Below are 115,343 nucleotides of genomic sequence, written 5' to 3'. Positions count from 1 at the left end.
ACAACAATAATTACACCCGAATTCGGTAACGAGTTCATGCTAGCCGAGCTCCAAGAGTATGTTGGTGGGTATATTCAAACAATCGACTTCAATGAGCCTGTGATAATCGATGGGATTGAATACTCAACTATTGTTATTGATGAGGATGGTAAATATAAAGGCTACCCAATAAACACCACTGCAACACAATACGCTAAGAATGAATTATTTGATGACGATTTCTTGGTTGGCGATGTTGTTTTCTTGAAAAATGGGGAAATCTCTTAATAAAAACTGATAAATTTAAAAGGTGAAGTGATGGATATCTCACAATCTAGCATTGAATTAATGCAACATGCTCTCGGTATTAATGAAAGAAATAGAGAGCCATATCGAAATTATTTTTTATCAAGTCATGAAGATAATGAATGGGAGGAATTAGTTAACAAGGGACTTGCAACTTCTCATCCGGCACCGAAAGGATTTTGCGGTGATGTTTATTATCAGGTTACGGATGAAGGTAAAGATGTAGCTATATCGCAATTACCAGAGCCAAAGAAACAAACTAAATATGATGAATATCTTAGTTCAGAAGTAGTCGAGTCTTTTAGTGAATGGCTTGGAATTGTATTACCTGAGTATGATTACCGTCGAGGTGATAACGGCAAGCGTGAATACCAAATGTCTAGAACAAAATTTAATTGTTGGTATGAGATTGAATATATTTGCGGCGAATGGATGCCAACTATGAAAGCAGCCAAGGCAAGTTATAAAGAGGCACTTAAATTATTCAGGAGTAAGCATGGATAAATCATTAACAGACCGTCAAATCGTAGATATGGCTAATGAACTGGCGCGTGTTTACTATAAGCGCCTAGGTTATGAAGTACCATTTGGTTATCGATTTGATAAAGCTATCCACCCACAAGAGATTGCTTTATTCGATATGGCCTGCATTGCTTTTGATGTTCTGCGCGAAACTAGCGTTATGGATGCATTAAGTAGCTTTGAGGATGATGAGTGATGGATAAATCAAGGCAGCAATTTGAATATTGGTACTTCAATAATCATAGTCATGAGCAGAAATATCCGCTGCACAAAGATGAAAGCGGAGAATATTTCTATGATGGAACAAGAAAAGCATGGATTGCTTGGAAAGCATCACGAGAGAGTTTGGAGATTGAATTGCCTAATAAGTATAATCTAGAACTGGCTGGCAATGTAAAAACAAAGAACTTCTTCTACGGAATAAATCAAGGTATTGATAAGTGCCGAGATATATTAATCAGCAACGGAGTGAAAATAAAAAATGAATGATGAATATAACAGAGAACAAATGAAGTTAGGAGTTCTTTATGCTCGGAATCATTTAATTAGCGCATACAGAGCTAACTTTATTGAATGTGACGAATCTCAGTTCGCAATGTTTATGAATACTTTAACTCATATGCAATTCATCAAGCTAAGTATGTGTCTATTATCCACCAGCATTTAATTAAATAAAGCAGAGGGAAAGAGTGAAGGATTTTTTCTTTTTAAGTCAGAAAGATATCAAAGGTATTATTAATAAGAATCAAACACAAGTGATTCGCGTTGCTAACAAGCAAATGATTAATAATTACATTCTATCTAATGTTGGCAAGCAACTAAAAATTAAAGAGCATTATTTTATGCGAGACGGAAAAGTTAAGTACATGGCAACAGATGACAGAATGAAAAACGAGAAGCTCTGTCATGCCGCAAATATGCCGGAGCATTTAATAAGACTATCTCTTAAAATAGAGTGTGTGGAAATAAAATTATTATCAGATTTAACTGATGAAGATGCAAAAATGCACGGATTTGAATCTAAGGAAAAGTTAATTAGGAGATACAAATTTTTAAAGTGTATTAATGAAAACACAGAGGTTCTTGTTTTTAATTTCACTTATAACTTAAAAAACTAATCTGTATGCGGCAGGTGTGGGGGTAATTATGTCTAGGATGTTAGATCTAGAGGCGTGGGCAAGAATAGAGTTTGGCGATGAGGCTCCAAGCAGGCGCGTTTTACTTAAATATGCGAAATCAAAAATGATGGTTCCACCGGCGCTTAAAGTCGGTAAAAAGTGGATGGTAGATCGTGATTCTCGCTATGTAGGTGTCGTTGCAAAACCTCAATTGCCGGCTGGTGCAAGTGATAAGTTATCGAGGATATTATCTGATGGCAGCAAGACCGCGTTCTCATAAAATTACCATTCCTAATTTATACAGAAAATTAGATAAACGAAATGGTAAAACGTACTATCAATATAAGCATCCATTGACAGGTACATTTCATAGCCTCGGCACGGATGCCGAGGAGGCTGCTTTAGTTGCGTCACAAGCAAATACAATTATCGCCGAGCAGCAAACAAAACAAATTCTTAGTATTAATGATCGGTTATCGAACATAAAGAATAAAAAAGTCGGAATTAGTGTATCAAATTGGATCGACAAGTATTTAGAAATTCAACAAGAACGTGTTGATCTTGGTGAGTTAAAAATAAATTCATATAAACAAAAAATAAAGCCGCTGAATTTATTCAAGCAGCATTGCGGAATGCTTTCTCTTAAAGATGTTACTGCATTAGAAATAGCAAGGATCACAGATGAAGTTAAAGCGCTTGGGCATAATAGAATGGCTCAAGTTGTTCGTGTCGTTCTTATTGATGTATATAAAGAAGCTCAACATGCAGGTCATGTGCCGCCTGGTTATAATCCGGCACAGGCAACTAAGCAGCCGCGCAATAAAGTTAAGCGGGAAAGGTTATCAATTGAAGAATGGAAAACAATTTATGAGCAGGCTGGAAAGCATTCACACTATTTACAGTGCGGCATGCTTCTAGCGCTCGCAACAGGTCAGCGACTTGGTGATATCACAAGAATGAAATTCTCTGATGTTTGGGATGGATTGTTGCATGTAGAACAAGAGAAAACGGGCGCAAAGCTTGCAATTCCTTTATCACTTAAATGCAATGCTGTTGGAATGACTTTAGGTGACATTATTTCTATGTGTAGGGATCTTGTTGTTAGCCATTACTTGGTGCATCACCGACACGCAACAGGAAGGGCAAATAGAGGTGACAAGGTAACGCCAACCACCCTTACCGCTTCGTTTAAAAATGCAAGAGAGAAATGCGGACTAAAGTGGGAAAAAGGAACCGCACCATCATTTCATGAACAGAGATCGCTATCAGAGAGATTGTACAGAGAGCAGGGTTTGGATACACAAAAATTACTAGGTCATAAGACTCAACAAATGACAAATAATTACAATGATGACCGTGGAAAAGATTGGCAAATTGTTGTAATTTGATCAGCCTGTTTTCCATACTATTTTGGGGAAGAGTTTTGGTGGGGTTTTGGGGAAGATTTTTATAGCTCAGAAAACATACTAAGATGTAGAACTATTTTTTATCATAAAAAATATTCTACATCCCCCACCAGCAGAAGATAAAGCAGAAAAACAATAGCTTGCTCAAGCAGACCTAGTATTAAAATTGCAGTTTACATTAATATATTTAACCATTAACCAAATATAGAATTCTGTAATTATATGACAAATATTCATATACTAAAAACTGATCCTGTCAATAACCCTTGTATAAGCTGCGGTGCATGCTGCGCTTATTTCCGAGTCTCTTTTTATTGGGCCGAAAGTGAAAATGGGGGCGGTGTTGTTCCTCAAGAACTCACCGAACAAATAACCCCGTTTATGAGCGCAATGAAAGGGACTAACCAGAAACACAATACCCGATGTACTGCCTTGTCAGGCAACATAGGCGAATGCGTTTCCTGTTCTATCTATACACAAAGGCCAACACCATGCCGTGAATTTGAACAATCATGGCTTGATGGCATACATAACGAAGCCTGTGACCGCGCTCGTGCTGCTCACGGCCTTCCCCCTCTAGAGCCTCAACGCCCACAAATCGCTTGTTAAGCCGTCTATGACCCAGACATATCTGGGTTATCTTCTTATTATTTCTGACACCATAGATCTTCATAAAAGCATTCATTGATAGGTAAGAGAGTTGGAGCAATTTTAAATTTATTGAGCCATTTTTTGATGACATTTGTGTGGGTGTTTGCTCCTTTTCGGTTCAAACATTATGTGAACTAAAATAAAAAAGCCCCATTAGTTATTGTGTTTAACCAACAAGGCATCGCCCAAAACCAAACTCCTTGGATTTCTCCTCTTAGCCAAGAAGAGACCAAGGAGAAATGACCCAAAATACATTAATCGCACCTGTTGTCATTTGTATGACAACGTTGAGCTTTTCATTACTTTTACGAGATAGGTTCTGTACTATATGGTGACTGCCCCACTCAGTATAGAGTGCCCCTATAAACTCTATGAGCGCAGTCACTTATACTTAAACAAAAGCCCTGTAACTTGAAAGATGACGAATATATTAGCTTAAGCAGTGGTAGCACAGCGGTTAAACTCATGCTTTATTACCAAGCAGACCACGTCTCGCGGAGGATGTCATCCCCCGCAATTTCTCTCAGTAATCTGTTGGTAAAATCACGACGCGCGATGCCAAATAATTATGCTAACTCCTTCATTGCTTGCATTGCGAGCTCGAAGGAGTACAAACGCGCCTGATGATCAAAAATTTGGCCATTAACCATAATTTCATCAGCTTGGGTTTGGCGTAACACAGAAGCTAATCCATGACGAATTTTTGCTTTATCACCCACTAGAGACATACCTAGTGCTTGATGTACGCCATACTCTTCTGCTGGAGACCAAATTTTCGCCATATCCTGTACAGGAGGTGGCAATTGTGATGGATTACCTCTGCGTAACATCACAAAGGCTTGCTGCATTGAGGTAAATAAAAATTCAGCATCACGGATAGTATCTGCGGCAATAATATTAATGCATACCATTGCATAAGGTTTTTCTAGCCTTTGCGATGGCTTAAAATTTTCACGGTACACATGAAGTGCCTGTAATAATAAATCAGGTGCAAAATGTGAAGCAAATGCAAATGGTAAGCCCATTTGAGCCGCAAGTTGTGCACTATATAAACTGGAGCCCAATAACCAAACTGGGATTTTTTCACCATAACCGGGAACGGGTCGAACAGCCGGTTTAGGATCTATGGCATCAAACCAATTTACCAGCTCAGCAACATCACGGGGGAAATTGTCAATATCATTGCTCATATGACGACGTAATGCGCGCATCGTTTGTTGGTCACTGCCCGGAGCTCGACCAATACCTAAATCTATCCGATTAGGGTACAAGGTATTTAATGTGCCAAATTGTTCTGCAATTACAAGAGGAGAATGGTTTGGTAGCATCACCCCACCAGAGCCTAAATGCAACGTTTTCGTATTAGCGGCTAAATAACCAATTAAAACCGAAGTTGCCGCACTCGCAATACCTGTCATATTATGATGTTCAGCAAGCCAGTAGCGATGAAAACCTTGTTTCTCAGCTAAATGAGCTAAATCTAATGAATGAGAAAAAGCTTCTTTAGCGCAAGAACCTTCAATGATTGGCGCGAGATCTAACACAGAAAGAGGGATTTGCTTATCAGACATAATGACTCACTTTGTCGTGCTCCAGTATTCAATAAGTACCATCCTAATCGATTCTCTTCTCACCTTCCAGAGACTACCAGTTAGACCGCACAACCGATGTTGTTTCTGTATTTAATGTGCTAAAAAAGCTAATTAAGTAGGAAATATGGAAAAAGTGCAGCAATTGTGAAGCTTTAGTCAAAGCAGGTAAAAGCGATTGCGGCTAGAAACTAATTGATTGATTATCTAAATCATTGCAAATAAGAGGATATATCAATGAATAAATTAAATACGGGTTTACTTGCTATCATGTTAATGTCAGTTGGCTTTGCAGCTAGCGCGGCCAATGGTTCGGATAACAAATCACCACGCCATCATATGAGAGCGCCTCATAATGTCATTTATAGCGTCACTCAACAAACCACCAATCCTAATGAAACGCTACAAAAACTGGCTAACGATGCCCCCAAAGCAGCAGATGGAAAACGTTACATGGTAAAAATGACTATTGTAGAAGTTCCTGATTTTAACCAAATAAAGCGTGGTTCTACTCAGCAATCCACCAATGCTGTTACTCCGCCAGCACCAGCGGTAGCGCAATAGTTTTAGATCATCGCTTTAGGTATTACCTTTTATAGATATTACCTTTTAGACTAATACATAGAACCAAATAGTATTGATTGTCATTATTCGCTATTTTGAACTAATAACAATCAGATCTACACTCTCAACATTTTGAGATGCAGTTGCGCGATAAGTAGAAATTATGTGACTACCTTATGTAATTCACTCTATTTTAACAAAAAGCACTGTAACTTGAAGTGTGACGAGTACATTAATCCTACGATTGCCTCTATCTCCATAGAGGCTTTTTTTTGTCTGAAATTGAAACCAAAAACTAGTAATTTTGCATATTTGTTTCTAGTCTTAAGAAATAGCAGAGGTAATAACCACTGCTTGCTTTTCGACTTTAAACAACTATTGGAGTTTATCATGGGTTATTTCGAACTGAAAAAATCAACAAAGGACACGTCTCAACCTTATTACTTTGTTCTTAAAGCAGCGAACCATGAAATTATCGCAAGTAGTGAAATGTATTCGTCTAAACAAGCTGCGATGAAAGGTATAGCATCCGTGCAAAAAAATGCTACAACGGATGAGATTAAAGATCTTACATCATAATACTGCGTAGTTAGCGGCTTAATCACATATAAAAAGTTGTAACCTCTGGCGCCTTTGTTTAATTAAGCAAAGGCGTTTTAGTATAACTAAAAAATGAACCGCAATAATGCTGTAACCACTGACGCTGACAATACAATAATAATAAAGGGTTTTTGGTACCAAGTCAGAATACCAGCCACCAATACGCCTATTATTTTAGCGGGGTCGGAAAAATATTCCCCATCAAATACTGTAGATGTCATAGCAACTGAAAATAAAATAACAATCGCCGCAGCTGAAAACAGGGCTTTCTTGCTATCTGAAAGTACTACTTTACCTTTAAAATAGGCGCCTGAAGCACGCATTAAATAAGTGCCCACCGCAAGTATGATAATACCTGTCAATATAAGCCATGGATTATCCATCATATTCAGCTCCTAATATAAATAACCAAACTGATAAGAGCCATTAATACTGGTATCCCCGCAGGTAAAAATGGAGTTGATGCAACTGCAATTACGGCACCAATAATCGCCGTTAAGCGTAAACTTTTATCTTTTAATGCAGGTAATGAAAGCGCTAAAATAATTGCAGGAAACATTGCATCCATACCCAAAGCCTTTGTATCTTGAATAAAACTGCCTACTCCTTCGCCAATCAATACCCCTATAGGCCAACACATAAGAATACCCAGACCGCATAACCAAAAAGCCGCTCTTTTTTCTTTGTCTGTTTCCTGAGCTAACCCAAATACCACACTTTCATCATTCATAATGTGGTAACCCAGTAGGGCTTTTGGGCCTTTGCCTGCTAATTCGCTCACGGCAAAGCTAAATGGAATATGTCGAGAATTGACTAATAAACCGGCTAATGCTGCTGAAATTGGGCTACCACCAGAGAACACCACACCAATAAATAAAAATTCAGACGCCCCAGCCAATACTAGTATAGAAAGTGTTAAAGGAACCCAAAAATCAAATCCTTGAGAGTGAGCTAAAGCTCCATAAGAAATGCCGACAATTAAATCAGCAACACAAACCAGTACAATATTTTTTACCGTGCTATGATTTAGCGTTGAAAGTAGCATATCAAAACCGTTCGATATATAATACATTTGTTCATTATGTAGAACGAGAATAAAAAGCGCAATCAAAATAGGAAATAAAATTGAGCACATTGACCCCACCTATCGAGTTAATTGCCAAAGCATTAGCCAAAGAGCGCCAAAAAAGCGGACTATCGCTTTCAGAACTGTCTCGCCAAGCGGGTATTGCCAAGTCAACCCTATCACAACTGGAATCAGGTACTGGCAACCCAAGTATTGAAACGCTATGGGCTATTTGTGTCGCTCTTAATGTCCCTTTTTCTCGTTTGATTGAAGAGCAGCAGGAACCTGTAACCGTAATTCGTCATGGTGAAGGCACTAAAATCAGTGCTGAACATGCAAACTATTTAGCCTTTTTACTTTCATCTGCACCGTCAAATTCACAACGTGATATCTATACTGTTCTTGCACAGCCCGGACGAGATCGGATCTCTGATCCTCATATGAATGGTGTGAGTGAGCATATTATCTTAATGAGTGGTCGTGCGATGGTAGGGCCTTTAGATAATCCAACTGAGCTGTCCCCCGGTGACTATATTCATTATCCGGGAGATATACCCCATATTATGAGAGCCCTTGAGCCAAACACAATGGCAGTGATGATTATTGATAGACAGAATTAAAACGAAGCCAAGCATAAATATATTTATGATTGGCTTCGAAGTGCAACTAAACATAATTTAGGTCAGTATTTTCAATTATTCCCAAAAATAGTACCTTTTTTCTTGCCATCCCTTACGTTTCATACACTTGCTATATTCTTGGTAGCGGCTATCTTTATTCACATCCAATACGTAGCTTTCTGTCGCCGGAACTTTTTCTTCGTAAGTTTCCGCTTTGCCACATTCATCACTTTTCTTACATCTTTTTGTAATCGTTTCATACACAGTGCGTTGTGCGACTTCGTTACGTACTGGAAATCGCTTAAAAGCATCAAATTCACACTGTGAATCAGCCTCTTGGTAAGTCCATTCAGGTGATCCTATAGGCTCCCATTTTGTCGATGAACAAGCAAAAAGTAATAAACTCATCACGATGACAATCAATTTCAAGATCTTATTCCTATGTATAATATAAAAAATAAACCACTTCCAGTATCAATAATAACCTTCATATCCCTGTGTTATAATCTGTTGATCACCACGATTAGGAGGTATGCATGCAGCATTATGAAGATATCGTAAAACAAGTTGATTCCCTACTCACTGAGAACTCAATTGTAAATATGAATATATTATTAGCTCAGCTTTCTCATGACGAATTATTAACCCAAGAACAACGTTTTGAGTTACAGCAACGATTGAGAAATGCTATTTTTAAACACCATGAGATTTAGCATAAGGAAAAACACATTACTCTCTATGTGACTAATATTGTTTGCGATGAATTATATTGGCGTGATTGATTGTGTCAATAAATAGACTTGATTAAGTGAAACATATAATCACTTGTTTATATTTGGTTAACGATACTGCCTAAAGATATCGTTAACCATTTAGTTATCTTTTATCTATTAGGCGCTATATTCAACTACTGTAGCGACCAATACATACACTTTTAGACTGAATACCCAGCACTTTAAGAAAGATATTACTACCAAAACCATTGAACATTTAAACCTATATTTAAATCACTTGTTTCATATTCCGCGGGCTTATAAAGAGGAACAGCAATAAACAGATCATAATTAAATATATTAAAATTTCCTCTAACACCTAGCGCACTCCCCAACAACTGATCATTTGAGTAAAGACCGATAGGATAAATATCACCAATTATGCGACCATAGTCTAATGCGTAATAAGGATAAATAGAGACATTAGGAAAGTAAAAATTAAACTCATTTCTAAAATAAAATCCTTTATCACCAATTAATGAGTACTCTTCATCAAAACCTCTCACTGTCCAACGATTTCCTAACGAAAATTGATCTTGAATCGTCAAGTTATCAGGGGTGTACTGAATAAACACTTGAGGGTTATAACTCATAACAAAGTTATCGAAAGAAAAAGGGATGACTGCATTGACATCAATAGTGATGATCCTTCCCATTTTACTCACATCACCATACTCCATATCCCAACTGGGTTTTGCTCCCAGCCATTGGACATTTCGTTGATAATTAATTGATGCATCAACTGTAGAGTTATTAATATTCTGGCGATGATTTAATCCTATATTAATATTAGTTAAATCTCTTTCTTGGGATAACAATGAAATATCTTCAAGGTGATATCTAGATTTTCGTTTCATTAACTGGAATGTTAATGAGTCTTTATAGGATTGCCCTCGCAAAAAAACATGACTTGCACTAAAATTTAAATATCGGTTTTCACCATAATATTTATAGCTCATAATACTATCATTGATTGTTTGCTTATAATTACTTTTACTTGCATATACGGAATACAACCAATAGTTATAAGGAACTGCATAATAAATTGCTTGGTTCTTAGTCGAATATCGCGCTCTATTTTCTAGGTTTTTACCCATTGAAACATAAATTGTATCATTTAATGAAGTTAAATTATTACCATATACAGTAACGCCAATTTGATTTTTTCCTGTTTGTCGACTTCCCGCATTATTAAGCCAACCACCAACATTAAAATATGATGACTGTACCCTTTCAATTTCAATATCTGTTGTTGAAAATTCTTTACCGGGCATTAATTCAATATTGGTTTTTACTCCGGGTATCCGCTCTAAATTCTCAAGCCCTTGTTCTAAATCTCTTAAATTTAAAACTTTGCCTTTCTCTGTGGGCATGGTATTAAACAACGAAATATATTCACTACTGTTGTCTGTTAATTTAATATTATCTACAGTACCGGGAATAATTTTTAATTTTAGCAAACCCTTACTAATATTTTGTTCAGGTATATTAACACGTGTCGTAACATAACCTATTTTAATAATTTTGTCTTGTAAACCTTTTGCTAACGTTTCCATACCATAAATACCAAGGCACTGCCCTACAGCTTGATCAACATACTGCTGTAACAAACGCATATTAGCAATTTTTCTTTCCGTATCAAGGTGTATTGATTTTATTTCATAACAATTTTGTTCTGGTTGAAAATATAATTTATCTTCTTTTATCTCGGCTTTATCATCCAAAACATCTTTAGTCGTTAACTGTGTTTGTTGATATCGTGATTTATCTTGAGATATTTGATTATTAATTTGTTGGTCTATTGGCTGTATTGGATCAGCATAAACCATAAACGCAAATACAGATAGCGATATAATCGTTAAACGTAAAAACATACATACCCTTAATTATTCTGAAAATATAGGGGAGCAAACTGCTCCCCTAAAATTAGGTATTAGTAATAACCTAAGGTGTTGAGTACTACTGTTCCACCAAGAATTTGACCATTTCTTTGTGAGTAGATTGTTGGACTATCAATTTGTGTTGTATTTACTGAACGAATAGTTCCATATTGGTTATTAACTGATTTAAACGATTTTATCATTGCGCTATTACCTGCATCGATAAGACCATAAGTATTCGTCATATTACCAACAGTGATATTCATATTATTTGAGGCTCTAACTGTTCCTCGGTTGTTTTGAAAATCATTTCTAACCGTGACATTAATATCACCTGTCACTTTTGCTTTTTGAGTGATATTGGCAAATACCAACCCATATTGGTTATCAAAGCTATTCGCCTTAATCGAAATACCACCATCACTGCTTTCTAAACCACCGGATTGGTTAATTAAACCAAAACGTGAGCTGACTTGCTTAAAGTTGTCACTATAACGGTTATATATTGTACCAGAATCAACGGTTAGTGATTTATTAGCATGAATATAACCAGACTGGTTATTTAATGAATCAGAAGTCATTTCTATCTCATTTGCTTTAATATAACCATACTGGTTAGATAACGCTGTCGCTGAGATATTCGCTTTACCATTTTCAAAAACGATAGAACCTGTATTAGTCAATCGTGATGATTTGACGTTTAAGTTTTTCTCTCCATTGATTGTTGCAACATTATCGTTATTGAGCGTTGTTGCCGTAATATTCATATCTCCACCCGCTTTGATCGTTGAAGATAAGTTATTGATGGTTGAACTATCAATGTTCATTGAACCTTTAGACTGAAGTGTTGCCTTACCGTTATTCCTCACTTCTAAACGATTACGAATGTCCATATTACGTTCAGCTGAAATGTTACCATAGTTATTAGTTAACTGATTCGATGAAATATTGATATCACGACCAGAAATAATTCCACGCCTATTCTGTTCATGTAGGTTATTTCTTAAATCGAAGCTATTAACTATTGCACCCGTAGTATTAATATTAATATCACCAGTTCGAGTTTGGATCGTACCATTTGTGTTAGCTACAGAGCCTGATTGAGTATCAATCGTATTGAATGCACTGACGATACCGTTATTATTATTAATCGAGTTGAGTGTCGCTAACTTAACGTTACCACCATTAGATACAATTTGGCCTTTCTGATTGTCAATATAACCATATCCGCTGGTAGTAATATCAATATCACTGTTTCCTGCAATACTACTGCGGTTTGTAATAGTACTTGCTGCTTTGATATTAATCTTACCTTGCGATTCAATTTTAAGCCCAGTATTAGTTACTTGGCCTGCTGAATTAATCACTAAACCACCGGTACCTGCTGAAATAACGCCATTATTTGTCACACCAACGCCATTCTCAGTGGTAACTAAGGTGATCTTATCAGCATACATTCCACCAATAGAGGAAGTATCAATACCGACTCGAGAAGTAGAACCGATGCCTCTGATCGCAGTAGTAAAACGATTGTCTGCATCCACAAAGTTACTGCCTGTCGTGATATTTATCTCTTTTGCACGAATATCACCACGAATAGCCACTGAACGAGCCAATAAATCCGTCGGTGAATCTGAACGTAGTGCACCATTAACAATGATTTGGCCTTTTTCAACGTTATAACCAACAATTGTGCCATCTGTTGCTTTAACTGCATTACCCGTTGTTAATGTTGCACGACTGGTATTAATAAAACCACAGCTATTACAAGTGATACCTGATGGGTTTGCGACGATAACTTGAGCCTTATCCCCCGCTACTTCAATTAATCCATTTAATGTACTGGCTCTATTAGAATTAACTTCATTCAAAATGACTTTTGCACTGCCACCAGCTAAATTAGCGTTACCATTGATTGTTCCACCTAATTGGGTCGTGGAAGAATCTTTGCTGTTATTCAAAATCACACCCGTCGGATCGACGTCAAAACTGTGATAAATATTGTGCGAGACACCTTTATCACTCGCTTTATTAATATTAACAATAGTTGGTCCATTAGGCTGTACTTGTACACCTGCACCATTAGTATTAATAATTGCTCCATGAGCAACAGAAGCAAAACCTAAAATAACAGACACACATAAGTAAATAGGCTTAATTTTCAGCATGGGCGTGCTGAAAACTTTATTTGTATTCTTTTTCATAATTAAATCCTAGATTGTTTATAGATAAAAACAAAAGAAAAAAGAAATAAAATCGCCCTAAGGCAAATGAATTATGGAATAAACAAAATTTAAAGAACAATTAAATAACCTAAAGTTAAATTATATAAAAATAACAGATAGATAAACTATTCAAAAGCTAACTATTTCAATAGAGAAATCATCAAAATAAGATATACAACTTTGAAATCAATCAGTTGAAATTTTTAAATTTTAAGGGAAGTGATGTTAAAGTGTTTTTTAATAGCGTAAAGAAAACCCCCAAAAAACATTAAAATAGATCATATATAAAATTATTTTTATGAATATTTATTAGTGTTATATTATTGCTTATTTACGCTGTTTTTAATTAAATAAACCATAGGTACCTTTATAATAAAAAAAAAACAGAGAATAATAAGTACATAAAAACAACGAAAAATAAAATTAAGATTAATCTCAAGAGAAAAATAGAAAATTATAGAGAATAAAATAATGAAACAATCACAATAAAAGCATTTTATTTAAATAACGCCATTTACATGTTTAATTAAAATTTAATTCTGGGTGATTTTTATTTACATAAGTAAATTATTTTCGGCTACTTATATTAATAGTCCTGAAATTAACAAGTAACAGCCTTATACTTTAAATAACTCGAGATGTAGGTAGGCGACAAACGAAGATAGGTGGGAGCATAAATAAACTATGTGACTCGATAAACCTCAATGTAGCCATCATACCTTAAGGAAAATCACGGTATCTCCATAGTATGACAAGTACATAGTTAAAATAACCAAGCGGATAGGCATACAGGCACCAACGAAATCAATTCAGTTAATTAGAACCTGTCAGCGAAGTGTGAAAAACAATGCTATTTTCTCACTTCGCCAGCAACCTAACATCTCACGATAATACCTGTAGTAAAGCGTAAGACTCTTAGAATTTATCTTGTTGTAAATAGGACCACGCATACTGAGCATAGAGTTCAGCGCCTGCGACCATTGCATCTTCATCGATATTAAAACGTCCGTGATGATGTGCCCACTGAGTGTCTTTATCAGGATTACCGGATCCTAATAGGGCGAAACAGCCAGGAATATTTTCAATATAGAAACTGAAGTCCTCACCGCCCGTAGTTGGTTTTTCAAATATTAATGTATCTTCACCAAACGCTTCAGTAATCACAGACTGTGCCAACAATGCACTTCGCTCTTCATTAATGACAGGTAATGTGCCGTAGGTATAAATCACCTCAGCTGTTGCTCCATACATTGCGGCAGTATGTTCTGCATAGCGACGGATTGCCGACTCAATGCGACTACGCGTTTCAATATTAAAGCAGCGTACCGTACCATCTAAGACCGCGTTTTCCGCAATAACATTAAAACGTGTACCAACATCCATTTTACCAATACTCACCACCGCAGACTCAAGCGGTGAGGTTTCTCGTGAAATCACGGCTTGTAAATTCATCACAAAAGAAGATGCAACAACCGCAGCATCAATGGTCGCTTCGGGCATAGAGCCGTGGCCCCCCCGACCTTTAAATTTGACAACAAGTAAATCAGCAGAAGCAAATGTGCCCCCGACATTACAAGAGATTTTTCCTGAAGGTGTGGTTGACCAGATATGCATACCGAATACGTTATCGACATTTTCAACTGCGCCTTGCCTTACCATTTCTTTCGCGCCTTGAGCTATCTCTTCAGCGGGTTGGAAAATAAGCCTGACATTACCACTCAGTTGTTCGCGTATATCGTAGAGGGCTTTCGCCGCAGTTAATAGCATGGAAGTATGTGCATCATGACCACATGCATGCATTTTTCCTTGATTTTGTGATTTATAATCTAATGAATCATTCAGCTCCAACACCGGTAGTGCATCAATATCGGCTCTTAGAGCAACCGTTTTACCTGATTTACCGCCTTTTATTTCAGCAATGATCCCTGTAGGCTCGGTGAGGCGATACTCAATCCCAATTTTAGCCAGTTCTTCTGCGATACGTTTAGTGGTACGTACCTCTTCCCAAGGCAATTCAGGATGTGAATGTAATTCACGACGAAAAGCGATCATTGCTGAGGTGTGTTTTTTAATTGCCTGAGTAATCGTTGTATTTACCATGTTTCTACCTTTACCTAAGAATACTTATTTTTAATTCAACACTCTGCTAGCGACCGAGCTGTCGCGAACATGACATCAACACCCCGTACAATTTGTTCATAATCAGTCCATTCATCAGGGTGATGACTTAACCCATTACGGCTTGGCACAAAAATTAATCCTGTTTGGGTAATGCCCGCAAATATCATTGTATCGTGCCCAGCACCACTCACCATTGTGCGGTATTGCAACCCTTGTTGAGCTGCATGCTGTACCATCAACTGATGAATATTTTCATTTAATACCGTTGGCGGAACATACAGTGGTTGAATGACATCACTTTGTATCGCTGATTGACGGCTTGCTTGCTCAACTAAATCAATAATTCGCTCAATGGTTTGTCGTAGTGCTTTATCATTTTTTGACCGAATATCAACGCTAAAAATCACTTCACTCGGGATCACATTCGCACCATTAGGTAGCACATTGAGCCGCCCTACTGTTGCAACCGTACCATCACCAGCCGCTATTGCTATTGCGGGGATCTGACCAATTATATGGCTCGCGCAAACTAATGCATCAGAACGCATATTCATCGGCGTAGTTCCAGCATGCCCCGCTTTACCATTTAGTTTCACTTCAAGTTGTGCAATACCCACGATTGTATCGACAATGCCAACATCTTCTTGTGCTTGCTCTAATATTGGCCCTTGTTCAATGTGTAATTCCAAAAAAGCTTTTACTTGGGAAGGATTAAGGATCGCCTCATCCGCTTTATCCGCATTAAAACCGGCCTCAGCCATACGTTTTGCCGCTGACACTCCCTGTCTATCTTTGAGTTGATATAACTCTTTAGTGCCAATTAAACCTGTGATCACGCTTGAAGCCATCAAACCTCTTCCAAAGCTTGTGCCTTCCTCCTCAACTAGTGCAATCACCTCAATAGGGTAACGCGGCTGTAGTTTTTGTTCACGGATGCGAGCAATCACGTCTAACCCACAAACAATACCCGCAGGCCCGTCGAAGGCACCTCCATGGGGAACTGAGTCAAAGTGCGAACCAATGATCACCGCAGGCAAATTAGGTTCAGAGCCTTCTAATCGTCCATAGATATTACCTATAGCGTCTTCCCTGACCTGTAAACCCAGCTGGCACATTTGCTGTTTTAAATAATTTCTCGCCTGTTTATCCTGCTCGCTATAACTCATACGCGTCGTACCTTGGCCCGGTGTCGCGGTATATTCAGCTAATTGCTCTAAATGACGTTGAATTCTTAATTTGCTCGTTTCCATTGTGTTATCCCGCAATTGGTGTAATAAAACCGACCATAATTCCAGCTAATACTACCGAAACCATCGTAACTGAAATAAATCCCCCCACTAACATTGGACCTAACATATGTGCCGTTAGGATCTGACGTTCTTTTTCATCTTTAGTGAGCGCATTAATCGCTTCGTTAGTAATAATATAATCAGCAGGAAAACCGTATAACGCAGTCAAGGAGACAGCAAATGCCATTTCTTTGGAAACACCAAGAATTTTACCGACTATCCATGATGCCAAATACATACCGATGACAGCTGCAACGATTAAAACAACCATTGGATAAACAAGGCGTAATAACATGTCTGGTGTAGCATGGTTTAAGGTATCAAATATAAATAACATCAGCGCCATAATTGCAAAACCGAAACCATTAGCCTTTTGTAGCGGCTGTCTTTCTAAAAATCCTAGCGATGATGCAATAACGCCAAATAATAAGCACAATACAAATGGACTGATACTAACAATTGGTGCGGCCCATGTTGAAACTAAATAAGCAAGGTAGCCTACCGCTGCAAGACGTAAGAATTTGAAATAGCTAGTATTATAGTGTGATGGGATTTTTTTGAATAAACGAGGCATTTCCTCATCAGAAGTGACTGTTTTGACTTCTACATCATCAGCCCCATCAACCGACAGCGATTCTTTCCATTGTCCGCTGCGATATTGGGTCAAAACCCGCCGGCCTTCACGTTTTAACATAACAGCAGTTAATGGATAACCCGCAAATCCTTGCATCACGTAAATAAGAATAGCAAAAACAGATAAGTCAATTAGCCCTGCATCCGCAGCACCTTTTGACATAATTAACGAAGAAACGATCCCACCAACTAATGGCGGAATAGCTACTAATACGGTATTAAGATCAAATAACACCATTCCAATGGCATAGATAAAAACAATAATGCCTAAAATACCCGACAAAGAAATTAAAATGGTTTTCCACTGACGTAACAATTCTTTTAATGATAATAGCGTTCCCATGTTGGTGATAAGTAAATACATCAATGTCACAGCAACGACCTGTGGTATTCCCGCAATACTGACAATATTTTTAGGGAAAAATGTCCAATAACCTAATAAAAATAAGACAGCACATACAAACACTGAAGGGATCCATGCTTTAGTTCTCACTGCAATCGCATCCCCGATATACAAAATCAAAACTATAATAAACAGCGCTAACATCTGCGACATAACTTTTCCCCGTCTATATCTGTTTAAAATTCAATTTTTTATAGATTATAAATTTTATTATTTATGATTAGAGGTGATATACGACACCATTTAGTATGGTATTTGGTCACAATAAAGATGATTTATCTAAAAGCGATTAAAAGCATACCAAAATTCATAATATCATCGAAAATCAATATGTATAGATAACCCACTGAAGAGGTCACAAATTACAAAATAGAAAGCTACTAAGCTTAACAGTGATAAATCATAGCCGATCGGCATATGACATTAGAATTGACTAACAATTAGTTAACATATCGATGTGATATCGCTAATTTATAAAAAAAATCAAATGATAATTTTTTGGTTTGTTTTTTAAACAGTGAAATTATATTCTGTCGAAAAGCGCTATATATTTAAAAGGTATACTCGCTATTTTGGAAAACGAATTATTTTATAAAAGAATTAATGAATTTATCCCAAACAATCTACTTTATTCAGTATTGAGTGTAATCAATACCTAAAATAGGTTTTCCACTAATAACAGCGCCCTCTCCTTTAAATAATTTTAGAGGCCGCTAGGTAACAACTGAACGAGTCTCTAGGCACCTAAAAAATAGGTAATAGCTACGATCAAATACAATCAACATATCTTAATGAAAGGCGCTGCAACCTGAAGCATGCCCGCTAAATATGCAATATAAGCGCATACCTCATCGTTTATTTAACGGGTATCGTTACCAAACACTCAATCAAAAATTCATTGCTTAATCACTGCTGAGCAAGCCAGTGATGGCATAACATACCTAAAAAAGTAAAAATTAGTGCCCCGATAACATGAATAGCAATCGTGCTCAGTGCCACCAGTAATTTTCCTTCTTGTATTTGCACTAAGACTTCCAATGAAAACGTTGAAAATGTAGTAAACGCGCCACAAAAACCGGTCACAATAAACAGTTTATAGGCAGGACTGATACTGGCATTGGCAAAATAAGAAATCGCAAAGCCAATGATAAATCCCCCGACAAGATTGACAAATACAGTTCCCATTGGAATATTTGGATAGAGATGATTGAGTTTTAGACTGATAAACCATCTTAACCAACCACCTAAAACAGAGCCTAGCGCGATAGAAAAAAGAGCTGCATACATAGCGGGATCCCCTAGTGTTATCATGGGGAAATAAATGCGCGGATATATTAACATTTATGCCCCAATAATTAGGGCACATAATACCTACGTACCCCATCAATTGAAAAGGTTAACGTAGGCATCATCAGCCCATTAAGGGCGGTTTTTCACGGGAGGAATGCCATCTCCTGCAATTAGATTACAGCTAATTAATTATAAGGTAAATAGTGGATTATTGTATAATTTATTCACTCGTTGAACAGCACCTATACACTATATAAGTGCTGATTGTGACATCAACTTAGTTGAGCAAATATTAATAAGGCAATCATCACAGTAATAGCACCGCCAATTCGTGTAGATATTTGAGCAAACGGCAATAACGTCATACGTTCAGCTGCGGTTAAAATAGCAATATCACCAGTTCCACCTAAACCACTATGGCACGCCGTAACAATCCCCGCTTCGACAGGATACATACCCATTTTTTTAGCCATGAGAAAACCAACTAAGGCTAACGTCGCTACAGTCACAAAAATAGTAATTAATATTGTTGGATGGAATGCAGCAACTAATTCGCTCCAGTGTGTCACCGCAACTGAGTTCGCAAATAATAATGGGTATGTCACACTCGCTAAGAAAAATTGAAATAACGTCTTTGCTCCCTGTTCAAGCGGAGCAGGAATTAAATTACTCAGCTTTAATATTACTGCAAGAAAGAGCATGCATACTGGACCTGGTAGGCCAAATAATGCATGTAACAGAACACCAGCTAAATAAAGTGTAATCGCACACATACCTGCGCTAATAACCCAATTAACATCAATAATACCTTTTACCTCTTGTTTATTTCCTGCCAGTAAATTATCACCAGTCACCTGTAACTGCCCATTTCCTGTTAGATGTGGATAACGGCGACCGATCATGTTTAAAAAACCACAAATAATAATTGCGAACAAGTTAGCAACTAATATCACAGGCAATAATTGTGCAAGTACTTTTCCAGAATCAATCCCCATGATTTCAGAATATCCAACCGATAATGGAATGGCACCTTCCCCTAATCCCCCACCCATTACTGGCGTACTAATAAAGAATACGATTTGTTTTAAATCTAAACCACAAGCAAGCCCAACTAACCCACCAATAATAAAGGCAAGTATTGAACCAATAAATAATGGTAAGAAAATCTTAGCAAACCCTTTTAATATAAGATTTCTATCCATAGTAAAAATACTACCAACGACTACTGAAGAAACAAACAAGTAAATAAAATTGCTGGACTTGGTAAATGATGTAATCGGCTCGACCAATGTTTGTGGAATAACATTAATACTCACTAAATATGATGGAAGAAATGCAGCAATGATTGCGGATCCGCCCATTTTACCTAAATAAGGAATGCGTTTACCGATTTCCGCACAAGTTGCTCCACCTAATCCCAATATTGCTATCATAGTAGGTAAATCAGTACCTATTTTCTTCACTGACATAATGCCAGCCACTAGCAACAATAATAATAGATAGACAGGTAACGGAATAAATCCCACTTTATAGTTAAATACTTTGACCAAAGTCTGTGGTGGTGATGCAGCAATATTATGTTGTGTCATGGTGACCTCTTTATATTATTTGTATGAGTGTTACCGATTTTTGTAGGGTGATGCGAGATCTTTTATGCGATCGCACCTTTTTGTCGCAACATGGATATTTTTTGCTCGTCAAATCCAAGTTCGCTCAAAATTTCATGACTGTGCTCCCCCAATTTAGGAGCGGGGAAACGCCAAACACCGGGTGTTGAGGAATATCGAGGTAAAATATTTGGCATACTCAACGATCCAAAATCATCGTCTGCTACAGATAGATGAACTTGGCGATGAATAAAATGTGGGTCATTAACAATATCATCAATACTATAAACAGGGCCAACAGTGACGCCTGCTTCTCGAACTAGCTCAAGTGCTTCTGCGCGGTTTCTTTGTGCAAACCAATCAGCGATAATGATATCCAGTTGTTCACGATTTTTAACTCGTGCACTGTTATCACAAAATCGAGGGTCATCCGCAAACTCACTGTGTCCAATTAAGTCAAAAAAACGTAATGCCATGGTTTGCGTTGAGCCTGAAAGTGCGACATATTTTCCGTCACGGCAACAATAAACATTTCTTGGAGCGCTAGTATTAGACGCGCTACCAATGCGCTGCTTAATCAAACCGGTTTTTTCATAAATAGCCGCCTCTGGACCCAAAACCGAGTAGATAGATTCTAACAGTGATAAATCAATTACTTGTCCTTGAGAAAGTTGCCTAAATCGAGCAAATAGTGCTGTCGTAACCGCATTTGCACCATACACGCCTGTGATCATATCAGCCAATGCAAGCGGTGGTAATACAGGCTCTCGATCCGCAAAACCAGTTCGATGAGCAAAACCACTCATAGCTTCCACTAATGTGCCAAACCCTGGCTGTTGTGCGTAGGGACCGGTTTGCCCAAAACCGGAGATACGCACAATGATTAATTGGGGATTGTGCTGATACAAAACCTCGGGTGAAAGCCCCATTTTTTCAAGTGTCCCAGGGCGATAGTTTTCAATAAAGACATCAGCTTGCTTCAATAATTCTAATAGTATCGCCTTGCCTTCATCATCACGTACGTTTAAGGCAATAGAACGCTTATTTCTAGCATAGACTTTCCAAAAATATGAATCGCCCTCTTCTTTCCATGCCCGAAGAGGATCCCCTTTAATTGGCTCGATTTTTATAACATCCGCGCCCGCATCTCCCAGCTGCAATGACAACATATTACCCGCGACTAAACGTGATATATCGATAACGCGGATCCCTTGTAGTGCTCCTTTCGTTTGTGGATTAAACTCCTGAATTTTTGTATTATTTTTATTCATTATTCAACTTCCTTTTGCTGATATTTTTTTATTTGCTCAACAACCGCGTATGCTTGAGCGAGATAAGGCGCATCAATCATTTTTCCCTGATATTGACTAGCACCGTGCTGACTATTTTTTGCGGTCTCAATAATGGCTAATGCCTGTTCTACTTCTTGCTCAGTTGGCATAAAAATACGATTTGCCAATACAATTTGAGTTGGATGAATGCAAGACTTGCCTGTGTATCCAAGATTTTTTGCTGCTTGCGCATCCGCGATAAAACCTTCACTGTCGTGGATATCAGGCCAAGCCGAATCCCAAACCGCTAACTGATGTTCGGCTGCCGCCATTTTTAGCTGTAATCGGATATATTGGCGTATTGACATATCCGTAGTCGTGATATTAAAAGGGGCTAATAAATCGCCAAACCCCAGCTGTAAAGCCACTAATTGTTCAGAGGAACCCGCTATTTCATGGGCATTGCGTAATCCTTTTGGAGTTTCTATTGTGCCAAGTATCGCTAGCTTATTTTTTAATCCCTTTTTGGCAGCAATAACATTAATACGCTCAGCTAATTCAATAATTTGTTCTTTTGACTCAACTTTTGGAAGGTTAATAATTTGAATATTAGGATGAACTGCAACTTGTAAGTCGGCGCGAATATCATCACTTTCTAATGAGTTGATACGAACAATTAAATCTTTTGTTTGTGATTGAGAATTTAATGGCATTTGATCGAGAAACTGAGATAAAAACTTTCTTGCTTCAGGTCTATCTTCAGGCTTCACTGCATCTTCAAGATCGAAGCTAACCGAATCAGATGCACTAGTTAGCGCCTTACGATAAAGTTCAGGCCTTGATGCAGGCACAAATAATTTGCTACGCATAATTCACCCGATGTTATGTATTTGTAAAAAAGAAATGTATTTACAACCACTGTACTCAGCCATTAAAGTAAACAAAACATTGTTTTTCTACTTTCAAACTCAACAAAAAGTTAATTATGAATATTCGATTCTTAGAAACTTTTCTCTGTATTGTTGAAGAAGGCTCCGTTGCTTCTGCCGCACGTAAATTGCATTTAACAGCAACGGCCATGGCACAGAGAATCAAAGCATTAGAGGATGAGATTGGCGTAGCACTGCTTTATCGAACAGGCCGTACAATGCAAGTCACGCCTGAAGGGAAAGCCATTCTTCCTAAAGTCAGGGAATTAATTGCAGGAAGTAAGGCCTTAAAACAGCTAGCCTCAATGCAAGATGTTGCAGGAGAGCTTCGGATTGGCGTCTTACCAACCTTATTGTCAATGTTGGTTCCTGATGTCTTAACGCATTTAAACGAACAGTTTCCGCAGTTAGTTTTATCAATTGAATTAGGGTTTTCCAGTGGTTTGTACCGACAATTGGCAAATGATGAAATCGATCTTGCTTTGCTAGTAACACCACTATTTCCTCTTAGTAAAGAATATTGTTGGTTACACCATCATCAAGAAAAATTTGTCGTCGTCGCCCCCGCAACATTAAAAGGCCGTACGGCTCATGACTTGCTAAAAACAGAGCCATTTATTCGCTATCACCAACAATCATGGGGTGGGATTGTTGCTGACCGCTATTTGCAATCACAAAATATTCAGGTAAATAAACGTTTTGATTTAAATACACTTGATGCGATTGTGTCACTTGTCAGTAGTGGCTGTGGTATTTCATTAATACCAGACTGGCAGCCGCTATTTAGTGATAGGAAAAATATCATTAAATTTCCATTACCTGAACCTGCTCCTAGCCGCGACATTGGTATTTTATACAAATATAATTCAGCTAAAAAAAACCTTATTGCCCCCGTCATTGAGCAATTGTTTCTTGATAAAAATGAAGAAAAATAGTTTGAACTGTTAATTTATTGTGATGTTTTTAAAGTGACAGATAGCTCAGTATCGATTTCTTCCTTTAACTCAGTGAAATATATAAATTTGAGTTTAAATAGCGCATAATATTTTCATCGCAGAACAAAACCATGTTACCTGCTTTTTTCATGCGTAGAGTCAGAAATCAACAATAATAAGCTCAGCATGAAACCATGTTAATTGTATAGGTTAAGCGTAAAAATGGATAAAAACCGCACTTTATTGAAAATTGATGATATTGGGTATTCTATTGATGGTAAGACCATATTGGAGCATGTCCAATTTGAATTAAAATTAGGCGAGTTTAAGCTAATTACAGGCCCTTCAGGCTGTGGGAAAAGTACACTATTAAAGATAGTTGCATCATTGTTGCCTCCTACTTCAGGAACAATTCTATTTGATGGCCGTGATTATGCATCTATATCACCTGAAGAGTATCGACAACAAGTTTCCTATTGCACCCAAACGCCATCTTTGTTTGGCAATACTGTCTATGATAATTTATTTTTCCCCTATAAAATTCGAAAACTAAATTTTGACAAAGCTAAAATATTGCATGACCTAAATTACTTTTCACTACCTGAATCTATCTTAGAAAAAGGAATAAATGAGTTATCGGGGGGTGAAAAACAGCGTGTTTCACTAATTCGTAATCTCCAATTCTTACCGAAGGTATTACTACTGGATGAAATCACCAGTGCATTAGATGAAGCAAATAAAGTCAAAGTTAATGAGCTGATCCATCAATATACAACTCAGCAGGGTATTGCTGTTTTATGGGTAACTCACGATCAAGATGAAATTATGCATGCAGATGACGTCATCACTCTTCCCATCCATAATCAAGAAAATAGGAATTAAACATGCACCAACCCACTATCACCAATGAGTCCTTGGGTTTTTCTATTATGCTTGTTCTGGTTGCAATATTTATCAGCCATAAAGAAAAACTCGCTCTAGAAAAAGACATTATTTGGAGTACGTTGCGTGCCATCATCCAACTATTAATTGTCGGTTATATCCTTAAGTATATTTTTCAGGTCGACCATGAAATACTCACCATCGCAATGGTTATGTTTATCTGTTTTAATGCGGCATGGAATGCGAAAAAACGCAGTAAATACATAGATAAAATTTTCGGCACTGCCTTTATCGCAATTACTTCAGGGACATTCCTAACCTTAATCATATTAATCACCAGTAAAGCCATTGCTTTCACACCAATGCAAGTGATCCCAATTACAGGTATGATTGCGGGTAATGCAATGATCGCTGTAGGTCTTTGTTTTAATAACTTAGGGCAACGTTTTAACAGTCAGCAACAACAAATACAAGAAATGCTAAGTCTAGGTGCAACGCCTAAAATTGCTTCAGCATCAATTATTCGTGAAAGTATTCGTGCATCGCTGATCCCAACTGTCGATTCTGCGAAAACAGTCGGTATTGTTAGCTTACCGGGTATGATGTCAGGATTAATATTTGCAGGTGTTGACCCGCTAGAAGCGGTAAAATATCAGATTATGGTCACTTTTATGTTATTGGCAACAGCAAGTTTATCAACTATTTTAGCTGGCTATATGACATATATTAAATTTTACAATGAGCGCCACCAACTGCTTATTAATACATTGAATAAGTAATATTATCAGACGCTTGATAACATTACTTGTTATCAAGCGTTCCTAATCTCTTTTAATTCTATGAAAAATCGCTCATTCGACTAACAAAAAACCTGATAAAGCTTCTTTAATCGGCAAACTTATTTTTAATAAAAAACGCGACCTTTTGTATTAATGTAAAATAATAACGTCAATTTTGTTTGTTTTTTGTTAAAACACTTCCATACCAAGCTATTATTAAGCGCAATACTTTACCCAGAGATTTTCTATAACCGAAAGTGGTAATAAATCATCATCGCCTTCAACCAAAGGAAATGACAGAACAGCTCGTCCATCTTTACTATGATATGCTTTTACTATAAATCTTTTATAGCCTTCTATTTTTGCATTTTTTATTCTTAACACCTTACCACAAACATAACCGACTTCGCCTTTATCTGCGGTTACTCTGATAAGATTATATTTTACATGCTTAAATGATGCCGACTCAGGGTAAGATAAATAATCTTCAACATTGTATTCAGCCAGTTTGATCACATCTGGTTGTGGCTTATAATAGATAGTTACGCCTAATAAAAATGAGCACCCAATAAGTAATGCCATCGTAAGCAGCTTAACGATATTCATATCTTGTACTCTTCAAAATAATTAATCATTTTATTCATAATCAATTTTTACAGAAAAAATATACGATACCTTTTGGATTAAAATAATCTCATCCTCTCACTTCTGATATATGTCAGTTATCGCGATCACAACTTAAATTGTTCTTATATTTCTATCACTAAAAATAATTACAACACCTACAGAATTATGGCTAAAGATAGTTAAAAACATACAACTATTATAACTTCTCTTAATAAAACTCAATTATGGAGTAATTTTATCAGCAATGTTCTTTTAAAATAAGTATCAGCAGTAGATTGAACTGTTACAGGTTGTATCCTTTTTACTATAAAAATAATCAATCTAAAATGACTAAACGTATCATTTAACTTAAGTGTCAATCATATTTCATTTTCATCCATGTATAAACATGAATAAGTTATACAAATGGATAATATATATTTCAATATATATAAAATCCCTTTTGTGAGTAAAAAAGCAATAAAAATAATCTAACCATATATTCATTAATCTATTATTCTGAGCAATCAAACTCATAAATTTTGTTTTTGTACATGTTTTATAATTTAACTACTCAGTTGGCAGGAAGCCAACATAGGCGGGCTATTGATATCTCAAGGATATTCTAGCAGCATATTTATACTGTAAATTTGATGTTTCCCTTCAGCTATCTCATACTTGATGTTCACAATGTTCTTAATACAATAGACTACAATCAGATATAATCATTCGAACGATTATATCTTAAGCTATTCTTATCAATTCATTTATCTTAAAATGGAATTTAACGCAAATTAAGAGTAGAAAAACCCTGTTAAAAACAAAATAGATAAATAAAGTTAATTTATCCACTATAAAAAATAATTAAACAATCACATCACCAATACGTATTTTATCCTATAGCCACCTTATCCCCCGCTCTAAATACAGAATATTCCTATAAATGGGGTTAGAGCCTAAAAACTAAAATTATACGACCAATTTTGACAATGGATTTTATTTTAGTCAGGTAGCATCTACATGTCCCGACGATAAGGTGTATCATGACAAATATTCAGCTACTACTACTTGCAACTAATAACTTCAAAGAAGACATTGCACTTTCACACACGCAAGGATCATATATTTATCAGTTTTATTATGCGCAAATCGCTCTTCAACATTTAAGCATTGATTCTTTTTTAAGCAACTATAAAGTGCAAATCGACCCGATATTGAAAAATAACCATGAGTTGTACGCTCAACGCGAGCAAATTTATCAATTAATCAAAAGTTATTTAGAACAAGCAGAAACACGCTTTATTGAAAGAAAAAAAATTCTCAACCAAGACTAATAAATGATTAAGCCCCTTATCTAGATGGTTAAGGGGCTTACATTATCAATGACTTGGAATAGAAACATCATTTTTCCATCCCAAGTTATTTTATATTTATCGGGTTATTGTTCCTGCAACTCTAATTCCGCAATAATAGGCAGATGGTCGCTAGCTTGTGACCATTGAAACTCTTTGCTGTCTTTCGGGATCACCATATCTTTCACATCCCAAACTTGACCTTTAAAGGTGAAAATATGGTCAATATCAATCGCAGGATTTACCGCGGGCCAGCTTCGATAGTTCACGCCTGATTTTTCTACTGGTACCCAAAAATAGCGAAGCTCTTTAATCGGCTGCTCTTCTGCTGTTGAGTTAAAATCTCCCGCTAATATTTTGATTGACGCTGCAATATTATCGAATCCCGTATCAGTATCGCCAATAGCTGCATCAAGTATATGTCGCACTTGACCAATACGAATTGTGGGATCCTTTTGCCAATCTAAATGAGTTCCCATAATAATAATTGGTGAATCAAAACCCGGTTTACTGATTTGTGATAATAAAACAACTCGCTGTTCGGCATCTCCCGACGGTAGTGGAATAACTTTCGATTTTTCAATTGGATATTTTGATAAGATCCCAACTCCATACTCTCCACCATCGAAGTCTAAAGCTTTACCAAATGCATGATACATTTTATTCGCTTTCGCCAACGTTTCGAGTTGATCAACTTTTTTACTGCGTGCCGTTTTATTATCAACTTCAGTCACCACAATGACATCCGCATCGATTTTAGCAATCGCCTGATTAAGCTGATTAAAATCAGCAACATTCTCGGATAATTCGTTTTTACCTATATTATAAGTCGCAACTTTAATCGTAGGTTTATTTGTTTGGTACACTTTATCAGGTGTCCCGCCGTTTTGTACCGCGAGTATTTCAGAGCCTGTTGTGCTTGCTGCCACTGAGCATGACGCGAGTAGCGCAGCAGATAACGCTATTTTTAGTTGTGTTGTGTTCATAAATTCCCCTGTAATTTATCTACAAATCATGCCTTGTGAGGCAACATATTGACTTTGCAAAATAAAAAATAATTAACTGCCTAATCAAATTACCACAATCAATTAATGATTCCGTGACATCATCGACAATCTTATTTCGAGGGTTAAAATAACTATCTAATCGATAATTAAACAGTGACCGCTAACACATTTTTGAATGTGTTAGCGTATAAATAAGGGATTAAAAAGGCAGAAAATATGCCCTTCTCGGCATTTGCATTTCATGCACTTTGTCTGGCTTCGAATTTGTAGGGGAAAATAATTTCTTCTTGCTGGTTTGAAAAATCGCTATCGGGATCAGAAAGCCATTTTTGTAATTTCTTGGCTGCTTCCTTTGCCATTTTACTGTAATCGATCCTAACGGATGTGAGCGATGGATGGATATAATCGCAATTTGATGACCCTTCAACACAGGCTACAGCTAACATTGATGGAACTTTAATCAACCGTCTTTGGCATTCAAAAAGTACCCCTAATGCAATCATTTCATGACTGCATATCACTGCATCGAGTTCTGGTTGACGAGTTAACATTTCGCTAATTGCTTGCCGTCCAAAATCCATAGTGGCCACATAAGGGGTGGTTATGCTTTGTTCTGCACTGTGATTATGGCTTAACATTGCCTTTGTCCAGCCACTTAGCTGTTGACTTTGTACCTTACTGTCCATTTGTGCGCCAATATAACCAATTTTTCGATAACCTTTTTGTAGCATATGGTTAGTTAGAAAATATACGGCCTCACCAATATTGCTTCGGATGTTGAGCGAAAGTGAGTGTGTTGCTTCCCCTGCAACACTAATAACGGGAATATCAATATTTTTAAGATAGCTAAATACGCTTTCAGAATTAATCGCGCCAAAAATAACCACCGCTGCTGGACTACTTTGCAATAAAGTAAAGAAAACTTCAGATTCTTTTTTCTGTTGATAATCATGGCTGCCAATAACCACTTGATAGCTGTTTTTGTTAAGTATATCCTGTAGTGATTGCAAAAATGCCGAACTCGCATAGTCTCGTAATGATGGCACAAGTACTGCGATCGTTCGGCTTTGACCGGAGGCGAGTATACCCGCCGCAGAGTTTGGTATATACCCAAGCTCTGCGACTGCTTCATTGATTTTTTCTCGCAGTTTATCTGATACTAAGTCTGGAGTGCGCAGCGCCCTTGAGACAGTCATTGAACCAACGCCTGCATATTTAGCAACATCCTGTAGCGTCACTCGCCCAGTATTCTTTCTTTTGCGTGTTTTTTCCATAAAAGATGCTTTTTTACTCTATTACCCAATTTGTCACGCTATAACTTACCACAGGTTAGATTTGTTAATGAGCGGTCTTTAATGTTGTTTGCAATATATTCACTTTATTTATATGAAATGATAGCGCTATCACGAAAATGAACAATTCAACTAGATAGCGCTACCATAGATCACTACTATGCTCTTAGTTTGATAGTTAGAAAAAAAGCTAAAAATAGTTTTACATTACCAGGAGCAAATTCAATGCTAACGACATTATTGACCCCTAACGTCATTCAGGTCGTCGATAGCGCCACTGACTGGCGTGATGCGATACATATCGCCTGTGAACCACTCATCAAAAATAACGCGATTGAGCCGTCTTATGTCGATGCCATCATTCGCTCTCATGAAAAAATTGGCCCGTATTATGTATTAGGCCCAGGTATTGCAATGCCCCATGCTCGCCCCGAAGATGGTGTAAACCAATTATCATTAGGTCTAACGGTGATTAAACAGGGCGTTAAGTTTGGCTCGGAAGGCAACGATCCAATTAAGTTGTTAATCGTACTCGCTGCGACAGACAGTAATAGCCATATTGGCGCTATTGCTAAACTCGCTGAACTGTTTGATAACCAAGATCATATTGACCAAATCATCCAATCAGAAAACATTGATGACATCATTAGAATCATCGCTAACTATTAATTTTTAGAAGGAAAAGAATATGAAAATTACCGTCGTATGTGGAAATGGTTTAGGCACTAGTCTGATGATGGAAATGAGTATCAAAACGATTTTAAAAGATTTGCAAGTCAGTGCTGATGTAGATCACGTGGATCTTGGTTCTGCCAAAGGAACTGTTAGTGATATTTTTGTTGGTACAAAAGATATTGCTGAACAATTAGTTGCACAGCAAGTCGATGGTGAAATCGTTGCTCTAGAAAATATGATCGACAAAGTCGCTATGAAAGAACATTTGAGTGTTGCACTGCGTAAGTTAGGCGCACTGTAAGCGGAGGCTATATGTCATTTTTTCGTTTTCTGATGCAGGATGTCCTTTCTGAACCGGCGATCCTAGTCGGTCTGATTGCTTTAATTGGCTTAATTGCTCAAAAGAAACCCGTTACTGAATGTATTAAAGGCACCATCAAAACCATTATGGGTTTTGTCATTTTAGGTGCAGGTGCAGGCCTCGTTGTCAGCTCATTAGGTGATTTCTCAGCAATTTTCCAACATGCTTTCGGTATTAATGGTGTTGTACCAAACAATGAAGCCATTGTTTCTATTGCACAAAAAAGCTTTGGCCGAGAAATGGCAATGATCATGTTCTTCGCCATGCTTATTAATATCTTGATTGCCCGCTTAACCCCATGGAAATTCATTTTCCTAACGGGTCACCACACTTTATTCATGTCAATGATGGTGGCAGTGATCCTTGCAACAGCCGGTATGGAAGGTACGCTACTGGTGGTTGTTGGCTCACTCATTGTTGGTTTTTGTATGGTGTTCTTCCCTGCCATCGCCCACCCATACATGAAGAAAGTGACGGGTTCAGATGACGTCGCTATTGGACACTTTTCAACGATCTCTTATGTGCTTGCTGGTTTTATCGGGAGCAAATTTGGTAATAAAGCACATTCAACTGAAGACATGAACGTACCGAAAAGTTTACTTTTCCTACGTGATACCCCAGTTGCTATTTCATTCACTATGTTCATTATTTTTATCATCACTTGTTTATTTGCTGGCAGTGATTACGTTCGTGAAGTGAGTGGTGGTAAAAACTGGTTTATGTTCTCATTGATGCAATCTATCACTTTCGCTGCGGGTGTTTATATCATTCTGCAAGGTGTTCGTATGGTCATTGCAGAAATTGTTCCCGCTTTCAAAGGGATCTCCGATAAATTAGTTCCTAATGCCAAACCTGCGCTAGATTGCCCAGTCGTGTTCCCTTATGCGCCTAACGCTGTATTAGTTGGTTTCTTAAGTAGCTTTGCCGCTGGTGTGATCGGTATGTTTATCCTGTATGCGTTAAATATGACTGTGATTATACCGGGTGTTGTACCTCACTTTTTCGTGGGGGCTGCTGCTGGGGTGTTTGGTAATGCGACGGGCGGTCGTCGTGGAGCAATTTTAGGTGCGTTCGCGCAAGGCCTATTAATTACCTTCTTGCCTGTGTTCCTACTCCCTGTTCTTGGTGATATTGGTATCGCTAATACAACATTCAGCGATGCAGACTTCGGTGTTATTGGTATTTTACTTGGCATTATCGTTCGATAAAAATATCCCCGCAGGCATGCACCTGCGGGGGTCATTTAATTGCCTAATTGTCCAACCAATGTACCCTCTTTAAATAAGAATTCTTGCAATGAAATCAAATCGTCCGGTGTGACATGAATAACCCCTTCACCAGGAATATCAATTTCTGCAATCATAAATAAAGCCAAAGTAGTTAGTGAAGGTAAGATCAAGATCAACCAGTTCTTCCCTTTAGTGCCACGAATGTTGTAACCAATTAAAATATTCGAGCAAATCGCAAAGAAAATTAATAAAAACCATGCCGCATTAGGTATTTGATGTCGCCAGCTTGCCATCGTTTTCTGCTGCGAAAGATAAAGATCACTAATTGCCGTCAGTACTGATGCAATCACAGGGTTCGGTGTTTTAGTCGCTTCTTTAACTGCGATCTCCCATAATGCGGCTTGTTTTTCTAAAGAAAGGCGTCGCCACTGGTTATTTTCATCACTCACTCCCGATTTGAAAAATTCAATGCGTGCCTCTAGGTACTGTTCCAATAAATTCATCGCATCAGCCCTATCACTGCTGTTCAATATTTGCACGCGTTGATAAGCATTGCCAATCGCAATCGCTTCATTTTCCTCGGTTTGCTGCCGATTATTGTAGCCATTAATTGAGATGGAGAGTACAAAACCAATTAATAAGCCCAATAATGATAAAATGGCACCTAGTATAATTTTAGCTTCATCGTCAGCAATTTCTTCGTGCGCATTTCGGCGCTTAAATATAAATTTACCGATATACGCAGAAATAACTAATAACACAAATGTGATTACAAATAATAAAATAGAGTCAATCGGCGTATCATTAATTAATTCAGAAAGATTAAACATAGACTCTGTCCAGATAGATAATTTTCCGATGATATACCATATCCAGAATCAGGCTTTCTAGCTTTTTATTGACTGAAAATAACTTCAGACTTTAACGCTAAAATCTTATCCATAAATGATAAGATTTATATATTAGCCATTCTTTTATCTCAAAAAAAAGAGTCATCTAACCACTTGTTTTTAAATCAATTTTAGACTATAAATATATTCCCCATCGACAATTTCACCTGTATAAGTAAAACCATGTGATATATAGAGGTTTTTAGCAATATTGTTCTCATTATCAACTCCTAATGTGACACGATGGAGTCCTTTGGCTTTAAAGTAATCAATTATTGCTGAAAATGTTTTTTTTCCGAGACCTTGCCCAATAAACTTGTGATCTAACATATAACGACAAATTTGGGCTTCATTCGGCAGCAAATCTCGCTCTCGGTACATAAAGAAACCAATCAACGCTTGCTCACAATATAATGCTTTAGGCTTGAACTCAGGATAATAATGGGATTCTGCAATTGATATAGCATTACAGCAGATATAATCTTCAAGTACGGTCGCTATGCCATTAGCGTTTGATGTTAATTCACAGACATCAAACAGGTTATCTTTATCTATTTCTTTTATGTGTATCATATTGATATTTTAATCTAAGGCCCGAGCGCCACTTAAACAAGGGATGAGAGATTAGGTATAACGCAAATAGCCGATAAAAAACAAGTGCTACACCAAGAAGAAGCACAATTGTCACCATTGCGTTTTATGCGCGATACTCTAAATAATTCGAGATGCAGGTAGGCGACAAGCAAAGATAGACGGGGAGCATAGATAAACTATGTGACTCGGCGAGCGTAGCGCAGTCAACAATCCTGCATCTTGAAGTATGACGGGTATACATCATTTAAGTCACAATTAACGATGCACTCTCCAATCCCGAGGCGCAGAGAAAACACGCTGCCGACTATCAATGAACCTAGTCACCATGCCTGTTGGTATAATTCCAATGCATTTTGCTCTGTCAACTCCCGAGGATTATTCACTAATAAGCGAGTTTGAGCCATTGCCGCCTGAGCCAATGATGATAAATCGCTGTGTAAGATCCCGACTTCACGTAAGCGTTGAGGCACTTGGCATTCAGCAATAATTTGCGCCATTTTGTTGATAAAGGCGTCACTATCTTGCTGCACATTGTGTTTTACTGAAGCACCCACATACATCGCCAATTCTGCATATAACGTCTGCGCACTAGGTAAATTAAAATGAAGCACTGGCAGCAACATTAATGCATTTGATAATCCATGAGAAATATGATGCTGCGCGCCGAGTGGATAGGCTAACGCATGAACCGCCGCAACAGGTGAATTAGCAAAAGCGATACCGGCAAGTGTCGCACCTAATAAGTTCGCTTCTCTGGCCGCTCGGTTATTACCATCATTACAAGCAGCCACTAAATTTTGGCTAAGTAACACCAGCGCTTCTTTGGCAAGTAAATCAGAAAATAGGTTTTTCTTATGTTTACTGGTATACGCTTCAATTGCATGCACCATAGCATCAATCCCTGATGCAGCCGTATGTATTGCGGGTAACTTAAGGGTTAATTGCGCATCCAACACCACCACATCACAGAATAATTTTGCATCGACTATGCCCATTTTATTATCATCAGAGGTAGTGAGGATTGCTATATTAGTGACTTCTGATCCTGTCCCCGCAGTCGTGGGGATTTGGATCAATGGTAATCGTTGTCCCTTAACCTTATTGATGCCATACATTTGTGAAAGCGGTTGTTGTGATTGCGCCATAATTGCTACCAGCTTTGCAACATCAAGACTTGATCCCCCGCCTAATCCAATGATTATTTCTGCGCCAACATTCGTGGCCATTTCAGCGGCATCAATCACTTGCTGCTCTAACGGATCAGGCTGAACAGCCGAATATAGCGAAACGCTATATCCCGCACGCTCTAAATTAAGCATGACATCAGAGACAATCCCCGCTTGCACAAGCCCCTGATCTGAAATAATCATCACTTGTCTTGGAGAGCCGAAGGTTTCTATAATTTGCGCTAATCGCTGTGCGCCCCCCCATTCAAAAATAAGCTTTGGTACACAGGCAAATTCAAATTTGTCTAAGTTTATCATTGACGTACTCCTTGATTGAGCGAATTATTTCCTTGTGTCACAAAAATACTTTCCACCTGTTTGCTATCCAGAAGTGGCGTGATGATGCTCACCCCAATACGCTGGAAATGTTCCGTTTGACGGTGTGCTTCCAAACCATTTGCCGTTTGATATTGTTCTAGAATAACAAAGTGATCGCTATTTTCTGTGGAACGAAAGAACTGATACGATAAATTATCAGGCTCTGTCCGTGTTGCTGAGGCCAGTTCTATCAAGGCTTGATTAACATGCTCCCCCATTCCTTGTTTGGCATAGTAATAAGCGATAACTTGAAGATAACCATTATTCATTTTATTTTTCCTTCTGGTGATAGGGCCATTCCCCACAGTTGACAATCACTACTTGAAACTGCAATAGCGCCATTGGCTAATGCATATGTGACATCATTTGCATGGCTCACAAATCCAGAAGCCACAATAGGAGGTAATTTCATTTTATCGGCTTGGGATAATAGAGGCAGCATAGGGGCTGGCATCAGTTGGACATAGTCAGGAGCACTTTGTTCGATCGCATTTAAACTGCGTAACCACGTGGAGCGGTCAGTCACAAAGATTTTTTGCATCGTCAGTAACTCAAGACGATTCGCGCGTTGAATCGTTTGTAAGCGAGTTGACAATATGCCAGTAGCGCCGCTTTCAGCAATATATTCGATACCACTTTTATCTTGCTGAATGCCATTACAACTATCAATATTCACAATGACAAATTTATCTGCTTGCGTGAGTAAATTAATCACAGGTTGAATTTTTAACAGATCGATATTGGCGATAATGCACACTTTTGCTTCGCTTTCGATGGCGACTTTTAATTGCTCCACACCATAGATAGCCATAATGACAGGATGGCGCGCTAACAGCGCGCCAAAGTTATGAACCATAATTCACCTACCTAATCATTAGGAAGCTCAGTACTAAATCCGAGCTTACCTGGGTTGAGTATTTGTTTAGGGTCAAGCGCCGCTTTCAAACTTTGCATAATAGGAAAAGCCGATGACAGTGATCTCTCCATATAAGGCGATCTTAGTAGCCCGACCCCATGGTGATGGCTGAGTGTTGCTTTGTGTTTAATGATCACTTGGTTTGCCGCATCCCATGCTGCGCGGTACCATGCAGCTCGTTGTGTTACCTCAACATCGCCGCGCAAAGAGAAATATAAACAAGCGCCATCAACATAAGCATGAGATTGGTGCGCAGAGCCTGCTAGTGTTCCTGGGACTGCATTAATCGCCGCCACAACCTCATCATAAATAGTACTGAGATCACGCCAACAACCAATCATTTCTAGTGTATCAGCAACCAGTCCCGGTGTTCGTTTAAAACCCTCTGCGCTTTTTCCTGTTAAATAACGCGTATCTAACCAACGCTCAAAAATAAATGCATGATCGAGAGGCTGCCCTGTTTGCTGGCATACCCGCTCAGCGATGGTCAAAAAGGCATCAACCACTTCTTTTGCACCTTCATCGGCAATTAACAGCACGTTGGTATTAGGTAGATCAAATTGCACACCGCTTTCGAGATTATCATAAAGACGCAGAACCGCTGGCGTTGTGCCCTGTTGCATGATTTGTCGACATGCTTCTAGCCCCTCGGCAAAACTGTCAAATCCCCATGCGATCGCACGACCATAATCAGGCAAACGGTGTAGCTTAAAACGAATACGTACAATGATGCCTAATGTTCCTTCTGAACCAATAAATAATTGCTGTAAATCAGGTCCTGTCGCCGCACGCGAATAGCCCCCTACCGTAATTAATTGACCATCAGCGAGCACGATATCCATACCGTAAACCATATCTTCAATTTTACCGTAACGTGTAGAAAGTTGCCCTGCACCTCGGCATGCCACCCAACCACCTACCGTGCTAATACCAAATGATGAAGGCCAATGCCCCATCGTCATTCCGTATTCTTTTTGAATGATCTCTTCAAAAACATCACCAAACATGCCCGCTTCAACATCAACAATTTGACTCGTTTTATCAAAACTCACGAGTTTATTCAGTTCACAGACATCTAGCACAATCCCACCACGTAGAGGCAACGCTGCGCCAGTCACATTACTACGCCCAGCGGAAACTGTGACGGGTAAGCTTTTTTCGTGAGCAATACGCATCACCGCTTGAACTTGTTCAACGGTGGAGACACAGACGATCACCGCCATCGGAGTTGCAGGCTGGCCTTCTGTCTCGCTGATCATCGTTCGCGCCCACCAGTCACGAGTGAAATTAATGACGTCTTGCTCTGACGTCATCACTCGATCGGCGATCTGCTTGAGTTGCTCAATGGTTTCTTTATTCACATGCACTGGCGCTGTTTGTAATCCTTGATTACCGTTACTTGAAGACACTGACGTTGCCCAACTTGGTGGCGTGTGAGCGCCAACAACATAGTTACCTCGGTTATAGCCGCGCTTAATCGCATCTTTACTGATCATATTGCTTCTCCTATAAGTATCGATTTTTCACGTTTAATCGCTGCCTGATAGTCGTCTACTTGTGTCTTAATCTCTTCGGCAGTAAAACTCAATTCTTGTTGAAGTAATTCACCAACTCGTTGAGCTGCTTGCGCAGAGGCATCTCGTGCCATCAAACGTGCACGGATCCGTCTTGCCAAAACATCATCAACCGTACTGGCTAGCTCATGACGAATGGCATAAAGTACCTCTGCCTCGCTATAAGGCAGTCCTTCAACAATGGGTTTTGCAAGTGTTGGATCCTGCTGCAAAATATCACTAACAAAATGTGCCTCGGTGCCATAGCGTTCGCCTAGATGTGCAGCCATTCCACCAGATGCCATCACCGCTTGTGGATCATAACCAGCCGCACCTAGTAGATAAGCGGATTTGGTCGTACAGCGTTTTTTCTTACCCAATAGTTTGCTAGCTGCATCAATGGTTTGTTCTGCCATATGGCGTGAAGTCGTCAACTTGCCACCAACAACGGTAATCAAGCCATCTTCTGCAACTGTAATTTGGTGGTTACGTTTCATCTCAATGGTTTTTCCGCCTTTTCCCCCCACTAACGGGCGGCACCCTGCGATACTGCCAACCACATCATCAACAGTTAAATTGGTTTTCAACGCGGTATTGGCACCTTCAATTAAGAAATCTAATTCCTTACGTGTACAATGCACATCATCTAGATTTCCTTCATAGTCTTCATCTGTCGTGCCTAAGTAAGAAACATTTCCCCAGCGTGTAATCGTTGCACGACGATTGCGCCCCGGAACAGGGATAGTCACAGTACAATCATTGCGTATTTTCAACCATGGGATTGCAATATGAACCCCTTTTGCTGGGCGCACATGCAAAGCACTTTCCGTGCCTTTTTTCTCGCCTTTCCAATCACGCAACCATACACCTGTTGCCATGATCACCACTTTCGCTGAAACATGAATTTCACGGTTATTTGCCTGAACTATCGCACCATTAACTTTCCCGTTCGCGTCTCTTAGTATTTGTTGCGCTTTGGTATGATTAATAACAGTGACTCCGTGATGTGCAGCGGTTCTCGCTAATGCAAGTGTCAATCTGGCGTCATCGACACGTGCATCAAAATACATAAATCCACCGGAAAGCTGTTCTTCATTCAGTGTTGGGCAATGTGATAGCACTTCAGCAGGTGTCAATTTTTGATGTAAAATACCTTCACGCCATCCCCCTGCCAGATCGTATGTCCATAATAAGCTTTCGAAGGCTTTGGCTAATCTTTTATCAAATACCCCGTTTTTATCTAAGATTGGGAACATAAACGGTAAACGTTGTACTAGGTGCCTTGCATTACGGCGTAAACGTTGTCGCTCTAGTAAAGAATGAAACACCAGTTTTAAATTCCCTTGTTCGATATAACGCAGCCCTCCATGTACCATTTTGGAGGATTTAGATGATGTCCCCGACGCAAAATCATCTTTTTCGACTAAAGCAACTTTATATCCCCTCAAACTGGCATCTAATGCGGAATAAGCACCAGTCACTCCACCGCCGATAATCAAGATGTCATATTTTTCATGTTGTAACCGATCAAGTTGTTCTTCTCGATTGAGTCTTAATGGCGCTGTTGTAAACAAATCACTGTGTGATTTACTTGGTTTACGAGATGGAAAAAAATTCATGAGTAAATAGACTCCTAACAAGCAATGGCTTTTATTGCGGTATAATCAATCTCAAGTTGAAGGCGTGAATTCCACAATAGAAGACGTTGATTACGCTCGGCTTCGCTTATTGATGGAATAAACCGTTTCGCTACCGTTAATGTTTCACAGGCACTTTCGAGAGAGTCCCAAAGCAATCCATTAGAACCCGCTAAAAATGCGGCTCCTCTTAGACTCGCTCTCGCTGTTTCAGACATGCGTAATACAGGTATACCGCTGATATCTGCCTGAATTTGCAATAAAGCATCACTGTTTGACATCCCACCCCCGACTACCAATTGTTGTGCGGTTAACCCTGTTGCAGATTGATTCGCACGTAAGCAACCTGCGACTGAATTCGCAATGCCTTCTAAAATGGCGTAGGCGATCTGTGGACGTGTAGTTGAAATTGATATGCCGTTTAAAGAGGCACGTGCTTGAGGTTGTAAACTCGGCACTCGTAGCCCAGTTAAAGCAGGTATAAAGCTAACACCACCTGCATCTTGCGCTTGCATTGCCAGTTCACTTATTTGCTCAGGTGAATCAAACCAATGTAATTTCTCACACACCCAATTCAGCGCAGAACCTGTTGTCGGAACAAAGGTTTCTACTGAATAATGAGATTGTGATTGCTGACGACGAGCTACCATCGCAAGCGTGCTTTCCAATTGATGATCGAATGAAGGAACACTCTCACTAACAATTTGGTCGATAAAACTGCCAGTACCATGCATACAAATAGATTGCCCATGTTGAATACAACCTAATCCAACGGCACCCGCAAATTGATCTCCCATGCAAGCCAAAATCGGTACCGAAATACCAAGTAGGTCTTGCCTTGTGGTTCCTAGATCATCTAAGTCATCTTTAAGTTCGGGCAGTAATGATAGAGGAAATGATAATGCCTCTAACCAAGGAGTGTAGTAACGATGCTCACGCAAGCTATAAGCGCCCGCTGACGTTGCGTTTGTGGGCGTTGTAATACAGTGACCTTCTTGTGATAAATTCCAAAGCAACCAGCTATCTATGGTGCCAAATTTGAGTCGATTGGCCTTAAAAGCCTCTGCAACGACTGGGGTTTCTTGAATATGTTTTGCAGCCCATAAATAAGGTGAGCGGATCCCTACAGGACGGCCTGTATGTTGTAGTAGGCGGCTGTCCCACTCATCAGCCAGAGTATGTAAAATATCGGCATAGCGTGCATCTTGCCAAACCATAGCGGGGACTAATGATTTGCCTGTTTTACTGTCCCATAGCACTGAGGTCGAACGCTGAGTTGCAATACTTAAGGCAACAATATGCAAATTATCTTGTTGTGCCTGAGCAATTGTTTTACGGCAAACCTCTAATGTTGCCTTTAATATGTCATCTGCATTTTGCTCTGTAACACCATGCTGTAAACTTTCAACACGTAAAGGATGATATTCTAAAAAACGCACTAATCCATCTGCACTGACAACTGCTGAACGAGTACCTGATGTACCTTCATCAATCGCTAGAATGACATTTTGACCGTGTTTCATTCTGTTCTCCTTAACGGATTGTCAATTATCGTTTCTTTTTCAGCTTTGAATTGAGGAGCATTTGGCTCGTTGTCAGGCACGATATGAGTGCGAGTAGGATCCCATTTAATTAGGAAGCAAATGATACTGGCGACCAACGGTACCACCGACATAATCAGAAAGGTGGTTTGTAAACCATAAGACTCACGAAAAACAGGGAAGATGAATAAACCAAGCGCAGCCCCCATCGCACCAAGAGCACCAATGATGCCGTTTGCACCAGCGCGCAATTCACTTCTGAATGAAAGTGATGATAGGCTTTTACCATTCGCACCGGGTCCACCTGAATGACAAAGAATGAACAAGGCAGGAACCGTCAATGACAACCAAATTGGCATCACATCACTGTATAGCCCTAAAGAAAGTAATACTAAAAATGCAACTGCAAAACCGGTTGCTGATGCCATTCTCAAGCCAAGCCAACGGCCAATCAGCGGGGACATAAACCCACCAAGGATCCCAAACAGATTGAAAAATAGTGAACCTAAGGTTGCATAAACAAAATTCTTACCAAACATCGCTGCACTGATCACTGGCAAATACCAACCAATCCCAAAATATTGTATAGATTGACAAATTTGTACCGTTGCAGCCAAAATCGTTCTTGGTAAATAAACGCCTTTAAAAATAAGTAATAGATTCCGTACTCCCCCTTTTGCTTGACCAACAATGGGTTTCAATTCTTCTTTAGGGGCTAATGTAAAATAATCGCCATAGACTTTTGACATCGCCTTTGTTGCTTCAGCAAAGCGCGATTTTCTCGCCAGCCAAATGGGACTTTCAACGAGGTAAACAAATTGCAGAATAAAAATTGTAATACCACAAACCGCAGTCACCCCAATAGAATAACGCCAGATTGCATCACCCACATCCATTGAGAAGAATAACAAGGCAAATATCAAATTCAGGCACACAGCAACATACCAAACCCCTTGCCATGTATTAAGGCGACTTTTTAGTTTCGCAGGCGTAAACTCCGCTAACATTGCCATTGCAACAGCAAAGTCCATTCCATAAGACACTCCAACAAAGAAGCGCCCTGCAATAATGGTGTGAAAATCAGTTGAGAACATCACTAATAATGCGCCGATAATAGCGACAATCTTAGCAATGATTAATGGTTTTACTCTTCCCCATCGGTCAGCAATCCAACCACCTACAGGGTTAAAAACAATAGCGACCCATGACGAAAAAGACGTCAATAACGCAATCTGCGTTGCCGATAAATTTAAATCACGAGTCATTGGATTAAGCCCTGCGCTTAACGCTGAGTTAGAAAATGCATCAAGGAATAATCCTCCAAGCATTAACCACCAAATCAGCCCAGCACGGCCAGTAAGACGAGCCTGAGAATCGATGAACTGAATAATGTCATCGATACCTCTAATAGTTACGGATTTTGATAGATTGCGAACAGTCATAGCAGCCCCCTTCGTAATATTGGTAAGATGGCCGCTATCTGCTGAAAAAAGACAATAAGAGACCATCTTCATATCACAGATAGTCTCTTATCTAAAATCTGCTGCCTTCAATCTACTTGCATATAACAATAAATGTCAAAACATTGTTAACACAATTGATTGTAATTGTGACATGTGACGCAGTTGTTAACACAAGACGAATAAGATGATCCTTCTGCCTAAAAATAAATAATGTTGCAATATTCACTCCATCATGTTGAGCATTGTTACATTCTGTTAATCCATGAGTAATAATTTATAATCAATTCAAGATAAGTTATAGAAGTCAAAACGAAACATATTTTATTATTGTATTAAAATATTAATGCAATAATAAAACGTATGATAGTATATCCAATTAAATTAATCATAAACGTAATACCCCAAATTATTAGTATCGCTAACTTAATAGATAACATATTAAATCATCATCAAATTTAAAGTTTACATTGAAGGAAGGGAAATAAAATAAATAACAATCTTAATATTAATGCCAGTCGTCATCACTATATCCGATAAGCCTTATTGATGGCTTATCGTACGACTTAATTTTATCAATCTCTTAATATACTTCATGTTTAATGCTATTCTTTTTCTCCATAACGTTTTTTCATTGAAATTAAAAGCGAATCTACAATCCAGCTAATCTTTTTAGTACCAAGAAAGCCTATCATTGCTCCACAAAATTCAGCGAGAGATGACCACGCTTCAGAGTAATTCATGTAAACTAATAACCATTGTAGTGCTCGGATCGCACTCACAGTAATTGCTCCACAAATCACTGCTTCCGCTAATGATTGCCATGTACTATTACCATCTCGCCACTCTCGAATAAATGCAATCAGCGTTGCTAACATAACACCACTTAATAATGGAAAATTGAGTTGAACCCAGCGAAAAATCTGCTCCCAAAAGTCAATATTTTTTTCATGCATAATGATATCTCCTAAATGGAGTGCTAGTTTATTGTCAATAAATGAAGCCTCCTTATAATTTTATAAGATCATTAGGTTATATAGATTCTCATAATCTTATCGAGTCAAATTAATATTCATTTAAATAATTACCATCATTAACTTAAAATATAATTTCATATAAAAACAATGATAAAGTAAGCCTTACACACAATAAGATAAAGTTACAACCATTAGTTGAAAATTCCACTTCATATTATTTAACACAAAATAGCATACAGTATGAATACTCGCATGAATAAAGATCAGCATAAATACGTTATTTCTTTAGTCATTAATAATATTTACATATTAAACTATATTACAAAAAACGAGAATAACTAATATTAAAGATTTATTGAGTTAAAAAATAACAATTTTTTAATTTCAAACACAACTCAAATGCATCTTGAGCACTTTTAATATTAGTGAATCCTAACAAAATAATTTGCGTAGAATGATTAGACTGCATCCAACTTGTCAGTGATTGAATTCCTATACCCTGCCTATTCGCTTGTTTAACAAAACGTTCCGACGATTGCCCATTGATCAGCTCGGCAACAATATGCATCCCCCCTGACTGCTGATGAACAAATAGAATGTCAGCAAAGACTTGGTTTATTGCATCAATTAAGTATTGCCGCCTCTGTCGATATAGATTGCGCATTTTTCGTAAATGACGTGAAAAATGACCTTCTTGGATGAATAGTTGGCTGACTTGTTGTGTCCATATTGGGCTATTCCCACCTAATTGTTGTGCTGTACTTTTAAATCGAGCGACTTGGTGAGTAGGCACAACCATGTATGAGAGACGTAAAGAAGGAAATAATGCCTTACTTAAGGTTCCACAGTAGATAACCCTATTGTCATTATCAAGGTTTTTCAACGCAGGAATTGGGCGACCTAAATAACGAAATTCACTGTCATAATCATCTTCAATCACCCAGCTTTTATGTTCATTTGCCCATTTAAGCAAATCCATACGTCTTTCTAACGATAAAGTGACATTAGTCGGGCTTTGATGAGTCGGTGTCACTAACGCAAACTTCGCTTTTTCGGCTGTTTTATTACCTAAATGAACATCTATTCCCTCCACATCAACATCAATAGGCACTAAAACCATCCCCATTTTTTGCAAAAACTCTCGAGCGATATGGTATCCAGGCTCCTCGAACCAACCTACATCCCCTTCTTGGAATAAACTGCGTAAAATTAAAAGTAAACTTGCTCTATAGCCTGAAGAAATAAAAATTTGCTCAGGGGAGCAAACTACGCCTCTTGATACAGCTAAATAACTCGCTAATGCTTCTCTTAAACCAATAAAACCTTGTGGATCAGGATAGCCCAGTTGCACAGACTCCGTATTACGTAAAACTCGATGCATTAACCGATTCCATAATGTCAAAGGAAATGCATCCAAAGCAGGAATACCAAGTTGAAAAGGCAATACCTCATTTTCATGATAGAAACTGGTAACCTGAGAGTTGTGTGTATCCTGATTGAAATTAGGCGTTATAATTGATTTTTTATTGCGCAAACAATTCGCCATTGGCGCAATAAATGTACCTTTAGCCCCTCGCCCAATCAATATTCCTTCACTAATCAATAGCTGATAAGTTAACTCGACTGTCCCTCTCGCAAGGTTTAATTCACTTGCTAGAGCACGGATCGAAGGTACTCGTTGTTCAGCAAGCAATTGCCCTGAATCGATTGCATCACGAAAACGATGGTATAACTGCATATACAGTGGTTCATTTAGCGTACTATCAACTTTAAATATATTACTCACCATCTTGACCTAGTCATTTCAATCATTTTTGTCACTTTATTATAGGACAACTTATCATTACTATCTTTATTAATTGTTCGCTGAGGCATTAAAAATACAGAGACTGGTACAAATGTTTGCCGTAACGATGCCTTAATGATGAGACCCTAGGCGCATACATGAGTATGTGACTGGCGTGAATGAGACGCTAGGAGCATACATGGGTATATGACTGGCGCGAAAGAACGACGTCAACAACGCTGCAACTTGAAGTATGACGAATCATACTCTAAATAATTCGAGGTGCAGCTAGGCGACAAGTGAATGAGACGCTAGGAGCATACATAAGTATGTGACTGGCGCGAATGAGCGTAGTCAACAACGCTGCAACTTGAAGTATGACGAGTATAGATAAAGGAATTAATATGAACACACTACGCCTACCCTATAGCAAATTATCACCTGATGCCTATAGAGGCTTAATTGATTGTAAAAAAGCATTAGAAAAAGGTGGATTAGGCATCGAGTTAATTGAACTCGTCAATCTACGAGTTTCACAAATGAATGGATGTGCTTTTTGTTTAGAAATGCATGCTGCTTCATTAAGGGAGCGTGGTGTGAGTAATAAAAAAATTGATAGCTTAGCGGGTTGGCAAGTGAGTTCTCATTTTAATGACAAAGAACGTGCGGCACTGGCTTGGACTGAATCTTTGGTGAATATTGCTCAAACTGTCGCACCTGATACGTTATTTCAAAACCTGAAACATTATTTTTCCGATGAACAAATATCAGATTTAACCCTTGCCATTGGGCTAATGAGTGCGTTGAATCGTGTTGCTATTGGTATGCGCCAATAATATCTATGGTTGGTGTGATCATTTCCCTCTTCACACCAACATGACTGTTTAATTTCCTGTTTTCAAATGCGCACAGAAAAGATCTTAAATAATTAGTATTAATCCAAATCGTCACTGTGCGCAGCAATATGAAATTAACGACTACACGGGTTAATTAACACAAAGGCCGCATCTGCGGCCTTCAAATGATGAATGTCAATAACGTGAATATAGTCCGCTACGAGTTAAACGCTCATGAGGACATCATATTTTTCTCTTCATCGCGTAAAGTTAATACTTCATAGCCCGTAGCTGTTACCAAAATAGTATGTTCTGACTGAGCAGAAAGCTTTTTATCACGGGTAACCACCGTCCAACCATCTTTCTTGGTTTTGATCTTCATACCGCCTTGATTGATCATTGGCTCAATAGTAAAGGTCATTCCTTCTTTTAATTCAATACCTTGTCCACGAACACCGTAATGTAAAACTTGAGGATCTTCATGCATCTCTCGGCCTATACCATGGCCACAATATTCACGAACAACACTATAACCATTGATTTGAGCATGATGTTGAATAGCGGCGCCAATATCGCCTAACGTTGCCCCTGGTTTTACCTGTTTAATCCCTTCCCACATGGCATCATAGGTATCTTTTACTAATTTGCGCGCTAGTGGCGATGCTTCAGGCATCACATACATTTTACTCGAATCAGCAATAAAGCCATTTTTCTCCAACGTAATATCAACGTTGATAATATCTTTTGCCTTCAAATGTTCATCAACCTTTGGAACACCATGACAAACGACTTCATTTAATGAGGTGTTTAAAACATACTGATAATCATATTGCCCTTTACTCGCTGGCCTTGCCTGTAACTCATTGACAATATAATCTTCAACCTTGTCATTTATTTCCATGGTGGTAATACCCGGCACAATAAAAGTATCTAACATAGCAAATACTTTGGCTAATAAGCGCCCCGACTCACGCATCAATTCAATTTCTTCAGCTGTTTTGATTGTGATATTACTCATGGTACTTCCCTTTATCGTTAATAGACTCTTCTTCTGACGTGTGACTTAATAACAGCGCAATGCTATATACACGCTAAAATAATACACCGCGCACTAAACCATATCCCATACAAAGAGATAATGATAGATAATCAGCACAAACGAGATATTCACAGACTTATTTGCCCTATATTTTTTAACATTAATTCCTAACTTAAATCTGACGTCAAAGTATTATTGATTATTATGATGTATGCTCCTGATCGTGAGTTACTCTAGAATTCCTTATCGTTTGAACATTTTTATCTTCATGGTCTGGTTAGTTTTTAAAACACGATTGACGATTGTTCGGAGAACAATATGTATAAGAAAATTTTAGTTCCTATTGATATTACTGAAAAAAGTTTGGCTAATATGGTCCTTCCTCACATTAGATACCTTTCAGAGGAAGAAAGTGCTCATATTCATTTTTTAGCAATCATCCCAACTGTACCTTTTTATACCTCAATGGGCTTCGGTTTTGCAGAAAAAGCAGACAGTGAAAATGACAAAGTAACCAAACAATTAGTTGATATAATTAAAGAATTTAATTTGCCCAAAGAGAAGTTTACTGCCCAAGTGATCATGGGAACACCGAGAGATGAAATTTTACGTATCGCTGATGATATTCAAGCAGACCTAATTGTTATTGGTTCAAGACGACCTGGAGTATCGACATATTTTCTTGGTTCAACAGCTTCAATGATCATCCAAAACTCTAAAATTTCTGTTTTAACTGTACGTTAAAAGAGCAACCCACTTCGGTGGGTTTTTTAGAAACTTACTGTAACAATTTGTCATATATAATGATTACCCATTTCCTTGCATAAAAAATGCTGAAAAAGATCTCAATCTAGACTGCATTGCCAATCTTAAAAGAAAAAGTATAAAAAATATTAACTAAGCCATTTTTGAGTGCTTCATTAGAAATATCGAGTGAAATAGCGTAAATGGCCTATTTTCCCCTTCCCCTCTAACGCAATAATTCATTTCTTGTTTCTTATATGAAACTAAAACTAATCATAATCTAGACACACTGCACATTTTAAAACAATCATTTTACATGATGATAACAATTGATTGACTGTTTATCATCCAACCAATTAGTCTGGTTTTAAATAATAAACAATGTTTTATATATGAAACAAAATTATTTGGCTGTAGAGAGAGGAAACAAGATGAGTTGGATAGCGGTATGTGATGTCTCGCAAGTACAAGAGGAATTTCCTTATTCAGCACGTGTCAAGGATACCGAAATCGGCATTTTTCTCGTGGAAGAAAAATATTATGCCATGGAGGATGTTTGCCCACACGCTTATGCCTTACTCAGCCAAGGCTTTGTTGAAGATGGCAAAGTCGAGTGCCCACTCCACGAAGCCGTGTTTGATATACGAACAGGTAAGTGTCTACGTGAGCCAGGAGGCCGTGATTTGAAAACATACCAAACACGTGTTGTTGAAAACCGAATCGAAATCAGTTTGATTGAGGAGTAGATATGGATCCAATACAAAATTTTAACCCCTTCTTACCGGCTAATCATCAAATTATCCCAGCAAGAGAAGGCGGTAAAGGTCATATTCAATCACCCGGTACTGCACCTAATGTCGTTTGGCAAACTCGCTCACGTATTCCCGATGAGTACGAAGTCTCACTAATAGCGATGTTAGAAACGTTATTTGCATCGGGTGTTGAAACCCTTGAACAAATCATTGATGAATTAAATCAAAAACAGCTATTTGGCCGACAAGGTCAACAATGGAATGAAGCCAGTTTTCGCGAATTTCTCCAAGTAAATGGGTATTAATTCACTGCTATCTACTCTGCATATTCGCAGTGAGACTAGGAACAGACTCAAGATGTGACTAGAACACATAAACACTGCAACTTGAAATATCACAAGTAGTTAACAGAAATAATAATAACGAATAATACCGCCAATAACAGGAAGCAAATTATGACAACCAAAACACAACTTCAAAACTATCAAGATTACTTAGATGTTGGATTACGAGGCCAGTGGTATCCCGTTTTATCGAGCTGGGAAGTCACTAGCAACCCGATTGGCATCACCCGCCTCGAAGAACAAATTGTTTTATGGCGTGATGATAAAGGGCAAATTCATGCCTTAGAAGATCGCTGCCCACACCGTGGAGCGCGGTTATCTATGGGCTGGAATCTAGGTGAACGCATTGCTTGTTGGTATCACGGTGTTGAAGTTGGTGGTGATGGTATTGTCAAAGATGTTCCTGCGGTTAGTCAATGCCCGCTTGAAGGACAAAAATGCTTAAAAACCTACCCGGTTCAAGAATTGCATGGCGCCATTTTTCTCTACTTTGCCATTGAAGATGAAGTACCGCCATCACTTGAGTTTCCTGAAGAGTTAGCTGATAGCGAAAATCATAGCAATTTCTTATGTACTGCGACATGGCATTGCAACTATCAATATGCACTTGAAAATGTCATGGATCCAATGCATGGCACCTATTTGCATTCATCTTCTCACTCCATGGCGGATGGGGATAAACAATCAGAAATGATCTTAGAGCCAACTGAAAATGGATTTATTTTCCGTAAAAATGACCAAGTCGGCGTCAACTTTGACTGGGTAGAATTTGCTAGCACAGGCGCTAATTGGCTCCGTTTATCGATTCCTTATCAAAAGCGTTTTGGACCAGGTGGACACTTCTGGATCATCGGTATGGTGGTTCCTGAAGATAGATTTAATACCCGAGTCTTCTTTTGGCGTATCCGTAAGGTCAAAGATTGGCAACGCGACCTGTGGCGCTTTATGTACCGCAATCGCTTAGAAGGCTTGCACTGGGATGTACTTGAGCAAGATCGCCTCATTTTAGAAAACATGGCACCAAATGCTCGTCAACAAGAATTCCTTTATCAACATGATGTTGGTTTATCACGTCTACGCCGTATTATGCAGCGCGAGGCCAAAAAGCAATTTGACCAAATCTACAACAAGGAAGTCTCAAATGCATGATTTACTGGCGGGGAAACGTATTGTTATTACGGGTGCGGCGAGAGGCTTAGGGTTTAGTTTCGCCCAAGCGATTGCCCAACAAGGCGCCCATGTTGTGTTGTGTGACATCCTAAAGGAGCGTTTACAGCAGAGCGTCATGCAACTACAACAAGCAGATTTAACCGCCGAAGGTCATCACTTAGATATCGCCGATCCTGAGGCAATAGAACGTGTTTTTCAATTGATCGGACAGCAAGGGGCTATTGATGGCTTAGTGAATAATGCCGCACTTGCGACAGGGGTTGGTGGTAAGACATTAGACGAATATGACCTCGACCTTTGGGATCGCGTGATGACCGTTAATGTAAAAGGTACTTGGCTGGTTACTAAGGCGGCGCTGCCCTATTTACGTCAAAGTCAGCAAGGCAAAATTGTCAATATTGCCTCGGATACCGCTCTTTGGGGCGCACCAAAACTGATGGCTTATGTCGCTAGCAAAGGAGCAATTATTAGTATGACCCGTTCTATGGCGCGTGAGCTTGGCGCACAAAAGATCTGCGTCAATGCTATCGCTCCGGGTCTAACCAAAGTTGAAGCGACAGAATACGTTCCCGCAGAACGCCATCAACTCTATGAGAATGGACGAGCACTGCAAGGAGAGCAACAGCCTGAAGATGTCACAGGCACTGTTTTATATTTGCTTTCACCAATGGCTAATTTCGTGACAGGACAATTGATCCCAGTTAATGGCGGGTTTGTATTTAACTAATCACACCGCTGATGCGGGGAGGTTAAGATTTTGAGTTCAACATGCAAATATTTGATCCCCGGTTTAGAAAAAGGGTTGCAACTTTTATTACTCCTTGCACAGCAACACCGCGAACTGACTTTCGCAGAAATTTTACGTTTAGTTGATATGCCAAAAGCTACAGCCTATCGCGCTATACAAACATTGGTTCATTTGGATTTTATCGAGCAGCACCCAAGAACCGGCGCCTTCTCCCTAGGTCGCAAAGTGCTTAGCCTAGGCTTAGGCTATATCGCCTCGCTCGATCTCACTCAATTAGGGCAACCTATCATCGAGCAATTACGCGATCGCAGTCAGTGCAATAGCCACCTTGTAATACGCGACGGTAGAGACATTATTTATATTGCCAGAGTCAGTGGAGCCGAATCAAAAATTAACCATGTTACCGTTGGAACACGTTTACTGGCACATCGGACATCCCTTGGACGTATGTTACTGAGTGGATTAAGTCGCGCCGAATTTGATGAATTGTATCCAGATGATGAACTTCCTGATGACGCCGGCAGTAAACAGGTTTTTTGGAATATGATCCAAGCAGACCGCTTACGCGGCTATGTCATCGGGGAATCATTCTATCGACGAGGAATTTCTTCTATTGTTTATCCTGTGTACAACCGAGACAGCGGTGTCGAAGCCGTCATTAGCATTATGATGCCAATGGATAGTATCCCAGCCCAAGAACGACAGCGATTACAAAATGAAGTTAGAAGTGCAGCGCAAAAACTTACCGAGTTTCTTGGTGGCATGACATCCATGAAAGCGATATAGCACGAATAATGCGCTGAAGAGTTCGGGGTGTCGCTAGCGACGAAATTAGCGTAACCGCCGAATCTAAACAAACAGCGCTGCAACTTAACGTTGCATAAGTTTAACGAAATAACACCAAACATTAGGTTTATTGCCATAAACCAGCGGCCTTTGCTTGCCCAAAATCTAGATCGGCAATAAACCAATATCATATAGAGGGTCAAATTATGTCAGTCATTGGTATTGAAAAATTAGAGTTTGGGGTCGACGACATTGCGGCTTGCCAGCAATTTTTACAGGATTTTGGTTTACACAAATCCTCCAGTAACCCATCTCATTTCACCACATTATCGGGGGCTAGCATCACGGTTTCCGCTATTGACGACCCTCACCTACCCGCTGCATTTGAATCAGGCTCAACCTTGCGGCGTATTACTTGGGGTGTCAAAGATGCCTCAGAGCTTGAACAGATCATCAAACAAATCGCCGATTGTCCCCAATTCAAACGCACAGAGAATGGTGCTGAATGTCTGGATCCAAACAATATGACAGTCGCGTTTACTATTACACAGCAACAGCCCGTTGATGTTGAAATTTCCCCTATTAATCAGTGGGGAGATATTCGCCGTATTGATGCACCGAGTCCTGTTTACGATAAAGCAACCCCAATTAATATCGGTCACGTGGTGTTTTTCGTTGATGATTTACCAACAACAGAAGCTTTTTACTGTCAAAAGCTCGGTTTTCAAGTTTCCGATCGTTATATCGATCGCGCTGTTTTCTTGCGCACTCAAATCAATGGCTGCCATCACAATCTCTTTTTACTCAAGCTGCCACACCGAGGACGCGGCCTCAATCATGTCGCCTTTACCGTCCGTGATATCCATGAAGTCATTGGTGGGGGTCTGGCAATGAACCGCCAGCACTGGAGTACATTTATCGGCCCAGGCCGCCACCCAATATCATCTGCTTACTTTTGGTATGTCAACAGCCCAACAGGTGGCGCCTTTGAATATTACACCAATGACGACTATTTAACTGAAAAATGGCAACCACGTGAACTCGAACACTCTCTAGTTTCTTTTACTGAATGGGCTGTCGAGGGAGGTATCGACCACGAAACTCGCCGCCAAGTCAAAAAAGAGAAGGAGTGATGTCATGACACAGGTAATCAATGGTGGAATTGTCATTATTGGCGGAGGCCAAGCTGGCGGCTGGGCAGCCAAAACCTTAAGAGATGAAGGTTACCAAGGTACTTTATCTGTGATCAGCGATGAAGCGCATGATTTCTATGAACGACCACCGTTATCCAAGGCCGCTCTTAAACAAGCCGATTTCTCGCTATCACGTTTATTTAGTGAAGAAGACACTGCGGCATTGAACATCACATGGTATCGACCACTTCGAGCAACCGCGATTGATGCTCAGCACAAACAAGTTCTACTCAGTGATGGGCGTGCTATTTCATTTGATAAACTCTTAATTGCTACCGGTGGACGGGCTCGTTACCTCTCTTCAGATTGGCAATCACATCCACGTGTTTTCACATTACGTTCATGGGATGATGCGCAACATTTACGTGAAGCCATGCTTAAGGCAAACAATATTGCCATTATTGGTGGTGGTTGGATCGGCTTAGAAGTAGCAGCTTCTGCACGTCAAATGGGGCTTGACGTCACTGTATTTGAACGCCAAACACGTCTATGCCAACGTAGCGTTCCTGCTTCAGTTTCTGATGCTTTAATGCAGCGTCACCAGCAAGCAGGCGTTAATATCATTACAGATTGTGGCGATATCAGCCTTGATGAAACCACTGACTCGTTATCAATAAGCTGTGATAAACAAGCCAGCCAATGTTTCGATATTGCTGTTATGGGGATTGGGGTAGAACTCAATCTAGAATTAGCTTCTGAAGCAGGTCTTGAATTAGCCCATGGCATTGTGATTAACGGTCAAGGGCAAACCTCACACCCCGATATCTATGCAGCTGGTGATGTGGCTTGTCATCCTACATTATCACTGTGTTTACAATCTTGGGCGTATGCACAAAACCAAGCCATCTCAACAGCAAAAGCGATGCTTAATGCACACAGTGAGCCGTTTAGTGATCTCGCTTGGCTGTGGTCGGATCAATATCAAGACAATATCCAAATACTTGGCATACCTACGGCTGAAGCGACTCAACATATTCAACGTATCACCCCCAATTCTGAAATTTATTTCTCGCTAAATCAAAACAATGAGTTGATCCAGATGGTGTCATTCAATGATGCCAGAGCCATTAAATTGGGTAAGAGATGGATGCAAAACAACCGTAAGCTATCACCGACAGAGCTTGCAGATCCTAATTTTTCACTGATGTCGCTGAAATAAACAAGCGAGTAGGAGAAACACCATGGCAAACCAACAAGTTTCTGTTTCCTCAGTGACTAACGAGTTAGAAACACAACAAGAAGAAAAAGTGAATTGGTTTATTCCAATTGGATTATTTTCTTGTGTACTGCTCGCCTTTTTTGACAAAATTAGTATCGCAGCACTGTTCTCTGATGAACAATTTCAAAAAGCACTAGGCATTGATTTTGATCCAACTCGCCTTGGTTTATTAATGAGCGCCTTTCTTTTTGCTTATGGTATTTCGTCCATGGTGCTCAGTGGTATCGGTGATAAATTTCACCCAACCAAAATGCTACTTTTCATGGTAAGTAGTTGGTGCTTTTTAATGATTTTTATGGGATTCACCCATCATTATGGCACTATGGTTTTTCTACGCATCCTACTTGGGATCGCTGAAGGCCCATTATTAGCTATCTCTTACGCTATCGTTCGCCGAACATTTCCACAAAAAATGCAAGCCAGAGCAACGATGCTTTGGTTACTCGGCACCCCGCTTGGGGCTGCGCTTGGCTTCCCTATTTCACTGTATTTACTTCATAACTTCGGTTGGCAAAGTACCTTTTTTGTCATGGCGGCTTTTACTGTGCCTGTTTGGTGGCTGATTATCATCGGTATACGCCATCCTAATTTAAGTCATAAACAAAACAAAAATGCGAATGGCCAAGTTTCCCCCCATGAAATTGCTGAAACGAAATTACAGCGCAACATTTTGCTACGTAATAGCCATTTTTGGATCATTTGCTTATTTAACATCGCCTTCTTAATTTACCTGTGGGGGATGAATGGTTGGTTGCCAAGTTACTTAATTAAAGGCAAATCCATCAATTTAGAGCATGCAGGGATCCTCTCATCACTGCCCTTTATTGCCATGTTATTCGGTGAAGCCATCGGGGCTTGGCTTTCAGATCGCTACGATCGTCGTGCACTCGTTTGCTTTATCTCATTGCTGGGTGCAGTGGCTGGGCTAGCAGGCGTATTACTCCTTGATAATACCTACAGCATTATTTTGATGATGGCATTCAGTATGTTTATGTGGGGCGCAGGCGCACCGAATATTTTTGCCTTGCTTGCTAAAGCAACACAAAAACAAGTCAGTGCACTAGCTGGCGGTATCTTCAATGGACTAGGCAATCTTGCCGGTGCAGCAGCTCCACTGCTCATGGGCGTATTGATCACCATCACTCATGATATGGATAGCGGACTATTATTTATCGTTATTATCGGTTTAATCGGCAGCTTACTACTGCTGCCTCTTATTAAGAAATATTGATTAGAGACTCAATGTTAGGAGATCGCACTATGTCACAACAACAGAATCAAATAAAACCACAAGGCGTTGAAATCGCTGATTGGGTGGAATCACGCATCGCACGTTTTGAAGGTCGTAAATATGATTGGAACGCGCTGAAATTTCAGGCCGATTTTGACCCTAAATACCGTCGAGCACAAATGCGCTATATCGGTACTGGAGCTACAGGTGTCGCTAATGATGCAAACACCGTACCTGCTGAAAACTTTACCTTTTCTACTATGGTACTACCGGCAAAATGTGAAGGTCCTCTGCATTTACACCCAGATGTTGAAGAAGTATTTTTCATGCTCAAAGGTACCATCACCTTATTTATTAAAGACGGCGACGAAGAATATGAAACCGTGCTAAAAGAGCGCGATCTGATTTCTGTACCCGCCGGTATTTATCGTGGCCTATTCAACCATGGTGAAGAAGAAGCGCTCATGTGTGTGATGATCGGTACACCAAAACCAGCTATTCCGACTTACCCAGAAGATCATCCTTTATCAAAAGTCAAACGTGGTTAAGAGGAGAAATCAGTGATGAAACTGCCAAGTGAACAATTACCTGTGATCCAATCTGCCCATTTCGGTCAGTATTTTTTAAATTGGCGTGAAGCAGGCAATGGTGATGCCATCATTCTACTTCATGGTATCAGCTCAGGGTCAGCTTCATGGGTTTATCAATTGGCAGACTCATCACTGACACAACATTATCGACTCATCGCATGGGATGCTCCGGGTTACCTTAAAAGCCAAGCTCTCGCTACTGAGCACCCAACGGCAATAGACTACGCAGATGCATTAGCCGCTTTTATCGATGGCTTGGCGCTAAATTCAGTGGTTCTTGTAGGCCATTCACTAGGCGCATTAATGGCAAGTGCATTTGCTGCAAAATACCCACATAAGGTAACAAGCTTATTTTTAGCAAATCCTGCGCAAGGCTACGCAACAAAAAGTCCCACAGAGCAACAGCAAATTTACCAGCAACGCAAAGACATTGTGTTTAACTCAGGTATTAAAAAATATGCACAACAACGCGCTGCTGCATTACTCAGCCCAACAGCAACCAAGCAACAAATTGATTGGGTAAGGCAAACCATGAGTCAACTCAACCCTGATGGCTTTCTAGCGGCAGCATGGATGTTAGCGCACGATGACATAGGGCGTTATCTCGATACCTTTTCAGGAGCGGTGCAAATGGCTGTCGGTCTCGACGATACCATCACACCACCTGAAAAAGTACAACAGTTAGCGCAACAAAAAGGCTGCCCGTTGAATTATCTCGAACAAGCAGGCCATGCTAGCTATCTCGACGCATCTCAACAATTTAATCGTTACCTGACACAATTTTTGGCATCCCATGCCGCAGTAGAAGTTTGATTAAGGAATAGCGCTATGAATTTACAGTTAGAAAATCGTGTTGCCGTTGTCACAGGAGGCAGTTCAGGAATTGGCCTCGCGACCGTTAAACTGCTGTTAGAAGAAGGATGCAAAGTTGCTTTCTGCGGTAGAGATAAACACAAATTAGCGCAGACATGCCAGTCATTACAGACGCTCTATCCTCAAGGCGAACTTTTGGCGGTGAGTTGTGATGTTTTGGACAAACAACAAACCGAAGATTTTGCTAAACAAGTTCAATCCCACTTTGGGCAAGTCGATGTATTAATTAATAATGCAGGGCAAGGCTATGTCGCCAGTTACGCTGATACTCCCGAAACGGCTTGGTTACACGAGGCACAACTGAAATTATTCGGTGTTATCAATCCTGTAAATGCATTTATGTCACAGCTAGAGCAATCTGATATTGCCTCTATTACCTGTGTCAATTCGTTATTAGCTTTACAACCCGAGCAGCATATGGTCGCCACTTCCGCGGCACGAGCTGCATTATTGAATTTAACCTTAAATCTATCAAAAACCTTATTACCAAAAGGGATCCGTGTTAATTCAATTTTATTGGGTATGGTGGAATCTGAACAATGGCGCCGCCGTTTTGAAAATCGCAACGATAAAAATCTGGATTGGGACAGCTGGATTGGTGCGATTGCTCAAAAAAGAGGCATACCGATGCAACGCCTTGGTAAACCCGAAGAACCCGCACGTGCATTGGTCTTTTTAGCTTCACCAATGGCGTCATTTACTTCAGGGGCAGCAATTGATGTCTCTGGCGGCTTCAGCCATCACATTTAAAGGAACGATGATGATGAAAACATTGATGCTTATAGGATATGGCGCTATGGCCAATGAGGTCATTAATCGACTACCAGCAGGGATTGAATTACGTTGGGTGGTCGCTCGCGAGCCTCATCATAACGAAATCAAACAACGTTTTAATAACCGAGTGACACCACTAATCTGCCCATCACAGGCAGATCAAAAACCCGATTTGGTTTTAGAATGTGCTAGCCAACAGGCCGTCAAACAATATGCCGCCATGATCTTAGAAAAAGGCTGGACATTTGCAGTGATCTCGACAGGGGCGCTCGCTGATGCACAATTTGCAGATAGCCTAAATCAGCACTCCCATCAAGGCACTTTCATTCCATTATCGGGCGCTGTAGCAGGGTTAGATGGCTTACGCTGTGCGAAACAAGCCAATATTAACCAAGTCACTTATCTTTCCCGTAAAAGTCCTGCAAGTTGGCGAAATGGCCCTGCGGAACAATACATTGACCTCAATAGCGTTACGGAACCTACGGTGTTCTTCCGTGGTTCAGCACGTGATGCCGCACTTAAATTTCCAGCCAATGCCAACGTCGCAGCGACCGTTGCTCTGTATGGCGTTGGTATGGATCAAACCAAAGTGGAGTTGATGGTTGACCCAACCACCAGTAAAAACAGCCACCACATTGATGTTACAGGGGATTTTGGGCATTTCTCCATTGAACTTAATGGTAATCCTTTGCCATCAAACCCGAAAACTTCGCTGTTATCTGCTTTAAGTGCTGTTGAAATTTGCCAACGCATTGCACAGCACGATGCCATTATCTGACAGGAGAAAAACCATGAAAAAGCTTGATATATTTGTCGGAGGGAAATGGCAGCAAGGCCGTGGTAACGAAATGCACTCCCGTTTCCCTGGTGATCAACATATTGTTGCCACACTCAATAGCGCTAACCTTGAAGATGTTGAAGATGCCGTGCTCGCTGCTGACAAGGCGTGGCGTGCGCCGAGTTGGCGTACACAACCGTCCCACCAGCGAGCCACTATTTTGCTAAAAGTCAGTGCACTAATTGAAGAACGCATTGACGAACTCACACATTTACAAACCCTTGATAATGGCAAACCTTGGGCAGAAGCACGTGGTTTAGTCATGAGTGCTGCTGCTACCGCACGCTACTTTGCAGCCGTTTGTGAAGTCAGTGGTGGTGAACTCCCACCACGTCGCCAATCCGATATGATGACATTGAGCACTTATCAGCCTGTTGGTGTAATAGCGGCAATTACGCCATGGAACTCTCCGATTGCTAGCGATATGCAAAAAATTGCCCCTGCCATTGCCGCAGGTAATGCCGTGATTTTAAAACCAGCAGAAGCGACCCCACTGATCTCACTAAAACTCGCAGAATTGTTCGAACAAGCGGGCCTTCCAGCTGGATTGCTGAGTGTATTACCGGGCAAAGGCTCTATTGTAGGCGATGCGCTGGTTCGTCATCCATTAGTCAGAAAAATTTCATTTACGGGTGGCACAAACACCGGTCGTCAACTTGCGCATATTGCAGCTGACAAATTGATCACAACGTCACTTGAACTCGGAGGCAAATCGCCGACTATCGTCCTAGAAGATGCCGATATTGAACTGGCGGCACACGGCGTTTGTTATGGTATTTTCAGCTCTATGGGGCAAGCTTGTATTGCGGGCTCACGGCTATTTGTGGCAAAAGCCATCTATAAACCGTTTATGGAACGATTAACCGCCCTTACCCAACAGCTGATTATTGGCGATCCACGTCAAGAGCGTGTACATATCGGCCCATTAATTACCCCTGCCCACCGAGAAAGCGTGATCCGCTATGTCACTCAAGCTATTAACGAAGGCGGCACAATTCGCCTTGGTGGTGAAATACCCAGTGACCCGAGTTTACAAGAAGGTAACTATTACCAGCCAACCATCATTGAAGGTTTGACTAACCAAGCCTCTGTCTGCCAAGAAGAAATTTTTGGCCCTGTTCTCGTCGTTATTCCATTTGATGATGAAGCTGAACTTATTGATGAAGCGAATGATTCTATTTATGGACTCGCGGCGGGTATTTGGACAAAAGACTATACACGTGCATTTAAACTCGCTGACGCATTAGACGTTGGCACTGTTTGGATCAATACCTACAAAGTTTTCTCCATTTCAACACCTTTTGGCGGTTTTAAAGAGAGCGGACTCGGTAGAGAAAAAGGCATTGAGAGCCTTAAAGCCTATATGCAGCAAAAAAGTATTTTTCTGGCATTAAACCCACAACCAAACCGTTGGTGTGAATAAATGACCACCGATACGCTTTCGGTGAGTTATCGAATTCTAAAGGAGAACACTATGTATGAGACAATCACGGTTGGCGAGGCTATCGCCAGAACGTTAGAACAATATCAAGTCAGTACCGTGTATGGCGTTATTTCAATTCACAACCTCCCGATTGCCGATGCTATCGGTCGTCGCGGCATCATTGATTTTACCCCAAGTCGTGGTGAGGCTGGCGCAGTGACGATGGCTGATGCTCACAGTCGATTTACCGGTTTAGGTGTTGCTCTGACCAGTACTGGCGCAGGTGCAGGCAATGCTATTGGTTCAATGATAGAAGCAATGAATGCATGTTCTCCAATGATACATATTACTGGGCAGGTTGAAAAAGCTTACCTCGATATGGATGCGGGTTTTATCCATGAAACTCGTGACCAACTCGGCTTCTTGAGAGCAAGTTCAAAACAAGCCTTTCGCGTGCATACTGCGGAGCAGGCCATCGCCGTTTTACATAAAGCCATTCAAGTCGCACAAACCGTACCTTGTGGCCCAGTATCTATCGAAATTCCAATCGATATTCAAAACACGCAAGTGCCATTATCTATTTTAAGCGCCCCACTCGCACCATCGACGCTTCCTAGTGCCACCCTAGAGCAAGTTGAAGCTATTTGGCAAAAACTACAACATGCACAACGGCCTTTACTGTGGATTGGTGGCGGAGCATTACAATCAAGCCAAGCGGTTAAGCGACTCGCTGATTTAGGTATTGCTGTCATTAGCAGTACACATGGGAGAGGCATTCTATCTGACAACCATCCATTTAGTTTACGTGCTTTTCATAATGCAGATTCCATTGATAAATTACTGCGTGATTGTGATATCACACTGGTTGCAGGCTCTCGACTACGGAGTAACGAAACAAAAACATGGTCGCTCCCTCTACCACAACCTTTGATTCAAATTGATATCGACCCACTGGCAGCAAATCGTAACTACAGCGCTGATTTAGTTATCACTGCGGATTGTGCTCAGATATTAAGTGGATTAGCCGATAAATTAGAACAAACACATTTTTCTGCACCTTCACAGTGGCAACAACGCGTACAAACAGCGGTGCAGCAGGCAGAAACGCAATTGCGAGAACAATGTGGTTCTTATAGCCAATTAAGTGATGCTGTTGAACACGTTCTCCCTAGCGAAGGCATTTTTGTTCGTGATATTACTGTTTCAGGCAGTCTGTGGGGAAGCCGATTATTAAAAGCTACTCAACCAATGCATAATATACATTCATTAGCTGGAGCTATCGGTTTAGGTTTAGCAATGTCAATTGGCACTGCCAAAGCAAATCCCAACGTTCCTGTTATTGGCTTAGTCGGTGACGGCGGGCTAATGCTTGGCATTGGTGAATTAGCCACCATGGCTCAAGAGCAGTTACCTATTGTGCTGATCATTATGAATGACCATGGATATGGTGTTATGCGAGGTATTCAGGATAAATATTTTTCAGGTCGACAATACTATAATGAATTGCTTACGCCATCGTTTAGCAAACTTGCAGCATCAATGGGAATTCATGCGTTAACTATTGATAGAGCAGAAGAGTTCCAACCAACGCTTCAACAAGCAATTGAGCTAAAGCAGCCAGTGGTCGTCGAAGTTCTAATGAAAAACATTGGTACGATGAATTTCTCCGGTCCACCGCAGAAGAAATTATTCTAAAACTTAATGATATCCGCATTAGAGTGAGAACAACTCACTCTAATGATTGACCGCCTTCATTCCCTATTTTCTATCCTCAATATTGCCTTATTACACTTGCTTACTTAACTTATATTCATTTGTTCAAACAAATTGCTATACTTGCCGCTCGCCATATTTTAGGAAAGAGTACTTATTAATATCAGTACCTACTACTTAAGGAACAATAATGAAAAAATATTTATTACCTATTAGTCTTGCGGTCAATGTGATACTTCTTGCTTCGATTATTTTTTTAGGTGTTAAGTTGTTTAATATAAAGAATAAAATCGATCAGACGATTGAGCAGGTAAAAAGTGGGCAATATTCGCAGTTGATTAAGGATAATACGGGAAGTTTAGTCCCTGAAGGATTAAAAAACTTTAATAAAATTGAAGTTTCAGACAATAAATGTGACTATTTTGACCAAAAATTTGCTATATTGATAAATTACCTAGAAGAAAACCCTACTATCCCCGGTTCAAATGCCTATGTTAAGCAATTGAATAAACTCAAAATCACCGTTGAAAAATCCCCTTCAGCACTCAAAGAGACGGCTTGTGATAAAGGTATATCCTCCATTAATTATATTGGCGAAAAACTATCAACAATAAATTAATTACAAATTGATAATTCACTATTGCTATTTTTGCTTCCAAAAATAAAAGCCCCGTTTACACGAGGCTTTTATTCAAATTTGTACAGCGCTTAGACGCTGTTGCAACTTTAGCTTACAGTGGGATCACATTAGCTGCTGCTGGGCCTTTTGCGCCATTCTCGATAGAGAAAGACACTTCTTGACCTTCGTTCAGGCTTTTGAAGCTGTTGCTTTGGATTGCAGAGAAGTGTACGAATACATCTTTGCTACCATCTTTTGGAGAGATAAAGCCAAAACCTTTATCATTGTTGAACCATTTTACTGTACCAGTCATTGTATTAGACATGTTATTTCCTTTAAATTTATTAAATTGCCATAAGGCGGGGTAAGGTTTGTTCTTTGTACGTACTTATGGGAATTAAATTAGAAGGAATTCACAATGAAGGTATCATGGATAACACTTAATAGGGAACTGCTTTAACTTGTCTTTCATAAATAAATGGGTACTACCAAACCAGCCGCGCTATTAACGCATACAATGATTATGATAGCAAACTTTATTTTAAATCTGCCCCTAGAATTAATCACAATATGAATGAAAAACCTGAACCATCACAAGTATGATTGACTTAATATCCCCCAAAAACACAGTACAATGCCATAGTTCAATATAATAAAGACTACATTATCGTCTTCCCCCCTATTCTACTGAAATTTAATTTCAAATGACACTTGTGACTTAAATCCTTCAGGTGGCACACCAACAGAGCGACTTTTTGCAACGGCCGCCAATGCCGCATTATCTAACAATTCATGACCCGAACTAGTGATAACGCGGGCAGAGGTAAACTCACCTGTTATTGTGAGGTTAAAAACAACTTCAGTGGTACCACGAATTTTCATACTACTGGCTCTTCGAGGATATTGTTTATTGCGCTCAATTTCTCGACGCAATTTTTCACGGTAAGCGCTTAATTCCCCGCTATCTTCCATAATTGAAAAACCTTGAACTGGCTTACCCATTGCCCCCATCGCTTGAGAGGATGCATTTTCACCATTTTGTGACATCAATGGCTGTGGCTGAGCAGCCGTCTTTTCTGTTTCATAGTCTGTTTTTTCCCGCTGTTCTGTATTTTCTTTTGATACCACCATTTTATTACTTTCTTTAGTCGCTGGCTTACGTTCCGTTTTTTTTTCCTTTTTAGGCACAATGATTTTTGCTGTTTCGACAATGGCTGGAGATACCGGTAAATCATGTTGAACAATCGGGGGCTCAATCTTTGTTTCAGGTAACTTTGCTTGTTCTATCGCCTGTGACAATGCAATAGACACCACCGGCGATCCAATATCCGCCCGATGTTGTAAACTGTGTTCTGCGTAAGAACGATTAATCAAATTAGCAATAATCACTGAATGCAGTAATAACGAAACAGATACGGTCAAAAATGGTATTTTTTTCATCATATTCGAATCAGCCCTCTTAAACATTAATTAAGAGGGCTACTGGATTTAAAAGTGGCTAGTGAAATTAAGTCTGAATGTCCGACCTGGAGCTGGCATCATAGTACGTGTCAGTGGATCCAAATAATATTCATCAAAAACATTAGTCGCTAATAATTCCATGCTAATGTCTTTAGCAATTTGATAACTCATATAAGCATCTGCAACGAATACTGGATTCCAACGCATCGGGCTATTATTAAGCGGTGCGTAATGGGCAGGATATTTCCCCATCATCTCTTTTTCATCACTGTTTTCTGCACCACTGTGATAACGCATGCGGCTACCAACTTCTAAGCGTTGATCGAAGAAACGCATACCTAAATTCGCATTAATACTGTATTTAGGTTGCAATTGGGTACGCATAAAACCGCCGGGGAACCCTGCTTCAGCACATGACGATATATTGAATTTATTCATCGGATCTAACATGGCAGCAGAGGCACTATCACAAACCTCATTTTTTAGGCGATAATCAATACCAATGTCACCAAAATAATTGCCATTATCATAACGCGCCTGTAATTCAATGCCCGATGTGATGTGTTTATCTACTTGAGTAAATTTAAGATGGCCATCGCGTTCAAACGAATTCTCAATCGTCGTGTAATAATAATTTATACGTACATCCGCAAAATGCTCCGCACCAAGTAGCTGTTGCAGATTACGCACATAACCAAGCTCCGCTGTTTTACCGCGCTCAGGTTGAAAATTTCGCCATACCGCCGTATTACCAATTATGGATGAGAAACCAATTGTGTCTTCAAAAATACTTGGCATACGAACCGTTTCGGTATAACTGGCATAGATACGATCGTTATCGGTGAGATAAGCGGATGCTGAAAAAGCAGGTGCCCATGCGTGTGCTTTACGTTTTTCTTGTGGTGTAAACTTTTCTTCATCCATTAATTGGCGGATAGTTTCATTATTATTACTAGAAAGTGAATAACTGGGGATATATTGTGGTACCAATTGTCCACTAAATGGATCAATAGCCTCAGCATTCAGATCGAAAGTACCGTTATAAAAAGGATTGGTTTCTTTGGTTAGCTTATTATCACTATCCGGATACCATTTAGCCTTAGAGATTTCATCTATACGAAATACTTCTTGTCCATTTATTTTTTTTAATTCTGATCCACCAAATGCATTCCTGCTTAAATTTAATGCATCCTTAACAAAAAGATCTCGATAATAAGGAGAACGTCGTACATCGTCAAAACGTTTATGTTTACCTTTGGAGTCAATATAAATATGATTAATAATTTTATTATATTCATCAACTGTAACAACTCGAGAAATATCATAACTCTTAGCTAATAACTGATGAGGACGAGCAAAATTAATATCTTTTAACGCACGACGCTTATTAAGTAAATCGTCCTGTGACCAATAACTGGTACGTTGAGCCCCCGCAGTCATATTCAACCAATTCGTAGGACGCCAATTAAAATTAAAGGCAAAGGTATTTTCTTGTCGTTTCCCTTCTCGCGGTAACGCGCCGAATGACTTTACTGTCGCCCCAGCAGATGCATCAAAAACATTATTTTTACTGTTTATTGTTTCATGGGTTAAACTGCCGATAATCGTTAACTCTAAACTGCTGGTTAATTGCATCTTATTCGACAAATCAATTCCTTGCCGATGATTAAGTGAACTAAATTGTTCTCCTAAAACTAATGTGCCATCGATTTTTGAATCTCTTGGGAGAAAACCCCTTTCAAATTCAAGATCACGATTTCGCGGCTCCCTTGGATAAGCCCCCGAAGTATTGCTATTGCTTATAGTTTTAGTTAACCAATAACCTAATTTCATATCAATATAGGGATTGTTTTCAGGCAAAAAGGAATAAGTAGCATAAAAAGCATCTACTTTAAATTTTGCTAATGGCCATTGGGGCACCTTCCCGTTTAAGTCCATCATCGCGACTCTTGATGGCATGATTTCACCGTAATGATTCATGGTTTGAGTATAACCTAGCGAAAGTTTCTGCTGTTCAGATAAAAATAGATTGGTTTTAATTAAATAGGTATCCATTTTGCTGGAAGTATTCATGACCTCCCTGCCTGGGAAATAGACATTGGCAGCAAATGGCATATAGGGATCAAATGATTTCGACTGAGAAGTCAAAATTTCCTCAGTATAGTTTTCAGCGCCTCGCGTTCCTGCAAAATAATTTCCTTGATCACGATAACTGTATGCCGCCATTACATCGAACCGCTCCTGCCTTGTGCCGATTGCCATTCTGACTGCATTATCTCTCAAATTAAAAAAGTTCGCGTCACCACGGGACTTTGCTGTCATTAACAAGGCTGGGTCATTAAATAGTGATGATGTTCTTTTTATTAATTCATCAGACATGCTTTTCAAAATAGCAGGATCATCACGATAATCTGTCCCTGCCTGTAACTGAGCAATTCTTGGCTTGGTCGAATTACTGCTAGTTTCTAACTTTAAATCAAAACCAAATGTATCTTCAGGGGAAACCACGTCATCAATATTGATCGTTCTAATGGCGATTCCACCTCCTACCGACGTTTTTACATCTGGATCTAATGATGCACTTTTATGTACCGTAATGCTGCTGATCATATTGGGATCAACATAGTTACGGTTATTGGCACCGTTATATCCTCTCCATACAGTATGAGCTTGCTCAGTACCATCCACAGTAACAGGAACTCGACCTTGTCCTTGGATCCCTCGAACATTAGGGTCTATCGCCCCACTATTTCGAGCATCACCGCTAAATACCCCAACAGCACTGTTTAATACGTCTGCGGGATTCGTTCCTTTGTAACGCTCAACCAATTCTTTACCGAGGTAAACATTAGATTCATTTTTATCATACTGAGCATCATAACCTTTTTGATCGCGCTGTTTAATGGTTGTTGTTTTATCATTAATAATAATGGTTCCGATATCCTCCTGCTCTTTAGCAAATATCAGATTGGAAATTAAAGCAAACGAGATACCTGTCGCAATATTAATTGCAACTAACTTTTTTATCTTCATTATATAATACCTAAAATATTAAAAGCGTTTTTCTAATTTAAACTCAACTTCATTCTGTGAATAAGAATACAGTGCATCAATATTGCTATGGTTTTTCCTGAATTTATAAGATAATGATGGTGTTAAAGTAAATAAACTATACTTTGGAGCACTTAACTTTATAAAATAGAGCTGTTCATTATCATCTCTAATTTGACGACTTAATGCATACTGAGGTTGCTCAAAATGCGTTTTTTTATAGCTCGCCATACCTAAAAAATTAAAACCTTGTGAGAAACTTTTAAATACACCGACTCTAATACCATACTGTTTATAACTATCACTTTGATACCGTTTATTTCGCATTACGCCATCAACCCCACCAAAAAATATTATATCGGGTGAAAATGCATAAATATTAGTTAAATAAAACGTGCTCTTATTACCATTACTACTTTGATACATAGAGCGGTAGTTTAATTTTTTATAATCAACGATAGCACTGACCGAAAATTTTGGTGTGAAGTGATACGCCACGTCTATACTCGCCCCAAATCCATAATATCGCTGCTGATCACCAATAAACTTAAATTCAATAGTAGGTCCAAAGGCAAAGGTTTTTATACCATCTTGATATTGATAATAGGATTTTGTATTTATTATATTCTCATTGTATTGAGACGCTTTTTCATACTTGTATCCATATGTATAAGCCTTAAATAGCGCATTATGATGGCGATACAAAGGAACTTGTTTCTCAATATTCGCCTCGTAGATAAATTTTTGTCCTTTAGTGGCTTCTCCTACGCCATAACAGACCTCTTTTACCTCACTACGATAACAATCTCTTCGATGATCACCCGGCACTTGGTTAATATTTGAGTTATAACCATAACCTAACGAGATACTCCCCCGCCACGCTGTTCTTTTTTTCAAGGCTTTGGTGAATTGAGCAATATTGTCTAATACATGCTTCGGTAATTGTTGAGCATACTTATCTAAAACACGATTAAATTGTACTATAGCCTCTTTATTCTGTTGGCTCTCATAATATACGCGAGCTAATTCGAGCTCGACACGTAGGAAATCAGAATTTTTTTGTAAAATTTGCTGATAATAATTGATTGCTTTTTGATAATTTTTATTTTGATGGGAAATTTTAGCATTCGCATATTTCACCAATAAATCATCATGACCAGTTAATTTTTGATAAGAAGACAATAGCTGATTCACATCATTATATTGTTCCCTAGCTAAAGCAATATAAATAGCCTCCCCTATATCATGGACGTTATTATTTATTTTATAGTTCTCCCCATCAAAGTTAACTATCAACTCATCATCAAGGGTTATCTTTATTTCTTTATCTTTAGATAATTTTTCATTCACATTGACTTTATCTACTAATAATCTTTGATAATCATTAGTGTCATCACTATGAGAAATAACAAAGCCACTGTAAAAAATCGATAATAATATAATCAAACGAAATATCGTCATAACATACAACCAATTGATTAACAAAGTAGTAATAGGTGGAATATTAATTCCACCTATTCAAGTTAGCTATTGTGCTTTAGAACCACCAAATGCAACATCTTTAATATGTTCACTTTCGAAAGATACTACCCCAGCTACCTCTGTTGCATCAGCGCCAAAAAAGTGACCATAACTATGCCCTTCAATTGATTCATTAGCGGTCGCAGTCCCATTAAATTGATATTGTTCTTGCTCTAAAATGTCCCCACTCATAGTGATATTCAATTCCTGACCACTCAGTGAGCCAGTATATTCTTTAGTATCAAAATCCGCATTAAATGTGCCACTTAATTTACCTGAGCTATCAAACTGGTTAATACCAGCGATGGTATACTCAACTTGCCCTGAATTAGGCAGAGATTCGGTAACATCTTTACCCGAATAGAATGCGGTATGCGTTGCATCACCATCAATACCGGTTTTAGACCAATCACCAAAATAAACTTCGGCATTCGCAACCTGAGTAAAATTAAATTTTCCGGTATTAGCAGAGTGCGCGCTCGTTGATGCAGCTAATTCATATACGCCATGTTCATTTTCAGTCGCTCGCGCTTTAAAACTTGCAAAACTAATTCTGGTACCAAAAAATATTGGTTGTAAACCGATCCCCGGATCACCGAGTGCGCCTGCATGTGACCCGCGAGCGTATTGGGTGTCGCCAACGGTCACTTCAACACCATCCACACCATATTTTTGGCTTTGAGCGGAAATAGTTGTAGCACTAGCACTAAAAACAGAAGTCGATAAAGCAATCGTGAGTACTGCTAATGATAGGTTTTTCATAAGGCTCCTTGTCAAATGACTGTTAACTTAATGGTAAATATAACTATCCAAAACAACTTAAAAGCATTAGTCGCAATGCTTGGTAAGCAGTATATAGAATTCGCCTTAGCGCTCAAATGGTAATGATTATTATTAGCATTGATAATCAATTCAAAAGAAACTTTAATTTAACGCTATCAAAATAAATCGGATTAAATTTAAATTAATAAAAAACAACCCATTATAAATATATATCGAACACACAAAATAAGTAGCAAGTATTGTTTAATTAACGTTATTTACAAAATAAATAGTGTTTAACTTTTTCCTTGTAATCTTTCATGTAATAACATCATTAAAAATATTAATTTTTATTGTTTATTTGCAACCTAGATCACTCTTTTTGAATAAAGAAACTAATAGCTTACTTTATGCATTAATATCGACATCCTAAATAATTCGAGCTACCGATAGATAGCAAACTAACTCATCGCTATAGAATTAAAAAATAATAAGATTAATTCGAAAGCATAGAGGTGCTATACCTCAATACAAGGCGCTGCCCTAGCAGTATCACGAGTGTAAATTAAGTTAAATTCATTCACCTCACATTGACCTTCCCCCTAGGGGAAGCTTTATGGTTATTGCAATTCAACCAGTCATGAACAAGGAAATTATCATGAAAAAATTGCTCCCTCTTGCTGCTCTCATTGCAAGCACGTTTTCATTTACAACTTTTGCTGATACAACCCATTCCATGCATATGTCTCCACCAGCAACTAATGAAATGCAAAAAGAGCTGAATCAATCAATGGATAAAATGCATTCAGAGATGGCTAACAGTATGAATGAGCAAAATGCAGATATCGCGTTCGCACAAGGGATGATCGCCCATCATTTAGGCGCAATTGATATGGCTAAGATTGAACTTAAATATGGCACAGATCCTGAAATGAGAAAACTAGCAGAAGAGATTATTAATGCTCAAGGCCCTGAAATAGAACAAATGCAAAAATGGTTAGAAAAGAATAAAAAATAATTCCATGTGTGAGTCTGTAAAATTAGAGGCTAACCTCTTTATAATCTAAATAATTCGAGTTGCAGGTAGGCAAGGAAGCATAGATAAACGCTATGACTCAATGGGCGTCGCCTAGTCATTTATACCTTAACGAAAAAACCTGCAACTTGAAGTATGAAGACTAGATGCTCAGGCTAAATTCACCGCAAATGGGTCATGACTCGCATCATCATTCCACACATATTCCATGCTCTTGATAATGGTTGAAGCTTGCTGTAAGCCATAGAAATCACTGACCACCTGTAATGACATATCAATACCTGCGCTTACTCCAGAAGATGTATAAAACTTGTCATCTTTCACCCAACGCGCTTTCGGCTGCCAATTAACATTATTGTTAATCGAAGTTACCCATTCAAAAGCTAATTTATTGCTTGTAGCACTAAAGTCATTCAATAAATTTGTTGCCGCCAATAGCGCTGAACCAGTACAAACTGTCATACAGTATGAGGTGTATTCAACTTGTTGTTTCAACCAATAAATATACTCTTTATCTATTGCCAAAGGCCGAGTCCCTTGCCCTCCTGGGATCAACAAATATTTATATTGAGGATTGGTGACTTTCTCAGTTTCGATAGCCACTCCCTGCGAACTGGTTTTTTTGTTACCTTCAGGCGAAATAAATTTCACCTTACAGTCTGGTAATCGGCCAAAAACTTCAACTGGCCCCATCACATCTAAGGTTTCAAAACCATCGAATAAGACAATGGCTAAAGTTTCTATGTTCATCAAACACCTCACTTACCAACTGATACGATAAATAATTCGAAGTTCAATTCTGTAATGAAAACAAGTAAACACAGATACGATACTGTAACGCAAGCGCTAGAACTTGAAATATAATGAATATAGATAACGATATTATTGTTGCTGGAGATAATGCTTATTCAACCACAAGATGAAATGTTCTAATTTAGATATAAATATATTCGTGTTATCTTGAGGTTGATAGCTTTCTTGCAAAAAATAGTGAATTTGCTCCTTACATTCAGGAAAAAGAGCCATAACGCGTTCAGCATGCTCATTTAAACTTTCCGGCCAACTAGTATCATTATTATCACGTAAGATATTCGTTGAACGCAGTAATTTTCTGGCAGCTGCACGCTGTATTAATCTTCGTTTGTTCGCATCTGCCGTATTTTTTAATTCATCAATATACTGTGTTAGCACGTCAACAAAATCGCCATTAACCGCAATAGCAATGTCTTTGGAAGGTAAAAAAGGGGCAAAACGTAGACTTAAATCGTCACCAAACACACAGCGACAATGGTGCTTTAGCCAATACCCCCAACTAAACTGATTACATTCATCAATAACATCCGCCAGTATGCCAATATCAAAATCAATTTTACTGACAATATCATGCGTTTTTTCTAAATATGAGTGCGCCTCATTTAATTGTCTCTGTTCAGTTTCATTAAGTTTTTGAGTAAGAATTAGGCATAGATCCAGATCTGAGCGATACTGAACTGCTTGCCCTTTTGCGACACTACCATAGACATATATGCTATGTAATCGATTATTCAAACTAAGTTTAAGATGGGCGATGGCATCGTCAATCACTTGCTTAAATTGTGCTTGATACTCAACTGGAGCTAACGTTGTTATCCTATCTTGTCGGTCTATAGCCATGATAGCCTGTATTGTTTTTCAGCAATATGAGAATGCAATTATACGGATAAAGCCATTGTAGCTTATAAATTACAGATAAAAAGTAGTACGTTAGGTCTTTTATAAGAGGAGAAAACCATGAGATTTATAGCAATTGACCATGTTCATATTTATGTTGATGACCTTGATGAAGCCATTCAGTGGTATAAAAATATACTCTCTTTTGAAATAACCCCACGTTTTAAATTTTGGTTTGAGCAAGGCGGCCCTTTAGTAATCAACAATGGTGATGCTTATTTATCTCTATTTAAAAGAACAACGCAAAATAGAGGAAACACAGTAGCATTTAGTGTTGATAGAACCAGCTTCTTGCAGTTCAAAGAGCATCTAACAAGTTGTAATGTTCCAATTTCAGTTATCGACCACGAGGTCTCTTTATCAGTCTACTTCACCGATCCCTACGATAATAAATATGAAATTACAACTTACGACTATTTTGAGTTGTAGTATTAAAATATTTTAAGCTGCTTATATGGCAGTGAACTTGGGGCTCTATCTCTCAGCTTCCCTATACTTTTCTAAGCTGCCTATACGGCAGTGAACGGGGAAAACAATGTTCATTTCCATACGGTTAGTTTTCTAAGCTGCCTATACGGCAGTGAACAGTCAACTAAATAATTGGCAGATTAATCAATTTTTCTAAGCTGCCTATACGGCAGTGAACGGAATATTGCTATTTCATCGAGAGATAAATTGTTTCTAAGCTGCCTATACGGCAGTGAACTAAGCTAAGGGAGTCTATAGATATTCCGGAATTTTCTAAGCTGCCTATACGGCAGTGAACGTTGAGCCTTATATAGAAAGACTGCTTAATAATTTTCTAAGCTGCCTATACGGCAGTGAACTATAGACTACCATAAAAAATAATTTCGATAACATTAAGTTATCTCAAAATAGCCAAAAATACCTTATTTTATTATCGTTTATTTAACTCATTGTTTTAAATAACTATTTTTTAGCTTAAAAAATAGAAGGTAAACAATCATAAGCCCATAGGTGCATGAAAGCTAATAATCAAAATTTGAAAATAAGAGAATCAGCAATAGTGACTCCATAGAAAAAATTAAAAGATCTTAAGGAGAAAAACTAACATTACTGGCGATGCCAGAAGAATACCACTTGTCGGCTGAAAATCACGAAAGCTCACAAGGTACTCGGAACTAAAACAGGAGTTCTTACAATTATTTTTAGAAGCAATAACAGCGACTGTGACACCAATAATAGCACCAGTGATAACACCGTAATTAATATCGCCAACCACCATCGACAATAGCGCCGATAGTGATATTTGGCATAATAGAGCCTTGTGTAGATAAAGAAAAAGACCGCACTATAATCTGACCGCTTGAATGAATAGCCGATATAGCTAAGCCAGACAAATTTGTGCTAATAAGACTTTATAGCTACAGGATATTTTAAACTCTTTGGGAGTTCCGGAGAGTTGGAATTAATCCCCGCTTTGTAGGCTAACGATATGAAACGCTACTCACTCCTTCGAATTATAAGGAATTAGAATCCATCACTTCTAAATAAGAAAAGCCTCACCAAAGTGAAGCTTTTCCTTCGCTTAGGATAATGAAATACAAAATCCCCATCATTGATATGAGGCTGTTTATTTCCACTAAAGAGCTCAGTGATTATTTTCTATTATTTAACAGCCCGCAATCCATGCTCCTATCTGAGCGCCTAAGCATGCCCCCATTGAACCACTCCCTATTCCCCCGTAACCCGAGTTACAATTATCAAGAATAGCTTGATGATAAGCTTCGCACTTACCATCATCTGCATAACTATTAAATGCCAATATCTGTAGTATTAGTGCTGATGCAATAACTATTTTTTTCATGATGTTTATCCTATGTTAATACTTATGTTATTTTCAACATAGAAAACCAACCACTGAGCAATACAAACATAGCCATCAAAAGGCAAATAAACAATATTAAATTTCACACAATGGTAATAACCATATTTTAAATGTGACTAAACCTACAAAAATCAAGATTAATCACTGTCTATAATTAATGAAAATCAATTGATTGAATGAAAGTCAGTATAAAAAGCAAAAAACTCCGCTGATCTAGCGAAACTCTGGATTGATTTAATGCGACTAGGTATAGAATATCAATTATTAGAAGGTAATAAGGTAATTTCGTCTCCCCTCTAACATTTATCCAGTTGAAATATTGATGAATATAAATTAGCACCCTTCCTAACCTCACAAAATAAAACAAGTAGATAAACATCAAAAAAACATAACCACCTCACTAATTACTTTAGGAAGCCCTAGCTAAAAGTAGTAAAAATAATGGTTATTACTGGTTTAACGTTCCCAGACCAATGGATTATGCCTTGCAAAGCAAGGTTTAAGTGAATGGAATTGGAACTATTATGAGTAGCCCCCCATCAAAGTTTGACTTCGTTATATGTAAACAGCATCTTTATAATGGAGAAAAACTTCGAAAATTAGCTCATGTTAGACTTAAATTAAAAGAACAAAGTATCTCTGACGATTTATTCCCAACTACTCCATGACTAAATTAACGCGATAAATATAGCCTAGCTAATATTTCATTGTTAATATCAGCCCTTCATAATAAATTAAAAATCCAGCATAGTGGCTCTATGATTAGTTATCGTGTTCATTGTCAATATGCAGCAAAGAATAACAATGCGGCCATAGCTAAACTAGATGACGTTTATTAATAAAAATGAGAATTTTACATCGTTCTTAATTATAAATAAATCATCGATAAATATAATTTCATTTTATGAACATCTTATATGTAGCATCTTTATCATATTTACTTACACTTTAATTTTCATAAATATAATTAATCGACTATTCTTAATTAAGAATTTCATCATTACTAAATCTTACATTTAAACAGCATATGATTTATTTAAGTAGATTTATCATTCAAAAACTAAGTGAGGATTTAATGAAATATTATCTATTACTGTTTTTCATTACCGCATCAATAACAGGGTGTGCCACATTTTCGTCTTAACATAAACTATCTTCCGAGGTTCACATGGCTCGTTTGAAAACTATACTGTTCTTTACCTGTATTTTAATTCTAACAGGATGTACCACTTTTTATTATAGGTGATAGCATGAGATCCCTAAGTATTATATTTTTTCCTTTTTTATTAAGTGGCTGTATCACTATTAATGGTCCTGTAAAAAATGGGAGTGGAACAGATCAACCTTCTGCAACTGCAACATCCGCGGTGACAACAACAGAAACAACGACAACGATAGGTAATCGCCATCCAGATGAAATATTCATCGCTGTTACCAATTTTTATACAACAAAAGGGCTTACTCCTATAATCCAAAATAAGGATGTCGGTATTATTGCTACCAGTGGAGATAACTTAGATATTGCGGGAGAGTACCTTGATTGTGATAGCGCAGGAAAAGGTCAAAATATGCAAGAAAATTATCGAATAGTCACCCAAGTGTGGAGTTCTGGAGAGGGTACAAATGTATCCATACAAGTAAACGGTATATATCAGTTAGTCACTCCCGATGGAAATGACAAAGTAAAACCCACCGCGTGTAAATCTAGTGGTGCATTTGAAAGCGCGCTCCTGCAAATTTTAACGCCGTCGTAATGGAAAATATCAAAATCTTCCATTTTTATAATGCGTAATAAAAAGTCTTTGTATATTGAACCATTAAATAATCAGTTAACCACTTTGCTCTACCGGTGGTTAACTGATACCCACTTAGAAAATCATTCTGTATTGTCAATCAATAATCTCATTAAAATCCGTAAACTCTAAAAATTAAAACGATTAAATCAATATAAAATTATTATTTTACCTTATTCATAAAGAAATGATATTGTAAGACTTTTAATACTGTTTCGTTTACAAACATCATTTTAAGAGAATCTATTAATGGCTTCGATACAATTAACAAAACCACAACTTATAAAAATAGCTGAAGAGATAGGCGCTGTTTTTACAAATAAAGATTCATCCTCCTCCAATCAACAATATCAAATAGAAGAAAAAGCCACGGTTTATACTCCAGAGGGGGAGTACTATGGTATGGTTTTATATACCTTTACTACTAATGAAATATTGGAAATGGCTACAACATTACTTGAGTTTGATAATGAGCCCTATATTCGAGCAGCAAAGCGCAAAGCTCAAATGAATACAAATCAGGATGTTTATAATAATTACGTCAAGCCTGAGATTAAGCCATTAACGAATAAATATAGTCACTACACTGACTTTCAAATAAATGTCGCTTGTGTATTTCGCCGCAATGGGCCTGAGTACGGCTATAATGTCGATAAACTAGAAGTCTATGATATGTTAGGAGAACCATTTGACCTAATTAAGGATACTGAAGAAGCTCTCAGTTTGATGGGAGACTGCGAAATGACAATCAAAAAACTATATCACCAAAACATTTGGGAAGTGCGTTCAACTGAAGGCGATATTGTACACCATCCCGTTCTTAATAGAGCTATAGCTGAATGTTTTTTACTCTATACTGACCATATGCATGATGACTGGCCTAATGATGCTGAAGATTTGTATTTGTAATAATGTTAATATATAAATTTCCAAGGTGGTAAAAGAATAGCTCTATTAATAATGTTTATTTCAAATATTAGCCATATAGAGCATAAAAAACATTAACAATATCGTTTTAAAAAGGAATTACAATTATGTTTAAAATAAAAACCATGACAAAAAAACAAATAAAATAACCAAGAAGGATAATAATCATTAATATTTATATCCTAATTTTTTTGATAGCACTATATAATATATAGTAGTATGGAAAACGGTTTCTATATTATTTATCATTAAGCTACCAGCAAAGCAATTTGCATCTATAATCAAGTTAGCTATTTTATACCCTAAGCTGTACATGCTAGCTTGATAACATTACTGAAGCTAATTTACGATTCACCACTTGATATAGTAACATTAATCTGATCATCAACATCACCCTATTTTCTTATTATACTTTCGATGAGTATTCCAACAAAAAGTTAGTAGCTCTATTCACCTTTTGACTTACCACTGTCAGCTTGCCCTAAAATAAGACAGCTATAATTAGTATTTCACCCGCAAAATTGCCATCGTTCCAGCAGTCGGAAGACAGAAAAATCAGGGGGAAAATAAAATCTAGTTAAAATATACAGTGAAGTGTGATTTGGAGCACAAAAATAGCGACCTTAAAGGTCGCTATTTTCTTTCCCTACCCCGTTGTAATTCAACGCAGTTTTTATTTGGTGCCCAAGTCGGGACTTGAATCCGCACAGCCTAAAAGCCTAGGGATTTTAAATATTTAATAACATTTAATGAAATCAATAATCTATTGATTTATATTGATAATGTTTTATTAAATGCTTATTAAAATAAAGCCATATAAAAATCCATCGCCAATATTTCTCAATAAAATTATAACCAAACTATGATGGCTAATTTCTTTCCATTAAAGTATCTAAATGCTTTTTGAAATTTATTTGTATTAACTTTCTTGCATCACTAGTACCTTCTTTCGCTACATAAGAATCAATAGCTTCATCAAGAAAATCTATAAGATACGATAGCTCAGCCTCTCTGTCATTCCATTTCATATAAATAATATAATAATATTTTTGCTCTAAACTATTTGATTTTTCATTTTGGGCATATTCATTTATTACATTATAATATATTGAAATCAACTCAGGAATATCTTCTATATTAAAATTATTAACAAATAAATCATCATAATATTTAGTGAATATTAATTTTTTGTGATTAGATGATTTATCTGGCCCAATTTTAACTGCTGTTAATATCTGCCCAAGTTTTTCCATACTTATTTTATATTTTATATCTTTAATATCCACATCACTATATCCTACATCACCACTTTTTCTAGAATAGATTATACTATATTCTTTTAAATATTTTTCTAATTCTATTTGTTCCGAGCTTAATGATTTTAAATCTCTGGGTGATATAGAATTTTGGCTATTTGTATATTCAGCTATTTTATTTGTTGAGTTATTTTCTTTTTTAGAATGAAAAATTCTAACTAAAACCTCACTATCACATAAATATTCCGATATGTTTTTATCATCTTGCTTGTTAAAATTATGAATAGTTCTTAGTGTTTGGCCACCATTAATTATTTGAAAGTCATTTAATTTTATTTTTTGTTTTTTATTACCATTTACACCTTCTACATCTATTGATTCGGCAATTATAGTAATACCATTATTATACATAAAAAATTTTTCTGGAGTTTCCCTTAATGATTTTAATATATTATCATTGAATTTTGATTTCAAAACAAAACCACGTACATTGTCAAATAAAACGCTATATTCTAAGTCAGCTTTTGCTAGTTTTGATAAGTCCTCTAATGAATAATCCTCTCTTAATTGAGAGTCATTACAAGTGATTCTAACGATATCACTACTTTTTAACCTAGCTATATAAGATTTATTTGAGTTTAGTTCATGTTCCTCATATGACATTAGAGCATTTGAGTCTAAGATCAATGCTGAATTAATTGGTTTGGGTCTTATTGATAAGATACTAGATATATATGGCAAACCAATTGGAATAACATCTAAATCATACATTTCCTGCATATTTTTTATATGTTCATTATTAGTATTAATCTCATTATTATCATTACTAACTACATAAAGATTCATTTTCCAAACATCATTACTATTTAGATTATTTATTATATCACAAACTAGTTTATTATATTTTTTATTTTTAAAGGAATCAGTATTACCGCTCATTAATGCATTTATAAATTTACTGCTCACAATAACATCATTTTCTTTTTGAGAAGAGTTAGGTTTGTAATTTTCTCTATATTTAAAATTACATAAATTTATTGTTCTATCCTCTTCATTAATATAAATAGCATCAATACCATAGTCATCAAATCTATCATTAAAAATGATTTTATTAAAATCAGTATCCGTTATACATTCAACCAAATCAATTGAATCTGCACCATCACTAATAAAATCTAAAAAAAACAAATAAAAACCAAACCTATATCTATTAGCATCTGTAATTTTATCTACATCCAAATTTAAAATATTATTTAATATTTCAAACTGTTTATAACATTTTTTATTTAGTATTTTGTAATCATTAATACTTGCCATATTAAGTATCTCCCAATAATTTATATTAAGATGTTAACTTATCAAATGGATTCAAACTCACAGCGGCATCTAAATGATCTGGTGCGAAGTATGCGTATCGCATTGTCATTATGATGGTGCTGTGACCTAATATTTGCTGTAGTACTAAAATATTGCCGCCGTTCATCATGAAATGACTGGCGAAAGTATGCCGTAAAACGTGAGTTCTTTGGCCCTTAGGTAGATCAAGGCCGACTTTTTTTAATGCGCCTTCAAATGCATCGTAACAGCCAGAAAATAGCTTTCCGCGCCGTTTAGGTAGTAATTCAAATAGTTTTTGTGAAATTGGTACTGTGCGGTTTTTATTGCCTTTAGTCTGTGTGAATGTCACCTTGCAAGGCATGACTTGTGACTGGCTTAATGACTCAGCCTCACACCATCTTGCACCGGTTGCAAGGCAAATTCGAACCACATTACCGAGGTCTTTATTTCGAGATTCATCGCAAGCATGCAGTAAACGCTTAATATCTTCTTGGTATAAGAATGCGAGCTCTTGGTCACCCTCTTGAAATTGCCTAACGCCATCAAGAGGATTATCACCTTCCCATTCTCCAAGACGCTTTAATTCTGCGAATACGGCATGTAAATATGATTGCTCACGATTAACCGTTGCTTGTTTCGGAGCAGCTTTGCCTTTCGCATTCCACTTCCTCTTTAAACGATTTTCACAACATGCAGCAAACATATTTTTATCGAGTTCAGTAATGTAAGGAACATCTAAACACCAGCAAACAGCATCTAATTTAGATTTTCGAATTTTATCCGATCTTGCTAATTGATCCATTGAAGCAGTCATTACACAAACTATATTTGTATCGTAATCCATAACAAATATGCCGCCTATTTATATCCATAACTATACTTTGTCACACATAAATCCCCGCTTATCGCCATAGTCTTTCTCACTAATAGCCTTTCATGGCACTATTCGTAGTATTTTCGAAAAATAAATCTCCTCAATAGTGCTTTATCATGTTACCAATCGTTTGTAGTTTAATCGCACTCTTTCACTCATAGAGCAGTAATTTTAACTCAACTTCTGCTATATTTATAGGAGCAGTTTTATATCAGTTAATATGAATTGTATATTAGATAGCAATGCTAATGTAGCAGGCTCGGAAACTATTTCTTCGTATCGTTAATATTTCCCATATTCTTATATGAACAGCAAAGACAGTTGAAATCCACCTATCGTTATAGGATTAATTTATACTCAACATAACTTGTATAAATGCTTATATGGAACCTAATATAACATTGTGAAATAATAAAAATATTGTAAAACTATCCCCCACTTTTTTGGAGGATCACAAAATGTCAATTCTTATTCGTTTTTTCGAAAATAGAAATACTAAATACTCAATATTTAAAAATATTCGAACTCATTTAATTAACACTGTCTTACACTGTGAGTATGACTTTTTTATCCGCGAAATAAATATAGAAAAATAATTATTTATCAATCAGATATTGAGAAACTACTTAAACGTTAACAATAAATTCAACAAAAATAGATTTTAATTTATGGCTTTCTAAGCCACTTACCAAAAGTGAAATCGGGTGTGAGCCGTAAACTTACAAACTAACTTTTCTAAACTGCCTATACGGCAGTGAACTCTCCGAGGAAAGATTGGCTATTTGTCAATATTTTCTAAGCTGCCTATACGGCAGTGAACAGGCAGAAAGCAAATTCAAGACCTCGCATTGCTTTCTAAGCTGCCTATACGGCAGTGAACAAGAGCCAGACAATGAACAGCAGGCACTTGACTTTTCTAAGCTGCCTATACGGCAGTGAACAAGACTTGGGTCGGTTGTGGTGGCATATGCAATTTCTAAGCTGCCTATACGGCAGTGAACTTACCGTCACTATCTAGCAATTGTACATCTACTTTCTAAGCTGCCTATACGGCAGTGAACCCCCTTTATTATTGAGTTCCCGCTTTTGCTCTTTTCTAAGCTGCCTATACGGCAGTGAACTCATCAAGATAAACATCAGCAGCGGATTGGAGTTTCTAAGCTGCCTATACGGCAGTGAACTGTATGTTTGCGCAGTATTATCATTAGATATATTTCTAAGCTGCCTATACGGCAGTGAACGATTGCTGGCAAACACCTCAGTGGCTATTTGATTTCTAAGCTGCCTATACGGCAGTGAACTTCCCCCTTCGCAGACCAGTAGCCAATGCAAATTTCTAAGCTGCCTATACGGCAGTGAACTGAATGAGGGCTTCGAGTTTCCAGACATAGATTTTCTAAGCTGCCTATACGGCAGTGAACGGTAAATATGGTAAGCATCATCATATTTAGTTTTTCTAAGCTGCCTATACGGCAGTGAACTTAAGACTACTTAATGGCTGTAACGCACGTAGTTTCTAAGCTGCCTATACGGCAGTGAACTATAGACTACCATAAAAAATAATCTTGATAACAATAAGTTATCTCAAAATAGTCAAAAATACCTTATTTCCCTACTCTTTATTTAACTTATTGTTTTAAATAACTATTTTTCATCTTGAAAAATAGAAGGTAAAAATACATAAGATCATAGGTACATGAAGAGTAATATTTTAATTTGATAGCAAGTAAAGAGTGCGTCAGTTGTCACTGAATAAAAAATAATAACTAAAAACTTTGAATGTAAAATTCACATTCAGATTTGATATATGAAAGAATGATGAAGCTTGAATACTGTAATGATGAACAGTGCCGCCATTCTGCTGCCACTTTTGATTTTCAGTAACAAATTCCAGATGCAAAAAAGCCACCTTGAAGGTGGCTTTTTCTTTCCCTAACCCGTTGTAATTCAACGCGGTTTTTATTTGGTGCCCAGGGCGGGACTTGAACCCGCACAGCCTAAAGGCCGAGGGATTTTAAATCCCTTGTGTCTACCGATTTCACCACCTGGGCTAAATTTTTGGAGGCGCGTCCCGGAGTCGAACCGAGCTACACGGATTTGCAATCCGGTGCATAACCGCTTTGCTAACGCGCCTTCTTGTTCAATCTCACCGTTGAGATTGGAGCGGGAAACGAGACTCGAACTCGCGACCCCGACCTTGGCAAGGTCGTGCTCTACCAACTGAGCTATTCCCGCCTTAAACTATCTTTTTCAAACTGGCTGATTTACTTATTTTTTTTCGTAAACCTCGTTGCCGTTCGATGCGTTGCATTCTACTGATTTCACATTTTGAGTCAACACAATTATTTAAAAAAATCACTTAAATCTGTTCGTTCGCTGTTTTTTCAATCATTTCGATCAAGCTTCGCTCAAATCTGCCCATGCAGCCCTCAAATATTGATACATTGACCAGAATGTTAAGATGGCGGCAATGTACAATAATGCGATCGCAAGATTCTCAATCAGTAAATTTGGGCGCCATAACAAACCAACTAATGACATCATTTGAGCCGTCGTTTTAAATTTGCCAATCCAAGAAACAGCTACACTGCTTCTTTTGCCTATTTCGGCCATCCACTCTCTCAGTGATGAAATGATAATTTCGCGGGCTATCATTGTTGCAGCAGGTAAAGTCACATACCAAACATCAAAGCTTTCGGTCACCAACACTAATGCGGTCGCCACCATAACTTTATCGGCGACAGGATCAAGAAATGCCCCAAACTTCGTCGTTTGCTTCCAGAGCCTTGCCAGATAGCCGTCAAACCAGTCTGTGACCGCAGCGACAACAAAAATCAATGCGCACACGAAAGGCCCCCAGCTTACTGGTAAATAGAAAGCCAGCACAAAGAATGGTATCAAGATGACGCGAAACAAGGTCAACCACGTAGGAATATTTAATTTCATCATACTTAGTAACTTTTTGACCAAAATGGATTTTATAAGTATGGTGCCCTAAGACACCTAGTGTTTCAATGCATTATAAATCTTTTCTGCTAGCGCGTATGAGATCGAGGGCACTTTTGCAATCTCTTCTATACTTGCATTTTTTAAAGGCTGTAAGCCGCCCATATATTTTAGCAACATTTGGCGACGCTTTGGCCCTACTCCCTCTATTGATTCTAATGCACTGGTATTTTTAACTTTAGCCCGTCGCTGACGGTGGCCTGTGATCGCATGATTATGCGATTCGTCTCGAATATGTTGGATCACATGTAACGCTGGCGAGTCTGCTGGTAAGGCGATACCTTCCCCCTCAGGTTTAAAAAAGAGTGTCTCTAGGCCTGCTTTACGATCGCTTCCTTTAGCAACGCCAATCAATAAAGGTCGGTTTTTATCCCAATCCACTTCAAGTGAATCAAAAACGTCTTTTGCCTGCCCCAATTGGCCTTTACCACCATCAATAAAAATAATATCAGGCACTTTGCTTTCATCTAGATGTTTACCATAACGGCGTGTTAATACCTGATGCATTGCCGCATAATCATCACCTGGTGTGATGCCAGTGATGTTATAACGCCGATATTCCGCTTTTACTGGCCCGTTTTTATCAAAAACGACACAAGATGCGACCGTTTGCTCCCCCATGGTATGTGAAATATCAAAGCACTCCATACGAGATATTGAATCCAGTTCAACTATTTTGGCTAATGATGCCATACGTTGATGAATGGTTGATTGCTGAGCCAATTTAGTCAGCAATGCCGTGGATGCATTGGTTCGTGCTAATTTTAGATAACGAGCTCTCGCTCCTCGAGGCTGCGTTTGGATTTGGATTTTTCGCCCTGCAACCTGTGATAATGAATCGGCTAATAGTTCTTTTTCAGGTAATGCAAAATCCAATAAAATCTCACCCGGTAATGTCCGGTTTTCACTGCCCTGCAAATAAAATTGTCCAAGAAATGTTTGTACAACTTCTTCTAATAAAGTCCCGGCTGGAATTTTGGGATAGTAGCTGCGACTTCCGAGTACTTTTCCTTGGCGAATAAATAAAACGTGTATACAGGCCAGTCCTGACTCAAAAGCGACACCGATAACATCAAGGTCATCACTATCACCAGAAACATATTGTTGCTCAGTAACCGCCCTTACCGCCTGTATTTGATCACGAAAACGAGCCGCTTCTTCAAAGCGTAGTTCTTGGCTGGCTTTTTCCATTCGTTCAATCAATCCAGTTAACACTTGCTGATCTTTACCGGTTAAGAATAAGCGCACATAATTAACTTGTTGATCGTATTCTTCATCGCTAACTAAGCCTTTAACACAAGGGCCTAAACAACGCCCTATTTGATATTGTAGGCAAGGCCTTGAACGATTTTTATAAACACTGTCTTCACATTGCCTGATTGGAAACAGTTTTTGCATCAGCGCGAGTGTTTCCCTCACAGCATAGGAGTTAGGGAACGGTCCAAAGTATTCCCCCTTTGCATGCTTAGCACCACGATGCATGGATAATCTAGGGTGAGTCTCTTTGCTTAAAAAGATATAAGGGTATGACTTATCATCTCGTAGTAAAACATTATAACGAGGCTGATACAGCTTGATGTAGTTGTGCTCAAGCAGCAAGGCTTCTGTTTCTGTATGAGTAACGGTCACGTCAATAGACGCAATATTTTTTACTAACTGCTCGGTTTTACGACTACTGACAGTGACTCGAAAATAACTGGAAAGGCGTTTTTTAAGATCTTTTGCTTTACCTACATAAATCACCGTTCCCCCAGCGTCATACATACGATAGACACCAGGTTGGTTAGTGACTGTTTTTAAAAAAGCTTTTGGTTCAAACTGTTCTGACACCCTGATACACCTTGTTTGGTTACAATCAACCCATTACTGATAGCGATATGAGTTAATTCTACATCACTACGGATATTAAGTTTACCAAACATTCTATATCGATAGGTATTTACTGTTTTAGGACTCAATGCCAACATCTGGGCGATCTGTTTTATTGAAATGCCTTGGGTAATAAATAGCATAATTTCGAGCTCTCGCGTTGATAATAAATCATATAGATCAGCTTGCTCGTTCTGATCAATACGTTTTAGAGCTATCGTTTGTGCAATATCCGGTGAAATGATTTTGCTGCGAGCATTAACGACTTGTATTGCTTCAACAAGCTCATCTGCATCAATTTTCGCACTTAGAATGCCACGAATACCGATATCAAGCGCCTTCAATAAAAAGGCATAATAGCGGTGAATATTATAGATAATGATCCCTACATCAGGTTGAGTGCGTCTTAGTGTTTGTAATGTTTTTAGTGACTCGAAATGGCAATTATCACTATTAATTAATATAACACTAGCCTTCTGCTGCCGATTCCATGTAATGGCTTGTTCGATAAAAGGGAATGAAGCAACAATACTACATCGTTTATGGCGGTTAAATATTGCCTCAAGTCCACGAATTAAAATATTATTATCATCAATGATTGCTATATTAATCATTTTCCATCCTATACTTTATGACAATTTTATCTCCAAAACTCTTCATAAATAACAAGTTCCGAATATAAAATAAAGTATTTTAAATTAACGATGACCTGATAGATTTAATAATAAACAGATAGATAAACAAATAAAATTAGTTGTTATATATCATTTAACCCATAAATTAAATGACCATGTATAAACATGGTCATTTGATAATTATAAAATTAAAAATAATAAAATTATTTTTGCCCTACTAAACGACAAATGGTTTCAGAAACTAAATAGCTTTTTTCAAACGAGCTGAGTGGTAAAAACTCAAATTTAGAATGAAAATTTAATGCGCCTGTAAAGTAGTTAGGTGTCAAAACACCTCTCGCTGACAGCGCCGAGCCATCTGTGCCGCCACGCATTGGAATAACGTTTGGTTCAACATTTTGGATCTTTAATGCGTCAAAAATTAAATCGATGGCAGTGCGGTCATCCCCCAATGAATCGCTAATATTGCTATATACATCAACAATATTGAATTCAATTTTTGCTTTTGGATGGCGGGCTTTAATCAATTCTACGACTTCGCCGATATAACGCTTACGCGCCTCATAGCTATTACGATCAAAATCACGAATTGCCATTTTAATTTTGGCATTATCTGGATTTGCGATGAGATCAGTCACATAAAAGTAACCTTCGCGATGCTCCGTGTGTTCAGGGGTATCAAAGCGATCAAAGCAGCCAATAAAGTCATGCGCAACGCGGATCGGGTTAACTAACACATTTTTTGCTGACATTGGATGTGCAGTGATCCCTTTAATCGTTATATCAATAGAAGCAGCATTGAAGGTTTCATAAACGACTTCACCTAGCGCGCAGCAATCTATCGTATAAGCGAAGTCGACCTTAAAGCGGGATAAATCCATAATTTTGGAGCCCCGTAGGCCAATTTCCTCATCAGGAACAAAAGCGACATAGATATCACCACAGTCGAAATCAGCATTCTGTAGTTTATCCATTAGCTCCATGACAACCGTAACTGCGGCTTTATTATCAGCGCCAAGTACACTGGTTCCATCACTAAAAATGATCTCTTCTCCTACATAAGGAGCGGCTTCTGGATGCTCTTCAGTTTTAAACCAGACCTCTTCTTGTGCATTCAAACACAGGTCTTTTCCTTCATATTTTAAAGTCTGAGGTTTGATAACTGGGGATAATCCCACATCAACCGTATCCAAATGGGTAACAAAACCAATTTTAGGTGCAGATGGTTTGTTGCCCGGACGGAGTGCATATAGGATCGCATGATCATCAATATAAATATCTTTAAGGCCGTAGCTTTCTAGCTCTTTAGCGAGGAGTTTTGCTAGTTCACGTTGTCCTTCGGTGCTCGGCACAAACGTTGCTGAAGCATCGCTTTGGCTTTCGATAGCAAGATAGCGGAAAAAACGTTGTTCTAGCTGTTTACCTAATTGATTCATTTTCTATTCCTTTTTACTCAGTCCAGCAAACTATGGCGCTGGCTGCCATGTGTAACCACTGTCGAATCCGATTGGGATATCAAATGCCCAGAACAGATAAAGCGTTGCAGTCAATGTGATCAATAAACCGATTGTGAACGGGATCATCATTGAGCAAAGTGTCCCAATACCTGCATTTTTGTAGTACTTCTGACAATACATCAATATCAACGGATAGAATGGGAACATTGGCGTACTGACGTTCATTGCGGAATCACTCACGCGGAATGCAGCTTGTGTCAGTTCAGGAGAGATCCCCACCGCCATTAGCATAGGAACCAATACTGGCGCCATAATTGCCCATTTAGAGGTTGCAGATGTGATCATGATATTAATCAGAGCCGTCAAGATAATGACGCCAAGTACCGTCATTTCTGAAGGCATATCCAGTGTACGCAATAATTCAGCACCAGATAGCGCTAATAGTGTGCCCAAATTAGAATGCTGGAATGAATAGAGAAATTGAGCAGCAAAAAATGCAAAAACAATAAATGGAATTAATGACTTGGTGATATTTTCCATTGCCTTAACCACATCTTTGGTTGAGGTAAAGGATTTAGTCATATAACCATAAACAATACCCGGCACCGCAAAGAAAATAAATAACAGCGGTACCACGATTTGCATAATAGGGGCTTTAGGGCTGGTTAAACTACCATCAGGACCACGTAATGGTGAGTTTTCAGGCCACAATAATGCAAATAAACCTACGCCAAGCAAAATCACGATACCGCCGGCGACACGAAATGCTTTGTGCTCAATTGGTGTAATTTTACCGAGATCTTGTTCTGAATCGACATCCACTTCATTGGTCGTAATTGGGCAGTTTTTATTTAGCCAAGGTTCGACAATTTTTTCAGTAATAAACCAGCAGGTAAAAATCACGCCAAACGTACCACCAAGGCTAAAGAAATAGTTACACAAAACGTTAACACTGTAACCTGGTGCCATCATTTGAGCTGCGTCTTGGGTAAAACTTTGCATGATAGGGTCAATAATTGATGGCGTATAGCTCGCAGTAAAACCGCCTGCTAGCCCAGCAAAAGCCGCTGCAATACCTGCTAATGGATGGCGACCACTGGCGTAAAACATCATGGCTGCAACAGGCATCAAAATCACATACGCGGAGTCTGACGCAATATGAGAAACGATACCGACAAAAACCACGGTTGGCGTCAACATTTTAGGGGTAATAAAGGAAAGCATTTTTTTCAAAGCAGTATTAATAAAGCCACTACTTTCAGCAATGCCGATCCCTAATGTTGCGACGATAGTTATTCCTAATGGAGGGAAATTAATGAAGTTTTTCACTGCCGATGTAATGAATAATATGATTTCTTCATAGTTAAACATATTTACGACAGATATTTTTTCTTTCGACACTGGATGATAATAATTAAAATCTACAAATGAAAGTAGATAAGATAAAAACCAGCAGATCACTAGGGCATAAATAAACAGCATTGTAACATCGGGCATAACGTTTCCGATACGCTCAACACGGTTTAAAAACCCTTTCTTTTTAGGGAGTGTATTTGTTGTCATATTTGCAAGTTACTTAGGTTATTATACTCTAAATCATTCGAGTTTCAGGTAGGTGACAAACGAAGATAGACGGGGGCATAGATAAACTATGTACTCGGCTAGCTGAGTGTAGTCAACACCCCTACAACTTAAAGGATGACGAGTATAGAATAATAAACTTTTACACAGTAGATAACCCTTTCTAAAAAGTAAAATACTTTCTTTCAAATATTTAACAGGATAAACCAGTGGTATTTTATTGTATTAGTATAATTTAACATTAGAATGAGAGGAATTAGCATTGCCAAAAAGAAATATGCGCTGATTCACATAAAAATAGCTATGTTTTATTACTTAATATTCTATGTTAATTGAAAAATGCATAAGAAAAAGGAATGAGTTTCATCCCTTTTCCCATATTAAAAAAAATTTGAATTATTCTATTCTCGTTTCAGTCTTTCTGTATTGGCGATAAATAATGCAATAACTAAGACTAAAATAGCACCGGCATGAAGTAATGTTGTCATTGGATCGCTATGGTCGACAATAATTAAGCGTATTATTGCAGTAATTCCGATATAAATAAAATATCGTAATGGGAAGTGATAACCAGACAAAAAATATTTAGTAATCAATGCAATAAACTCAAAATAAAGAAAATAGATGACTATTCCTTCTAATAGCTCATAAGCTGTTGCTTCTTTTTGGCCACTAAACATCAACGATGCCATGGTATAGGTTTCTTTGGCTAAAAAGAACACAAGCACAATAGCGAGTGCAATCAAACCAATATTCAATACCCACTGCAATACCCATGCGATATTACTAGCATGCCGCATATTTCTCATACTGTTCATCAGCGAACATCCCTAAACATTAATGGTTATTTATACAATCTGCGGTAAAGTTTAATTTGCCTTATCTTATTAAATTATTAGAATTAAATAATTCTCTATAATAAGCAACTAGGCTTTTAAGTTATTATAATCCATATTCGAGACATTCGCATTACAAAGGATAAAGACGAGCCAGTAAAAACCAGCTCATGATCTTTATTTACTCATCAAACTGATGATATCTTGCTCTGTCAGCATCGGCGTTTTTTCAACAAAATTGTAGTAAGCAGGTTTACTATCAACGAAAATCTGCATTGCTAGAGTTGCACTTTTAGTTTCTTCAAACAATGTTGAAGAAACATAATAAGAAGAAGGAGTATGAAGATGATAAAATAGATGAGTGCCACATTGCTTACAAAAAGCACGCTCTGCCCATTCCGATGATGCAAAACGGGTAATAAACTCTTCCCCATCAATACTAACATCACTATGGCAATCAATAGTAAAACTCGGCCCACCGTTCCAACGTTGGCACATCTCACAATGACAAACACTAATTTTATCGACTGGCTGTTGAGTTGCTATTTTTACTGCACCACACAAACATTGGCCTTGAGACATAATCGTTTCCTCTGGCTGTAATTTTACGCTAATTGTTATCAAAAAAGCGTAGCACAATAAAGGTGATAGTTAGTCTTTTTTATCATCAATTCTGAATTGACGTCCATTAAAACGACGATCAGTCGTTGTTTCTGATAGCTCAATGCGGTTTACTTCTACTTGTTCACGTATAGATTCAATATCGCCAGGATCTCCCAATTTATTTTGTTTGAGTGAATGCTCAATTTTCACATTTTCGTGTGAAGGCATTGTTTCAGTTGTTTGAGCAAATACGGATGCACTCGTTAGCAACGCTATCGCAATAAATAATTTTGAGAATAGTTGTGTCTTCATCGTGTTCTCCTTAATCTAGAGTTTTGTTTTAACTCAATTCCTTGTCAAAAAGTAGCTCTCAGGAGTAATCATTTGGGGGGGATTTGTCAATTTTTTAATGAAAGGTAATTATCTAATTTTAATTGATAACTTATTGATAATTGCATCAATAGCAAGGGAGGTACAACGACCTCCTTTTTATTATTTCTTCAATGATCATTTAGAACTTTTGCTATTGATTTCTTTTATCAAATACCAACAAAAATAAACTAATATCAGTATTCCGAACCCTAGTAATCCCCAAAGTATCCCAGTCACCCAATCAAAATAACCTTCAGCTGAAATATTTGAAGTAAGCTGTTCCTCGCCTCCTAACTCGATAATCTCATTTGAGGCTGATAATTCAGGATAACGATGCATCAATTGTTCAACTGTTAATGACTGCCCTAATAGCTCTTGGTAGCTTAGATTATCTAGGGTTGCTAGTTGGCTTCCCCAAGCTAATAAATAGGGTGATGCACCTTGCATATTAAAAACTAAATTAACAGCATCACGTTTCCCTTCAACATAAGGCGGCTTATCATCCCAACTTCCTTTCAATGCCGTGATCCGCAATTTTTTAACCATGAGGCCATTTACGGATACATCTGGATTGCGAACCTGCTTACCATCATTGATTTGGTTATAAGCAACTATATTAGATAGTGGCAACCAATTTTCGCCTGAATTCGCGGTGTACTCTATCTGTAATGGCAATACCCGATTAGTTTGTTGCAAATGTATCGCTATTGAGCTCAGTGGCTGTGCTGAAGGTAAACGATAAATAAGTTGATTTAACGACATACCTTCATTGTTAGTCGTAAAGTTACAAGTTTCTTGTCGCCTTGTTGAATGAAATACTTTTGCAGTTCCTTCGGCTGATTTTAAATCGGGTATATGTGCCTCTTTGTCTGCGACTGTAATCACCATTAAGTAAGGCGCCATTAGTGCTGGGTCATTTCCAGATAATAATTCTATCGTATTGCTACGAATTTCCCCTGCATGTGAATTTAAGCTCATTATTGGTTGATTAGTAGAAATGTTTATCCAACGCTGCTTGTCTTGGCTAGCGTAGATAAAAGACTTTGCCTGCCAATCTTGTTGACTACTATCCCAATCCAAAGACAAGGTTTGGATTGGCAAATTACGTTGCTGCTCACTTTTACGTGTTAATAAAAAGGCTTGATACTTAACATCTTGTCTATTCTGTAGCGATGGGATCTCAATACGGCTTACTTTACTAGGTACAACTTCAACCAATAAATATTGCCGTTCATTTAGCGTTTCTTCTTTCGAGCTGACTTGGTCTGCTTTGATAATTAAAGGTTGTAAAGAAAACGGAATTTGAGAGGTTTCACTGCTTTCTTCTGAATCAAAAAAGAGTGCGGAAGGAACTTCCTGCCCCGTTCCATTGAATACCCTAACATCTTGTAGTGTTTTCGAATGCGCTGAATTCATATAGGCTTCAGAGGGTAATTCCACCCACGCGAAAGGCGTTTTCTCATTGTTCTCACTTAATTCAGAACCTTGATAAAAATCGTAAGGCGTTAAAGATTGGCTATTTTGCCCATATATAGTACTCGAAAATAATAACGAAGCCGCGAGGACACAAATCCTCGGCAACATCCCTTTATATTTAGTTAGCATCATCATCTACTCCATTGGCCCCTTTTTCTTGCCTGACTTTTGGTGGAAGTGGTGAAAAATAACCCACAACCAAAATAAGCACAGCAACGGCAATAAAGCTAATTGCTCTGGATAAACCATCTTGACCATAGATATCAACAAGAAATAATTTAGCGATAACACACGCAAAAATACCTGCACCAATTAGCCAACTAACTCTATTTTGCTTTAAAGCAGCAAAAATCATAAAACCAAGTGCAACAAGTGACCAACTAATTGAAAGAACGGTTTGTACTAATCGAGAATCAAATAATGCATCGAAGGCCCAATTGATCTCAGAGAAATCAGCAACTGCACGGAGTATAATACCGTTAAACCATAAACCACTAAGGATCACCGCAGAGAAACCGAGCCCACGAATAACGAATAAATCGAATTCACTAATTCGTTTTAACTTTAATACAAGGCCACGACGCATCAATAATAGCGAAGCAATACTAAATAGCCCCGCTTCATCCAGAGGGTTAATGAGTGGGATATAATTCCAAAATGTCAATTTACCGTCTTCTAAATTAGCCATAAAAGACAACCAAATTAAAATCACAGTCACAGGTAAAAATGCATACCAATAAATCATCCCATTACGTTTCATTGGTGCCATTTTTTGATTTTGTAACCAATACAATACCAAGGTTGTTAATGTGATAGCCATGACGTAAATAAAATAGCCAAACTCATTCATACCCCAAGGTAAAATTGCTACAAACCAATTTACTTGTGTCGCAATAAAGGCCAATATCAACCAAAACGTTGCGCCGTGTAATATGCGCTGTAACCATACATTACGTGCTTTATGCGCATTCATCACAAACAATATAGAGCTACCCAACATAACAGGCCAAATCAACGAGCCTTCACCTCTCCCCATAGGATTTTCATCATTGATAAAATCTAAGGCAAGATAATAGTAACCAATTAACCAGATAAATGATTGGCACAGTAATAAAGCGATCCAGTCTGTTTTAATGGCTAACAAACGCCATAACCAAGCAGAAATAATCACTAATGCCATAATAATGAAACTTTCAGATTCCCCACTCCACGATAAAATATCGGTAATGTTCGGTAACCAAAAATACCAAACGACTAAACCTAGTAGCAGAAAACCATAACTCAATAATTTAAAGTAAGCCGATAACTCACGATGTAAATGGAGCAGTGCCCCTGCACAAAAACAAGCTACCAATAAAATCGGTACCATATAGGTGCTAGCTCTGCTCCATGAATATAGCGAGAAGCCACTCAGTAGCGTGACTGCGCTGATAATGATCAGCACCATGCCTACCGTAACCAATCTGTTATTACGCACTGAGAAGCCATACCACAGCAATAATAGCCCCTCAACTGACCAAATAATTGAGGTCCATTCGAAAGTTAGCGCTAATGGTATTGCTAAGGTGACAAAACCTGCGCCAATGACAATGTTACCTAATGCGAGGCCTTTCCCTGAACTACCGTATCGTTTGTGAATTTGAAAACCGGCAAGCAAATACAAAACGCCTAATAAAAGTGCCACAAAGGCTGGCACAAAGCCTATCTGCCAAGAAATTGCGTACTGTAATACCATCGTGATAAATGGTGGGAGGAATAGCAAAGTATAATCAACAACCATTTGTTTTTCGTGTGGATAACGTAATGCAAATAATTGAGTGAGTACATTAAAAACGATTAAATTAGCAATGAGAAAAATTTGGCTCGATACATAATATTCTAGGTGATACTCATTCCAGCCCCATAATATAGCGACCACATAGGTCATAAACATGCCAACTAAATTTAATGGACGCCATGCCTGCCAAACACTGATAACCAAAATAGCAATTGATAACATCAGATAGTATGAGAACAGCAGAATATGATTACCGCCACCGGTCGATAATAATACTGGTGCTAAATACCCACCTAGAGAAGCTAAAATGGCTAGGCTAATCGCCCGTTGTAATAGCGCAAGCACAATACTTGCTGCACAGACCAAAATCATCGCAATGAGTGCCATGCTATAAGGCAACATGGTATAAAGTTTGAAGGCGGCAAATATCGTAATATAAAAGCAACCTATCGCGCCCCCCTGCAAAATCAGGGCAAATAATGATTTCTTATGTCTAAGATACCAACCTATGCCAAGTAAAACTAAACAACCTACTGCACTCATCAATAAACGTATTTGAGGGGAAAGAACGTTATTTTGGACACTAAACTTAAGCAAATAACCTATCCCAAAAAATAACAGTAAAATTCCTATTTTAGCTAACGGGTTGCCTTGCCAGATCCAATGGAAGAAATGACTAAAAATAGGCCAAGAGCCATCACTTTGCTCACGAATATTTTTATTTTCTTTTTGTGATAAAGCATCAAAACGATTAACATCAACAGCGTAAATTGGCGCATTTTTACTATCAAACCGATTGACATCGACCGTAGGCGCAGAGGCCGAACTTGCGGATTGTATTTTTTGTGGCTCCCCTTCCATCGACATACTCGCTGTTTTCGCTGTTGAAGTATCAGCATGCTTTGGTGATTCAATAGAGACATCTGTCGGTGATGCAGAACCTACCATTTGTTCTACTGATGATGGCGTGTGACTAGGAGGGGATCCCGTTGAATGATTCGACAAATGACTTGTGTGAAGTTTCAGTTCTTTTTCTAGAAATGCTATACGTTGATTTTGTTGTGAAAATTGTTGTTCCAAACGACTTGCACGACTTAGCGCAATAATGGAAAGAATTGGCGAAACAACCACCAAAACAACAACTATGAACCCTACCAGTATCAGGATATCCACAAATAGGTTTCCCTCATAATCAAACTCACAATATATACTCGTTATGCTTCAAGTAGCAGTACAATACGTTAAAAAAGAATGATCACACTCCTTGCCGCTTAGCTGTACTTCAGAATGACTTAGAGCGTAGAAAATTAACAAAAAAAGAGTAATCAAGTCGTAGTCTAGTGTAGATAGCATTCTACCCATTGCCAATGGGCTGTAATAAATTATTACAAATTAAAGCTGACCATTAATCATACACTGAAACAGCCCCCTCCAAAAGAGCCTTAACATAGGTTTATACCATAATTACACCAATTTAGCGTATAAATAATATAAATTACCCAATTGATATAGAAGGCGTTATTTATATCTAATCGATTTTTTAACTTTATTTATTGTTATAAATCGCCTAGTTGGATGATTTTATTTTTATCTAATAAAAAATTTTCCTTTTGACGTATATTTCTATTTATTTATGATATGTATATCTACGTGTATTTTATTAATTTGATGATTAATTAATAGTTCGAGAAATCATATCGATAAACGATGTTTTCTCGAAATAATTTTAGGTGTAACTGAAAGCATCGAGACTTTGTGCACAGTATAAATTACATGGTCGCTATTTTGGATTACTCAGTGAAATTTGAGTCATAACAAAATAATCAAAAAATGAGGAGTATTATGTTACTACATATTATAATGGCCGCCCTAGGACCCATTATTCTTGGTTTAGCTGTTGGGTGGCTCTCAGGGAAGTATGGTTTTATCAAACGCGAATATTCGCAAGCCTTTGCTGACTTTGTCGTTAAAATTGCCTTACCTTTTGCTTTATTTTTGGCTGCGGCACAAGCGCCACCTTCTGTATTGTTAAATATTGATTATTTATTGGCACTGGCTGTTGGTTTAATTGTTTCTTATATTATTGGCTTTGTTGGCGGTAAAGTCTTTTTCCGTCATAATAAAAAAGATGCTGCGATGCAAGCATTGTCGGTTTCTTTCCCTGATATGGCTTACTGTGGGCCACCTGTATTATTAGCCACTGTTGGTTCTTCTGGCTTAATTGCCATGGTTCTTGGTAACTTAATCTATACGATAATTATTATTCCATTCACCTTACTGATGATCAGTGGTAGGCAACAAAATAACGGTGTATTGAAATCAATTGGCAAAGCTATCGCCCAGCCATTAGTTTTCTTACCAATATTAGGTGCCCTATTAGCTATTTTTGGCGTCAAATTACCTGAGATTTTACAAAATTCAGTCAATGAGTTAGGTAAAACAGCCGGAGGCGTTGCACTCTTTTTCCTAGGGTTGTTACTTTCAGGTATCAAACTTACCGTTAATGCCGAAATCATTTTCAACGTTTTCATCAAAAACTTTGTACAGGCTGCCTTGATCCTAGGTACAGGTATCGCACTAGGACTACAAGACGATATGTTAAAGGCAGCATTTATCATCGGTGTACTGCCTACAGCAACAGCTGTACCTGCTTTAGCTATCAGCAATAAAGCCTATACTGAAACTTCCGCTGGCACCGTGCTATTAAGTACGCTTGCTGCACTAATTTCGATTATAGGTGGAATAGCGATAGTTGAAATGTTGTAGTTCTCCTGTTAGCGGGTGGTCCCCACCTGCTAACTTTTATTCTTCTATTTTTTCTCTCTGTTGTTTTATTTCCCATGTATTTGCCAGATAGATGGCAAAAAAAGTATCATATCTACTGTTTTTTGCCTTCAGGAAATAAATAATGAAAATTAGCGATGAGTTAGCTTATGCAATCGCTTCAGTTACAGAAGTTGCTGCACTAGCAGCACATGAATGGGTTGGTAAACAGGATAAAAATGCCGCTGATAAGGCGGCAGTAGAAGCTATGCGTAATCGCCTTAATCAGATTGATTTTCATGGTAAAATAGTGATTGGTGAAGGTGAAATCGATGAAGCACCGATGCTATATATTGGCGAGCAAGTTGGTAATCTATCAGCGAAACATAAACTCGATATTGCAGTCGACCCTATCGATGGAACACGCATGGTTGCGTGTAATGAACATAATGCTATTACCGTTCTCGCAGCAGCGCCAACGGGAACACTATTACAAGCCCCAGATATGTACATGGAGAAATTAGTCGTAGGTTCAGCCGCTAAAGAGGCTGTTCATCTCGCTAATCCACTAGAAAAAAATCTCGAAAATCTTTCTGCCGCTCTCAATAAACCTATTTCAAGCTTATCGATTGCCGTCTTAGATAAGCCCCGTCATCAGCATATTATGCAAACACTACGTAATTTTGGCGCGAAGGTTATCCCAATCCCTGATGGCGATGTTTTAGCATCACTGTTAGCTATTTTACCAGAACACGCTATCGATATGATGTATGGTACTGGTGGAGCACCTGAGGGGATTATTAGTGCAGCCATCGCTCGTGCATTAGGTGGTGATATGCAAGCACGTTTGGTCTCACGAATACAGGCAAAAGGCGATACGCCACAAAATAGGCTATTAGCTGAGCAAGAAGCTATCCGCTGTCAGCAAATGGGCGTAAATATTGGTGAGATCCTAACGTTAGACACCATGGTGAGTACGGATGATGTGATGTTTGCGGCGACTGCCATCACCCCAACCATCTTAATGGATGGGATATCATTAAATAGCCAAAGCCGTACTTCAAATACTTTATTGATTAATGGCCATAACCGCTCATTGAAAATAATTAATAACCGACATTTTAACTAATATCTTCATATTATCGAAACTGGTATTCATTAATTGATTGCCAGTTTTGTCAATTAACATCAATATTTCCACTCAATCAAATACTGTCAAATCACCACGGATATACTCTATTCTGTACTAATTTTGATGATTATTTTGTAAAGCTACCTCTATTATTGACACCATTCGCAATACTTTTCACCTTTCTATTTCGCTCTTCTTCTTCTAAGTTAATAGCAGGTATACTTTTTAACCGTTCATATTCTCATCTAATAATGGAGTATTTATGAAATTAAAACCTCTGATTGCCGCAATCATTACTTTATCTAGCGTAACTGCATTTGCAGCGACAACCCAAGCTAATTCAGCGACAGTTACGGGATCGGCTGTAGTGGCTAATGCTAATGCAGAAAAACCACTGAATGCTTATGAAAATATGATGATTGATAAAGTTTGGGTGACGACAGAAGCTCTGGATCAGGACAACAAAAAAGTCGACCCAGCCAATGAGCAAGTGGCTAACTTCTTTGGACTGGCAGAATATTACCCAAATGGTTCTTTTAAAATGACGACCCTTGATGGAAAACCCAAAATGCAAGGTGAATGGTCATTTAGTGATGATGGTAAAAGCCGTTCATTGACAGCCAAAGATGATAAAGGTGAAGTTCTATTTACACGTGTCGTCGAAAACGTCACTGTTTCACCTGATGAATACACTTACCGTATTTATCCAACACAAGACGATAAATCAAAATATGTTGATATCGTCCATAAAGTGAAAAAGTAATACGATTAAATCACAAAAAGGCCACTTCAATATCGTGGCCTTTTCTTATTCATGACTACAGAATCAGTAGCAACTAATCACGCTCTAATGTCATACGATTCAGCATTGGTGCTGTTATTACCATCAAAATAGCGATAACACCCGTCACGATACCAATTTTCAGGAAGACATCACTGTATACTGCTAATGAATCGACAGTGCTAGTTAGTTCTCCTTTTGGCACTGCTGCCATAGAAGCAACATATCCAGCGATAAATGCAGCAGCGGAGTTGGTTAGGAACCATGATCCCATAATAAAGCCCATCAAGCGCTGAGGAACGAGTTGTGCCACCATCGCTAAGCCTAAACCAGAAATCATAAGCTCACCAATACTTTGGAAACCATAACAGATAATCAACCAATTAACCGATACAATACCTGCTTCGTTGGCAAATTTTGCTCCTAAAGGTAGTACTAAGAACGCCGCAGAGCAAAGTAGCATACCGATAGCAAACTTATGTGGCATTGGTAAATGGTCACCCATTTTATTATAGATAGCAGCAAGGATTGGGCTACCAATCATAATCCACAATGGATTTAGAGCTTGGTATTGCGCTGGCTCAACGCTAAAACCGAATACTTCATGTTCAACGTTATGCAATGCAAAGAAGTTCAGTGATGTTGGCATCTGGCTATACAAAACAAAGAACACTATCGCTTCTAGCATCAAAATCAAAGCCACAATCATACGGCGACGTGCAGTACCATCTAGCGCTAAAGTTTCTTTGATAAAGATAATAATGATACCTAGCGATATGATCCCTAACGCTGCACGAGCGATACCCATGTTATGTAATAACCATGTTGAAATCGCAATCAAGGCAACAACACCGACAATAGTGGCTAATAACTTAGAAATCACCATTGGTGCAAAGTCTGGCTTAGAGCCATGCTGTGATACCCACTTTTTACACATAAAAAAGTTAATCAGTGTGATCACGAGACCTACAACACTCAGTGAAAACGCAATATCCCAGCCATAGTGTTTTGCCAGCCAAGGAGTGGCCAACATAGAGAAGAAGGAACCAATGTTAACGGCCATATAGTACATGGTAAATGCGCCGTCTAAACGAGGATCGTCTTTGGCATAACACGTCGATAATAATGATGATGGATTAGCTTTAAATAGACCATTACCAACCGCTATTGTTGCCAGCCCCACATACACCATAGAGACATCATGATCTGAATAAGCGACAAAAGCATAACCAGCAATCAGTACTAATGTACCGAGAACAATAACACGTTTTGTACCTAGGATTTTATCGCCTAACCAGCCTCCAATAGCAACAAAACCATACACTAGCGCAGCAAAGGCAGAAAATAAGGTGATAGATTCTGTCTCTGACATGCCAAGCACTTGGCTAAGGTAAATTGGGAGGATCCCCTGAAGACCGTAATAACCAAAACGTTCCCAGAGCTCAATAGAAAAGATTAGATAGAACGAGCGAGGTTGCTTAAACGCGTTAAGACTGACTTCCTCTTTGTTGTTAGTTGTGGACACTAGTTACCTCTATGACAACCTGTACATAAATAAAAGCAAAATGGGGTACTGTCTATACCCTCAGCATTGTTATATTCTCAAAATTAACGTTTCGAAATTCGATTTTTAGGGCTAGTAATAGCTACTTTCCTGACTGAGTACGCCATCAATCCAGCCTTCAAAATTAACATCTGTGTGTGTAATCGATGTTAATGAACAACAAACATAAAATTCAATGAGTTAAAGCATATTTGATTATTTATTCAACATTTATAGGGATAAACACCGCTAGAAATGCAAAAATCAATTGAGCAATATACGCTATTTATGCACCAAAGATAAAGATTTAGTTAGTACCAATTACCCCATGAATAGCTTAATATCGTGATTAATGTCACTTTTGCAGTTAATTTAACAGACAATCCTTGCGCATTAATCAACCAATTGTAACTTCATTGTTAAGCATATTATGCTTATTTCAAGATATGATAACAAAATCCATTCATCCTTTTTGTCTATTTATAATACAGCTTGCCATTTAAGTTATTGTCCGAATCCGACAATCTCTTTTCTTAAATCACTACGTTAAGTTAAGTCATTATTCACCATATTAAATATCAACTACCGATATGATAATGGAGATAATTCATGAATAACTATTCTTGATATAACGCGAACAATCATTGTTTGGAAGATCTTAGAGGTTATCAGCGCAGTGATAAGAGCGTAGATGGGAGATGAATTGCGAGCGAATGATTTAATTTTAGATAAAAAAAAGCCCAGTGGTTAACTGGGCATCATGCATGCTACTCAAGGATCTTAGTAATTTCGATTGGAAATGACTATTTCATAGCTGCATTATCGTATTACTTTACGTAACAAAATGAATATTGAGGGTAAATATATGAATGCTCACGCAAGCAAAAAGAATATACTTATACCTAAGAGTCTTTTCTTGCAAAAAAAGTTCATTTTTTCATGAAATTTTATTCGCATGCGACGAAATGGCACTTTTTACAAACTGTATTGACGCTTTCAACATTGCACTGAGTCATGCAGCAAGTTAACCTACCTTCAGATACGCTGATACAAGGAACTTCAGTGAAAAAAATACTGCTTTCATTATTACTGATTTTTAGTGCCATTACTCATAACGGTTATGCTGAGCCATCATCCCCGATTCAAGATAAGCAAATTTTGCTTAAACAGGCGCAAGATGGGCAAATGGAAGCACAATTTAACCTTGCAATGCTTTATCAATCAGAAAATAAACTAAGTGAAGCGGCTAAATGGTACCAACTATCCGCTGAGCAAGGATTCACTAAAGCACAAATTAACCTCGCTTTAATGTATCAACAAGGTAAAGGTGTCAGTAAAAATAATCAGCAAATGCTGTATTGGATGAAAAAAGCTGCTGATGCAGGTGATCCATTAGGCCAACTTAATATGGCTGAATACACATTGGCTGGAATCGATAAACTATTGCCGAAGAATAAACAACAGGCAGAAGAGTGGTTAGTAAAAGCCGCCGCTCAACGCTTTCAACCCGCAGAATTGATGTTAGCTTATTGGTATGAAAAAGGGATTGCCGCCACCGAAGACGCGCAAAAAGCCCAGCAAATATATCTCGCACTCGCTAAACAAAATCAGCCTCAAGCGCTTTATCTACTAGGCTATCAAGCGGCTACAGGTATGTATGATAAAGTTAATTATGCTCAGGCTTATCAATATTTTTCACGTTCTGCTCAGTTAGGTTTTTCACCCGCACAAAATAGTTTAGGCATGCTTTACCTACATGGCCAAGGCATTACTAAAGATGTGCCATCAGCGATCAAATGGCTCACTTTAGCTTCAGAACAAGGTGAAATTTCGGCTCAATTTAATCTTGCTTTGATTTATGCACGCGGCGATGGGGTCAAGGCCGATCAGGCGAAGGCTTGCCATTGGTTTATACGTGCGGCACAACATGGTAGCACTGACGCTCAGTATGCCAGTGGTGCATGTTATCAATATGGCATGGGGGTGACGCAAGATGATCGCAAAGCCTTGTATTGGTACAAGCTTGCTGCTGCTCAAGGCAATGAACGGGCAGAGAAAAAAGTATTAATCTTAGAAAACAATCTTAAAAAATAGCGTTTATTGCCTACTGGTTGGATATCAGTAGGCAACGGTTTCTAACCATTTATTTATTGTTAGCGACACGGTAAATACGCTGCGGCCGCCCTACTTTACCGTATTCTATTTCCGCTTCAATTTTATGTTGTGCTAAGCAATATTCTAAGTAGCGACGAGCCGTTGTGCGACTTAGTTTAATTGTATCTGCAATCGTCTCCGCGGTATATTCCGCGTTAGGTTGTGCGAATAGCGAGAGTACTTTTTCCAAAGTCAAAGCATCAATACCGGTTGGCAACTCTTCTTTGGTTTCGCCTCGCGCATAGGTATTGAACATATCATCAATTTGGCTCTGACTGGTTTTGTTATTTGTTTGCAGCACGGATTTACGTTGAATATAGCGATCTAATGTTTGCCCCAAACGTTCATAGGCGATTGGCTTAACCAAATAATCAAATACACCTAAGCGAATGGCTTCAGATACCGTGTCCATATCGCTGGCGGCTGTTGTAAATACAATATCAGCATTGTTTCTTTCTTGAATCAACTCATGTACCAAATCAATTCCTTTACCATCAGGTAAATAGTTATCAAGTAAGATCAGATCAGGCTTCATATATTCAATCATTTTTCTTGCTTGAGCGAGATCACCCGCCACCCAAACCTTATCGCAAGCAGGATAGGATTTAATATACTCACCGTGCATTTCTGCCAGTAGGAGTTCATCTTCCACAATGAGGATTTTTATCTTAATCATTTTGTATCTTCACTTTCGGAATAAAAATTGAGAATAGAGTACCATGTGGTTGATTATCTTCAATAATAATCACACCATTGCACCGTTTTACATACGAGGCAACAAGATATAGGCCGATCCCGTGTCCATCGACAGATTCTGTTTTCGTCGTCATCCCCCTTTCAAGCCATTTTTCTTTCATGTCAGAAGGGAAACCACACCCCTGATCCGCGATTTCAATCACAAACTCGGCACTCTCATCTGAAAGATACAGCTCTATTTGCTTATTACCGCGATTATTTTTCAGAGTAGCTTCAAACGCATTATCGAGAAGATTTCCCAAAATGGCACAAAATTCCGTACTCGTCAGCTGCTGTGGTAATGAATTCAATTGGCAGCCTGGTGTAAACTCCAATTGTAAACCTAACTCCCTCGCCCGATGATATTTACCAAACAGCAATCCTGCCACTTGTTTATCAAAAAATTGCTTACGCAGTGCATCAATTAATTGCTGTTGTGATTCTGATTCACCTTTGATCATCGCCAATGCTTGGTCATACTCTTTCATTTGTAAAAGACCACTTAGCGTTGACATCCAATTAAGGTGCTCATGGCGTAGTGAGCGCAAATTTTCAACATATTGGCGTACTTGTGTCAATTGTGCATTTAAAGACTCGATATCATTTTGGCTACGGAAGCTGATAACCGCCCCCATTAAATGGTTATCATCCTGTAAGGCAATACGGTTAGCAATTACATTTAACCCATTAAATACACAAATCACATCATGCTGTGTCACCGCAATATCATGAACAAAAAAGGTTGCTGGGGTAATTAATTCACTGACGGAACGACCAATTAAATGATTAGGGGGTTCACTCAATGCCAACATTTGGCGGGCGTTATGGTTGATATTAATGATGCGCCCAGTACAGTCAACCGCAATCACCCCTTCAAAAACCGCTTCAAAGATCCCCTTTTGTACGACGACCATTTGCGTAATTTGCTCTGGCTCTAAACCTAACATTTGCCGTTGGATCAAACGGGAAAATGCCCATGACAAAAAAAGTAAAATAACCAGCACACCAAAAAACGTTGCCCCTGTTTGGACAAACAGCTCGCTACGTGAGGTTTCAATGTTCTTGGTTAAATAGCCAATAGAAACCACACCAATGACAGTACCTTGTTCATCAAAGATAGGGGTTTTTGCGCGAACGGCATTACCGATAGAGCCTTCTCCACCAATAAAATAGCTTTCGCCACGCTCTAATGCCCCCGGCTTATTCCATTGCATCTTAAACCCAACTTTATCTTGATTGGGATGGTACAAACGCATTGAGTTTTCATCACCAATCACCACATAGTCGTAATCCGAATCTTGATTAAGTTTATCTGCAATCACTTTTAGCTTTTGAATATCACGAGTTTTAACTGACTGGACGATACTCTCTATTGATGCAATAAGCTTTGCTTGGCTCATGGCCAGTGAACGAATATTCGCCATTAAACGGTTTTCAGCTGTATCGGTGAAATACTTACCCAGGCCCAAAGTCAAAACGATAGAAACCAACAATAAAAGAAGAAAGACTCGAGCAGAAAAGGATATTGATTTGTGTTTTCGAAGCGGAAAATGCAAATATTCTTTTTTCATCAGATACCCTATTACCTACTGAAAAGTAAAAATTTTGTTACATGATAAAACACAGAATACACTGACCATACAGCCAATTGCATCACTAATAAAGTATTTATTAATGATTAAATACATTAAAACCAAACAATAAACAACTTATTTAATAATTAAAAACATTAAAACCATTAAACAACTACAAACTCCTATTAGAAACATGAAATAGGTCAAAAATATTAATTAGATAATCTTTAATATTAATATTGAAAAAGATAATTAAATAAAAAACTAATGATTCATTTATTAAATTAATACTGAATTTTTTATTTAATTAACTTTAACATTAGTAACAACTTAAAAACATCTCTATATGAGATGCAGGATACTAATATGTTCGAAAACATCACGTTTAACCATGTGAAACGTCATGAGAACAGGAAACTAGCTGAAATAGCTCAGTTTTTAAAAGAAAACGATTTAGATATTGATTCTAGTATTGACGTTTTTATTACTATTACTCGCAATGATAAATTAATTGCTTGTGGTGGTCTGGCTAAAAATGTCATTAAGTGTGTTGCTATTAGTGATAATGTTCGAGGTGAAGGTTTAGCCTTAAAACTCGCTACTGAGTTGGTCAATCTTGCTTACGAAAATAATACAACTCACTTATTTATTTATACTAAAACACAAAATGAAAGTTTATTTCAGCAATGTGGTTTTCACACACTCGCCACTGTACCCAATATCATGGTACTGATGGAAAATAGCTGTTGTTATTTAAAACGTTATATTAATAGCCTGAAAAAACAACGTCAAGAAGGTAAAAAAATTGGGGCAATCGTTATGAACGCCAACCCATTTACCCTTGGTCACCGTTATTTAATTGAAAAAGCAGCGAAAGAATGTGACTGGTTACATTTGTTTGTGGTTAAGGAAGACACCTCACGTTTCCCTTATAGCGTTCGATTGGAATTAATTGAGGCTGGAACTCAAGGGATTGAGAATTTAACCATACACAAAGGCTCCGAATATATTATCTCTCGGGCTACCTTCCCGTGCTATTTCATCAAAGATAAAGCCGTTGTCGATAATTGTTATACCGAGATCGACATAAAAATTTTCCGCCAATATATCGCTCCTGCTCTTGGTATCACCCACCGCTTTGTCGGTACAGAGCCATTTTGCAAAGTCACCAATCAATATAACGAAGATATGCGTTTTTGGCTGGAAACTCGCTCAGTTAGCTATCCACCGATTGAGCTCGTTGAATTTCCGCGAATGGTCTATGACGGTACGGCTGTTTCAGCCTCACAAGTTCGCAGATTACTCGCTAAAAAAGATCTGGCGGCGATCAAGCCGATTGTCCCCGAAGCAACCTATCTCTATTTAGAAAATATGTTAGCTTCCCGCCCTTCATCGGCTTCTCACCGCGTCGAAAATTCTGAATTAGTTACAGGTGAACTATGAAAATACTCCACGCAGCCGTTGCTGGCACACTTGAATCAAGTGATGTCATGGTACGAATAGAACCTTTAGAAGATACCGAAGAGGTGTCGATCCAAATTAGCAGTAGTGTTGAAAAACAATTTGGTGATGCCATTGAGCACGTCGTGCTTGAGTTAGTCGAACAACACGATATTCAAGGCGCTCAAATTATTGTTGATGATAAGGGCGCTTTAGAGTGCGTACTTAGAGCTCGACTTGAAGCATTGCTAGCCAGAGCCTGTGATATCACAGCATTGCCTTGGGAGGACAAATAATGACGCCAGAAAGAAAAACACGCACGCGCAGAAGTATGCTGTTTGTTCCCGGCTCTAATGCGGCAATGCTCAGTAACTCGTTTATTTATAAAGCCGATGCACTAATGTTTGACCTCGAAGATTCAGTTACTTTACGCGAAAAAGATACTGCTCGTCGCTTAGTTTATCATGCGCTACAGCACCCTTTATACCGTGATATTGAAACTGTCGTACGCGTGAATGCGCTTGACTCAGCGTTCGGTGTTGCCGACCTCGAAGCTGTCGTGCGCGGTGGTGCTGATATTGTTCGTTTACCTAAAACCGATACAGCGCAAGATGTTATCGATATCGAAAATGAAATTTTACGTATTGAAAAAAGCTGTGGCCGCGAACAAGGTAGCACGGGTTTACTGGCAGCCATAGAATCACCAATGGGTATTACACAAGCGGTGAATATCGCTCACTCATCACAACGACTTATTGGCATCGCTTTAGGTGCCGAGGACTATGTCCGCAATTTGCGCACCGAGCGGTCCCCAGACGGCGTAGAACTCCTCTATGCTCGGTGCGCCATTTTACAAGCTGCACGTTCTGCTGGTATTCAAGCCTTTGATACTGTCTATTCAGATGCAAATAATGAGGAAGGATTCTTAAAAGAAGCCGCCCATATTAAACAGCTTGGTTTTGATGGCAAATCTTTAATCAACCCTCGCCAAATCGAACTGCTTCATAACCTCTACGCCCCTACCCAAAAAGAAGTGGATCACGCACAACGCGTCGTTGATGCGGCAGATGCTGCTGCGCAAGAAGGCCGTGGTGTCGTCTCACTCAATGGGAAAATGGTGGATGGTCCAGTGATTGATAGGGCACGGCTCGTGCTGTCACGCGCTGCATTATCAGGTATTCGGGAAGAGTGAGGCATTGAAAATGACAAATACAACACAGCGTCAGGCTCGCGTATCAGCCTACCTAGATCCAATGACTGAGCAACCACTGCGTCAATTTAAAGATATTGGGAAAGTTCAGCAGCAAGTGCAAAAACCACGTAATCGCAAACTGTGTGAAGATCTGCAAGTTGCCATCCGCCGTTCAGGTCTAAAAGATGGCATGACAATTTCTTTCCATCACGCGTTTCGTGGCGGTGATTTAACCATTAATTTAGTCATGCAAGTGATTGCAGAAATGGGTTTTAGGAACCTTACCTTAGCCTCTAGTTCGCTCAGTGCTTGCCATTCACCACTCGTTGAACATATTCGTCATGGGGTAGTTTGTAAAATTTATACTTCCGGTCTTCGTGGGCCCTTGGCTGAAGCAATATCTCGTGGTGAATTAGCCGAACCAGTACAAATTCACTCACATGGCGGACGAGCTAATCTGATTCATAGCGGTGAACTGAAGATCGATGTCGCTTTCATTGGCGTGCCATCTTGTGATGAATATGGCAACGCGAATGGCTATACCGGCGAAGCCTGCTGTGGCTCGTTAGGTTATGCAAAAATTGATGCCGAAACAGCGCAAAAAGTGGTGATGTTGACCGAAGAGTTACTGCCTTATCCACATAATCCAGCCAGTATCAAACAAGATGAAGTGGATTATATTGTTAAAGTTCAACGTGTAGGCGATGCCGATAAAATTGGGGCGGATGCAACACGGATGACCTCTAACCCTAGAGAACTATTAATTGCCCGAACTGCCGCAGATGTGATTGAAAAATCAGGTTACTTCAAAGAAGGTTTTTCATTGCAAACAGGTACAGGTGGCGCTTCATTGGCAGTAACCCGCTTTTTAGAAGACAAAATGCGTCGTCACAATATTTGTGCAGGGTTTGCCCTCGGTGGCATCACCTCGACGATTGTTGATTTACATGAAAAAGGCTTTATTCGCAAACTGATTGATGTACAGAGTTTTGACCGTGCCGCCGCGATGTCATTAGCTCGCAATCCAAACCACATTGAAATTAGTGCCAATCAATACGCTTGTTTCGACTCAAAAGGTGCGTCTGTCGATATGCTTGATGTGGTGGTATTAAGTGCGCTGGAAATAGATACGCGCTTTAACGTTAACGTATTGACGGGTTCAGATGGCGTGATCCGTGGTGCCTCGGGTGGTCACAGCGATACTGCCGTCGCGTCAAAACTATCCATCATTGTTGCACCGTTAGTTCGTGGTCGCATTCCTACCTTAGTGGATGAAGTGATCACTTGTGTTACCCCCGGTTCTAGCGTTGATATTTTAGTGACCGATCATGGCATTGCCGTCAACCCTGCACGTCCAGAATTAAAACAACAATTGGAAACTCAGGGGATCAAAACGGTCTCTATTGATTGGTTACGTGAACGTGCGGAACTGTTAACAGGTAAACCTAATCCGGTTGAATTTACAGATAAAGTCGTTGCAGTTGTTCGCTATCGCGATGGCTCCGTCATTGATATCGTCCATCAGGTTAAGGAGTAACACGATGTTTTACCCACTGCCTGATACGATAGAGCAACCTGAAATTTCTTTACTTGAGCTGCTGAATAGCCGTGACAATCGTCAGACTCGACAACAGCAATGGATTGGTCTCCATCAAGTAACCCTGATTTCGTTTACTGTCGTTTTTCCTGGACCTGTCAAAGACAATCATCTTGTTAGGCAAGTCTTTAATCAGGGGTTAAATGCGCTTAAACAGGTTGCTCAATGCAGGCAGTGGGTACTTTTAGCACAACAATCTTTTGCATTTCCAACAGGCCCCGAATGCTTCGTTGCTGTTGATGCCGATGCAATCGCCGTTAAAACCGCCTTAATCGAAGCGGAAGAGTTATCGCCAGTTGGTCGTCTATGGGATTTTGATGTCTTTGATGCTAACGGGCAGCAATACTCGCGCAACACGCTCACTCTTTCACCACGGCGCTGTTTGATTTGTGATAAAGAAGCCAAAGTTTGTGCTCGTGAACGCATTCACCCACTGAATGAAATTATCAATAAAATCGAGGTGCTAGCCAATGCGTCTGTCGATAATTGAACATACATCACAACTGACACTAAATAACGTGCAGTATTACAGTCAACTGGCTTGGCAAGCTATGATGGCTGAGGTCAACTTAACCCCAAAACCAGGCTTAGTTGATAAATACAATACCGGCGCTCATAAAGATATGACATTAACCGATTTCCATTTGAGCGCAAATGCCATCGCACAGCACTTCCCTGCTTTCTTACATGCAGGCGCACAATACAAAGAATTACCACTTCATCAGTTGCTAAAAATGATACGCCCAATTGGGATCGCCTGTGAACAATCGATGTTCCAAGCAACCAAAGGCGTGAATACACATAAAGGCTCAATTTTTTCATTAGGGTTGATACTCACGGCTATCGGGCGTTTACTGGCGCTCAATAAACCGGTTTCTGCCCCTGCCATTAGTGTGATTGTTTCACACATGTGCCAAGGTATTACCGCTGAGTTAAAGCAGGTTAGTGTTCATCCAACCGCGGGGCAGAAGTTATATCAAATGTTTGGCTTAACGGGAGCCCGAGGTGAAGCAGAAAGTGGTTATCAATTAGTGATCAACCTTTCTCTTCCTTACTATTTAAAACAACTCATTGAAGGTAAACCTCAAGAACTCGCGTTATTACAAACATTACTGTTATTAATGGCAAACAATGATGATACCAATGTTGCCAATCGCGGTGGTTTGCAAGGTTTATCATGGCTAAAAAAACAAGCTCAAGATTTACTTAATCATGGAGGATTAACTAAATTAGCCGATTTAAGCAAAATTCAGCAATTTGATAAGGCATGTATTATTAATAATCTGAGCCCTGGAGGCAGCGCAGACTTATTAATTCTGACGTGGTTTTTAGCACGCTTACCTTATTCAACCGGAAACTTAATATCATCTATTAATAATAATTAAGTATTAACTCACACAGGAAATTTAATTATCCAAACATCTTTATTACGTTAACTAATTTATAACCTATTAAGAATAAAAATATTAACTAATTAAACATATTCAAGAAACAGTTATATAAAAAATACGTTAATTAACAAATTCACAATATTAAAGTTCATTCAATTTAATATTAATTAAATTTAGTATTAATTAAGGAAATGGCCTATGCAAAAAGATAAAATATGGAAGCTATTACTTCTAATAGCCATCCCCATAATCATCTCGCTTATACCCACACCAGAGGGATTGCCCCATATTGCTTGGTTGCTATTTGGTTTGTATTTATCAGCCATTATCGGGTTAGTTTTAAAACCCTATTCTGAGCCAGTAATATTACTTGCCACTATTGCCGCCAGTGCTGCCGTTATTGGTATCACGGGGACAAAAGATGTCAAAGTGGGTGAAGTGTTAAATGGTTATGCTTCAGGTACCACGTGGTTAGTTTTCGCTGCGTTTACACTCAGTGCTGCTTTTGTCATAACAGGACTAGGTAAACGACTCTCTTATATTTTGATTGGAAAACTCGGCGGCACAACATTAGGACTCGGTTATGTCACCGCAATTCTTGACCTGATCATCGCGCCTGCAACCCCTTCAAACACGGCTCGCGCTGGGGGAATTGTCTTTCCGATTATTAACAGTGTTGCTGTGGCGCTTGGCTCCGATCCTGAAAAAAGCCCACGCAAAGCAGGACATTATCTGTTAGTAAACGTGTACATGGTGACAAAAACCACCAGCTATATGTTCTTAACCGCGATGGCCCCCAATGCATTAGCCTTAGCTATGATGACCGACATTATGGGGATCCATTTAAGTTGGGGCGGGTGGGCACTAGCCGCCGCCGTTCCTGGCTTAATTATGTTGGTTTTAACACCGCTGATTATCTACAAACTTTATCCACCTGAATTAAAGAAAGTGAATAATAAAGAGATTGCGGCTAAAGGATTAGAAGATTTAGGCCCAATGACAGTAAGAGAGAAGTTACTGGCTATTATCTTTGTATTAGCTTTAGCAGGATGGATTTTTGCTGGGCAAATTGGTGTCACTGCCTCTACCGTTGCAATATGTGTTATGGCTTTAACATTAATTCTAGGCGTAGTAACTTGGGATGATGTGCTAAAAAATAAAGGTGGATGGAATACCTTGATTTGGTACGGCGGTATCATCGGTATGTCTGGCGTACTCACAAAAGCAGGTTTCTTTAAATGGTTAGCTGATGTCATGGGGCAACACCTCTCCTTTGGTGATCAAACCATGTTAGCTTTCTTCGTCATTATGTTTATTAGTGTGGCAATACGTTACTTATTTGCTTCCGGTGGCGCTTATGTCGCCGCAATGGTACCTGTTTTTGCAACTGTTGGTATGGTCGCTGGTGCACCACCAATGTTATTAGCACTGGGCTTACTATTTTCTAACGCATACGGCGGTAGCTTAACCCATTACGGAGGCGCGGCAGCTCCTATCGTTTTTGGGGCTGGCTACAACGATATACGTTCATGGTGGATCATAGGTGGTATTGTCGCATTCTTAAGTTTATTGGTTCATATGACGATTGGTTTAGGCTGGTGGGAAATATTAATCAGTTCAGGCTTAATTTAAAAAATAATTAAAACGAAATAAGGGATCCAATTAATGATTGGATTCCTTTCATTGCAAATTAATTAATGAGCAATATTTTAATAGGAAAGCATATGAAAAAAATACCTTGTATGTTGATGCGCGGTGGCACATCGAAAGGCGTATTTTTATTAGCAGATGACTTACCCCAAAATATTCAAGAGCGTGATGAATTAATCTTAGCTATTATGGGTTCAGGACACGCTTTACAAATCGATGGTATCGGTGGTGGTAGCCCACAAACCAGCAAAGTTGCCATTATTAGCCGCTCCCCTCACCCTGATGCCGATATTGATTACCTTTTTGCTCAAGTTTCTATCACTGATCGTATTGTCGATACCGCACCCAATTGCGGTAATATTTTATGTGCTGTCGGTTCTTATGCGATTGAAAAAGGTTTAATGCCCATTACTGGTGAAACAACTGTAGTACGCATTCGCAACATCAATACTGATACTTTTGTTAACTCCACAATACAAACACCAAATGGGCAAGTACGCTATGAGGGGGATACTACAATTGCGAGTGTTCCTGGCCATGCAGCACCTATTTCGCTTACCTTTCTAAATGCATGTGGTACAAAAACCGGCAAATTACTGCCAACAGGGCGTGCCATTGATATATTTGATGGGGTAGAGGTGAGCTGTATTGATATGGCAATGCCAGTTGTCTTGATTGATGCTCCGCAATTAAATAAAACCGGTTATGAAACCGCAGCTCAGCTTGAATCAGATAAAGAATTTATGCAGCGCTTGGAAAGTATTCGTTGCCAAGCAGGGCTCGCAATGGGATTGGGCGATGTCAGCCAAAAAGTGATCCCCAAACCGGTATTGGTTTCCCCTGCCATTCATGGTGGGACCGTGAATGTGCGCTATTTTATGCCACATAAATGCCACGGTGCATTGGCGGTGACGGGGGCCATTGCTATTGCAACTGGCACACTCATCAATAACTCAGTGGTCAAACGTTATCTCACTAAACATGTTGATATGCAGCATATTTCGATTGAGCACCTCAGTGGTAATTTTGATGTCTCATTGAGCCAGCAAGGTGAGTTCCCTTTAGGGTTACAAGCCTCGATTGTACGCACTGCTAGAAAACTATTTTCTGGAGATGTGTATGTGCCTTGATACCGCATATTGGCTTGCACAAATCCATGACGCCGACTAATTAGACGTCATGACGTTGTTGACGAAGCGGGATAAACGCGTTTTTTCCCGCTTCGTGTTATTAGAATTGAAACTCACCATTAATGAAGTAAGAAACTTGGTGTGCCTCATCTGGGGTTGGCAACTCTAATTTGTTTGCCATCCGTTCCATCACATTTTCAGGTACCGCGTATTTACGTTGGCGGTTCTGCTGTTGCCACTGTTTATACGGGACTTCCAAATAAATTAAATGTATTTTGGCTTGATAGCGAGCAAACAAGCTGATCATACTTTCTCTTAAAGAAGCGCTGAGCGATGTGGCATTCCAAATAAAATCCGTTTTTGCGCGTAATCGTACTTTAGCTTGCTCTTTTGCATACTGAGCGACCCAACCTTGAGCATTTCTATCTGCTGGGCTGATTTTATGCTCTCTGCGGATCTCATCAAGGCAAATCACCTCTCTATGTGGATAGTGCTGAGCAATAAAATGATCTTTCCCCATCCCCGGTAGGCCACATAGCATAATCACTTCGCTGCCAAACTCTTCAAATGGTTGATAGTCAGGTGAACCACGCTGTTGATGAAAATAATGAAAGCGACCTGCCATTGATGCAAACGCCTTTGGCTGTTCCCAACAACCTTGCTCACGACAAAACAGCTCAAACAGTTCAATACGTGATAGCAGTTCAGCCTGATCAGCGCAAATACGTCCTAATACATCCGCTTTTGCTAATAGGCAAAGCAACGGCATTGCCACACGTAATGAAGCAGCAAATAAAGCACGTTCAGGATCTGCCTTTTCCATAACCCATAATGGCAAACCGTGGTATCTGACTAATCCGGCTATCTGTTCACGGATAACAAAAGGAGTCTCCACCTCGCGAAATAGGATATGGCGAACCGATAGTTCACCTTTTTTCGCATGACCCGGTGAACGAATTCGCCCATCTTGTTCACGCGTTGTCGAACGCTTTTCCACATCATGTAATAACGCTGCCGCCCAAACAATATTTTGCTGCAATGCCGGTAGCTGCTGATATTCAGGTAAACTTTCTAAGGCATTTAACACCATTTGGGTATGTGTCGCCACATCACCTTCGGCATGGTGCTGTTGATCCTGTGGAACACCTCGCATATCACGCACAAAATCAAACCGTTCTTCTAACTGTGACCATTCACGTGTATCGCTGAGTTGCCAATTCATGACTGCCCTCCTTGGTACTCAAAAGCTAATTTTGCCCGCTGCCAATGGCGTTTCCAGTGAATATCCGTTTTAACATGATTTTTACGGACATATTTAAAAACATGACACTTAAAGTCATCAAGACTAAAACGTTGGCTATCACGCGTAACAATCCCTTCCATACTACAAGGTTGTTGGCTATGAGTATCATAGGCAATAAATTGACTATCTTGCTCTGCCGCCGTGATCAGCTGCTGAGTATAGACTTGTGAGCCGAGCTGCTTATCAATATTCAGCGATAATTCAGGTACTGTTGGGAAATCAAACAGTGAGGCATAAAATTTGACCTCCTCCCAACTTAACCAGTAATTACCCTGCCTGACCGCAAATACATAGAAATACTCTTCAATATGTTGGTATTCAATGGAATGTACGGCATAAAGATTTTCACCAAACAGCTCAATATCGCCTAAATCATTTTTAATGAGCTGCCAACGTTGACGGATCTGCTGACTCCATGCTGATTGAGTCGGTGCTGCATGAGAGCGTGCAAATACACCATGCCGATTCAAACAATTATTTTCACCATCGAGTTTTTCAGTATGTACCAGTTGTTCAATGTTCTGGATGTGCGACCACCAATCGCGATTAATACGATCATCACTGGTGGTGCCGGGGGAGAACGGATAGTGATACGTTCTACCATACTTTCTTGATTGCATATTCATCATGCTTTCTCTACAGAAATAGAAAAAATAACAAATCTTTTAGCCAGATTTGCCTCTGTGTTGTTTGAGAAATCAAGAGTAGGTATTACATATTTTTTCCGCGAAACGGCCTCATGCTAGGGAAAATGGATTACAACGAGAGATCTTAACTTAATTGTCAAGCCTGAAGCTATCACTTTAATCTGAATCTATACGCGTTACACTTTAAGTGGCCACGCATTATATTGAGATATAGTGGTCATGTTCACGCACTCAGCCACATGCTGAAGTAGGCTCCTAGCCTCTCATCGACTTGTCATCTCGCTGGATCTCACATTATTTAGAGCATATAAATGAAAAACCGCAGCGTTATCACTGCGGTCTCAACGAATTAAATAAAGGAGATTAAATTAATATAGGCCAAGTAATGCACCAATACCTAATGTAAAGAAGCTAAATAACCAAATCCATCCAAACGAATAACGTAAATGGCGTCCCATGTCGATCCCAGCCAGCCCCATCGCTAACCATGCAGCAGGAGAGAATGGGCTGACAAAGGTTCCTGCGTTGTTACCAATCGCCATCGCATAAACCACTGCGGATGGGTCGACGCCAGCGGTTTCAGCTATTTGTTGAATAATAGGGAGTAAAGCGAAGTAGTATGCATCTGTACTGGTGAAAATATCCATTGGTACACCGAGGATCCCCACGAAAATATGAATTTTCGACACCCACTCGGTTGGTAAGATAGCGGTTAAATCTTCAGCGATTGATTTTAACATGCCACCATCAGATAAAATTCCAAGGAAAGCCCCAGCGGCCAATATAATCGCGACCATGCCCAGCGCTTGTGGCGCATGTTGAGACAGGACTTTCATTTGGTCTTTTGGATTCGGGAAGTTCACCAATAAGGCTATCGACAACGCAATCATAAATACATAAGGCGCTGATAATAAACCAAAGGCCAAACAAATAATTGAGGCAATAATCAATCCACCATTAATCCATGGTTTTTGCGGTTTATTAATTTGTTGCTCCACATCTGAGAATTGCTCATTTGCAGGTAACAATGAGTCCGCTAAATAAGGTGTTGTGCCCTTTTGTGCCGCGGCTGCAATACGACGTTTTTCACGTACCCCCATTAATGCGGCGAAAATAGCGGCTCCAACCATACCAATAATCTGTACAGGGATCAGACCTTGCCATAAAGTTGATGCGTCAATGCCTGTTACTGCTGATGCACGACCGAGTGGTCCTCCCCATGGAACCATGTTCATGATCCCCATACTGGTACACATGAGTAGCAACATCAAATATGGGCTCATGCCTAATTGACGATAAAGTGGCAGTAATGCAGGAATAATAATTAAAAAGGTAGCAGCACCAGAACCATCTAAGTGTACAACACCCGCA

The 115,343-nt window shown here is 38.8% G+C and carries 105 protein-coding genes, 3 tRNA genes, 1 pseudogene, 2 CRISPR repeat arrays and 1 riboswitch (2 of these 112 running past the window's edge); of the genes and pseudogenes, 52 read left to right on the top strand and 57 right to left on the bottom strand.

All coding sequences use genetic code 11. The features are described from left to right. From SC428_RS03865 to SC428_RS03830, 8 genes are all read left to right on the top strand, one after another. Nucleotides 1-267, top strand: partial view of a DUF3846 domain-containing protein gene (locus SC428_RS03865; RefSeq protein WP_318705862.1) — the 3' portion only. It extends 30 nt beyond the left edge of the window; the window shows 267 of its 297 coding nt (coding positions 31-297); its start codon lies off the left edge, out of view; its stop codon occupies nucleotides 265-267. A 30-nt stretch (nucleotides 268-297) separates the two neighbouring features. Next, entirely contained in the window at nucleotides 298-789 is a 492-nt protein-coding gene (locus SC428_RS03860) for a hypothetical protein (protein WP_318705861.1), read from the top strand. Further along, on the top strand, nucleotides 782-1,003 hold the full coding sequence (locus SC428_RS03855; RefSeq protein ID WP_318705860.1) for a hypothetical protein: 222 nt from the start codon (nucleotides 782-784) through the stop codon (nucleotides 1,001-1,003). The genes SC428_RS03860 and SC428_RS03855 overlap by 8 nt, the downstream gene beginning before the upstream one ends. After that, nucleotides 1,003-1,296, top strand: coding sequence for a hypothetical protein (locus SC428_RS03850; RefSeq protein WP_318705859.1), 294 nt, complete (start codon nucleotides 1,003-1,005; stop codon nucleotides 1,294-1,296). Before SC428_RS03855 ends, SC428_RS03850 begins: the two co-directional genes overlap by 1 nt. A gap of 200 nt (nucleotides 1,297-1,496) precedes the next feature. Next, the gene (locus SC428_RS03845) at nucleotides 1,497-1,925 is read left to right on the top strand and encodes a hypothetical protein (RefSeq protein WP_318705858.1); all 429 of its coding nucleotides are present in this window, start codon (nucleotides 1,497-1,499) and stop codon (nucleotides 1,923-1,925) included. A 28-nt stretch (nucleotides 1,926-1,953) separates the two neighbouring features. Next, the gene (locus tag SC428_RS03840) at nucleotides 1,954-2,205 is read left to right on the top strand and encodes an excisionase (protein ID WP_318705857.1); all 252 of its coding nucleotides are present in this window, start codon (nucleotides 1,954-1,956) and stop codon (nucleotides 2,203-2,205) included. Continuing rightward, nucleotides 2,180-3,313: a site-specific integrase gene (locus SC428_RS03835; protein ID WP_318705856.1), complete on the top strand. Its 1,134-nt coding sequence runs from the start codon at nucleotides 2,180-2,182 to the stop codon at nucleotides 3,311-3,313. Before SC428_RS03840 ends, SC428_RS03835 begins: the two co-directional genes overlap by 26 nt. A 240-nt stretch (nucleotides 3,314-3,553) precedes the next feature. Then, nucleotides 3,554-3,940, top strand: a complete 387-nt coding sequence (locus tag SC428_RS03830; protein WP_283125851.1) for a YkgJ family cysteine cluster protein — start codon at nucleotides 3,554-3,556, stop codon at nucleotides 3,938-3,940. Nucleotides 3,941-4,548: 608 nt separating this feature from the next. On the opposite strand, the gene SC428_RS03825 is transcribed toward SC428_RS03830, so the two are convergent. After that, nucleotides 4,549-5,553 carry a luciferase-like monooxygenase gene (locus SC428_RS03825; protein ID WP_070925474.1) on the bottom strand — a complete coding sequence of 335 codons (1,005 nt, stop codon included), beginning with the start codon at nucleotides 5,551-5,553 and terminating at the stop codon, nucleotides 4,549-4,551. A gap of 255 nt (nucleotides 5,554-5,808) precedes the next feature. Between SC428_RS03825 and SC428_RS03820 the strand changes: the two genes are divergently transcribed. Both SC428_RS03820 and SC428_RS03815 read left to right on the top strand, forming a co-directional pair. Next, nucleotides 5,809-6,135 (top strand): hypothetical protein, encoded by a 327-nt coding sequence (locus SC428_RS03820; RefSeq protein ID WP_070925475.1) that lies wholly within the window; start codon nucleotides 5,809-5,811, stop codon nucleotides 6,133-6,135. Between the two features lie 390 nt (nucleotides 6,136-6,525). Next, entirely contained in the window at nucleotides 6,526-6,714 is a 189-nt protein-coding gene (locus SC428_RS03815; RefSeq protein ID WP_070925476.1) for a YegP family protein, read from the top strand. A gap of 86 nt (nucleotides 6,715-6,800) precedes the next feature. Here the strand turns inward: SC428_RS03815 and SC428_RS03810 are convergent, their stop codons facing one another. Together SC428_RS03810 and SC428_RS03805 are read right to left on the bottom strand one after the other, a co-directional pair. Continuing rightward, nucleotides 6,801-7,121, bottom strand: coding sequence for an AzlD domain-containing protein (locus tag SC428_RS03810; RefSeq protein ID WP_283125852.1), 321 nt, complete (start codon nucleotides 7,119-7,121; stop codon nucleotides 6,801-6,803). A gap of 2 nt (nucleotides 7,122-7,123) precedes the next feature. Next, nucleotides 7,124-7,780 (bottom strand): AzlC family ABC transporter permease, encoded by a 657-nt coding sequence (locus SC428_RS03805; RefSeq protein ID WP_070925535.1) that lies wholly within the window; start codon nucleotides 7,778-7,780, stop codon nucleotides 7,124-7,126. An 80-nt stretch (nucleotides 7,781-7,860) separates the two neighbouring features. Between SC428_RS03805 and SC428_RS03800 the strand changes: the two genes are divergently transcribed. Beyond that, complete coding sequence (locus SC428_RS03800; protein WP_070925477.1) at nucleotides 7,861-8,421, top strand: helix-turn-helix domain-containing protein; 561 nt, start codon at nucleotides 7,861-7,863, stop codon at nucleotides 8,419-8,421. A 75-nt stretch (nucleotides 8,422-8,496) separates the two neighbouring features. Here SC428_RS03800 and SC428_RS03795 read toward each other — a convergent pair whose 3' ends face one another. After that, nucleotides 8,497-8,850: a hypothetical protein gene (locus SC428_RS03795; RefSeq protein WP_233445700.1), complete on the bottom strand. Its 354-nt coding sequence runs from the start codon at nucleotides 8,848-8,850 to the stop codon at nucleotides 8,497-8,499. A gap of 107 nt (nucleotides 8,851-8,957) precedes the next feature. Between SC428_RS03795 and SC428_RS03790 the strand changes: the two genes are divergently transcribed. Continuing rightward, nucleotides 8,958-9,134 carry a DUF2526 family protein gene (locus tag SC428_RS03790; RefSeq protein WP_139158625.1) on the top strand — a complete coding sequence of 59 codons (177 nt, stop codon included), beginning with the start codon at nucleotides 8,958-8,960 and terminating at the stop codon, nucleotides 9,132-9,134. A 257-nt stretch (nucleotides 9,135-9,391) separates the two neighbouring features. Here the strand turns inward: SC428_RS03790 and SC428_RS03785 are convergent, their stop codons facing one another. From SC428_RS03785 to SC428_RS03745, 9 genes are all read right to left on the bottom strand, one after another. Then, entirely contained in the window at nucleotides 9,392-11,068 is a 1,677-nt protein-coding gene (locus SC428_RS03785; protein WP_140186683.1) for a ShlB/FhaC/HecB family hemolysin secretion/activation protein, read from the bottom strand. A 59-nt stretch (nucleotides 11,069-11,127) separates the two neighbouring features. Continuing rightward, nucleotides 11,128-13,278 carry a filamentous hemagglutinin N-terminal domain-containing protein gene (locus tag SC428_RS03780; RefSeq protein WP_070925480.1) on the bottom strand — a complete coding sequence of 717 codons (2,151 nt, stop codon included), beginning with the start codon at nucleotides 13,276-13,278 and terminating at the stop codon, nucleotides 11,128-11,130. A 936-nt stretch (nucleotides 13,279-14,214) separates the two neighbouring features. Further along, nucleotides 14,215-15,399 carry a M20 family metallopeptidase gene (locus SC428_RS03775; RefSeq protein ID WP_140181347.1) on the bottom strand — a complete coding sequence of 395 codons (1,185 nt, stop codon included), beginning with the start codon at nucleotides 15,397-15,399 and terminating at the stop codon, nucleotides 14,215-14,217. 35 nt (nucleotides 15,400-15,434) lie between these two features. Then, on the bottom strand, nucleotides 15,435-16,670 hold the full coding sequence (locus SC428_RS03770; RefSeq protein ID WP_140186681.1) for a Zn-dependent hydrolase: 1,236 nt from the start codon (nucleotides 16,668-16,670) through the stop codon (nucleotides 15,435-15,437). Between the two features lie 4 nt (nucleotides 16,671-16,674). Beyond that, the gene (locus SC428_RS03765; protein ID WP_070925483.1) at nucleotides 16,675-17,898 is read right to left on the bottom strand and encodes a hypothetical protein; all 1,224 of its coding nucleotides are present in this window, start codon (nucleotides 17,896-17,898) and stop codon (nucleotides 16,675-16,677) included. A 753-nt stretch (nucleotides 17,899-18,651) separates the two neighbouring features. Further along, nucleotides 18,652-19,032 carry a fluoride efflux transporter CrcB gene (crcB, locus tag SC428_RS03760; protein WP_318706163.1) on the bottom strand — a complete coding sequence of 127 codons (381 nt, stop codon included), beginning with the start codon at nucleotides 19,030-19,032 and terminating at the stop codon, nucleotides 18,652-18,654. A gap of 108 nt (nucleotides 19,033-19,140) precedes the next feature. Beyond that, a riboswitch (Fluoride riboswitch) is annotated at nucleotides 19,141-19,209 on the bottom strand. Between the two features lie 98 nt (nucleotides 19,210-19,307). Then, nucleotides 19,308-20,624, bottom strand: coding sequence for a 2-hydroxycarboxylate transporter family protein (locus SC428_RS03755; RefSeq protein WP_318705855.1), 1,317 nt, complete (start codon nucleotides 20,622-20,624; stop codon nucleotides 19,308-19,310). A 62-nt stretch (nucleotides 20,625-20,686) separates the two neighbouring features. Further along, nucleotides 20,687-21,913, bottom strand: coding sequence for a CoA transferase (locus SC428_RS03750; RefSeq protein WP_318705854.1), 1,227 nt, complete (start codon nucleotides 21,911-21,913; stop codon nucleotides 20,687-20,689). Next, on the bottom strand, nucleotides 21,913-22,782 hold the full coding sequence (locus tag SC428_RS03745) for a CoA ester lyase (protein WP_318705853.1): 870 nt from the start codon (nucleotides 22,780-22,782) through the stop codon (nucleotides 21,913-21,915). The genes SC428_RS03750 and SC428_RS03745 overlap by 1 nt, the downstream gene beginning before the upstream one ends. Nucleotides 22,783-22,898: 116 nt before the next feature. On the opposite strand from SC428_RS03745, the gene SC428_RS03740 reads away from it, so the two are divergent. The 3 genes from SC428_RS03740 (at nucleotide 22,899) to fetB (ending at nucleotide 25,438) form a co-directional block, all read left to right on the top strand. Continuing rightward, the gene (locus SC428_RS03740; RefSeq protein ID WP_070925487.1) at nucleotides 22,899-23,777 is read left to right on the top strand and encodes a LysR family transcriptional regulator; all 879 of its coding nucleotides are present in this window, start codon (nucleotides 22,899-22,901) and stop codon (nucleotides 23,775-23,777) included. Nucleotides 23,778-23,999: 222 nt separating this feature from the next. Further along, nucleotides 24,000-24,659 (top strand): iron efflux ABC transporter ATP-binding subunit FetA, encoded by a 660-nt coding sequence (fetA, locus tag SC428_RS03735; RefSeq protein ID WP_070925488.1) that lies wholly within the window; start codon nucleotides 24,000-24,002, stop codon nucleotides 24,657-24,659. Between the two features lie 2 nt (nucleotides 24,660-24,661). After that, on the top strand, nucleotides 24,662-25,438 hold the full coding sequence (gene fetB / locus SC428_RS03730) for an iron efflux ABC transporter permease subunit FetB (RefSeq protein WP_070925489.1): 777 nt from the start codon (nucleotides 24,662-24,664) through the stop codon (nucleotides 25,436-25,438). A gap of 216 nt (nucleotides 25,439-25,654) precedes the next feature. Here fetB and SC428_RS03725 read toward each other — a convergent pair whose 3' ends face one another. Further along, nucleotides 25,655-26,044, bottom strand: a complete 390-nt coding sequence (locus tag SC428_RS03725; protein ID WP_283125857.1) for a hypothetical protein — start codon at nucleotides 26,042-26,044, stop codon at nucleotides 25,655-25,657. 1,043 nt (nucleotides 26,045-27,087) lie between these two features. Between SC428_RS03725 and SC428_RS03720 the strand changes: the two genes are divergently transcribed. Next, nucleotides 27,088-27,378 (top strand): hypothetical protein, encoded by a 291-nt coding sequence (locus tag SC428_RS03720; RefSeq protein WP_070925491.1) that lies wholly within the window; start codon nucleotides 27,088-27,090, stop codon nucleotides 27,376-27,378. A 104-nt stretch (nucleotides 27,379-27,482) separates the two neighbouring features. Here the strand turns inward: SC428_RS03720 and SC428_RS03715 are convergent, their stop codons facing one another. After that, nucleotides 27,483-28,382, bottom strand: coding sequence for an endonuclease/exonuclease/phosphatase family protein (locus SC428_RS03715; protein WP_070925492.1), 900 nt, complete (start codon nucleotides 28,380-28,382; stop codon nucleotides 27,483-27,485). A 260-nt stretch (nucleotides 28,383-28,642) separates the two neighbouring features. After that, nucleotides 28,643-29,677, bottom strand: coding sequence for a LacI family DNA-binding transcriptional regulator (locus SC428_RS03710; protein ID WP_318705852.1), 1,035 nt, complete (start codon nucleotides 29,675-29,677; stop codon nucleotides 28,643-28,645). A gap of 243 nt (nucleotides 29,678-29,920) precedes the next feature. Here SC428_RS03710 and SC428_RS03705 point away from each other — a divergent pair, with 243 nt between their 5' ends. From SC428_RS03705 to SC428_RS03695, 3 genes are read left to right on the top strand one after another with little or no spacing between them, the layout of a single operon-like run. Next, nucleotides 29,921-30,364, top strand: a complete 444-nt coding sequence (locus tag SC428_RS03705) for a PTS sugar transporter subunit IIA (protein ID WP_318705851.1) — start codon at nucleotides 29,921-29,923, stop codon at nucleotides 30,362-30,364. 19 nt (nucleotides 30,365-30,383) lie between these two features. Then, nucleotides 30,384-30,671, top strand: a complete 288-nt coding sequence (locus tag SC428_RS03700) for a PTS sugar transporter subunit IIB (protein ID WP_070925495.1) — start codon at nucleotides 30,384-30,386, stop codon at nucleotides 30,669-30,671. Nucleotides 30,672-30,682: 11 nt separating this feature from the next. Continuing rightward, nucleotides 30,683-31,939 carry a PTS ascorbate transporter subunit IIC gene (locus SC428_RS03695; RefSeq protein WP_070925496.1) on the top strand — a complete coding sequence of 419 codons (1,257 nt, stop codon included), beginning with the start codon at nucleotides 30,683-30,685 and terminating at the stop codon, nucleotides 31,937-31,939. Nucleotides 31,940-31,974: 35 nt separating this feature from the next. Here SC428_RS03695 and SC428_RS03690 read toward each other — a convergent pair whose 3' ends face one another. The 11 genes from SC428_RS03690 to SC428_RS03640 all read right to left on the bottom strand — a co-directional run bounded on the left by SC428_RS03690 (nucleotide 31,975) and on the right by SC428_RS03640 (nucleotide 44,858). Beyond that, a complete protein-coding gene (locus tag SC428_RS03690) occupies nucleotides 31,975-32,790 on the bottom strand; it encodes a DUF4239 domain-containing protein (RefSeq protein WP_070925497.1) in 816 nt (271 codons plus the stop codon). A gap of 180 nt (nucleotides 32,791-32,970) precedes the next feature. Beyond that, nucleotides 32,971-33,423, bottom strand: coding sequence for a GNAT family N-acetyltransferase (locus SC428_RS03685; protein WP_070925498.1), 453 nt, complete (start codon nucleotides 33,421-33,423; stop codon nucleotides 32,971-32,973). 341 nt (nucleotides 33,424-33,764) lie between these two features. Beyond that, the gene (locus tag SC428_RS03680; RefSeq protein WP_140186669.1) at nucleotides 33,765-34,928 is read right to left on the bottom strand and encodes an iron-containing alcohol dehydrogenase; all 1,164 of its coding nucleotides are present in this window, start codon (nucleotides 34,926-34,928) and stop codon (nucleotides 33,765-33,767) included. After that, on the bottom strand, nucleotides 34,925-35,257 hold the full coding sequence (locus SC428_RS03675) for a putative quinol monooxygenase (protein ID WP_140181369.1): 333 nt from the start codon (nucleotides 35,255-35,257) through the stop codon (nucleotides 34,925-34,927). Before SC428_RS03675 ends, SC428_RS03680 begins: the two co-directional genes overlap by 4 nt. After that, nucleotides 35,254-35,844 (bottom strand): glycerol-3-phosphate responsive antiterminator, encoded by a 591-nt coding sequence (locus SC428_RS03670; protein WP_070925500.1) that lies wholly within the window; start codon nucleotides 35,842-35,844, stop codon nucleotides 35,254-35,256. The genes SC428_RS03675 and SC428_RS03670 overlap by 4 nt, the downstream gene beginning before the upstream one ends. A gap of 11 nt (nucleotides 35,845-35,855) precedes the next feature. Further along, the gene (locus SC428_RS03665) at nucleotides 35,856-37,400 is read right to left on the bottom strand and encodes an FAD-binding oxidoreductase (RefSeq protein ID WP_140186667.1); all 1,545 of its coding nucleotides are present in this window, start codon (nucleotides 37,398-37,400) and stop codon (nucleotides 35,856-35,858) included. Further along, the gene (locus SC428_RS03660; protein ID WP_070925501.1) at nucleotides 37,397-39,076 is read right to left on the bottom strand and encodes a glycerol-3-phosphate dehydrogenase/oxidase; all 1,680 of its coding nucleotides are present in this window, start codon (nucleotides 39,074-39,076) and stop codon (nucleotides 37,397-37,399) included. The genes SC428_RS03665 and SC428_RS03660 overlap by 4 nt, the downstream gene beginning before the upstream one ends. Before the next feature lie 14 nt (nucleotides 39,077-39,090). Continuing rightward, nucleotides 39,091-40,617 (bottom strand): FGGY family carbohydrate kinase, encoded by a 1,527-nt coding sequence (locus SC428_RS03655; protein ID WP_318705850.1) that lies wholly within the window; start codon nucleotides 40,615-40,617, stop codon nucleotides 39,091-39,093. Beyond that, nucleotides 40,614-42,077 (bottom strand): MFS transporter, encoded by a 1,464-nt coding sequence (locus SC428_RS03650; RefSeq protein WP_070925503.1) that lies wholly within the window; start codon nucleotides 42,075-42,077, stop codon nucleotides 40,614-40,616. Before SC428_RS03650 ends, SC428_RS03655 begins: the two co-directional genes overlap by 4 nt. Before the next feature lie 623 nt (nucleotides 42,078-42,700). Continuing rightward, nucleotides 42,701-43,051, bottom strand: a complete 351-nt coding sequence (locus SC428_RS03645) for a phage holin family protein (protein WP_070925504.1) — start codon at nucleotides 43,049-43,051, stop codon at nucleotides 42,701-42,703. A gap of 373 nt (nucleotides 43,052-43,424) precedes the next feature. Next, nucleotides 43,425-44,858, bottom strand: coding sequence for a PLP-dependent aminotransferase family protein (locus SC428_RS03640; RefSeq protein ID WP_318705849.1), 1,434 nt, complete (start codon nucleotides 44,856-44,858; stop codon nucleotides 43,425-43,427). Nucleotides 44,859-45,262: 404 nt separating this feature from the next. Here SC428_RS03640 and SC428_RS03635 point away from each other — a divergent pair, with 404 nt between their 5' ends. After that, nucleotides 45,263-45,694: a carboxymuconolactone decarboxylase family protein gene (locus SC428_RS03635; protein ID WP_283126841.1), complete on the top strand. Its 432-nt coding sequence runs from the start codon at nucleotides 45,263-45,265 to the stop codon at nucleotides 45,692-45,694. 232 nt (nucleotides 45,695-45,926) lie between these two features. Here SC428_RS03635 and map read toward each other — a convergent pair whose 3' ends face one another. Then, nucleotides 45,927-46,712: a type I methionyl aminopeptidase gene (map, locus tag SC428_RS03630; protein ID WP_318705848.1), complete on the bottom strand. Its 786-nt coding sequence runs from the start codon at nucleotides 46,710-46,712 to the stop codon at nucleotides 45,927-45,929. Nucleotides 46,713-47,051: 339 nt separating this feature from the next. On the opposite strand from map, the gene SC428_RS03625 reads away from it, so the two are divergent. The 16 genes from SC428_RS03625 (at nucleotide 47,052) to SC428_RS03550 (ending at nucleotide 61,750) form a co-directional block, all read left to right on the top strand. Then, entirely contained in the window at nucleotides 47,052-47,477 is a 426-nt protein-coding gene (locus SC428_RS03625; RefSeq protein ID WP_070925507.1) for a universal stress protein, read from the top strand. A 431-nt stretch (nucleotides 47,478-47,908) separates the two neighbouring features. Continuing rightward, nucleotides 47,909-48,223: a Rieske (2Fe-2S) protein gene (locus SC428_RS03620; RefSeq protein WP_070925508.1), complete on the top strand. Its 315-nt coding sequence runs from the start codon at nucleotides 47,909-47,911 to the stop codon at nucleotides 48,221-48,223. A gap of 2 nt (nucleotides 48,224-48,225) precedes the next feature. Further along, complete coding sequence (locus SC428_RS03615; RefSeq protein WP_318705847.1) at nucleotides 48,226-48,534, top strand: recombinase-like helix-turn-helix domain-containing protein; 309 nt, start codon at nucleotides 48,226-48,228, stop codon at nucleotides 48,532-48,534. 150 nt (nucleotides 48,535-48,684) lie between these two features. Then, entirely contained in the window at nucleotides 48,685-49,722 is a 1,038-nt protein-coding gene (locus tag SC428_RS03610; protein WP_140186658.1) for an aromatic ring-hydroxylating oxygenase subunit alpha, read from the top strand. Continuing rightward, on the top strand, nucleotides 49,715-50,470 hold the full coding sequence (locus SC428_RS03605; protein WP_318705846.1) for an SDR family oxidoreductase: 756 nt from the start codon (nucleotides 49,715-49,717) through the stop codon (nucleotides 50,468-50,470). The genes SC428_RS03610 and SC428_RS03605 overlap by 8 nt, the downstream gene beginning before the upstream one ends. 30 nt (nucleotides 50,471-50,500) lie before the next feature. Further along, nucleotides 50,501-51,277, top strand: coding sequence for an IclR family transcriptional regulator (locus SC428_RS03600; protein ID WP_140181379.1), 777 nt, complete (start codon nucleotides 50,501-50,503; stop codon nucleotides 51,275-51,277). A gap of 206 nt (nucleotides 51,278-51,483) precedes the next feature. Further along, nucleotides 51,484-52,410 (top strand): VOC family protein, encoded by a 927-nt coding sequence (locus tag SC428_RS03595; RefSeq protein ID WP_318705845.1) that lies wholly within the window; start codon nucleotides 51,484-51,486, stop codon nucleotides 52,408-52,410. A 4-nt stretch (nucleotides 52,411-52,414) separates the two neighbouring features. Continuing rightward, nucleotides 52,415-53,629 (top strand): NAD(P)/FAD-dependent oxidoreductase, encoded by a 1,215-nt coding sequence (locus SC428_RS03590; RefSeq protein WP_318705844.1) that lies wholly within the window; start codon nucleotides 52,415-52,417, stop codon nucleotides 53,627-53,629. 22 nt (nucleotides 53,630-53,651) lie between these two features. Then, nucleotides 53,652-54,920 (top strand): MFS transporter, encoded by a 1,269-nt coding sequence (locus tag SC428_RS03585; RefSeq protein ID WP_140181383.1) that lies wholly within the window; start codon nucleotides 53,652-53,654, stop codon nucleotides 54,918-54,920. 29 nt (nucleotides 54,921-54,949) lie between these two features. Further along, entirely contained in the window at nucleotides 54,950-55,468 is a 519-nt protein-coding gene (locus tag SC428_RS03580) for a cupin domain-containing protein (protein WP_070925515.1), read from the top strand. 15 nt (nucleotides 55,469-55,483) lie between these two features. Continuing rightward, the gene (locus SC428_RS03575) at nucleotides 55,484-56,323 is read left to right on the top strand and encodes an alpha/beta hydrolase (RefSeq protein ID WP_318706161.1); all 840 of its coding nucleotides are present in this window, start codon (nucleotides 55,484-55,486) and stop codon (nucleotides 56,321-56,323) included. A gap of 15 nt (nucleotides 56,324-56,338) precedes the next feature. After that, nucleotides 56,339-57,133 carry an SDR family oxidoreductase gene (locus SC428_RS03570; protein ID WP_318705843.1) on the top strand — a complete coding sequence of 265 codons (795 nt, stop codon included), beginning with the start codon at nucleotides 56,339-56,341 and terminating at the stop codon, nucleotides 57,131-57,133. 13 nt (nucleotides 57,134-57,146) lie between these two features. Beyond that, nucleotides 57,147-57,935, top strand: a complete 789-nt coding sequence (locus tag SC428_RS03565; RefSeq protein WP_070925537.1) for an aspartate dehydrogenase — start codon at nucleotides 57,147-57,149, stop codon at nucleotides 57,933-57,935. 13 nt (nucleotides 57,936-57,948) lie between these two features. Further along, a complete protein-coding gene (locus SC428_RS03560) occupies nucleotides 57,949-59,418 on the top strand; it encodes an aldehyde dehydrogenase (protein ID WP_318705842.1) in 1,470 nt (489 codons plus the stop codon). 51 nt (nucleotides 59,419-59,469) lie between these two features. Further along, nucleotides 59,470-61,113 (top strand): thiamine pyrophosphate-binding protein, encoded by a 1,644-nt coding sequence (locus SC428_RS03555; protein ID WP_140186650.1) that lies wholly within the window; start codon nucleotides 59,470-59,472, stop codon nucleotides 61,111-61,113. A 208-nt stretch (nucleotides 61,114-61,321) separates the two neighbouring features. Continuing rightward, a complete protein-coding gene (locus tag SC428_RS03550; RefSeq protein ID WP_140186648.1) occupies nucleotides 61,322-61,750 on the top strand; it encodes a hypothetical protein in 429 nt (142 codons plus the stop codon). A gap of 112 nt (nucleotides 61,751-61,862) precedes the next feature. On the opposite strand, the gene cspA is transcribed toward SC428_RS03550, so the two are convergent. The 5 genes from cspA to SC428_RS03525 form a co-directional block, all read right to left on the bottom strand. Then, nucleotides 61,863-62,075: an RNA chaperone/antiterminator CspA gene (gene cspA / locus SC428_RS03545; protein WP_070925520.1), complete on the bottom strand. Its 213-nt coding sequence runs from the start codon at nucleotides 62,073-62,075 to the stop codon at nucleotides 61,863-61,865. A 359-nt stretch (nucleotides 62,076-62,434) separates the two neighbouring features. Then, nucleotides 62,435-63,193 carry an energy transducer TonB gene (locus SC428_RS03540; RefSeq protein ID WP_318705841.1) on the bottom strand — a complete coding sequence of 253 codons (759 nt, stop codon included), beginning with the start codon at nucleotides 63,191-63,193 and terminating at the stop codon, nucleotides 62,435-62,437. Between the two features lie 45 nt (nucleotides 63,194-63,238). Continuing rightward, a complete protein-coding gene (locus SC428_RS03535; protein ID WP_318705840.1) occupies nucleotides 63,239-66,244 on the bottom strand; it encodes a TonB-dependent receptor domain-containing protein in 3,006 nt (1,001 codons plus the stop codon). A gap of 18 nt (nucleotides 66,245-66,262) precedes the next feature. Continuing rightward, nucleotides 66,263-67,723: a porin family protein gene (locus SC428_RS03530; RefSeq protein WP_318705839.1), complete on the bottom strand. Its 1,461-nt coding sequence runs from the start codon at nucleotides 67,721-67,723 to the stop codon at nucleotides 66,263-66,265. A gap of 66 nt (nucleotides 67,724-67,789) precedes the next feature. Next, a complete protein-coding gene (locus SC428_RS03525) occupies nucleotides 67,790-68,545 on the bottom strand; it encodes a Slam-dependent surface lipoprotein (protein ID WP_318705838.1) in 756 nt (251 codons plus the stop codon). A gap of 658 nt (nucleotides 68,546-69,203) precedes the next feature. Between SC428_RS03525 and SC428_RS03520 the strand changes: the two genes are divergently transcribed. Next, nucleotides 69,204-69,563: a DUF305 domain-containing protein gene (locus SC428_RS03520; RefSeq protein ID WP_318706158.1), complete on the top strand. Its 360-nt coding sequence runs from the start codon at nucleotides 69,204-69,206 to the stop codon at nucleotides 69,561-69,563. A gap of 168 nt (nucleotides 69,564-69,731) precedes the next feature. Here the strand turns inward: SC428_RS03520 and SC428_RS03515 are convergent, their stop codons facing one another. Both SC428_RS03515 and SC428_RS03510 read right to left on the bottom strand, forming a co-directional pair. Then, on the bottom strand, nucleotides 69,732-70,331 hold the full coding sequence (locus SC428_RS03515) for a DJ-1/PfpI family protein (protein WP_318705837.1): 600 nt from the start codon (nucleotides 70,329-70,331) through the stop codon (nucleotides 69,732-69,734). Between the two features lie 132 nt (nucleotides 70,332-70,463). Then, nucleotides 70,464-71,234 (bottom strand): nucleotidyltransferase domain-containing protein, encoded by a 771-nt coding sequence (locus tag SC428_RS03510; protein WP_318705836.1) that lies wholly within the window; start codon nucleotides 71,232-71,234, stop codon nucleotides 70,464-70,466. Between the two features lie 117 nt (nucleotides 71,235-71,351). Here SC428_RS03510 and SC428_RS03505 point away from each other — a divergent pair, with 117 nt between their 5' ends. Continuing rightward, nucleotides 71,352-71,720, top strand: coding sequence for a VOC family protein (locus SC428_RS03505; RefSeq protein ID WP_140181405.1), 369 nt, complete (start codon nucleotides 71,352-71,354; stop codon nucleotides 71,718-71,720). A 9-nt stretch (nucleotides 71,721-71,729) separates the two neighbouring features. Further along, nucleotides 71,730-72,118: a CRISPR direct-repeat array (repeat unit 28 nt; unit sequence TTTCTAAGCTGCCTATACGGCAGTGAAC). 806 nt (nucleotides 72,119-72,924) lie between these two features. Here the strand turns inward: SC428_RS03505 and SC428_RS03500 are convergent. Next, a complete protein-coding gene (locus tag SC428_RS03500) occupies nucleotides 72,925-73,119 on the bottom strand; it encodes a hypothetical protein (RefSeq protein ID WP_140181407.1) in 195 nt (64 codons plus the stop codon). A gap of 1,271 nt (nucleotides 73,120-74,390) precedes the next feature. Between SC428_RS03500 and SC428_RS03495 the strand changes: the two genes are divergently transcribed. Beyond that, nucleotides 74,391-74,894 carry a hypothetical protein gene (locus SC428_RS03495; RefSeq protein WP_318705835.1) on the top strand — a complete coding sequence of 168 codons (504 nt, stop codon included), beginning with the start codon at nucleotides 74,391-74,393 and terminating at the stop codon, nucleotides 74,892-74,894. 288 nt (nucleotides 74,895-75,182) lie between these two features. Beyond that, entirely contained in the window at nucleotides 75,183-75,842 is a 660-nt protein-coding gene (locus tag SC428_RS03490; protein WP_318705833.1) for a hypothetical protein, read from the top strand. A gap of 887 nt (nucleotides 75,843-76,729) precedes the next feature. Here SC428_RS03490 and SC428_RS03485 read toward each other — a convergent pair. The 15 genes and pseudogenes from SC428_RS03485 to SC428_RS03415 form a co-directional block, all read right to left on the bottom strand. Then, nucleotides 76,730-78,433 (bottom strand): AIPR family protein, encoded by a 1,704-nt coding sequence (locus tag SC428_RS03485; protein ID WP_318705832.1) that lies wholly within the window; start codon nucleotides 78,431-78,433, stop codon nucleotides 76,730-76,732. 25 nt (nucleotides 78,434-78,458) lie between these two features. Further along, nucleotides 78,459-79,226, bottom strand: a pseudogene (locus tag SC428_RS03480) (tyrosine-type recombinase/integrase); the annotation flags it as partial. An 834-nt stretch (nucleotides 79,227-80,060) separates the two neighbouring features. Continuing rightward, a CRISPR array of direct repeats spans nucleotides 80,061-80,869; the repeat unit is 28 nt; unit sequence TTTCTAAGCTGCCTATACGGCAGTGAAC. A 423-nt stretch (nucleotides 80,870-81,292) separates the two neighbouring features. Then, nucleotides 81,293-81,379: transfer RNA gene (locus SC428_RS03475), tRNA-Leu, on the bottom strand. Nucleotides 81,380-81,387: 8 nt separating this feature from the next. Beyond that, a tRNA-Cys gene (locus SC428_RS03470) sits at nucleotides 81,388-81,461 on the bottom strand. A gap of 26 nt (nucleotides 81,462-81,487) precedes the next feature. Further along, a tRNA-Gly gene (locus SC428_RS03465) sits at nucleotides 81,488-81,563 on the bottom strand. 162 nt (nucleotides 81,564-81,725) lie between these two features. After that, entirely contained in the window at nucleotides 81,726-82,274 is a 549-nt protein-coding gene (pgsA, locus tag SC428_RS03460) for a CDP-diacylglycerol--glycerol-3-phosphate 3-phosphatidyltransferase (protein WP_140182403.1), read from the bottom strand. Between the two features lie 57 nt (nucleotides 82,275-82,331). Beyond that, a complete protein-coding gene (gene uvrC / locus SC428_RS03455; RefSeq protein WP_283125548.1) occupies nucleotides 82,332-84,164 on the bottom strand; it encodes an excinuclease ABC subunit UvrC in 1,833 nt (610 codons plus the stop codon). Next, nucleotides 84,131-84,817: a LuxR C-terminal-related transcriptional regulator gene (locus SC428_RS03450; RefSeq protein ID WP_070926218.1), complete on the bottom strand. Its 687-nt coding sequence runs from the start codon at nucleotides 84,815-84,817 to the stop codon at nucleotides 84,131-84,133. Before SC428_RS03450 ends, uvrC begins: the two co-directional genes overlap by 34 nt. Nucleotides 84,818-85,041: 224 nt before the next feature. Continuing rightward, complete coding sequence (gene pepT, locus SC428_RS03445) at nucleotides 85,042-86,274, bottom strand: peptidase T (protein WP_070926216.1); 1,233 nt, start codon at nucleotides 86,272-86,274, stop codon at nucleotides 85,042-85,044. A 30-nt stretch (nucleotides 86,275-86,304) separates the two neighbouring features. Continuing rightward, nucleotides 86,305-87,858: an AbgT family transporter gene (locus SC428_RS03440; RefSeq protein WP_070926214.1), complete on the bottom strand. Its 1,554-nt coding sequence runs from the start codon at nucleotides 87,856-87,858 to the stop codon at nucleotides 86,305-86,307. A gap of 419 nt (nucleotides 87,859-88,277) precedes the next feature. Continuing rightward, the gene (psiE, locus tag SC428_RS03435; protein WP_140182356.1) at nucleotides 88,278-88,694 is read right to left on the bottom strand and encodes a phosphate-starvation-inducible protein PsiE; all 417 of its coding nucleotides are present in this window, start codon (nucleotides 88,692-88,694) and stop codon (nucleotides 88,278-88,280) included. Between the two features lie 195 nt (nucleotides 88,695-88,889). Next, nucleotides 88,890-89,294 (bottom strand): GFA family protein, encoded by a 405-nt coding sequence (locus SC428_RS03430; RefSeq protein WP_070926212.1) that lies wholly within the window; start codon nucleotides 89,292-89,294, stop codon nucleotides 88,890-88,892. A 69-nt stretch (nucleotides 89,295-89,363) separates the two neighbouring features. Next, nucleotides 89,364-89,627: a hypothetical protein gene (locus SC428_RS03425; protein ID WP_070926210.1), complete on the bottom strand. Its 264-nt coding sequence runs from the start codon at nucleotides 89,625-89,627 to the stop codon at nucleotides 89,364-89,366. Nucleotides 89,628-89,822: 195 nt separating this feature from the next. Continuing rightward, a complete protein-coding gene (locus SC428_RS03420; protein WP_318705829.1) occupies nucleotides 89,823-91,295 on the bottom strand; it encodes a DUF3999 family protein in 1,473 nt (490 codons plus the stop codon). Next, entirely contained in the window at nucleotides 91,282-94,113 is a 2,832-nt protein-coding gene (locus SC428_RS03415; protein ID WP_318705828.1) for a DUF2339 domain-containing protein, read from the bottom strand. Before SC428_RS03415 ends, SC428_RS03420 begins: the two co-directional genes overlap by 14 nt. 669 nt (nucleotides 94,114-94,782) lie before the next feature. Between SC428_RS03415 and SC428_RS03410 the strand changes: the two genes are divergently transcribed. The 3 genes from SC428_RS03410 (at nucleotide 94,783) to SC428_RS03400 (ending at nucleotide 97,598) form a co-directional block, all read left to right on the top strand. Then, nucleotides 94,783-95,706: an AEC family transporter gene (locus SC428_RS03410; protein WP_070926204.1), complete on the top strand. Its 924-nt coding sequence runs from the start codon at nucleotides 94,783-94,785 to the stop codon at nucleotides 95,704-95,706. A 142-nt stretch (nucleotides 95,707-95,848) separates the two neighbouring features. Further along, nucleotides 95,849-96,832 (top strand): class II fructose-bisphosphatase, encoded by a 984-nt coding sequence (gene glpX / locus SC428_RS03405; protein WP_140182360.1) that lies wholly within the window; start codon nucleotides 95,849-95,851, stop codon nucleotides 96,830-96,832. Nucleotides 96,833-97,097: 265 nt separating this feature from the next. After that, nucleotides 97,098-97,598: a DUF4822 domain-containing protein gene (locus SC428_RS03400; protein WP_070926201.1), complete on the top strand. Its 501-nt coding sequence runs from the start codon at nucleotides 97,098-97,100 to the stop codon at nucleotides 97,596-97,598. A 73-nt stretch (nucleotides 97,599-97,671) separates the two neighbouring features. Here the strand turns inward: SC428_RS03400 and dtpA are convergent, their stop codons facing one another. Continuing rightward, nucleotides 97,672-99,141, bottom strand: coding sequence for a dipeptide/tripeptide permease DtpA (dtpA, locus tag SC428_RS03395; protein WP_070926199.1), 1,470 nt, complete (start codon nucleotides 99,139-99,141; stop codon nucleotides 97,672-97,674). Nucleotides 99,142-100,221: 1,080 nt separating this feature from the next. Here dtpA and SC428_RS03390 point away from each other — a divergent pair. After that, complete coding sequence (locus tag SC428_RS03390; protein WP_272579626.1) at nucleotides 100,222-101,253, top strand: tetratricopeptide repeat protein; 1,032 nt, start codon at nucleotides 100,222-100,224, stop codon at nucleotides 101,251-101,253. A 49-nt stretch (nucleotides 101,254-101,302) separates the two neighbouring features. Here SC428_RS03390 and dpiA read toward each other — a convergent pair whose 3' ends face one another. Next, a complete protein-coding gene (dpiA, locus tag SC428_RS03385) occupies nucleotides 101,303-101,989 on the bottom strand; it encodes a two-component response regulator DpiA (RefSeq protein WP_070926196.1) in 687 nt (228 codons plus the stop codon). Next, nucleotides 101,982-103,619: a sensor histidine kinase DpiB gene (gene dpiB, locus SC428_RS03380; protein ID WP_140182364.1), complete on the bottom strand. Its 1,638-nt coding sequence runs from the start codon at nucleotides 103,617-103,619 to the stop codon at nucleotides 101,982-101,984. The genes dpiA and dpiB overlap by 8 nt, the downstream gene beginning before the upstream one ends. A gap of 369 nt (nucleotides 103,620-103,988) precedes the next feature. Between dpiB and citC the strand changes: the two genes are divergently transcribed. The 8 genes from citC (at nucleotide 103,989) to SC428_RS03340 (ending at nucleotide 112,022) form a co-directional block, all read left to right on the top strand. Continuing rightward, nucleotides 103,989-105,065 carry a [citrate (pro-3S)-lyase] ligase gene (gene citC, locus SC428_RS03375; RefSeq protein WP_070926194.1) on the top strand — a complete coding sequence of 359 codons (1,077 nt, stop codon included), beginning with the start codon at nucleotides 103,989-103,991 and terminating at the stop codon, nucleotides 105,063-105,065. Continuing rightward, a complete protein-coding gene (gene citD, locus SC428_RS03370) occupies nucleotides 105,062-105,358 on the top strand; it encodes a citrate lyase acyl carrier protein (protein ID WP_070926192.1) in 297 nt (98 codons plus the stop codon). Before citC ends, citD begins: the two co-directional genes overlap by 4 nt. Further along, nucleotides 105,358-106,254, top strand: a complete 897-nt coding sequence (gene citE / locus SC428_RS03365) for a citrate (pro-3S)-lyase subunit beta (RefSeq protein WP_070926190.1) — start codon at nucleotides 105,358-105,360, stop codon at nucleotides 106,252-106,254. The genes citD and citE overlap by 1 nt, the downstream gene beginning before the upstream one ends. Nucleotides 106,255-106,315: 61 nt before the next feature. Next, entirely contained in the window at nucleotides 106,316-107,791 is a 1,476-nt protein-coding gene (gene citF / locus SC428_RS03360; protein WP_412544574.1) for a citrate lyase subunit alpha, read from the top strand. 4 nt (nucleotides 107,792-107,795) lie between these two features. Next, a complete protein-coding gene (gene citX, locus SC428_RS03355; protein ID WP_070926186.1) occupies nucleotides 107,796-108,341 on the top strand; it encodes a citrate lyase holo-[acyl-carrier protein] synthase in 546 nt (181 codons plus the stop codon). Beyond that, complete coding sequence (gene citG / locus SC428_RS03350; RefSeq protein ID WP_070926184.1) at nucleotides 108,322-109,236, top strand: triphosphoribosyl-dephospho-CoA synthase CitG; 915 nt, start codon at nucleotides 108,322-108,324, stop codon at nucleotides 109,234-109,236. Before citX ends, citG begins: the two co-directional genes overlap by 20 nt. A gap of 204 nt (nucleotides 109,237-109,440) precedes the next feature. Continuing rightward, nucleotides 109,441-110,874, top strand: a complete 1,434-nt coding sequence (locus SC428_RS03345; RefSeq protein ID WP_140182369.1) for an anion permease — start codon at nucleotides 109,441-109,443, stop codon at nucleotides 110,872-110,874. 92 nt (nucleotides 110,875-110,966) lie between these two features. Next, the gene (locus tag SC428_RS03340) at nucleotides 110,967-112,022 is read left to right on the top strand and encodes a 4-oxalomesaconate tautomerase (RefSeq protein ID WP_070926179.1); all 1,056 of its coding nucleotides are present in this window, start codon (nucleotides 110,967-110,969) and stop codon (nucleotides 112,020-112,022) included. A gap of 100 nt (nucleotides 112,023-112,122) precedes the next feature. On the opposite strand, the gene SC428_RS03335 is transcribed toward SC428_RS03340, so the two are convergent. From SC428_RS03335 to SC428_RS03325, 3 genes are all read right to left on the bottom strand, one after another. Further along, nucleotides 112,123-113,244 carry an AAA family ATPase gene (locus SC428_RS03335; protein WP_070926177.1) on the bottom strand — a complete coding sequence of 374 codons (1,122 nt, stop codon included), beginning with the start codon at nucleotides 113,242-113,244 and terminating at the stop codon, nucleotides 112,123-112,125. Further along, complete coding sequence (locus tag SC428_RS03330; protein ID WP_070926323.1) at nucleotides 113,241-113,951, bottom strand: RNA ligase family protein; 711 nt, start codon at nucleotides 113,949-113,951, stop codon at nucleotides 113,241-113,243. Before SC428_RS03330 ends, SC428_RS03335 begins: the two co-directional genes overlap by 4 nt. Before the next feature lie 389 nt (nucleotides 113,952-114,340). After that, nucleotides 114,341-115,343, bottom strand: partial view of a CitMHS family transporter gene (locus tag SC428_RS03325; protein ID WP_140182371.1) — the 3' portion only. 314 nt of this gene lie beyond the right edge of the window; only the last 1,003 of its 1,317 coding nucleotides appear in the window; its start codon lies beyond the right edge, outside the window — the gene reads right to left on this strand; its stop codon occupies nucleotides 114,341-114,343.

This window comes from Providencia sp. 2023EL-00965, from assembly GCF_033550225.1.
GTDB classification, from domain to species: domain Bacteria; phylum Pseudomonadota; class Gammaproteobacteria; order Enterobacterales; family Enterobacteriaceae; genus Providencia; species Providencia manganoxydans.
This window is presented reverse-complemented; position numbering and strand designations above follow the sequence as displayed.

What these genes read in the sequence shown, in the direction of transcription:
- SC428_RS03860 (WP_318705861.1), top strand. Translation starts at nt 298, where the DNA reads ATGGATATCTCACAATCTAGCATTGAATTAATGCAACATGCTCTCGGT.
- SC428_RS03855 (WP_318705860.1), top strand. Translation starts at nt 782, where the DNA reads ATGGATAAATCATTAACAGACCGTCAAATCGTAGATATGGCTAATGAA.
- SC428_RS03850 (WP_318705859.1), top strand. Translation starts at nt 1,003, where the DNA reads ATGGATAAATCAAGGCAGCAATTTGAATATTGGTACTTCAATAATCAT.
- SC428_RS03840 (WP_318705857.1), top strand. Translation starts at nt 1,954, where the DNA reads ATGTCTAGGATGTTAGATCTAGAGGCGTGGGCAAGAATAGAGTTTGGC.
- SC428_RS03835 (WP_318705856.1), top strand. Translation starts at nt 2,180, where the DNA reads ATGGCAGCAAGACCGCGTTCTCATAAAATTACCATTCCTAATTTATAC.
- SC428_RS03830 (WP_283125851.1), top strand. Translation starts at nt 3,554, where the DNA reads ATGACAAATATTCATATACTAAAAACTGATCCTGTCAATAACCCTTGT.
- SC428_RS03825 (WP_070925474.1), bottom strand. Translation starts at nt 5,553, where the DNA reads ATGTCTGATAAGCAAATCCCTCTTTCTGTGTTAGATCTCGCGCCAATC.
- SC428_RS03820 (WP_070925475.1), top strand. Translation starts at nt 5,809, where the DNA reads ATGAATAAATTAAATACGGGTTTACTTGCTATCATGTTAATGTCAGTT.
- SC428_RS03815 (WP_070925476.1), top strand. Translation starts at nt 6,526, where the DNA reads ATGGGTTATTTCGAACTGAAAAAATCAACAAAGGACACGTCTCAACCT.
- SC428_RS03810 (WP_283125852.1), bottom strand. Translation starts at nt 7,121, where the DNA reads ATGATGGATAATCCATGGCTTATATTGACAGGTATTATCATACTTGCG.
- SC428_RS03805 (WP_070925535.1), bottom strand. Translation starts at nt 7,780, where the DNA reads ATGCTACTTTCAACGCTAAATCATAGCACGGTAAAAAATATTGTACTG.
- SC428_RS03790 (WP_139158625.1), top strand. Translation starts at nt 8,958, where the DNA reads ATGCAGCATTATGAAGATATCGTAAAACAAGTTGATTCCCTACTCACT.
- SC428_RS03785 (WP_140186683.1), bottom strand. Translation starts at nt 11,068, where the DNA reads ATGTTTTTACGTTTAACGATTATATCGCTATCTGTATTTGCGTTTATG.
- SC428_RS03780 (WP_070925480.1), bottom strand. Translation starts at nt 13,278, where the DNA reads ATGAAAAAGAATACAAATAAAGTTTTCAGCACGCCCATGCTGAAAATT.
- SC428_RS03775 (WP_140181347.1), bottom strand. Translation starts at nt 15,399, where the DNA reads ATGGTAAATACAACGATTACTCAGGCAATTAAAAAACACACCTCAGCA.
- SC428_RS03770 (WP_140186681.1), bottom strand. Translation starts at nt 16,670, where the DNA reads ATGGAAACGAGCAAATTAAGAATTCAACGTCATTTAGAGCAATTAGCT.
- SC428_RS03765 (WP_070925483.1), bottom strand. Translation starts at nt 17,898, where the DNA reads ATGTCGCAGATGTTAGCGCTGTTTATTATAGTTTTGATTTTGTATATC.
- crcB (WP_318706163.1), bottom strand. Translation starts at nt 19,032, where the DNA reads ATGTATGCAGCTCTTTTTTCTATCGCGCTAGGCTCTGTTTTAGGTGGT.
- SC428_RS03755 (WP_318705855.1), bottom strand. Translation starts at nt 20,624, where the DNA reads ATGACACAACATAATATTGCTGCATCACCACCACAGACTTTGGTCAAA.
- SC428_RS03750 (WP_318705854.1), bottom strand. Translation starts at nt 21,913, where the DNA reads ATGAATAAAAATAATACAAAAATTCAGGAGTTTAATCCACAAACGAAA.
- SC428_RS03745 (WP_318705853.1), bottom strand. Translation starts at nt 22,782, where the DNA reads ATGCGTAGCAAATTATTTGTGCCTGCATCAAGGCCTGAACTTTATCGT.
- SC428_RS03740 (WP_070925487.1), top strand. Translation starts at nt 22,899, where the DNA reads ATGAATATTCGATTCTTAGAAACTTTTCTCTGTATTGTTGAAGAAGGC.
- fetA (WP_070925488.1), top strand. Translation starts at nt 24,000, where the DNA reads ATGGATAAAAACCGCACTTTATTGAAAATTGATGATATTGGGTATTCT.
- fetB (WP_070925489.1), top strand. Translation starts at nt 24,662, where the DNA reads ATGCACCAACCCACTATCACCAATGAGTCCTTGGGTTTTTCTATTATG.
- SC428_RS03725 (WP_283125857.1), bottom strand. Translation starts at nt 26,044, where the DNA reads ATGAATATCGTTAAGCTGCTTACGATGGCATTACTTATTGGGTGCTCA.
- SC428_RS03720 (WP_070925491.1), top strand. Translation starts at nt 27,088, where the DNA reads ATGACAAATATTCAGCTACTACTACTTGCAACTAATAACTTCAAAGAA.
- SC428_RS03715 (WP_070925492.1), bottom strand. Translation starts at nt 28,382, where the DNA reads ATGAACACAACACAACTAAAAATAGCGTTATCTGCTGCGCTACTCGCG.
- SC428_RS03710 (WP_318705852.1), bottom strand. Translation starts at nt 29,677, where the DNA reads ATGGAAAAAACACGCAAAAGAAAGAATACTGGGCGAGTGACGCTACAG.
- SC428_RS03705 (WP_318705851.1), top strand. Translation starts at nt 29,921, where the DNA reads ATGCTAACGACATTATTGACCCCTAACGTCATTCAGGTCGTCGATAGC.
- SC428_RS03700 (WP_070925495.1), top strand. Translation starts at nt 30,384, where the DNA reads ATGAAAATTACCGTCGTATGTGGAAATGGTTTAGGCACTAGTCTGATG.
- SC428_RS03695 (WP_070925496.1), top strand. Translation starts at nt 30,683, where the DNA reads ATGTCATTTTTTCGTTTTCTGATGCAGGATGTCCTTTCTGAACCGGCG.
- SC428_RS03690 (WP_070925497.1), bottom strand. Translation starts at nt 32,790, where the DNA reads ATGTTTAATCTTTCTGAATTAATTAATGATACGCCGATTGACTCTATT.
- SC428_RS03685 (WP_070925498.1), bottom strand. Translation starts at nt 33,423, where the DNA reads ATGATACACATAAAAGAAATAGATAAAGATAACCTGTTTGATGTCTGT.
- SC428_RS03680 (WP_140186669.1), bottom strand. Translation starts at nt 34,928, where the DNA reads ATGATAAACTTAGACAAATTTGAATTTGCCTGTGTACCAAAGCTTATT.
- SC428_RS03675 (WP_140181369.1), bottom strand. Translation starts at nt 35,257, where the DNA reads ATGAATAATGGTTATCTTCAAGTTATCGCTTATTACTATGCCAAACAA.
- SC428_RS03670 (WP_070925500.1), bottom strand. Translation starts at nt 35,844, where the DNA reads ATGGTTCATAACTTTGGCGCGCTGTTAGCGCGCCATCCTGTCATTATG.
- SC428_RS03665 (WP_140186667.1), bottom strand. Translation starts at nt 37,400, where the DNA reads ATGATCAGTAAAGATGCGATTAAGCGCGGCTATAACCGAGGTAACTAT.
- SC428_RS03660 (WP_070925501.1), bottom strand. Translation starts at nt 39,076, where the DNA reads ATGAATTTTTTTCCATCTCGTAAACCAAGTAAATCACACAGTGATTTG.
- SC428_RS03655 (WP_318705850.1), bottom strand. Translation starts at nt 40,617, where the DNA reads ATGAAACACGGTCAAAATGTCATTCTAGCGATTGATGAAGGTACATCA.
- SC428_RS03650 (WP_070925503.1), bottom strand. Translation starts at nt 42,077, where the DNA reads ATGACTGTTCGCAATCTATCAAAATCCGTAACTATTAGAGGTATCGAT.
- SC428_RS03645 (WP_070925504.1), bottom strand. Translation starts at nt 43,051, where the DNA reads ATGCATGAAAAAAATATTGACTTTTGGGAGCAGATTTTTCGCTGGGTT.
- SC428_RS03635 (WP_283126841.1), top strand. Translation starts at nt 45,263, where the DNA reads ATGAACACACTACGCCTACCCTATAGCAAATTATCACCTGATGCCTAT.
- map (WP_318705848.1), bottom strand. Translation starts at nt 46,712, where the DNA reads ATGAGTAATATCACAATCAAAACAGCTGAAGAAATTGAATTGATGCGT.
- SC428_RS03625 (WP_070925507.1), top strand. Translation starts at nt 47,052, where the DNA reads ATGTATAAGAAAATTTTAGTTCCTATTGATATTACTGAAAAAAGTTTG.
- SC428_RS03620 (WP_070925508.1), top strand. Translation starts at nt 47,909, where the DNA reads ATGAGTTGGATAGCGGTATGTGATGTCTCGCAAGTACAAGAGGAATTT.
- SC428_RS03615 (WP_318705847.1), top strand. Translation starts at nt 48,226, where the DNA reads ATGGATCCAATACAAAATTTTAACCCCTTCTTACCGGCTAATCATCAA.
- SC428_RS03610 (WP_140186658.1), top strand. Translation starts at nt 48,685, where the DNA reads ATGACAACCAAAACACAACTTCAAAACTATCAAGATTACTTAGATGTT.
- SC428_RS03605 (WP_318705846.1), top strand. Translation starts at nt 49,715, where the DNA reads ATGCATGATTTACTGGCGGGGAAACGTATTGTTATTACGGGTGCGGCG.
- SC428_RS03595 (WP_318705845.1), top strand. Translation starts at nt 51,484, where the DNA reads ATGTCAGTCATTGGTATTGAAAAATTAGAGTTTGGGGTCGACGACATT.
- SC428_RS03590 (WP_318705844.1), top strand. Translation starts at nt 52,415, where the DNA reads ATGACACAGGTAATCAATGGTGGAATTGTCATTATTGGCGGAGGCCAA.
- SC428_RS03585 (WP_140181383.1), top strand. Translation starts at nt 53,652, where the DNA reads ATGGCAAACCAACAAGTTTCTGTTTCCTCAGTGACTAACGAGTTAGAA.
- SC428_RS03580 (WP_070925515.1), top strand. Translation starts at nt 54,950, where the DNA reads ATGTCACAACAACAGAATCAAATAAAACCACAAGGCGTTGAAATCGCT.
- SC428_RS03575 (WP_318706161.1), top strand. Translation starts at nt 55,484, where the DNA reads ATGAAACTGCCAAGTGAACAATTACCTGTGATCCAATCTGCCCATTTC.
- SC428_RS03570 (WP_318705843.1), top strand. Translation starts at nt 56,339, where the DNA reads ATGAATTTACAGTTAGAAAATCGTGTTGCCGTTGTCACAGGAGGCAGT.
- SC428_RS03565 (WP_070925537.1), top strand. Translation starts at nt 57,147, where the DNA reads ATGAAAACATTGATGCTTATAGGATATGGCGCTATGGCCAATGAGGTC.
- SC428_RS03560 (WP_318705842.1), top strand. Translation starts at nt 57,949, where the DNA reads ATGAAAAAGCTTGATATATTTGTCGGAGGGAAATGGCAGCAAGGCCGT.
- SC428_RS03555 (WP_140186650.1), top strand. Translation starts at nt 59,470, where the DNA reads ATGTATGAGACAATCACGGTTGGCGAGGCTATCGCCAGAACGTTAGAA.
- SC428_RS03550 (WP_140186648.1), top strand. Translation starts at nt 61,322, where the DNA reads ATGAAAAAATATTTATTACCTATTAGTCTTGCGGTCAATGTGATACTT.
- cspA (WP_070925520.1), bottom strand. Translation starts at nt 62,075, where the DNA reads ATGTCTAATACAATGACTGGTACAGTAAAATGGTTCAACAATGATAAA.
- SC428_RS03540 (WP_318705841.1), bottom strand. Translation starts at nt 63,193, where the DNA reads ATGATGAAAAAAATACCATTTTTGACCGTATCTGTTTCGTTATTACTG.
- SC428_RS03535 (WP_318705840.1), bottom strand. Translation starts at nt 66,244, where the DNA reads ATGAAGATAAAAAAGTTAGTTGCAATTAATATTGCGACAGGTATCTCG.
- SC428_RS03530 (WP_318705839.1), bottom strand. Translation starts at nt 67,723, where the DNA reads ATGACGATATTTCGTTTGATTATATTATTATCGATTTTTTACAGTGGC.
- SC428_RS03525 (WP_318705838.1), bottom strand. Translation starts at nt 68,545, where the DNA reads ATGAAAAACCTATCATTAGCAGTACTCACGATTGCTTTATCGACTTCT.
- SC428_RS03520 (WP_318706158.1), top strand. Translation starts at nt 69,204, where the DNA reads ATGAAAAAATTGCTCCCTCTTGCTGCTCTCATTGCAAGCACGTTTTCA.
- SC428_RS03515 (WP_318705837.1), bottom strand. Translation starts at nt 70,331, where the DNA reads ATGAACATAGAAACTTTAGCCATTGTCTTATTCGATGGTTTTGAAACC.
- SC428_RS03510 (WP_318705836.1), bottom strand. Translation starts at nt 71,234, where the DNA reads ATGGCTATAGACCGACAAGATAGGATAACAACGTTAGCTCCAGTTGAG.
- SC428_RS03505 (WP_140181405.1), top strand. Translation starts at nt 71,352, where the DNA reads ATGAGATTTATAGCAATTGACCATGTTCATATTTATGTTGATGACCTT.
- SC428_RS03500 (WP_140181407.1), bottom strand. Translation starts at nt 73,119, where the DNA reads ATGAAAAAAATAGTTATTGCATCAGCACTAATACTACAGATATTGGCA.
- SC428_RS03495 (WP_318705835.1), top strand. Translation starts at nt 74,391, where the DNA reads ATGAGATCCCTAAGTATTATATTTTTTCCTTTTTTATTAAGTGGCTGT.
- SC428_RS03490 (WP_318705833.1), top strand. Translation starts at nt 75,183, where the DNA reads ATGGCTTCGATACAATTAACAAAACCACAACTTATAAAAATAGCTGAA.
- SC428_RS03485 (WP_318705832.1), bottom strand. Translation starts at nt 78,433, where the DNA reads ATGGCAAGTATTAATGATTACAAAATACTAAATAAAAAATGTTATAAA.
- pgsA (WP_140182403.1), bottom strand. Translation starts at nt 82,274, where the DNA reads ATGAAATTAAATATTCCTACGTGGTTGACCTTGTTTCGCGTCATCTTG.
- SC428_RS03450 (WP_070926218.1), bottom strand. Translation starts at nt 84,817, where the DNA reads ATGATTAATATAGCAATCATTGATGATAATAATATTTTAATTCGTGGA.
- pepT (WP_070926216.1), bottom strand. Translation starts at nt 86,274, where the DNA reads ATGAATCAATTAGGTAAACAGCTAGAACAACGTTTTTTCCGCTATCTT.
- SC428_RS03440 (WP_070926214.1), bottom strand. Translation starts at nt 87,858, where the DNA reads ATGACAACAAATACACTCCCTAAAAAGAAAGGGTTTTTAAACCGTGTT.
- psiE (WP_140182356.1), bottom strand. Translation starts at nt 88,694, where the DNA reads ATGAACAGTATGAGAAATATGCGGCATGCTAGTAATATCGCATGGGTA.
- SC428_RS03430 (WP_070926212.1), bottom strand. Translation starts at nt 89,294, where the DNA reads ATGTCTCAAGGCCAATGTTTGTGTGGTGCAGTAAAAATAGCAACTCAA.
- SC428_RS03425 (WP_070926210.1), bottom strand. Translation starts at nt 89,627, where the DNA reads ATGAAGACACAACTATTCTCAAAATTATTTATTGCGATAGCGTTGCTA.
- SC428_RS03420 (WP_318705829.1), bottom strand. Translation starts at nt 91,295, where the DNA reads ATGATGCTAACTAAATATAAAGGGATGTTGCCGAGGATTTGTGTCCTC.
- SC428_RS03410 (WP_070926204.1), top strand. Translation starts at nt 94,783, where the DNA reads ATGTTACTACATATTATAATGGCCGCCCTAGGACCCATTATTCTTGGT.
- glpX (WP_140182360.1), top strand. Translation starts at nt 95,849, where the DNA reads ATGAAAATTAGCGATGAGTTAGCTTATGCAATCGCTTCAGTTACAGAA.
- SC428_RS03400 (WP_070926201.1), top strand. Translation starts at nt 97,098, where the DNA reads ATGAAATTAAAACCTCTGATTGCCGCAATCATTACTTTATCTAGCGTA.
- dpiA (WP_070926196.1), bottom strand. Translation starts at nt 101,989, where the DNA reads ATGATTAAGATAAAAATCCTCATTGTGGAAGATGAACTCCTACTGGCA.
- dpiB (WP_140182364.1), bottom strand. Translation starts at nt 103,619, where the DNA reads ATGAAAAAAGAATATTTGCATTTTCCGCTTCGAAAACACAAATCAATA.
- citC (WP_070926194.1), top strand. Translation starts at nt 103,989, where the DNA reads ATGTTCGAAAACATCACGTTTAACCATGTGAAACGTCATGAGAACAGG.
- citD (WP_070926192.1), top strand. Translation starts at nt 105,062, where the DNA reads ATGAAAATACTCCACGCAGCCGTTGCTGGCACACTTGAATCAAGTGAT.
- citE (WP_070926190.1), top strand. Translation starts at nt 105,358, where the DNA reads ATGACGCCAGAAAGAAAAACACGCACGCGCAGAAGTATGCTGTTTGTT.
- citF (WP_412544574.1), top strand. Translation starts at nt 106,316, where the DNA reads ATGACTGAGCAACCACTGCGTCAATTTAAAGATATTGGGAAAGTTCAG.
- citX (WP_070926186.1), top strand. Translation starts at nt 107,796, where the DNA reads ATGTTTTACCCACTGCCTGATACGATAGAGCAACCTGAAATTTCTTTA.
- citG (WP_070926184.1), top strand. Translation starts at nt 108,322, where the DNA reads ATGCGTCTGTCGATAATTGAACATACATCACAACTGACACTAAATAAC.
- SC428_RS03345 (WP_140182369.1), top strand. Translation starts at nt 109,441, where the DNA reads ATGCAAAAAGATAAAATATGGAAGCTATTACTTCTAATAGCCATCCCC.
- SC428_RS03340 (WP_070926179.1), top strand. Translation starts at nt 110,967, where the DNA reads ATGAAAAAAATACCTTGTATGTTGATGCGCGGTGGCACATCGAAAGGC.
- SC428_RS03335 (WP_070926177.1), bottom strand. Translation starts at nt 113,244, where the DNA reads ATGAATTGGCAACTCAGCGATACACGTGAATGGTCACAGTTAGAAGAA.
- SC428_RS03330 (WP_070926323.1), bottom strand. Translation starts at nt 113,951, where the DNA reads ATGAATATGCAATCAAGAAAGTATGGTAGAACGTATCACTATCCGTTC.